Annotated in this window: 108 protein-coding genes and 2 pseudogenes (2 of these 110 only partly in view); 74 read left to right on the forward strand and 36 right to left on the reverse strand. The window is 37.5% G+C overall.

The annotated features are described in order from the left end of the window. A protein-coding gene (locus HL290_RS02665) for an acyl-CoA dehydrogenase family protein (RefSeq protein WP_080028301.1) crosses the window boundary here: on the forward strand, positions 1-922 show its 3' portion. The gene continues 215 nt to the left of window position 1, outside the view; 922 of the gene's 1,137 nt are visible here — the last part of the coding sequence; the start codon falls outside the window, past its left edge; the stop codon is at positions 920-922. Between the two features lie 130 nt (positions 923-1,052). On the opposite strand, the gene HL290_RS02670 is transcribed toward HL290_RS02665, so the two are convergent. Further along, positions 1,053-1,631, reverse strand: a complete 579-nt coding sequence (locus HL290_RS02670; RefSeq protein WP_198495508.1) for a flavin reductase family protein — start codon at positions 1,629-1,631, stop codon at positions 1,053-1,055. 171 nt (positions 1,632-1,802) lie between these two features. On the opposite strand from HL290_RS02670, the gene HL290_RS02675 reads away from it, so the two are divergent. From HL290_RS02675 to HL290_RS02715, 9 genes are all read left to right on the forward strand, one after another. Beyond that, a complete protein-coding gene (locus HL290_RS02675; protein ID WP_198495509.1) occupies positions 1,803-2,579 on the forward strand; it encodes a HesA/MoeB/ThiF family protein in 777 nt (258 codons plus the stop codon). Between the two features lie 58 nt (positions 2,580-2,637). Continuing rightward, complete coding sequence (locus tag HL290_RS02680) at positions 2,638-3,936, forward strand: ABC1 kinase family protein (protein ID WP_198495510.1); 1,299 nt, start codon at positions 2,638-2,640, stop codon at positions 3,934-3,936. A 15-nt stretch (positions 3,937-3,951) separates the two neighbouring features. Next, the gene (folB, locus tag HL290_RS02685) at positions 3,952-4,332 is read left to right on the forward strand and encodes a dihydroneopterin aldolase (protein ID WP_004643300.1); all 381 of its coding nucleotides are present in this window, start codon (positions 3,952-3,954) and stop codon (positions 4,330-4,332) included. After that, the gene (locus HL290_RS02690) at positions 4,289-4,726 is read left to right on the forward strand and encodes a 2-amino-4-hydroxy-6-hydroxymethyldihydropteridine diphosphokinase (RefSeq protein WP_198495511.1); all 438 of its coding nucleotides are present in this window, start codon (positions 4,289-4,291) and stop codon (positions 4,724-4,726) included. Before folB ends, HL290_RS02690 begins: the two co-directional genes overlap by 44 nt. A 258-nt stretch (positions 4,727-4,984) precedes the next feature. Further along, positions 4,985-6,694, forward strand: coding sequence for a potassium-transporting ATPase subunit KdpA (kdpA, locus tag HL290_RS02695; protein WP_198495512.1), 1,710 nt, complete (start codon positions 4,985-4,987; stop codon positions 6,692-6,694). Between the two features lie 8 nt (positions 6,695-6,702). Beyond that, the gene (gene kdpB / locus HL290_RS02700; protein WP_198495513.1) at positions 6,703-8,742 is read left to right on the forward strand and encodes a potassium-transporting ATPase subunit KdpB; all 2,040 of its coding nucleotides are present in this window, start codon (positions 6,703-6,705) and stop codon (positions 8,740-8,742) included. A gap of 13 nt (positions 8,743-8,755) precedes the next feature. Beyond that, a complete protein-coding gene (gene kdpC / locus HL290_RS02705; RefSeq protein ID WP_198495514.1) occupies positions 8,756-9,361 on the forward strand; it encodes a potassium-transporting ATPase subunit KdpC in 606 nt (201 codons plus the stop codon). Between the two features lie 38 nt (positions 9,362-9,399). Further along, the gene (locus HL290_RS02710) at positions 9,400-12,054 is read left to right on the forward strand and encodes an ATP-binding protein (protein ID WP_198495515.1); all 2,655 of its coding nucleotides are present in this window, start codon (positions 9,400-9,402) and stop codon (positions 12,052-12,054) included. Between the two features lie 11 nt (positions 12,055-12,065). Continuing rightward, positions 12,066-12,782, forward strand: a complete 717-nt coding sequence (locus tag HL290_RS02715) for a response regulator (RefSeq protein WP_056480964.1) — start codon at positions 12,066-12,068, stop codon at positions 12,780-12,782. Between the two features lie 77 nt (positions 12,783-12,859). Here the strand turns inward: HL290_RS02715 and HL290_RS02720 are convergent, their stop codons facing one another. Continuing rightward, on the reverse strand, positions 12,860-14,284 hold the full coding sequence (locus tag HL290_RS02720; protein WP_198495516.1) for a glutamine synthetase family protein: 1,425 nt from the start codon (positions 14,282-14,284) through the stop codon (positions 12,860-12,862). A gap of 404 nt (positions 14,285-14,688) precedes the next feature. On the opposite strand from HL290_RS02720, the gene HL290_RS02725 reads away from it, so the two are divergent. Beyond that, a complete protein-coding gene (locus HL290_RS02725; protein ID WP_080027388.1) occupies positions 14,689-15,237 on the forward strand; it encodes a DUF2799 domain-containing protein in 549 nt (182 codons plus the stop codon). A 44-nt stretch (positions 15,238-15,281) separates the two neighbouring features. Here the strand turns inward: HL290_RS02725 and coq7 are convergent, their stop codons facing one another. Together coq7 and HL290_RS02735 are read right to left on the reverse strand one after the other, a co-directional pair. Continuing rightward, positions 15,282-15,917 (reverse strand): 2-polyprenyl-3-methyl-6-methoxy-1,4-benzoquinone monooxygenase, encoded by a 636-nt coding sequence (gene coq7, locus HL290_RS02730; protein WP_004643288.1) that lies wholly within the window; start codon positions 15,915-15,917, stop codon positions 15,282-15,284. A 3-nt stretch (positions 15,918-15,920) separates the two neighbouring features. Continuing rightward, positions 15,921-17,243, reverse strand: coding sequence for an MFS transporter (locus HL290_RS02735; protein WP_080758369.1), 1,323 nt, complete (start codon positions 17,241-17,243; stop codon positions 15,921-15,923). 391 nt (positions 17,244-17,634) lie between these two features. Between HL290_RS02735 and HL290_RS02740 the strand changes: the two are divergent. The 6 genes and pseudogenes from HL290_RS02740 to HL290_RS02765 form a co-directional block, all read left to right on the forward strand. Then, positions 17,635-20,142: pseudogene (locus HL290_RS02740) on the forward strand (autotransporter assembly complex protein TamA); the annotation flags it as partial. A gap of 26 nt (positions 20,143-20,168) precedes the next feature. Further along, positions 20,169-24,674, forward strand: a complete 4,506-nt coding sequence (locus HL290_RS02745; RefSeq protein WP_198495518.1) for a translocation/assembly module TamB domain-containing protein — start codon at positions 20,169-20,171, stop codon at positions 24,672-24,674. A gap of 324 nt (positions 24,675-24,998) precedes the next feature. Continuing rightward, positions 24,999-26,234 (forward strand): lactonase family protein, encoded by a 1,236-nt coding sequence (locus HL290_RS02750; protein ID WP_198495519.1) that lies wholly within the window; start codon positions 24,999-25,001, stop codon positions 26,232-26,234. A gap of 133 nt (positions 26,235-26,367) precedes the next feature. After that, positions 26,368-26,730, forward strand: coding sequence for a hypothetical protein (locus tag HL290_RS02755; protein WP_005046379.1), 363 nt, complete (start codon positions 26,368-26,370; stop codon positions 26,728-26,730). A 251-nt stretch (positions 26,731-26,981) separates the two neighbouring features. Beyond that, positions 26,982-29,621: a bifunctional aconitate hydratase 2/2-methylisocitrate dehydratase gene (locus HL290_RS02760; RefSeq protein ID WP_004643279.1), complete on the forward strand. Its 2,640-nt coding sequence runs from the start codon at positions 26,982-26,984 to the stop codon at positions 29,619-29,621. 295 nt (positions 29,622-29,916) lie between these two features. After that, a complete protein-coding gene (locus HL290_RS02765) occupies positions 29,917-30,138 on the forward strand; it encodes a hypothetical protein (protein ID WP_004643278.1) in 222 nt (73 codons plus the stop codon). 84 nt (positions 30,139-30,222) lie between these two features. Here HL290_RS02765 and HL290_RS02770 read toward each other — a convergent pair whose 3' ends face one another. After that, a complete protein-coding gene (locus tag HL290_RS02770; RefSeq protein ID WP_198495520.1) occupies positions 30,223-31,680 on the reverse strand; it encodes a DASS family sodium-coupled anion symporter in 1,458 nt (485 codons plus the stop codon). Between the two features lie 680 nt (positions 31,681-32,360). On the opposite strand from HL290_RS02770, the gene HL290_RS02775 reads away from it, so the two are divergent. Both HL290_RS02775 and HL290_RS02780 read left to right on the forward strand, forming a co-directional pair. Continuing rightward, positions 32,361-32,795, forward strand: a complete 435-nt coding sequence (locus tag HL290_RS02775) for a hypothetical protein (protein ID WP_198495521.1) — start codon at positions 32,361-32,363, stop codon at positions 32,793-32,795. 122 nt (positions 32,796-32,917) lie between these two features. Further along, the gene (locus HL290_RS02780; RefSeq protein WP_198495522.1) at positions 32,918-33,901 is read left to right on the forward strand and encodes an ion transporter; all 984 of its coding nucleotides are present in this window, start codon (positions 32,918-32,920) and stop codon (positions 33,899-33,901) included. 26 nt (positions 33,902-33,927) lie between these two features. Here HL290_RS02780 and HL290_RS02785 read toward each other — a convergent pair whose 3' ends face one another. After that, positions 33,928-35,127 carry an MFS transporter gene (locus HL290_RS02785; RefSeq protein WP_198495523.1) on the reverse strand — a complete coding sequence of 400 codons (1,200 nt, stop codon included), beginning with the start codon at positions 35,125-35,127 and terminating at the stop codon, positions 33,928-33,930. A 288-nt stretch (positions 35,128-35,415) separates the two neighbouring features. Between HL290_RS02785 and HL290_RS02790 the strand changes: the two genes are divergently transcribed. Then, complete coding sequence (locus HL290_RS02790) at positions 35,416-36,213, forward strand: DUF4198 domain-containing protein (protein ID WP_198495524.1); 798 nt, start codon at positions 35,416-35,418, stop codon at positions 36,211-36,213. Positions 36,214-36,515: 302 nt separating this feature from the next. Continuing rightward, on the forward strand, positions 36,516-37,436 hold the full coding sequence (locus HL290_RS02795; RefSeq protein WP_003652415.1) for a LysR family transcriptional regulator: 921 nt from the start codon (positions 36,516-36,518) through the stop codon (positions 37,434-37,436). Between the two features lie 64 nt (positions 37,437-37,500). Here HL290_RS02795 and HL290_RS02800 read toward each other — a convergent pair whose 3' ends face one another. Continuing rightward, positions 37,501-37,953: a DUF441 domain-containing protein gene (locus tag HL290_RS02800; protein WP_198495525.1), complete on the reverse strand. Its 453-nt coding sequence runs from the start codon at positions 37,951-37,953 to the stop codon at positions 37,501-37,503. A gap of 254 nt (positions 37,954-38,207) precedes the next feature. Between HL290_RS02800 and HL290_RS02805 the strand changes: the two genes are divergently transcribed. Further along, positions 38,208-38,426, forward strand: a complete 219-nt coding sequence (locus HL290_RS02805; protein WP_198495526.1) for a hypothetical protein — start codon at positions 38,208-38,210, stop codon at positions 38,424-38,426. An 89-nt stretch (positions 38,427-38,515) separates the two neighbouring features. Then, a complete protein-coding gene (locus HL290_RS02810) occupies positions 38,516-39,220 on the forward strand; it encodes a pseudouridine synthase (protein ID WP_198495527.1) in 705 nt (234 codons plus the stop codon). Here the strand turns inward: HL290_RS02810 and HL290_RS02815 are convergent. From HL290_RS02815 to HL290_RS02825, 3 genes are all read right to left on the reverse strand, one after another. Continuing rightward, complete coding sequence (locus HL290_RS02815) at positions 39,213-39,656, reverse strand: GNAT family N-acetyltransferase (RefSeq protein ID WP_004643268.1); 444 nt, start codon at positions 39,654-39,656, stop codon at positions 39,213-39,215. The genes HL290_RS02810 and HL290_RS02815 overlap by 8 nt on opposite strands. A gap of 98 nt (positions 39,657-39,754) precedes the next feature. Continuing rightward, the gene (locus HL290_RS02820) at positions 39,755-40,063 is read right to left on the reverse strand and encodes a type II toxin-antitoxin system RelB/DinJ family antitoxin (RefSeq protein ID WP_004643266.1); all 309 of its coding nucleotides are present in this window, start codon (positions 40,061-40,063) and stop codon (positions 39,755-39,757) included. Between the two features lie 111 nt (positions 40,064-40,174). Next, a complete protein-coding gene (locus HL290_RS02825) occupies positions 40,175-41,083 on the reverse strand; it encodes a pseudouridine synthase (RefSeq protein ID WP_198495528.1) in 909 nt (302 codons plus the stop codon). 120 nt (positions 41,084-41,203) lie between these two features. Here HL290_RS02825 and tsaE point away from each other — a divergent pair, with 120 nt between their 5' ends. The 5 genes from tsaE to HL290_RS02850 all read left to right on the forward strand — a co-directional run bounded on the left by tsaE (position 41,204) and on the right by HL290_RS02850 (position 46,191). Next, positions 41,204-41,677 carry a tRNA (adenosine(37)-N6)-threonylcarbamoyltransferase complex ATPase subunit type 1 TsaE gene (tsaE, locus tag HL290_RS02830; RefSeq protein ID WP_035357976.1) on the forward strand — a complete coding sequence of 158 codons (474 nt, stop codon included), beginning with the start codon at positions 41,204-41,206 and terminating at the stop codon, positions 41,675-41,677. Beyond that, positions 41,670-43,619 (forward strand): DNA mismatch repair endonuclease MutL, encoded by a 1,950-nt coding sequence (gene mutL / locus HL290_RS02835; RefSeq protein WP_198495529.1) that lies wholly within the window; start codon positions 41,670-41,672, stop codon positions 43,617-43,619. Before tsaE ends, mutL begins: the two co-directional genes overlap by 8 nt. A 6-nt stretch (positions 43,620-43,625) precedes the next feature. After that, positions 43,626-44,570 (forward strand): tRNA (adenosine(37)-N6)-dimethylallyltransferase MiaA, encoded by a 945-nt coding sequence (gene miaA, locus HL290_RS02840; RefSeq protein WP_004643262.1) that lies wholly within the window; start codon positions 43,626-43,628, stop codon positions 44,568-44,570. A gap of 94 nt (positions 44,571-44,664) precedes the next feature. Further along, positions 44,665-45,189, forward strand: a complete 525-nt coding sequence (hfq, locus tag HL290_RS02845) for an RNA chaperone Hfq (RefSeq protein ID WP_005046408.1) — start codon at positions 44,665-44,667, stop codon at positions 45,187-45,189. A gap of 141 nt (positions 45,190-45,330) precedes the next feature. Then, positions 45,331-46,191: a DMT family transporter gene (locus HL290_RS02850; protein WP_198495530.1), complete on the forward strand. Its 861-nt coding sequence runs from the start codon at positions 45,331-45,333 to the stop codon at positions 46,189-46,191. A gap of 35 nt (positions 46,192-46,226) precedes the next feature. Here HL290_RS02850 and nfsB read toward each other — a convergent pair whose 3' ends face one another. Beyond that, positions 46,227-46,880 carry an oxygen-insensitive NAD(P)H nitroreductase gene (gene nfsB / locus HL290_RS02855; protein WP_017392110.1) on the reverse strand — a complete coding sequence of 218 codons (654 nt, stop codon included), beginning with the start codon at positions 46,878-46,880 and terminating at the stop codon, positions 46,227-46,229. Positions 46,881-47,019: 139 nt separating this feature from the next. Here nfsB and HL290_RS02860 point away from each other — a divergent pair, with 139 nt between their 5' ends. Further along, positions 47,020-47,247 (forward strand): hypothetical protein, encoded by a 228-nt coding sequence (locus tag HL290_RS02860; protein ID WP_198495531.1) that lies wholly within the window; start codon positions 47,020-47,022, stop codon positions 47,245-47,247. Between the two features lie 11 nt (positions 47,248-47,258). On the opposite strand, the gene HL290_RS02865 is transcribed toward HL290_RS02860, so the two are convergent. Then, entirely contained in the window at positions 47,259-47,978 is a 720-nt protein-coding gene (locus HL290_RS02865; protein ID WP_198495532.1) for a UDP-2,3-diacylglucosamine diphosphatase, read from the reverse strand. Positions 47,979-47,993: 15 nt separating this feature from the next. Next, complete coding sequence (locus HL290_RS02870; RefSeq protein WP_016137752.1) at positions 47,994-48,503, reverse strand: peptidylprolyl isomerase; 510 nt, start codon at positions 48,501-48,503, stop codon at positions 47,994-47,996. Positions 48,504-48,671: 168 nt separating this feature from the next. On the opposite strand from HL290_RS02870, the gene HL290_RS02875 reads away from it, so the two are divergent. Next, entirely contained in the window at positions 48,672-50,399 is a 1,728-nt protein-coding gene (locus HL290_RS02875; RefSeq protein ID WP_198495533.1) for a glutamine--tRNA ligase/YqeY domain fusion protein, read from the forward strand. A 116-nt stretch (positions 50,400-50,515) separates the two neighbouring features. On the opposite strand, the gene HL290_RS18575 is transcribed toward HL290_RS02875, so the two are convergent. The 6 genes from HL290_RS18575 to HL290_RS02900 form a co-directional block, all read right to left on the reverse strand. Further along, entirely contained in the window at positions 50,516-50,629 is a 114-nt protein-coding gene (locus tag HL290_RS18575) for a hypothetical protein (RefSeq protein WP_080592263.1), read from the reverse strand. A 170-nt stretch (positions 50,630-50,799) separates the two neighbouring features. Next, positions 50,800-51,522 carry a glutamine amidotransferase gene (locus HL290_RS02880; RefSeq protein ID WP_198495534.1) on the reverse strand — a complete coding sequence of 241 codons (723 nt, stop codon included), beginning with the start codon at positions 51,520-51,522 and terminating at the stop codon, positions 50,800-50,802. Between the two features lie 166 nt (positions 51,523-51,688). Then, on the reverse strand, positions 51,689-52,504 hold the full coding sequence (eutC, locus tag HL290_RS02885) for an ethanolamine ammonia-lyase subunit EutC (RefSeq protein WP_198495535.1): 816 nt from the start codon (positions 52,502-52,504) through the stop codon (positions 51,689-51,691). A gap of 10 nt (positions 52,505-52,514) precedes the next feature. After that, positions 52,515-53,900: an ethanolamine ammonia-lyase subunit EutB gene (locus HL290_RS02890; protein ID WP_198495536.1), complete on the reverse strand. Its 1,386-nt coding sequence runs from the start codon at positions 53,898-53,900 to the stop codon at positions 52,515-52,517. A 16-nt stretch (positions 53,901-53,916) separates the two neighbouring features. Beyond that, positions 53,917-55,353, reverse strand: coding sequence for an ethanolamine permease (gene eat / locus HL290_RS02895; protein WP_198495537.1), 1,437 nt, complete (start codon positions 55,351-55,353; stop codon positions 53,917-53,919). 221 nt (positions 55,354-55,574) lie between these two features. After that, entirely contained in the window at positions 55,575-57,086 is a 1,512-nt protein-coding gene (locus HL290_RS02900; RefSeq protein ID WP_004643247.1) for an aldehyde dehydrogenase family protein, read from the reverse strand. 142 nt (positions 57,087-57,228) lie between these two features. On the opposite strand from HL290_RS02900, the gene HL290_RS02905 reads away from it, so the two are divergent. Then, positions 57,229-58,419 (forward strand): helix-turn-helix domain-containing protein, encoded by a 1,191-nt coding sequence (locus HL290_RS02905; RefSeq protein ID WP_003652386.1) that lies wholly within the window; start codon positions 57,229-57,231, stop codon positions 58,417-58,419. On the opposite strand, the gene HL290_RS02910 is transcribed toward HL290_RS02905, so the two are convergent. Both HL290_RS02910 and mdh read right to left on the reverse strand, forming a co-directional pair. Beyond that, complete coding sequence (locus HL290_RS02910) at positions 58,416-59,384, reverse strand: alpha/beta hydrolase (protein WP_198495538.1); 969 nt, start codon at positions 59,382-59,384, stop codon at positions 58,416-58,418. The genes HL290_RS02905 and HL290_RS02910 overlap by 4 nt on opposite strands. A gap of 194 nt (positions 59,385-59,578) precedes the next feature. Continuing rightward, positions 59,579-60,751 carry an iron-dependent methanol dehydrogenase gene (mdh, locus tag HL290_RS02915; protein ID WP_198495539.1) on the reverse strand — a complete coding sequence of 391 codons (1,173 nt, stop codon included), beginning with the start codon at positions 60,749-60,751 and terminating at the stop codon, positions 59,579-59,581. A 230-nt stretch (positions 60,752-60,981) separates the two neighbouring features. Here mdh and HL290_RS02920 point away from each other — a divergent pair, with 230 nt between their 5' ends. From HL290_RS02920 to HL290_RS02930, 3 genes are all read left to right on the forward strand, one after another. Continuing rightward, positions 60,982-62,694: an AAA family ATPase gene (locus HL290_RS02920; protein WP_003652381.1), complete on the forward strand. Its 1,713-nt coding sequence runs from the start codon at positions 60,982-60,984 to the stop codon at positions 62,692-62,694. Positions 62,695-62,737: 43 nt separating this feature from the next. Beyond that, on the forward strand, positions 62,738-63,097 hold the full coding sequence (locus HL290_RS02925; protein ID WP_198077661.1) for a 5-carboxymethyl-2-hydroxymuconate Delta-isomerase: 360 nt from the start codon (positions 62,738-62,740) through the stop codon (positions 63,095-63,097). An 81-nt stretch (positions 63,098-63,178) separates the two neighbouring features. After that, positions 63,179-64,030: an AraC family transcriptional regulator gene (locus tag HL290_RS02930; RefSeq protein ID WP_198496374.1), complete on the forward strand. Its 852-nt coding sequence runs from the start codon at positions 63,179-63,181 to the stop codon at positions 64,028-64,030. Positions 64,031-64,062: 32 nt separating this feature from the next. On the opposite strand, the gene thiM is transcribed toward HL290_RS02930, so the two are convergent. The 3 genes from thiM to HL290_RS02945 form a co-directional block, all read right to left on the reverse strand. After that, the gene (thiM, locus tag HL290_RS02935; RefSeq protein WP_198495540.1) at positions 64,063-64,890 is read right to left on the reverse strand and encodes a hydroxyethylthiazole kinase; all 828 of its coding nucleotides are present in this window, start codon (positions 64,888-64,890) and stop codon (positions 64,063-64,065) included. A 35-nt stretch (positions 64,891-64,925) separates the two neighbouring features. After that, complete coding sequence (locus HL290_RS02940; protein ID WP_005039760.1) at positions 64,926-66,083, reverse strand: hypothetical protein; 1,158 nt, start codon at positions 66,081-66,083, stop codon at positions 64,926-64,928. Between the two features lie 151 nt (positions 66,084-66,234). Then, positions 66,235-66,492 (reverse strand): hypothetical protein, encoded by a 258-nt coding sequence (locus tag HL290_RS02945; protein ID WP_004643236.1) that lies wholly within the window; start codon positions 66,490-66,492, stop codon positions 66,235-66,237. A 318-nt stretch (positions 66,493-66,810) separates the two neighbouring features. On the opposite strand from HL290_RS02945, the gene pepN reads away from it, so the two are divergent. From pepN to HL290_RS03000, 11 genes are all read left to right on the forward strand, one after another. Continuing rightward, positions 66,811-69,417 carry an aminopeptidase N gene (gene pepN / locus HL290_RS02950; protein ID WP_198495541.1) on the forward strand — a complete coding sequence of 869 codons (2,607 nt, stop codon included), beginning with the start codon at positions 66,811-66,813 and terminating at the stop codon, positions 69,415-69,417. Between the two features lie 589 nt (positions 69,418-70,006). Beyond that, positions 70,007-70,543 (forward strand): spore coat U domain-containing protein, encoded by a 537-nt coding sequence (locus HL290_RS02955; RefSeq protein WP_198495542.1) that lies wholly within the window; start codon positions 70,007-70,009, stop codon positions 70,541-70,543. 74 nt (positions 70,544-70,617) lie between these two features. After that, on the forward strand, positions 70,618-71,325 hold the full coding sequence (locus HL290_RS02960; RefSeq protein WP_198495543.1) for a molecular chaperone: 708 nt from the start codon (positions 70,618-70,620) through the stop codon (positions 71,323-71,325). 9 nt (positions 71,326-71,334) lie between these two features. After that, entirely contained in the window at positions 71,335-73,794 is a 2,460-nt protein-coding gene (locus tag HL290_RS02965) for a fimbria/pilus outer membrane usher protein (RefSeq protein ID WP_198495544.1), read from the forward strand. Next, positions 73,785-74,804: a spore coat U domain-containing protein gene (locus HL290_RS02970; RefSeq protein ID WP_198495545.1), complete on the forward strand. Its 1,020-nt coding sequence runs from the start codon at positions 73,785-73,787 to the stop codon at positions 74,802-74,804. Before HL290_RS02965 ends, HL290_RS02970 begins: the two co-directional genes overlap by 10 nt. 229 nt (positions 74,805-75,033) lie before the next feature. Beyond that, positions 75,034-75,720: a glutathione S-transferase family protein gene (locus HL290_RS02975; RefSeq protein WP_198495546.1), complete on the forward strand. Its 687-nt coding sequence runs from the start codon at positions 75,034-75,036 to the stop codon at positions 75,718-75,720. A gap of 7 nt (positions 75,721-75,727) precedes the next feature. Continuing rightward, positions 75,728-76,489 carry an SDR family NAD(P)-dependent oxidoreductase gene (locus tag HL290_RS02980; protein WP_198495547.1) on the forward strand — a complete coding sequence of 254 codons (762 nt, stop codon included), beginning with the start codon at positions 75,728-75,730 and terminating at the stop codon, positions 76,487-76,489. A gap of 9 nt (positions 76,490-76,498) precedes the next feature. Continuing rightward, positions 76,499-77,182 (forward strand): SDR family NAD(P)-dependent oxidoreductase, encoded by a 684-nt coding sequence (locus HL290_RS02985; protein ID WP_198495548.1) that lies wholly within the window; start codon positions 76,499-76,501, stop codon positions 77,180-77,182. Positions 77,183-77,259: 77 nt separating this feature from the next. Next, positions 77,260-77,817, forward strand: coding sequence for a chorismate mutase (locus HL290_RS02990; RefSeq protein WP_198495549.1), 558 nt, complete (start codon positions 77,260-77,262; stop codon positions 77,815-77,817). 49 nt (positions 77,818-77,866) lie between these two features. Next, entirely contained in the window at positions 77,867-78,880 is a 1,014-nt protein-coding gene (locus HL290_RS02995; protein WP_198495550.1) for a hypothetical protein, read from the forward strand. A gap of 610 nt (positions 78,881-79,490) precedes the next feature. Beyond that, positions 79,491-80,042: a TetR/AcrR family transcriptional regulator gene (locus tag HL290_RS03000; RefSeq protein ID WP_198495551.1), complete on the forward strand. Its 552-nt coding sequence runs from the start codon at positions 79,491-79,493 to the stop codon at positions 80,040-80,042. Positions 80,043-80,177: 135 nt separating this feature from the next. Here HL290_RS03000 and HL290_RS03005 read toward each other — a convergent pair whose 3' ends face one another. Next, the gene (locus HL290_RS03005; protein WP_198495552.1) at positions 80,178-81,593 is read right to left on the reverse strand and encodes a PLP-dependent aminotransferase family protein; all 1,416 of its coding nucleotides are present in this window, start codon (positions 81,591-81,593) and stop codon (positions 80,178-80,180) included. A gap of 141 nt (positions 81,594-81,734) precedes the next feature. Here HL290_RS03005 and HL290_RS03010 point away from each other — a divergent pair, with 141 nt between their 5' ends. After that, positions 81,735-82,109, forward strand: coding sequence for a cupin domain-containing protein (locus HL290_RS03010; RefSeq protein WP_198495553.1), 375 nt, complete (start codon positions 81,735-81,737; stop codon positions 82,107-82,109). A gap of 23 nt (positions 82,110-82,132) precedes the next feature. Then, positions 82,133-82,486, forward strand: a complete 354-nt coding sequence (locus HL290_RS03015) for a carboxymuconolactone decarboxylase family protein (protein ID WP_265091535.1) — start codon at positions 82,133-82,135, stop codon at positions 82,484-82,486. A gap of 130 nt (positions 82,487-82,616) precedes the next feature. On the opposite strand, the gene HL290_RS03020 is transcribed toward HL290_RS03015, so the two are convergent. Continuing rightward, positions 82,617-83,138 (reverse strand): hypothetical protein, encoded by a 522-nt coding sequence (locus HL290_RS03020; protein ID WP_198496375.1) that lies wholly within the window; start codon positions 83,136-83,138, stop codon positions 82,617-82,619. A gap of 312 nt (positions 83,139-83,450) precedes the next feature. Here HL290_RS03020 and HL290_RS03025 point away from each other — a divergent pair, with 312 nt between their 5' ends. The 6 genes from HL290_RS03025 to HL290_RS03050 all read left to right on the forward strand — a co-directional run bounded on the left by HL290_RS03025 (position 83,451) and on the right by HL290_RS03050 (position 86,395). Next, entirely contained in the window at positions 83,451-83,675 is a 225-nt protein-coding gene (locus HL290_RS03025; protein ID WP_198495554.1) for a hypothetical protein, read from the forward strand. 149 nt (positions 83,676-83,824) lie between these two features. Continuing rightward, on the forward strand, positions 83,825-84,199 hold the full coding sequence (locus HL290_RS03030) for a TonB C-terminal domain-containing protein (protein ID WP_198495555.1): 375 nt from the start codon (positions 83,825-83,827) through the stop codon (positions 84,197-84,199). Positions 84,200-84,496: 297 nt separating this feature from the next. Beyond that, entirely contained in the window at positions 84,497-84,766 is a 270-nt protein-coding gene (locus HL290_RS03035; protein ID WP_017388147.1) for a hypothetical protein, read from the forward strand. Between the two features lie 143 nt (positions 84,767-84,909). Next, positions 84,910-85,110 carry a hypothetical protein gene (locus HL290_RS03040; protein ID WP_003652344.1) on the forward strand — a complete coding sequence of 67 codons (201 nt, stop codon included), beginning with the start codon at positions 84,910-84,912 and terminating at the stop codon, positions 85,108-85,110. Positions 85,111-85,295: 185 nt separating this feature from the next. Continuing rightward, on the forward strand, positions 85,296-85,808 hold the full coding sequence (locus HL290_RS03045) for a hotdog fold domain-containing protein (protein ID WP_132069317.1): 513 nt from the start codon (positions 85,296-85,298) through the stop codon (positions 85,806-85,808). 11 nt (positions 85,809-85,819) lie between these two features. Then, the gene (locus HL290_RS03050) at positions 85,820-86,395 is read left to right on the forward strand and encodes a lysozyme (protein ID WP_198495556.1); all 576 of its coding nucleotides are present in this window, start codon (positions 85,820-85,822) and stop codon (positions 86,393-86,395) included. An 86-nt stretch (positions 86,396-86,481) separates the two neighbouring features. On the opposite strand, the gene HL290_RS03055 is transcribed toward HL290_RS03050, so the two are convergent. Further along, a complete protein-coding gene (locus tag HL290_RS03055) occupies positions 86,482-86,898 on the reverse strand; it encodes a carboxymuconolactone decarboxylase family protein (protein WP_198496376.1) in 417 nt (138 codons plus the stop codon). 110 nt (positions 86,899-87,008) lie between these two features. Between HL290_RS03055 and HL290_RS03060 the strand changes: the two genes are divergently transcribed. Together HL290_RS03060 and HL290_RS03065 are read left to right on the forward strand one after the other, a co-directional pair. Further along, positions 87,009-87,323, forward strand: a complete 315-nt coding sequence (locus tag HL290_RS03060; protein ID WP_003652340.1) for a winged helix-turn-helix transcriptional regulator — start codon at positions 87,009-87,011, stop codon at positions 87,321-87,323. Between the two features lie 596 nt (positions 87,324-87,919). Beyond that, positions 87,920-88,183, forward strand: coding sequence for a hypothetical protein (locus HL290_RS03065; protein ID WP_198495557.1), 264 nt, complete (start codon positions 87,920-87,922; stop codon positions 88,181-88,183). 56 nt (positions 88,184-88,239) lie between these two features. Here the strand turns inward: HL290_RS03065 and HL290_RS03070 are convergent, their stop codons facing one another. Next, positions 88,240-89,094: a DMT family transporter gene (locus HL290_RS03070; RefSeq protein WP_198495558.1), complete on the reverse strand. Its 855-nt coding sequence runs from the start codon at positions 89,092-89,094 to the stop codon at positions 88,240-88,242. A gap of 235 nt (positions 89,095-89,329) precedes the next feature. Between HL290_RS03070 and HL290_RS03075 the strand changes: the two genes are divergently transcribed. The 7 genes and pseudogenes from HL290_RS03075 (at position 89,330) to HL290_RS03100 (ending at position 93,783) form a co-directional block, all read left to right on the forward strand. Next, a complete protein-coding gene (locus HL290_RS03075; RefSeq protein WP_005039826.1) occupies positions 89,330-90,199 on the forward strand; it encodes a LysR family transcriptional regulator in 870 nt (289 codons plus the stop codon). A 152-nt stretch (positions 90,200-90,351) separates the two neighbouring features. Next, positions 90,352-90,483 carry a hypothetical protein gene (locus HL290_RS03080; RefSeq protein ID WP_004643213.1) on the forward strand — a complete coding sequence of 44 codons (132 nt, stop codon included), beginning with the start codon at positions 90,352-90,354 and terminating at the stop codon, positions 90,481-90,483. Between the two features lie 273 nt (positions 90,484-90,756). Then, entirely contained in the window at positions 90,757-91,044 is a 288-nt protein-coding gene (locus HL290_RS03085; RefSeq protein WP_042896947.1) for a hypothetical protein, read from the forward strand. 248 nt (positions 91,045-91,292) lie between these two features. Then, positions 91,293-91,655: a NirD/YgiW/YdeI family stress tolerance protein gene (locus tag HL290_RS03090; RefSeq protein ID WP_198495559.1), complete on the forward strand. Its 363-nt coding sequence runs from the start codon at positions 91,293-91,295 to the stop codon at positions 91,653-91,655. A gap of 410 nt (positions 91,656-92,065) precedes the next feature. Continuing rightward, positions 92,066-93,178, forward strand: a complete 1,113-nt coding sequence (locus HL290_RS03095; RefSeq protein ID WP_198495560.1) for an OmpW/AlkL family protein — start codon at positions 92,066-92,068, stop codon at positions 93,176-93,178. A gap of 55 nt (positions 93,179-93,233) precedes the next feature. Continuing rightward, a pseudogene (locus HL290_RS18865) lies at positions 93,234-93,320 on the forward strand (hypothetical protein); the annotation flags it as partial. Positions 93,321-93,354: 34 nt separating this feature from the next. Next, positions 93,355-93,783 carry a PPC domain-containing protein gene (locus tag HL290_RS03100; protein ID WP_198495561.1) on the forward strand — a complete coding sequence of 143 codons (429 nt, stop codon included), beginning with the start codon at positions 93,355-93,357 and terminating at the stop codon, positions 93,781-93,783. A 65-nt stretch (positions 93,784-93,848) separates the two neighbouring features. On the opposite strand, the gene HL290_RS03105 is transcribed toward HL290_RS03100, so the two are convergent. Beyond that, complete coding sequence (locus tag HL290_RS03105) at positions 93,849-95,435, reverse strand: ATP-binding cassette domain-containing protein (protein WP_198495562.1); 1,587 nt, start codon at positions 95,433-95,435, stop codon at positions 93,849-93,851. A 260-nt stretch (positions 95,436-95,695) separates the two neighbouring features. Continuing rightward, on the reverse strand, positions 95,696-96,139 hold the full coding sequence (locus tag HL290_RS03110; RefSeq protein ID WP_004643207.1) for a universal stress protein: 444 nt from the start codon (positions 96,137-96,139) through the stop codon (positions 95,696-95,698). Between the two features lie 289 nt (positions 96,140-96,428). Between HL290_RS03110 and HL290_RS03115 the strand changes: the two genes are divergently transcribed. The 3 genes from HL290_RS03115 (at position 96,429) to HL290_RS03125 (ending at position 97,718) form a co-directional block, all read left to right on the forward strand. After that, entirely contained in the window at positions 96,429-96,656 is a 228-nt protein-coding gene (locus tag HL290_RS03115; protein ID WP_003652322.1) for a hypothetical protein, read from the forward strand. 176 nt (positions 96,657-96,832) lie between these two features. Further along, positions 96,833-97,006: a hypothetical protein gene (locus HL290_RS03120; protein WP_198495563.1), complete on the forward strand. Its 174-nt coding sequence runs from the start codon at positions 96,833-96,835 to the stop codon at positions 97,004-97,006. 268 nt (positions 97,007-97,274) lie between these two features. Then, positions 97,275-97,718 (forward strand): RDD family protein, encoded by a 444-nt coding sequence (locus HL290_RS03125; RefSeq protein WP_092706924.1) that lies wholly within the window; start codon positions 97,275-97,277, stop codon positions 97,716-97,718. Between the two features lie 58 nt (positions 97,719-97,776). On the opposite strand, the gene HL290_RS03130 is transcribed toward HL290_RS03125, so the two are convergent. Further along, entirely contained in the window at positions 97,777-98,952 is a 1,176-nt protein-coding gene (locus tag HL290_RS03130) for a benzoate/H(+) symporter BenE family transporter (protein WP_198495564.1), read from the reverse strand. Between the two features lie 186 nt (positions 98,953-99,138). Between HL290_RS03130 and HL290_RS03135 the strand changes: the two genes are divergently transcribed. After that, complete coding sequence (locus tag HL290_RS03135; protein ID WP_004643202.1) at positions 99,139-99,612, forward strand: Lrp/AsnC family transcriptional regulator; 474 nt, start codon at positions 99,139-99,141, stop codon at positions 99,610-99,612. A 50-nt stretch (positions 99,613-99,662) separates the two neighbouring features. Here the strand turns inward: HL290_RS03135 and leuE are convergent, their stop codons facing one another. The 3 genes from leuE to HL290_RS03150 all read right to left on the reverse strand — a co-directional run bounded on the left by leuE (position 99,663) and on the right by HL290_RS03150 (position 102,399). Then, entirely contained in the window at positions 99,663-100,313 is a 651-nt protein-coding gene (gene leuE, locus HL290_RS03140) for a leucine efflux protein LeuE (RefSeq protein ID WP_198495565.1), read from the reverse strand. 72 nt (positions 100,314-100,385) lie between these two features. Further along, positions 100,386-101,375, reverse strand: coding sequence for a transaldolase (gene tal, locus HL290_RS03145; protein ID WP_092706928.1), 990 nt, complete (start codon positions 101,373-101,375; stop codon positions 100,386-100,388). Between the two features lie 130 nt (positions 101,376-101,505). Further along, entirely contained in the window at positions 101,506-102,399 is an 894-nt protein-coding gene (locus tag HL290_RS03150; RefSeq protein WP_005039849.1) for a LysR family transcriptional regulator, read from the reverse strand. 89 nt (positions 102,400-102,488) lie between these two features. Here HL290_RS03150 and aceI point away from each other — a divergent pair, with 89 nt between their 5' ends. After that, positions 102,489-102,923: a chlorhexidine efflux PACE transporter AceI gene (gene aceI, locus HL290_RS03155; protein WP_004643197.1), complete on the forward strand. Its 435-nt coding sequence runs from the start codon at positions 102,489-102,491 to the stop codon at positions 102,921-102,923. Positions 102,924-102,990: 67 nt separating this feature from the next. On the opposite strand, the gene HL290_RS03160 is transcribed toward aceI, so the two are convergent. After that, positions 102,991-104,559, reverse strand: coding sequence for an acetyl-CoA C-acetyltransferase (locus HL290_RS03160; RefSeq protein WP_045430848.1), 1,569 nt, complete (start codon positions 104,557-104,559; stop codon positions 102,991-102,993). A gap of 234 nt (positions 104,560-104,793) precedes the next feature. Between HL290_RS03160 and HL290_RS03165 the strand changes: the two genes are divergently transcribed. The 3 genes from HL290_RS03165 (at position 104,794) to HL290_RS03175 (ending at position 108,448) form a co-directional block, all read left to right on the forward strand. Further along, positions 104,794-106,185, forward strand: a complete 1,392-nt coding sequence (locus tag HL290_RS03165; RefSeq protein ID WP_198495566.1) for a 3-oxoacyl-ACP reductase — start codon at positions 104,794-104,796, stop codon at positions 106,183-106,185. A gap of 77 nt (positions 106,186-106,262) precedes the next feature. Beyond that, positions 106,263-107,117 carry a MaoC family dehydratase gene (locus HL290_RS03170; protein WP_005046507.1) on the forward strand — a complete coding sequence of 285 codons (855 nt, stop codon included), beginning with the start codon at positions 106,263-106,265 and terminating at the stop codon, positions 107,115-107,117. A 71-nt stretch (positions 107,118-107,188) separates the two neighbouring features. Further along, positions 107,189-108,448 carry a serine hydrolase domain-containing protein gene (locus HL290_RS03175; RefSeq protein ID WP_198495567.1) on the forward strand — a complete coding sequence of 420 codons (1,260 nt, stop codon included), beginning with the start codon at positions 107,189-107,191 and terminating at the stop codon, positions 108,446-108,448. Positions 108,449-108,498: 50 nt separating this feature from the next. On the opposite strand, the gene HL290_RS03180 is transcribed toward HL290_RS03175, so the two are convergent. Next, on the reverse strand, positions 108,499-109,077 hold the full coding sequence (locus HL290_RS03180) for a TetR family transcriptional regulator (protein WP_198495568.1): 579 nt from the start codon (positions 109,075-109,077) through the stop codon (positions 108,499-108,501). Between the two features lie 125 nt (positions 109,078-109,202). On the opposite strand from HL290_RS03180, the gene amvA reads away from it, so the two are divergent. From amvA to HL290_RS03200, 4 genes are all read left to right on the forward strand, one after another. After that, positions 109,203-110,681: a multidrug efflux MFS transporter AmvA gene (gene amvA, locus HL290_RS03185; protein ID WP_017392167.1), complete on the forward strand. Its 1,479-nt coding sequence runs from the start codon at positions 109,203-109,205 to the stop codon at positions 110,679-110,681. Between the two features lie 302 nt (positions 110,682-110,983). After that, the gene (gene cpaA, locus HL290_RS03190; RefSeq protein ID WP_198495569.1) at positions 110,984-112,765 is read left to right on the forward strand and encodes a metalloendopeptidase CpaA; all 1,782 of its coding nucleotides are present in this window, start codon (positions 110,984-110,986) and stop codon (positions 112,763-112,765) included. A gap of 22 nt (positions 112,766-112,787) precedes the next feature. Beyond that, a complete protein-coding gene (gene cpaB, locus HL290_RS03195) occupies positions 112,788-113,423 on the forward strand; it encodes a metalloprotease secretion chaperone CpaB (protein WP_198495570.1) in 636 nt (211 codons plus the stop codon). 122 nt (positions 113,424-113,545) lie between these two features. Beyond that, positions 113,546-115,343 carry the 5' portion of a DNA polymerase III subunit gamma/tau gene (locus HL290_RS03200; protein WP_198495571.1) on the forward strand. The gene runs 320 nt beyond the window's last position, so the window shows 1,798 of its 2,118 coding nt (coding positions 1-1,798); its start codon is at positions 113,546-113,548; its stop codon lies off the right edge, out of view.

The following is a 115,343-nucleotide window of genomic DNA, read 5'->3' on the forward strand; positions in this document are numbered from 1 at the left end:
GGAAATTGCAGCAGGTGATGGTGCTATTTCGACAATTGTAAGTGTTCAAAACTCATTGGTTTGCGGTATTACACTGGCATATGGTTCAGAACAGCAAAAACAGGCCTATTTACCAAAATTTGCATCAGGTGAATGGTTAGGGTGCTTTTGTTTAACTGAGCCACATGTTGGTTCTGATGCGAGTGCGATTTTATGTAAAGCCGAGCGAGATGGGGACCAGTGGGTACTTAATGGCGTAAAGCAATTTATTACCAGCGGTAAAAATGCTCAAGTAGCTCTGGTGTTTGCAGTAACTGATAAACAAGCGGGCAAAAAAGGGATCTCGTGTTTCCTTGTTCCGACCAATACAGAAGGTTACTTAGTTACTCGTATTGAAGACAAAATGGGACAGCACGCTTCAGACACAGCAACTATTACCCTTGAGGATTGCCGTATTCCTTTAGAAAACTTGGTGGGACAAGAAGGTGAGGGTTATAAAATTGCGTTATCTAATTTAGCTGCCGGTCGTATTGGGATTGCTGCTCAATCTGTTGGTATGGCACGAGCTGCTTTTGATGCTGCTGTGCAATACGCAAATGAGCGTAAAGCTTTTGGCGTAGAGTTAGTCCAGCATCAGGCGGTAAGTTTTCGTTTAGCCGATATGGCAACCCAGATTGAAGCGGCACATCAGTTGGTTTTACATGCTGCAACTTTGAAAGATGAAGGATTACCTTGTTTAAAAGAAGCCTCAATGGCAAAGCTGTTTGCTTCTACAATGGCTGAGCGAGTTTGTTCTGATGCAATCCAGATTCATGGTGGCTATGGCTATGTGAGCGATTTTCCTGTTGAGCGAATTTATCGTGATGTTCGGGTGAGCCAGATTTATGAAGGTGCTTCCGATATTCAACGTTTAGTGATTGCTCGTGAAGTTACCCAAGTTTAAGGATTAGCTTTTTAAATAATGAAATTCATTGCAAAAAACCGCAATTGTTATGCGGTTTTTTGCAATCGAAATTTTCTGTTTTTAATTCGATTCAATACATTTCAAAAAGTTAAAAACTATATTTTTATGTTTAAAGATCAGCTTTAACTTGCTCACCAATTAAATAAAATGTTCCGCCAGCAATATAGTGCAAGCTTCGAAGCTCTTTTGGTGCATCTTGAAAGTGCCAGTGCCCATCTCGGAAAACACGACTATCTGCCCAAGCACCTACAACAGAACCAATAAATAAATCATGAGCTGACTGATTATGCGGTTCAGGAATAAGTTTACAAACGAGCCATGCGATGCAACCAGATACTAATGGGCTGGTAAGACCTTCTTGATAAAAGAGCTCAACACCACAATGTTCTAGTTTTTGCGGATCATCTAATTTGCTAATTGTACCAAGTTGATGGGTCATATCGAGCTGCGCATAGCAGGGAACTTGTAGGGTGAAATAACCACTTTGTTCAACAAGCTGACGAGTTTTAGTACTTTTGTCGAGAACAACGGTTACTTTGGCTGGGGTGAGTTCTAATGCACATGCCCAAGCGGCTGCCATTACATTTCGGTCATCTCCATGCTGAGCAGAGACAAGTACAGTTGGGCCATGATTTAACAAACGATAAGCTTTTTCTAACTCTACAGGTGCAATATATGATTGGGACATATTTAGCCTAAGTAATAAAGAAAATAGATATTTCTATTGTTGCAGAAAGCTTGAGAGAAGTAATGCGGTGGATAAAAGTTTAAAGAATAAAATGCTGTTTTTATTTTATACCTTTCCTAATGCCTGACTTAGTCATAAAATCATTTCGCTTCTAAGTGAAAGGATTAACGCGTGACCGAGCTTCAAGATATCGATTTTGTAGAGTTAAGTGATGAAGAAATGCATCTCTATAGCCGTCAGATTTTACTTGATGGATGGGATATAGAAGCTCAGGAAAAACTCAAACTTGCCAATGTTCTTATTGTTGGGGCTGGTGGAATAGGTTGTAGTAGTGCAGAGCTACTAGCGCGAGCAGGGGTTGGGAAAATTACACTCATTGATGCCGATACCATTGAGATAAGTAACTTACAACGTCAAATTGCATTTGGTCATGAAGATATTGGTCGTTATAAAGCTGAAGTTCTTGCAAAGCGGTTACAGAAAATTAACCCTTATATCTGTGTTGAGTACTACAACGAACGTTTAGATGAACATAACATTGATAGACTTGTTGAACACCAAGATGTGGTGTTGGATGGATGTGATAATTTTACAACACGTTATTTAGTAAATGCTGCTTGTAAAAAGCATCAGGTCGCATTAATTAGTGCTTCAGCAATTGGTTTTCAGGCACAAATGTTTATGGTTGAAGGTGATTCAGCTTGTTATGAATGTTTATTTCCTAAAGAACAGCATAGCAATGAAGGCCTACGCTGTGCGGAATCTGGGGTACTTGCGACTACTCCTGTAATGATAGCGTCATTACAAGCACATCACACTTTGCTCTATTTAGGACTCAATCTGACCCCTTTAAAACAGAAACTGTTGCTTTGGGATGGCTCAAACATGACACAACGCATTGTTAATTTTGATAAAGATATAAATTGCCCAGTTTGTCAGGCAAGTTAATCAGTAAATGAAATAAAATTTGCTACACTCAACCTGAATGATTTGGTTTTGAAGAAATATGAAAAAAAATATTTTGTTTGATGGGCTACGTTCTGTCGCCCGTATTGGTGAAACAGCAGTGGTTGCCGCCAAAGCTGGGATTAAATACGCAACTGAAAAACCAAGTAATGCCAAACTCATGCGGGAAACCTTTGAATCTCTTGGCTCGACTTACATCAAACTTGGTCAGTTTATTGCGAGTACTCCATCGCTTTTCCCACGTGAATATGTAGAAGAATTTCAAGGTTGTTTAGACCAGACACCAACACTGCCATTTAGTTATATTCAAGGTGTACTTGACTCTGAATTTGAAGGGCGCGATTTAAGTCAGATTTTCAGCTATATCGATGAAAAACCATTAGCTTCTGCTTCAATTGCTCAGGTTCATGCAGCTAAATTAACCACAGGCGAAGATGTCGTTATTAAAGTACAAAAGCCGGGTGTTGAAACCATTTTATATACTGATTTAAGTGTGGTGCATTGGGCTGCTAAATTGCTTGAGCGTGCAGTACCTAAAATCAAATTCGCTGCACTTTCTGAAATTGTCGATGAAATCAAAAGTCGTATGGTGCGTGAAGTTGATTTTATTGAAGAAGCACAAAATCTAGATGACTTTATTGAATATTTGAATGTTTCTCAGAACCACGCTGCGACTGCACCTAAGGTTTATCATCAATTTTCTACACGCCGTGTTTTAACCATGCAACGTCTATATGGTGTGTCTTTGACAGATTTTAGTGTGGTGAAACAATACGCAAAAGATCCATCACAAGTGCTGATTACAGCAATGAATACGTGGTTCGGTAGTCTCATGCTATGTAAGAGTTTCCATGCAGACTTACATGCCGGGAACCTAATGCTGCTCGAAGATGGCCGAATTGGTTTTATTGATTTTGGTATTGTGGGTCAGTTAAAGCCAGAGGTTTGGACAGCGTGTATGGCCTTTATGGATGCATTGCAAAAAACTGATTATAAAGCGATGGCCGAAAACATGCTGAAAATGGGCATGACGCATAACAAAGTTGATGTGGAAATATTGGCACAAGATTTGGAGCGTTTATTTAATGGCGTATTAATGGCTGATCCACAGCAAATTCTGTCTACCAATCCTGCCGATTTAAACGACATTATGATGGATATGGTGGGGGTTGGTGAGCGCCACGGTATTAAATTCCCTCGAGATTTTGCTTTATTATTTAAGCAAATGCTTTATTTCGATCGTTTTATGCGCGTACTCGCACCATATACCGATATTTATGCAGACCAGCGTTTGAAAATGGTTCAAAATATGGAACCTGCTTCGTTGTTAAAGCACTAAGGTCAGTTTAAATTTATGGATGCCATTATTATTGAAGGCTTGAAAGTTGAAACGGTCATTGGCTGTTTCAACTGGGAAAGACAAATCATTCAACCTTTAATGTTGGATTTAACCATCCATAATGATTTGAGCCGAGCTGCACAGTCTGACAAACTTGAAGATACACTCAATTATGCACAGATTTGTGAGTTATCGGCTCAAACTATTCAACAAGCCAAGCCTGAATTAATCGAACATGCAGCACATCTCGTTTTGGAATGTTTGTTCGAAACTTTCCCAACGATTGAAAAAATTACCATTACCATCCGTAAGCCCGCCATCATTGCAGAAGCTAATGCTGTAGGAATTCGTCTTGAACGCACCAGAAATAATTTTTGCGCTCGCTCTAGCGAGTAATTTAGACGCAGAACAACACTTTACTTTTGCTTATACGCAATTGGCAACATTGGGGAAAGTGCAGTTTTCATCGGTTTATCAAATTCCATGCCGAGATGGCATTGGAGATGATTACTGGAATTCGGCATGTCTATTAAAAAGTTCTTTAAATCCCTCACAAATAGAAGCTTTCTTAAAAAAACTTGAATCAGACACAGGACGTATTCGTCCATCACATCATATTTCTTTAGATGTAGATTTGATTGCATGGGGAACGGATCTCGACCATATGCAATTTAATTCTAAAAAATTACCTTTGGCACTAGACGTAAAAATTCCTTTATATGAATTATGGAATTGTGAGACCCTAAAGTCTGACGCAGTACTTTATCCGGTAGTCAATTTTAAACTTTAACGTCTTTTACTCTATATTTTACGCAAATTTTACGCGGGCTTTGAGTTCCTCAATAGAGAATTTACGAGCATTTTACCGATACTGAAATTCACTAAATTAGTGTTATTTCAGGACAATAAAGATGCTTATAAATTCTCAAATGCGCATCTTGCATCAGTCTGGCATTGTCTTATGCGGACTTAAAAAAAATGATATTTCTTTATTTCTCCTTATTTCCAGTTTGGCAAGCCAAGCCATAGGATTTAGAGGAGAATAGCCATGCTAGAACTTATACTTGTTTTATTTATTGCTATTTTTCTAGCATGGTGCCTCAGTAAATATCTATCCAAAGTGATGGCAAATCAGCCGATGTGGGGTGATGGATTATTTCGTTGGATTGAAAATCCTGTTTATCGCTTGTTAGGTGTATCTCCACAACAACAAATGAACTGGAAACAATATTCTCTAGCATTTGTTGTTAGCTGTATTTTTCTTGCAGTGGCTATTCTTGCTATTTTTATGACGCAAGCATGGCTACCATTAAATCCTAACCATGCACCAAATATGAGTTGGGATTTAGCGTTACACACTGTTATTTCATTTTTAACAAACACCAACCAACAGCATTATTCTGGTCAGGCTCAGTTATCTTATTTGTCGCAAATGACAGGTATTGTGGGCCTGCAAGTCATTACTCCAATGATGGGATTGGCTTTGGTTGTCGCGACCTTAAGAGCGTTCTTTTATCAGCGTCCAAGCCATATCGCAGCTGATGTTGCCGAGCAACCAGATCAAATTTTAATTGGTAACTATTGGGCAGATGTAATTCGCCCTACAGTACGCTTTTTGCTTCCACTCTGTTTTGTCTGGTCATTATTGCTCAATAGCCAAGGTGTACCAGCGACTTTCCAAGGCGGGCCAGAAGTACAACTTATTGATAAAGCCAACACTGTAGAAACTCAAAAAATTCCTTTGGGACCAGTTGCACCGATGGTGGCTATTAAGCAATTGGGTAGTAACGGTGGTGGATGGTACGGTCCAAATAGTTCTGTGCCTTTAGAAAATCCAACACCACTGTCTAATTTATTAGAAATGATTGCGATTTTACTCATTCCAATCACAGTAATTTTTATGGTTGGGCATTTTACTCAGCGTAAAAAGTTTGCTTACTTTGTGTTTGGTAGCATGCTTTTTATGTCGATTATTTCAGGTGCAGCAGCCGTCTGGTCTGAAAGTATGTCATCTACAGCATCTCAACTTGCCGTAATGGAAGGTAAAGAGCAACGATTTGGGCCAGCAGCATCAGCGGTTTGGGCAGCTGTCACAACTCAAGTAAATAATGGTTCGGTCAATATGATGCATGATTCTTCTGCGCCGCTTACTGGTCTGGTCGAACTCATTAACATGTTGATTAATGCCATTTGGGGCGGCGTAGGCTGTGGTCTGCAACAGTTTATGATTTATCTATTACTTGCAGTATTTATTGCCGGTTTAATGACAGGTCGTACCCCTGAGTTGTTTGGGCGCAAGATTGAAGCCGCAGAAATTAAGTTACTCGCGATTATTATCTTGATTCAACCTCTCGTTATTCTTGCCTTTACTGCATTAACCCTCAGCATTCCGGGTCTATCAGGCATCAGCAATTCAGGACCGCATGGTATTAGCCAAGTGTTCTATGAATATGTTTCTGCCTTTGCCAACAACGGTTCAGGTTTTGAAGGCCTTGGAGATAACACCGTATGGTGGAACGTCACTTGTAGTATCGCTCTACTGTTAGGACGTTTTCCGACATTAATTTTGCCATTAATGATTGCGACACGTTTAGCAGCAAAAAGAAAAGCACCCGAAACAGCAGGCAGTCTTCAAGTTGAAACTCCAACTTTTGCCTTAACGCTGATCACGATTGTGGTGTTGCTTACCTTATTACAATTTATGCCAGTTCTTGTCCTTGGGCCAATTGCCGATCAACTTTTGTTGGTTAAAGGCTAAGGAGGCGAGTGAAAATGAATACACAAACTCATGTAAATAGCCATAAAAAAACCATGGCAGTACCAAATTTTGAAGTTTGGAAAAATGCATTTGTGAAGTTGCTACCACAACATGCAATTAAAAATCCTGTGATGGCAATTGTATGGCTTGGGACAGTGGTTACTGGAATCAGTACCATTTTGGGTTACACCACACTGTTATTTGGTTTGGCAGTAACAGCTATCCTGTTCATTACCATTTTATTTGCCAACTATGCTGAAGCTGTTGCAGAGGCTAGAGGTCGTGGTCAGGCATCTTCATTGCGTGCAGCAAGAGAAAACTTAACCGCTCGAAGACTCAATTCTTTGACCGACCGTCAAGCGACGCAAGTTGCAGCAACTGAGCTTCGTTTAAATGATTTTATTGAAGTTCATGTAGGTGAGCTTGTTCCAGCCGATGGTGAAATTGTAGAAGGTTTTGCCACTATTAATGAATCAGCTGTTACAGGTGAATCGGCACCCGTATTACGTGAAGCTGGAACTGACCGTTCAGGTGTTATTGGTGGGACCAAAGTACTTACAGATCGTATTATCGTTCAGGTTACTGCGGAATCTGGCCAAAGTTTCTTGGACCGTATGATTGCTTTGGTTGAAGGTTCAAATCGTCAAAAAACACCGAATGAGATTGCACTTGGCTTTTTGTTAATGGTGATGACACTCACGTTTTTAATTGTCGTGATTAGCTTGCCGTTTATTGCCAATTATTTGCATGTTGAACTTGATCCAGTGGTGCTTGTGGCGCTATTGGTCTGCTTAATTCCAACAACTATTGGGGGCTTATTACCTGCGATTGGGATTGCGGGTATGAACCGTGCACTCAAAGCCAATGTCTTGGCAAAATCGGGTAAAGCCGTAGAAGTTGCTGGTGACATTGATGTGCTTTTACTTGATAAAACCGGAACCATTACCTATGGCGACCGTCAAGCGACCTCTTTTTATCCTTTAACTTCGGTAACTGAGTCTGAGTTACGAGTGGCTGCTTGGGTAAGTTCGCTTGCAGACCCAACACCAGAAGGAAAATCGATTGTTAAATTAGCAAAAGAACAAGGGCTAAAACAGCAAGAACCTGAGCAGGTTGAATTTATCTCTTTTAGTGCATCAACCCGAATTTCTGGTGTGAATTTCCCTAATGGTGATCAAATTCGTAAAGGTGCGTTAGATGCCATTTTGAAATTTGTCGATGAAGATTATTCTCAAGATTTAGAGTTGAAAGCACGTGTTGAACAAGTCGCCAAAAAAGGTGCAACCCCATTGGTTGTGGCAAATCAACATCATGTATTGGGCGTGATTGAACTCTCAGATGTGATTAAACACGGCATTAAAGAACGTTTTGCTCGTTTAAGAGAAATGGGTATCAAAACCGTAATGGTGACGGGTGATAACCCGTTAACTGCTGCTGCGATTGCTGCTGAAGCTGGCGTAGATGACTATATTGCTGAAGCAAAACCTGAAGATAAATTGGCTTGTATTCGCACTGAACAACAGCAAGGTCGTTTAGTTGCGATGGTCGGTGATGGAACAAACGATGCACCTGCATTAGCTCAGGCAGATATTGGCTTAGCCATGAATTCGGGTACGCAAGCTGCGAAAGAAGCAGGCAATATGGTCGACTTAGACTCAGACCCGACCAAACTACTGGCTGTGGTTGAAATTGGTAAACAACAGTTGATTACTCGTGGTGCTTTAACAACGTTTTCTTTAGCAAATGATGTGTCGAAATACTTTGCAATTTTGCCTGCATTATTCGCTGCAGCGATTCCGCAAATGCAGGTTTTAAATGTGATGCATCTGGCGAGCCCAAGCAGTGCGATTTTATCGGCATTAATCTTTAACGCGATTATTATCCCGTTATTAATTCCAATTGCTCTTCGAGGCGTGAAATTTAAACCTTCAACTGCAACTCAGTTACTACGTCGAAATATGTTGATTTATGGTGTGGGTGGTGTGGTTCTACCATTTATTGCCATTAAAGCGATCGATGTGGTGATTGTTCAATTATTTGGTTTGTAATCTGGAGTTTGAAATGAAAACTTATGTACAAAATTCAGAAGTAAATTTGGGTCAGACCTTAAGAGCATCGTTAGGATTATTAATTTTTACTCTAATGGGGTGCGGTGCTGTTTACAGTGCTATCGCTACTGGTGCCGGACAGATTTTATTCAACAATCAAGCGAATGGTAGTTTGATCGAAATAGATCAGAAAGTTGTTGGGTCAACTTTAGTGGCTCAGCCATTTGTCGGGAATGAATATTTTCATCCACGTCCTTCGGCAGCAAATTATGACCCCATGGCAATGGCGGGTACAAATTTAGCTCGTACTAATCCTGAGTTACAAAAGCAAATCGACGCTCAGATACTTGCGGTGAAAAAACAAGATCATACAGGCAATACACCTATTCCAAGTGATTTGGTGACTAAATCTGGCAGTGGTATCGATCCACATATTAGTCCCCAAGCCGCTCAGTTACAGGTGGCTCGAGTGGCTCAAGCGCGCCATTTAGATCTTAAAGTTGTGGAAGAGCTTTTGCAAAAGCATATTGAACCGATGCAATTTGGTGTATTGGGGCAAGCTCGTGTTAATGTATTAGAGCTCAATATCGCTTTAGATCAATTACAATCTACACATTAACTTAAAAATAAAGTTGTTAGTTTACCGGATGATATCAAGTGCAAAGCAATCGCGAAAATCAGGCTGAGGCCTTATTAAATCATGTCAACAGATATCAAGCCGGTCGACTAACGGTCTTTTTAGGTGCGGCACCTGGTGTCGGAAAAACCTATGCCATGCTTGCTCGTGCCAAAGAGTTATTTCAACAGGGCACAGATGTTGTGGTGGGTATTGTTGAAACCCATGGGAGAATAGAAACTCTAAAAATTTTGGAAGGCTTACCTCAGATTGCTAGAAAGGAAATGCAGTATCAGGGGCATAGTTTAGAAGAAATGGACTTGGATGCTATTTTACTTAGGCATCCCGAAATCGTTTTAGTTGATGAGTTGGCTCATCGAAACATACCAAATAGTCGTCATGAACGTCGTTGGCAAGATGTCAATGAATTGCTAGATGCAGGTATTGACGTATTCACCACCATGAATATTCAGCATTTAGAAAGCTTAAATGATGTGGTGTACCAGATTACGGGCATTAGGGTAAGTGAAACTGTACCAGATAGAGTGTTTGATCGTATTCGAGACATTCGTTTAATTGATTTGCCAGTCAGTGAACTCATTGAAAGGCTCCATCAAGGAAAAGTGTATGTGCCCGATCAAGCAAATCTAGCATTACAAGGCTTTTTTAGCATTTCAAATTTAACTGCACTACGTGAACTAGCAATGCAATGCGTTGCTGAGCATGTCGATTCAGATTTAAAAGAGAGTTATGCCTCTAAAGGTTTGAAATCTATATCGTTGCAAAATGAATTAATGATTGCGATAGATGGGCAAGGTTCTTCAGAGTATTTAGTACGGGCAGGTTGTCGTTTAGCGGAACGTTATGGGGCTGCGTGGACTGTAGTGAATGTTGCTAAAAGTTTGGACTTTGGGCAGAGTTCAGAAAGTTCATATAAAAAAGAATATATCGAGATTGACCGTGCATTTGAACTGGCTCGACAACTCGGTGGTCGAACAGAAGTAATATATGGCCATCAGGTTGCATCTGTTTTAATGGATGCTGCTGTGGATAGGGGAATCTCAAATCTGGTCATTGGCAAAAGTATTTCGCCATTGTGGTTAAAGTTATTTAAGAAAAATTTAGCTCAACAATTATTGAATCAAGAAAACTCAATTGCTTTAACCATTTTGCATCCAGAACAGGGCACCAAAAAGACAACTCAGCTTGAAAAGCCATCATTTTTATCTCTAAAAGAAAGTATTTTTGTTTTAGTTGTTACGTGTGCCAGTATTTTTATAGCGCACTTTGCTGAAGTATTATTTGGTATTGAAGACTTTTCTGTCATTTTTATTATTTCAGTTTTAATTGTTGCAACTAAAACCAGAATGCTCGTTGCTGTCGTGGCAGCTCTCATCTGTTTCTTGGCTTACAATTTTTTCTTTATTGCACCACGTTTTACCTTGCAGATTTCAGCACATCAAGGTGTGGTTACCGTTGTTGCTTTTTTTGCAGCAGCTTTAATCGCTGGACGCTTGGCTTCTCAATTACGTCAGCAGGTTTTGTCTTTAAAAGCTGCGAATGCCTACACTACAGTAATGCAAGATTTGGCGCGTAAACTTTCTCGTGCAGTGAACCTTGAAGAAGTCATGCAAACAGGACGTATCACCTTAGAAACACAACTTCAAACTAAAGTATGGATTTCTATTCAAGATAGAGTGATTTCATCTGAAATAGAGCTAAACGATAAAGAAAAAGTGGCAGCAGATTGGTGTTTGAAGCATCAACAACCATGTGGGCGTTTTACCGATACGCTTAGTCAGTCAAACTGGTGGTTTTTACCACTTTTAGAACAAAAAAATAGCCTAGGTATTGTGGGAATTTATTTTAAAGATGAAGTTGTTTCTTTAAATTTTGAGCAAAAAAAACTGACTGAAAGTGTAATTGAATATATTGCGCAGGCAGCACTCCGGACCCAACTGGTCAATGAGCTTGAACAAGCAAAAGTAACCAGTGAAACAGAGCGATTACGTTCTGCTTTATTATCGTCGGTATCGCACGATTTACGTTCACCACTTGCTTCTATTATTGGAGCGGCAGACACGCTTGCTCATTTTAAAGCTGATATGTCAGAGCAAGACCAGCAAGATTTACTCGAAACCATTCATTTAGAAGGTGAGCGCTTAGATCGTTATATTCAGAATTTGCTTGATATGACACGTTTGGGGCATGAAGGTCTATCTTTAAAAAGAGACTGGATTGGTATCGATGAATTAATTGGTTCTGCAACCCGCCGTTTGAAGCGTTATAAACCAGATACTCAAGTGTTGGTCGAATTACCTGAACAAACCATTAGTTTATATGTTCATCCAGCACTGGTAGAGCAAGCTATTTTTAATGTTTTAGAAAATGCTGCAAACTTTTCACCTCCAGATGAACCAGTCATGATTCGGGCTTCTCTTTTGTTTGAAGATGAAGTGAAGATAGAAATTGAAGATAGAGGAGCGGGGATTCCTGAAGATGAAAGAAACCGTATTTTCGATATGTTTTATACTATGGAACGTGGAGACCGCGGAAAATTCGGTACAGGTTTAGGACTGACAATTGTGAAAGCGATTATTGGTGCTCATATGGGTACAATAGAAGCATTTTCAGGTCGCCAAAATAAAGGTACTTTAATTCAAATCAAACTACCCATTCATCCAGTAAAAGAATAAGTTGTAAAGTCATGATAAGTTCAGAAACATCACCTGTAGAAACACGTATTGTGATTATTGATGATGAGCCTCAAATTCGTAAATTTTTAGACATTGCTTTAAGAACACAAAAATACAAAACCACGCTCTGTGAGACTGGTTACAAAGGTTTGGAGGCTTTGGCCACACAAGGTGCTGATTTAGTTATTTTAGATTTGGGTTTGCCAGATTTAGACGGTAAAGAAGTGCTTCAAGAGTTACGTAGTTGGTCGAATGTTCCTGTCATTGTATTATCTGTACGCTCAGATGAATATGAGAAAGTTGCATTACTAGATGCTGGTGCAAATGATTACATGACCAAGCCTTTTAGCGTACAAGAGTTATTAGCGCGCATACGAGTCATTTTAAGAAACCAACCCATTCAACAAGAAGCTCATGTTTATGATGATGGCTACCTTAAAGTAGATGTTATGCAACGTTTAGTGTGGATCGAGCAACAGCCAATTACTTTAACTCGAAAAGAGTTTCAACTGTTGACGCTATTAATGCGCTATCAAGGGCAGCTTTTAACACAACCTCAACTGTTAAAAGAACTATGGGGGCCAACCCATCAGGAAGATACTCATTATTTACGTATTTTAGTGGGCAAGTTGCGCGGTAAACTTGGAGATAATGCAATTCAGCCACGCTATATTGCAACTGAACCTGGTGTTGGATTGCGTTTTTTATCTAAACAGAAAAATCATTAATTACATATAAAAAAAAACCTTAGGGAATTTCTCCCTAAGGGTTTGCAAAGCGGTTTATATCTTTTAGCATTTTTTATTTATATATCCCAATGTTGTTCTGCTTCAGTCATTTGACTGTAAATATTTTGATATTCAGCCAGTTTAACTGTGTACCAATGTTCTATAAAGTCTGCCCCTAAATATCCTTTTAAAATAAGATTCCCTTTAAATATTTTTAAGGCTTCTGGCTGATTGTTGGCTAATAGAATGTGCTCATCAGGAAATTTTAAAAGATGTGCAGGTTTTGGTAGTGGTAATTTATGAGATAAGCCGTAAGACACACCGGCTAAAATCGTAGCTGTAACCAAATAGGGGTTACAGTCGGCTCCAGCAACCCGATATTCTAAGCGTTGATTTTTTAAATCTGAGCATGGAATTCGAATTGCAACATTACGATTATTGGTACCCCAATTTGCTTCTAATGGCACATGGTGCCCAATTTTAAAACGTCTATAAGAATTAATATTGGGCGCTAAAATAGCCATAGATGCAGGCATTAATTCAATTAGGCCACTAATCGCGCTGAGTAATTTAGCCGAAGGTTCATCTTTTTCTACTTCCGAACTAAATATATTTTCATGGTACTGATTGAGCAAGCTCATATGAAAATGCATACCACTACCAGCCTTTGCCAAGTTCGGTTTCGCCATGAAACAGGCAGTTAAGTCATGCTTTCTTGCGACTTGTTTTACAATTCTTTTTAAAGCATTAATTTGATCGCATAGCTTTAAAATATCATGAGTGTGTTGAAGGTTTAGTTCGTATTGTCCAGGTGATGACTCTGCAACAATAGCGGTAATTTCAATAGATTGTAGTAGGGCGGCTTTTTCAACTTCTTCTAAGACTTGTTGATAGTTATTTGGTGCATCTATGTCAAAACATTGGTTTTCCAAACATGTTTCAGTGTGATGGTTTGAGGAGAAAAGATAAAACTCCAGTTCAGCAGCCATGACAGGAAAATAATTGTTAGCATGTAACTGATTTAATAATTTTTTTAATATATTGCGTGGTTCATATCGACAATCTGAGCCATCTTCTTCTTGCATTGTGAGGAAAAGCTGAGCATTCAATTCAGGGGATAAGGCACTTGGTTGTAAGCTGCCTAAAATGGGCAGACAAAGTCTGTCTGGTTCACCAATATATTTTCCTAGGCCTGTCTCTTCAATGACTTTTCCATCAAGACTCATTGCATAAACAGAAAGTGGAAAATAACATCCGTTGGAGAGATTTCTCAAACTTTTAACATCAATTCGTTTGCCACGAATATGTCCGTTTAAATCATGTAGGCAAATATCAATATGTTGAGTATGAGGATATGAGTTTAAATATTCATCGACTTCTTTCAAAAATAAATCAGGTTGGAAAGTATAAGTTTGTGTCAGTGGAGTAAAATCGTCTGATATTTTAAAAGCCTTAAAGTGAGAGTCTTGTAAGTTTAAGTTTGGATAAATATGCGTACTCATTATAAAAACCTTGGTGGTTATTTAGCTAAAATCCTACCGCAAGCTGTGAGGTTAATAGCATAAAAAAAGAGTAAAATGATTAAAGAATGATTTTTGGAATATTTGGATTTTTTATATGAATAATCAATTGCTTGAGTCTAATTTTTATAATTAAAAATTTAAGTAAAATTAGCGTATAAGGGCAGTCTAAGAGTTAGCAAATTTCTTAAAATTTTATTTTTAAATTAAACAATATTAGTAATTATGGTCTTTCAATTTGGTGAGATGGTCAAACTGATTTAAACTTAAAGGCTTATCCAGTGAGTCACTTTTTTTTGAAGTTTTGAATAGAGCAAGACTTTTTAGGGTATTTACTGGAATTTTATTTTTGCGTTTTTTAAATTTATTTTTTGAGTTCTCTTAATATGAAAAATATCGGTTTAGCCATTCTAGCCATCAGCCTTTCAGGTTGTGCTGCAATGAGCGTAGAAGAATGTAAGACTGCGAATTGGTCATTAGTGGGTGAGAAAGATGGTTCAAAAGGTTCGTCGCCACGTTTAGATCAATATTACAAAGCATGTGGAAAAGCCAATATTGTTCCAGATCAAAAGTCATATGAACGTGGGTATAAAGAAGGTCTAGGGTATTATTGCCAGCCAACAAATATTTTTTATAATGCTTTAGAGGGTAGTGGCAATATCAATGTGTGCCCAGTTGAGCAGCGTAATCGTTTAAGACCTTATTATCAGGCAGCTTCCGATTACTACAATGCAAAAAATGAATATGACCGTTATGACGAAAAGTTTAAGCAATATTCTGATAATGCTTACAACGAAAAATTAAAGCCAGAAGAGCGTGAACGTTATCGTAAGCTTTTAAAAGAATTACAAATTGATCGTGACCGTATTAATCGAAACTATTGGAACTCAATTCGAGATATTGAACGTTTCAAATATGATCATGGCTTAAAATAATATTTGAAAAGGATTGATCTGGTTGAGATCAATCCTTTGTTTTTTTAAAGGTAATAACTGGTTTTTGTCATGAGCTTTGAAATAGCAGTCATCGTAATTTTTACTGCATACGGTAATTCAACGCCGCCTGCTTCAAGTGCAGTATGACGGTGATGTAACTCATCTTCATTCATTTGCTCTAAAATTTTACGAGAGCGATCATCTTGAGCTGGTAGCTGTTTTAAATGGTCTTGTAAATGAAGGCTGACTTGACGTTCAGTTTCGGCCACAAAACCTAAACTATATTTATCACCTGCAATACCCGCAAGAGCACCCATGCCATACGAAAGCCCATACCATATTGGGTTTAATAAACTGGTATGACTATTTAACTCTTTTAAGCGAACTTCACACCAAGCTAAATGATCTTGTTCTTCAATTGCTGCTTGTTGCATTTCTTTACGTACATTGGGTAATTTTGCAGTTAATGCTTGTCCATGATAAAGGGCTTGTGCGCAAACTTCACCACTATGGTTGACTCGCATTAAACCTGCGACATGGCGAGCATCTTCTACACCTAGTTTTGCTTCAACTGTTTCAGCTGGATTTTGGCGCTGTGCTGCTGTTGCACCCGGAACAAGACTACGTAATGCTTGATCAAAAGAGTTAATGAGCTGATCAATTCCAGTATAGTGGCGCATAAATTAGTCCTCCAAAGAAAGATGTGCTGTGGCAAGCATTGGTTTTAGACGTGCTAGAAGCCATATACTAAAGATTGCACTAAGTACAGCTGTAATAATAAAAAGTATTTTAATATCAATTTTTAAAACACTTAAGATTAAAATTGAAAAAATTGCAGAAGAAACCATAAAAACGGCATTTAAAATGTTATTAGCCGCAACGACACGGGCACGATGTGAGCGCGGAGAATAAGCCTGCATCATGGCATAAAGGGGAACAATATAAAAACCGCCACTAATCCCCAATAAAGTCACTGCTAACATCACATGATAGTAAACCCAGCCTTGAGTAAAAATATCTTTTAATGTAAGTAATGCCCCAGTTCTTTCGGGAACAAAAGCTAAACTGGCAGCAAGGTAGAGCGCAAAAACAGTAAGGCCAATAGCACCAATTGGCACCATTTTAATATTAATTTCTGAACCACCAATTTTACGGCAAAGAAGAGACCCGACACCAATACCGACTGAAAAGAAAGTAAGCAAAAGGCTGACGACATTTTCTGAAGCATGGAGATTTTGTTGGGTGAGCTGTGGAATTTGAGTTAAATAAGTAGCGCCATAAAACCAGTACCATGAGTTACCTAACAAAATAGTGAACACTAAAGGTAAGCTTTTGGCATATTTAATGGTTTGAAAGCTTGTACGAATGAAATTCCAGTCAATCTTTAAATCGGGAGCAGCAACTTTTTGAGGTAAAATGAACCGACTACATAAATAGCCAATGCAAGCAATAATCACAACAGTAAGACTAATCCACAATAAGTTCCCATGTGATGATGCAATTACAGCACCACCTAAAATCATCCCGAATAAAATTGCCATTGAAGTGCCTGACTGAAACAGGGCATTACCAGACATTAACTCGTGCGGTTTTAAAATTTCAGGCAAAATTGCGTACTTGATGGGGCCAAAGAATGTTGAATGTGTACCCATTAAGAATAAAGCAAGAAGAAGCAACCATAAGTGCCCCAATAAAAAACCAGCAGAACCAATGAGCATAATAATAATTTCTAAAATTTTTATGCCACGGACGAGTTGTGAACGCTCATATTTATCTGCAATTTGTCCAGCAGTGGCCGAAAAAAAGAAATAGGGCAAAATAAACAAGAGAGCCGCTAAGTTATTAAGAGTACTTACTGGGGCAGATTGTTGCTGAATCAAACCATAGGTAATCACTAATAATAAAGCTTGCTTAAAAACGTTATCATTTAATGCGCCAAAAAACTGGGTAAAAAACATCGGTACGAACCGACGTGATGTCATCAGGTGCTCATCTTGTTTCATCATGTGCAAACTTCATTGTGTTTTATAAAAAAATGTGACCGATTGTTAATTTGCATCGAAAACCATGTATGATATTTTTAACGCTTGATTAAATGAAAAATCAATGGTTTTGAGTGAGTTTTACACTCACCTTGGTGCGTTTTATTAAAAAATAAGTCTAGAGTTTTCTATGCCTTCTAAAATTAAGTTTAAACAGTCAACTCTCACTCATTCTATGCATTTAATTTTAAAAATGCAGGGGATTCCTAAACTTATTTGTAGCAGCTTGTTGTTAAGTGTTTGTGTAACGCCAAGTTTTGCTCAAACTTCTGTTGCAGCTAGTTCATCAACTGCAAGCCCAACTGTGTCTGATACTTCAGCAGAACAATTAACGTCAATGGATCAGCAAAATACTGCTCCAATTACAGATATTGCTACACTTGTGACTCAAGCTCAGCAACAACAAGATAGCTTGGCTATATTGCAACAACAAGAACAATTTCCAAATCAAATTAACGAATTTAAGCCAATTACACTGGATAATCTCGAAGATTTACCAGATATGCCTGTTGACCAAAACATGGCAAATGAAATTTATAGGGTAGCGGAAGAGGCTAAAAATGAAGCGCAGAGTTTTCAAAATGGGACTCAGAAGCTACCTGAAGTAACGGTAAGTGATGCAACGCAGTCTGAAGTACAGGAAATTAAACAAGCACCTGTAAATATTGACCAGCTTATGCAAGAGATTCAATCTGATAGCAAGATTGTAGTCGAAGCCAATGAAACAGGAAAAACCTTACCAGAGTTAACGCCAGAGACCGATGAACCACCTGAACAAGCTGGTTTCTTTAAGCGTATTTTAAATAAAGTGCGTCCGCCACGTGCAATTCCAATGGAACAAGTACCGCGTATTAGTGCAGAAGTAAGTGGTGCTTCAGATTTGCTGGCTAAAAACATTAAAGGTAAGTTATCGACATTTACTCAAGAGTCATTTGAAGATTTCAATGCTGCTTTACCTCAACTTAGAACATTAAGTAATCAAGCTGCACAGGCGGTTGGTTATTATAATGCTGAGTTCCGCTTTGAAAAATTAAGTTCGAGTCGGGTTCGTGTAAATGTTACGCCTAATGAACCAGTACGAATTAATGAGCAAAATATTGAATTTACTGGTGCGGGTGAAAAGCAACCACAGTTTCAGGTTATTCGTTTAGTTCCTGATCAGGATGTAGGTGACATTTTTAACCATGGTTTATATGAAACCACTAAAAGTCGTATTGTTGATGCCGCATCTAATAATGGTTATTTTGATGCTTACTGGCGTTTGCATGATGTGAAAGTGAGTCAGCCAGAAAATAAAGCTGATATTAACTTACGCTATGAAACAGGTGAGCGTTACAAATTAGATAAGGTTGAGTTTCGTATGAGTGATCCATCGAAACCTTTGCCATTAAATTTGAATATTTTAGAAAGTATGGCGCCGTGGAAAGAGGGCGATGACTATGCATTTTGGCGGGTAAATACTTTAGCAAATAACCTAACCAACTCGCGTTATTTTAATTACACTTTAGTTGACTCTGTTAAACCAGATCCAATTGAAAAACGACTTGAGCTACCACCCGATTTACAAGCTTTGGTCGATGAACAAAACATTGATGTTGATGAGTCTAATTTACTTTCACCTGAACAACGACAATTGGCTAAAGCACGTCAATTAGCCACATCTAATAAAGAAGTTACACAAAACGTAGTAGATGAAAAACAGTTTGCTGGAACACAAAAAACAAAAGAGGCCGAACCTCAAACAGCCATGTTGCAAAGTGCGCCCGTTCAGCAGGATGAACAAGAAACTGAACAGGACCGCCTGCAAGCACAAGCACGTGAAACTAAAAGAATTCCAGTCATTGTGACTTTAAATGCAGATAAGCTAAATAGTTTGGAAACAGGTGTTGGTTACGGCACCGATACAGGTGCACGTTTACGTAGTCAGTATCGCCGTTCTATTGTCAATAAATATGGTCATTCTTTTGATGCCAACTTGGAAGTCTCACAAATTCGTCAATCTATTGATGGCCGATATAGTATTCCCTATAAACACCCATTAAATGATTACTTTAACATTGTGGGTGGATATGAGCGTGAAACACGTGATGATATTGGTCCAGATGTAAGTTTACTTACTGAATCCGCTGTTGTTGGTGGAGAGCGTATCATTAAACGTCCGTTAGGGAACTGGCAACATACTTTTGGTGTCCGCTATCGTTTAGACCGTTTAACCCAACAGGGTAATGTTGATATTTCTGAATTACCAGATGCTTTTAAAACTGCTGCATCAGAGCAAGAAGCATTATTATTTAGTTATGAAACTTCTAAAACTTCTAGTAATACACGTTTGAACCCAACTAAGGCTTTTAAACAAACCTATAAAGTAGAATTAGGTAGCGAGAGTTTACTGTCCGATGCCAATATGGCAATTGCAAGTGCGGGTTGGAGATTTATTTACTCTCTTGGCGAAAATGATGATCATCAATTCGTTGGAAGATCTGACCTTAGCTACATTTTTACCGATGACTTTGACAAAGTTCCATACAATCTTAGATTCTTTACTGGTGGTGACCAAACCATTCGTGGCTTTGACTATAAGAGTCTTTCCCCAGAAGTAGATGGATATAAAATTGGGGGACAAGCTTTGGCTGTTGGTTCTTTAGAATATAACTATCAGTTTAAGGACGGTTGGCGAGCCGCTGTTTTCTCTGACTTTGGTAATGCCTATGATAAAGACTTTAGTAATCCAGCAGCTTATAGCATTGGGGTTGGAATTCGTTGGAAGTCTCCAATTGGGCCAATCCGTTTAGATGTCGCTTCGGGTATTTCAGATGAAAACCATCCGATTCGTTTACATTTCTTTATAGGCCCACAACTTTAAAAATAAAATTTTATTAGGTTTATTTTATGGCGGAAGTAGAACAGCAGCCCACTTCGGCACCTGGCTCACCTAAGAAGCGACGCATTTTGCGTAGCTTCTTGCTGACGATATTGATCATATTTTTATTATTAGCGTCTTCGTTAGTGATCATGATGTCAACAGATCGCGGAAGTCGTTTTTTATTAGATCGGGTTTTAGACGCTCAGAAAATAATTAAATATGAATACGAAGGCGGGAACTTATTGCGCGGAATTATTCTTAAGAATGTTTTGGTGCAATTAAAGGACGTTGATGTTTCATTAGATAGAGCTGACGTAGGCTTAGGCTGGCGCTCTTTATTATTAGAAAAAGAAGTGCATTTGAGCCATGCGGATGTGCGTAACTTACGTATTATTAATAAAACTCCGCCTTCTGGTAAGGCGTTTGAATTTAAGCCTATTAAGTTGCCATTTGTTCTACGTGTTGATGAAGCCGATGTTGATCATTTAGAAATTAAGCTAGCAACCTCAGATGTAAGTTTTCATGATGTTCATTTACAAGATGCGCTTTGGTCAGAGACAAAACTCGAATTTAAAAAATCTAGTATGGATATGGGCTATCTCTCAGTCCACAACGCCACAGGAAAAATGGATTTCAGTGGTAAATATCCATTAGATGCAACAGCAGATTTAAGAATCCCATCTTTAAAAAGTTTAAATATTCAAGATATTAAAGTCGCAGCTCGCGGAAGTTTAGATACTTTAAAAGCTGGGGTTGCAACAACAACTCCCGATTTGTTAACGGGTTGGGTGGTGTTGCATCCTGTTCGTGATGAAGTTCCAATGCAAGGTGAGTTATTACTCAAAAATTATCACTTACCTTTATTGGTTGAACAAAAATTATTTGCAAAAAATGGTGTGATCAAGTTTCAAGGCGATATTAAACAACTTAATTTGGCAGTTGATACAGATTTAAAGGGTGAGAATTTACCTGAAGGTCAATACAACGCTTTAATGAATACTGACTTGGTTCATCAGTTGAATATCACTGATTTTAATGGCCAAGTCATGAAAGGTGCTGTTAACCTTAAAGGTTTGGTGAATTGGAAAGATCATGTTACTTGGGATATCAAAGGCCGTTTAGATCATATTAATCCTAAAGACAAAGCAATTCCTCAGGTTGTTCAAGACTTTTTACCACCAAGTTTAGATGCTGCTGTTGCTTCAACTGGTTCTTTGGAAAAAGGGACCGAAGTATTTGCTAATGTTGATTTTGACCGTTACGAGTCTTGGAAACTTAAGTTTAATCAGGCCCCAGAAAAAAATAATAAACCTCAACCGATGCTCATGAATGTAGCTTGGACGAAAATAGACCGTGCGATGCCTTATATTGGATGGCTAAGCAGTGACAGTGGTCAGGTTGATTTAACATTACGTGATGGTCAACAAGATATTAAAGTGGCTACAAAAGTATATCAGCATGAAAAAACTTTATTGCCAGCAGGACAATATCTAGCCAATCTTAATATTAAAGATAATGTTTTAAATGTTCCCAATTTTAGTTTTACTGCTGAAAAAGGTAGCTTAACCGGTCAGGCTAAAGTGTTGCTTCCTACTGAAAAACGTCAGTTGGTTTGGAACGCATTGTTAAATGCAAAAGATTTTAACCCACAAAGTATTCATGCAGCAGCACCTGTTAATCTTTTAAATGGTTCGATTAAAGCAAATGGTTTTGCTAAACCAAACCAGCAAATCATTCAATTTGAGAAAATTGATTTAACTGGTCGACTGGCTCAAGCAGGTCAAGAGACTGTAACTTTAGGAGGTAAAAGTACAGCAGCATTATTATTCAATGATGTGAAAGCTGGTGGTGGCTTTAAAGGTTTTGCAGTTAATTATGATGGATCTTTAAAAGCCTTAAAACAGGCAAATGGTTTATTGAAGTTTTCTATAGCCGGTACACCAGATTTTATTCGAATTAATCAGTTACAGCACGATGGCGTCGCTGGAAAAATCTATGCAACAGGTTCTGTAAATTTAAAAGATGGCATTGCATGGGATATTAATAGTTCATTGGTACGTTTTAAACCCCAATATTTTACCTCAACTGTAAAAGGTGAAATTTCAGGGAATCTGAAAACCCAAGGGGTTTGGTCAGACCATTTGAAACGAATTAATATTCAGCAATTGAATCTTGCAGGCTTTATAAATAATAAACCTGTTCGAGGTAAGGGTAATTTATCTTTATTGATGGACTCTAATCAAAAGGGCTTTTTTCCTCAGCAGTTTGAAGCCAATAATTTATTTTTAGTGTATGGGCAGAATCAGCTACAAGCGACAGGTAATGCACAAAATCTAAAAATCAAGCTTAATGCACCTGCACTCTACGAGTTATATCCGGGGTTGCGTGGTCGAGCTTATGGCGATCTAAATGTACAATCGCAGCCACGTTTAAAAGCAACAGCAAATATCGCGGTAGATAACTTTGCATTTAATAATTTAGTAAGTGTGAAGAGGTTGAGTATTCAGGGAGAGCTTCCAACATCGGAAACAACACCGACTCAATTAACCGCAAAATTAGATAATTTGCGTAGTGGAAATAGACAAATTCAGTCTGCCGAATTGAATTTAACTGGAACAAGAAAAGCGCATCTATTGAAAGTACTCGGTAATAATAGTATTTCCAAATTCTACGTTCAGTTAGCAGGTGGCTTTAACCAAAATAATGATTGGTTAGGTCAAATTCAAAAAGGAAGTTTTGATTCAAGACGAATCCGTCTGGCACAAAATCAAAATGCTCCAGTGATTTTTTCTTCGGCACGGTCTGAGCTATATGTAGGTCAACACTGTTGGCAAAGTGCGAATAGCCAGCTCTGTTTTGACCAGCCGGTACGGGTAAGTAAAGCACGCGGTAATATTTCGTTTGTAACTCAGAACATGGATTTAAGTGACTTCGCGGCATTTATGCCAGAAGGCTTAGCGATGACTGGACAATTAAATGGTTATGCTAAGGCAGCGTGGGTAAATGGAGGCAATCCAAAACTTGATGCCCGTTTAATTACGCGCAAAGGTGAAATTGGTTTAGCTGCGGAAGATCCTCAAGATCCTGCAACAACGTTAGCTTATGATGAGCTAAGTGTTATTGCAAAAAGTGTATCAGAAGGTCTATTGTTCCGTGTTGATGTTAAAACACCTGATATTGGTACAGGATATGCGAATGTTATTATCAATCCATTCCAGCCATCAATGCCAATGCATGGTGAGGTCGCTTTTAATGATGTTCAATTAAAAGTCTTGAAACCATTTATCCAAGATGTGCGCACACTAAGTGGAACTTTAGCCTTGGCTGGTAAAGTCAACGGTACATTAACTCAGCCACAGTTTACTGGTGAAATGCGTCTGAAAAATGGTGCAATCAGTATGATTTCGCTGCCAGTTAATTTAACTAATGTTCAGGTTTACTCATCAATTCGTCAGAACATCGCAACCATTGATGGCGCGTTTAACAGCGGTCAAGGTGTAGGGCTTTTAAAAGGTAGTTTTGAATGGAAAGATGCACCGCGTCTTCAATTAAACCTCAAAGGTGATAATTTGCTTGTACGTCAGGCGCCATTAATTACTGCAATTGCCAATCCAAACCTTACACTTGATATGTATCCTTTCGATAAGCGTTTAAGCTTAAAAGGATCGGTGGATGTTCCTCGTGCGCGTATTTCAATGCCAGAAACAACAGCACCAGTCATTAATACTTCATCAGATGTCCGCATAGTTCGACAAGGCCAAGACCCGCTTGCAATTTTACGTGCTGCTAAACCTTGGGATATCCGAGCTGATATTACTGTTAATATTGGAAAGCAAGTAATATTCCAAGGCTTTAACAGTAATATTCCTTTAGTTGGTCGTCTAAACTTAAGTCAACGTGGCTACGAGACTGCGATGAGAGCTAACGGAGCAATCGGTGTCAGTCAAAAAGTAAAAATTGAAGCCTATGGACAAAGTCTAGATTTGAACCGAGCGATTGCACGTTTCAACGGCCCATTGGCAAACCCGACTTTAGATATTGATGCAAACAAAAATGTTCAGGGTAGTATGGTTGGAGTACGTGTTACAGGTACTGCGACATCGCCAAACATTCAAGTTTATAATGATGCAGGACTATCTGAGCAAGAAGCATTAAATGCGCTTGTTACAGGGCGTATTAATGAAGGTTCGAGTGGTTTAAGTAATGCAGAAGGCTTTAAATCTGATGTAAATAACACCATTGCTGCTGCGGGTATTAGTATGGGCTTGGGTGGTACACGTGCTTTAACTAACCAGATTGGACGTACTTTCGGTCTAAGTGGATTAGCTTTAGATGCTCAAGGTACAGGTGATGATACGCAAGTAAGTTTAACTGGCTATATCACACCGGATCTATTTATTCGTTATGGTGTCGGTGTGTTTACTCCAGTCAACAAGCTTACGTTGCGTTATCAAATGAACCGCCGTTTATACCTAGAAGCAAGTCAATCTTTAGAAAGAGCGATCGATTTATTCTACAATTGGCGTTTCTAGTAGATGGAAATTAAGCATCAGAAAAGTACGTTAGTACTGTGAATACCTTGATTGGTTTCAATCACTAATAAATAAATTAAAAGCTCACTTCAAGTGGGCTTTTAATTTGATAACACCTTCATAACATTTAAAAAAGTTGAATATTTACTATATAAACCATCGATTCTCTTAAAAGTAAGCCCACCTTGAGTAGATTTCTGATTAAAGAAAATTCACTTGAAAATTGTTGTTTTATAAATTAGTTTTCAGAAACATTAAATGAAATTAGATTGATAATACCTTGTTGATAAGTGCAAATAAGGTGAATTTTTCAAGGAAATAAACGTGAAAATAGATACTTATGCTGAAATAAAATATGGCAAGGACAACGATACAAATATTAAATATCGTGGGCTAATTCACAAATTAACAGCAACATTGTCGTTGACGCTTTTGTCATTTGGATTGTGCTCCACCGTAAATGCCGCACAGCAACAAATCGCTTTAGTGGGGACATGGACATCTATCCCTGATGCACCACTTGTGCAAAAACCAAAACAAGCCAGTGAAGGTTTGTACCAGCTTCAAGTGAATAGCAATGGGACTTTAACTCCTGTTAAAGTGTTGAAAATGAAAAGTCCTTCTTGGATTGTAAAATCGAAAGATGGTCGTTTTGCATATACGACTAATGAAGAAAATGAAGGAGCGGTGACTGCTTTATCGGTTCAAAACGGAAAGGTGGAGGTGTTGAACACAGTGGATAGCCATGGTGGACATCCAACACACGCATCAATCAGTTTAGATGGTAAATTCCTGTTTGTGTCGAACTATTCAGCATTCGATAAAGGTCGTGGTGGGGTGGCTGTTTTGCCAATTTTGCCAAACGGCCATTTGGGTGAAATGGTTCAAAATATTGTTTTCGCGGATGGTTCTGGTCATGTCAAAGGCCGTCAGGAGAGTGGTCATGCACATTCGACAACTTTCAGCCCAGATGGTAAGTATTTATATGCTAGCGATCTTGGAAATGACAAAGTCTATACCTTTCGTTATAACCCGAATAAGCCTCAACCACTCGAAGCGGATAGCATTCGAGATGTGACCTTTAAGCACGGTTCTGGCCCGCGTCATATGGTCTTTTCACCAAATGGCAAACATGCGTACATTACCGCAGAAATGCGAAGTGAAATTGTGACATTTAACGTGCAAGATGGTCATTTGAAAAAAGTAGCTGAGCTAAAACTAATTCACGAGGACAAAACACCTGAATTTAAGAGTGCGAGTGGAATTATCCTTAGTCCAGATGGCAAATATGTGATTGCTGCCAATCGTGGTGCAGACAATAAACTTTTGGTATTTAAAATTCAGCAGAATGGATTGCTAGCTAAACCAGCAGTTTATAAAGCGAATGGTATTGAACCACGGGCTTTTTCCTTCGATGCGTCTGGTAAATACCTATATGTGACAAACGTTTTTAGTAATAACATTAGTTTATTTCGCTTTGATGCAAAAAATGGCACCTTAAAACCTGCTGGTGATGCAGCAAAAATATCAACACCGACTGATATCAAATTTTTTAATTAACCAGACTCATGAAACTGGCATTTCTAATGCTTGTATAAAAAGACCGAGGTTTTTATCTCGGTTTTTTTATGGCAATTTTTGCAAAAATGATGATTTTCCGTATGATATCAACAGCAATAATTAGTGTAGTGAAATGATGAAAAAGATTTTATTGATTGCAATGAGTTTGTTCTTTGTCGGTTGTTCAGAAAAGAAGCCTTTAACACCCGAAGAGCAGTGGCATGGCTTTTGTACTAGCGTAGGAAATGCAGCGAGAAGTATTGTTTTTGATCGTCAGCAAGCAATTGAAAAAACTCAAGCAGTTGAACATGCAAATAAGATTGAAGATGACATTACGAAAAAATTTATTCTTAATGTTATTGAAAAAGTTTATGCAATTCCAAAAGAAGAACTGACAAAAGATTCTCAAGCACTCCAAGAAAAAGTTAGAAAGCAAGCGATGGATGAGTGTTTGGCAACACCTCATGACAAAATGCCAAAATATAAATCGTTCTAATTGTGTAAGGTTATTGAATTTCCTCTCATGTAAGGCATTTTTGCTTAAAAATAGCCCAGATTTGGCTAATATGCTTATTATTTATACATGGGTATTTAGATACAAAATAATGGGCATCACGGAGAAACACCCCGTTTTCATTAACTTTTACCTTGAACTCTAGTAAACTTTTGTAGTCCATATTACTTGTGAAGCTTTTTAAGAAAGCTGGAATTTGCAAGTAATTTTTCAAAAAAAGAGGAATGAACACCGTGCTAGAAGCTTACCGCCAACACGTTGAAGAACGTGCCGCACTCGGAGTCCCACCGAAGCCACTTGATGATGCTCAAACAGCTCAGCTTGTTGAACTATTAAAAAATCCACCAGCAGGCGAAGAAGCGTTCTTGGTTGATTTGCTTGAAAACCGTGTTCCTGCAGGTGTTGACCAAGCAGCTTACGTAAAGGCAGCGTTCTTGGCAGCAATTGCAAAAGGCGAAGCAACTTCACCACTCGTTTCTAAAGAGCGTGCAGTTTACTTACTTGGCACCATGCTTGGTGGTTATAACGTAGCACCACTTGTTGAGCTTCTTGACAATGCTGAACTTGCAAGCCTAGCTGCTGAAGCGTTGAAGAAAACACTTCTTGTATTTGATGCATTCCATGACGTAGCAGATAAAGCAAAAGCGGGTAATGCCAATGCTAAAGCTGTTTTACAATCTTGGGCAGACGCAGAATGGTTCACAAGCCGTCCTGACGTTCCAGAAGAAATCAAAATCACTGTGTTCAAAGTAACTGGTGAAACAAATACTGATGACTTGTCTCCAGCACAAGATGCTTGGAGCCGTCCAGATATCCCATTACACGCAAATGCAATGTTGAAAAACGAGCGTGATGGTATCAATCCTGAAAAACCAGGTGAAGTTGGTCCATTAAACCAAATCAAAGAACTCATCGCGAAAGGCAACCAAGTTGCTTATGTTGGTGACGTTGTTGGTACGGGTTCTTCACGTAAATCTGCAACTAACTCTGTTCTTTGGTTCTTCGGTGACGAACTTCCACACATTCCAAACAAAAAAGATGGTGGTGTGTGCTTAGGTTCTAAAATCGCTCCAATTTTCTTTAATACAATGGAAGACGCAGGTGCATTACCTGTAGAAATCGACGTTGCTAACATGAACATGGGCGACGAAGTAGTATTGAAAATTGATCATGCTGCTGCAAAAGTTACTGCTTTTAAAGATGGCGTACAAATTTCAGAAGCAGAACTTAAAACTCCAGTACTTTTAGACGAAGTACGTGCTGGTGGTCGTATTAACTTGATCATTGGTCGTGGTTTGACAACTAAAGCACGTGAAGAATTAGGTCTTGCACCTTCTACATTGTTCCGTACACCTGTACAACCTGCTGACACTGGCAAAGGCTTCACGCAAGCTCAGAAAATGGTTGGTCGTGCATGTGGTTTAGCTGAAGGTCAAGGTATCCGTCCGGGTACTTACTGTGAACCTAAGATGACTACAGTTGGTTCTCAAGATACAACTGGTCCAATGACTCGTGACGAGTTAAAAGACTTAGCTTGCTTGGGCTTCTCTGCAGACTTGGTAATGCAGTCTTTCTGTCACACTGCTGCATATCCAAAACCAGTTGACGTAACAACTCACCATACATTACCTGACTTCATCATGAACCGTGGTGGTGTATCTTTACGTCCAGGTGACGGTATTATCCACTCTTGGTTAAACCGTATGTTACTTCCAGATACAGTTGGTACTGGTGGTGACTCACATACTCGTTTCCCAATTGGTATTTCATTCCCTGCGGGTTCTGGTCTTGTTGCGTTCGCAGCTGCAACTGGCGTTATGCCACTTGATATGCCAGAGTCTGTACTTGTTAAGTTCAAAGGTAAAATGCAACCTGGTATCACTTTACGTGACCTTGTACATGCAATTCCTTACTACGCGATTCAAGCGGGTGACTTAACTGTAGAGAAGAAAGGTAAGAAAAACATCTTCTCTGGTCGTATCCTTGAGATCGATTTATCAGAAATGGAAAATGACTTGACTGTTGAGCAAGCATTTGAACTTTCTGATGCATCTGCTGAACGTTCTGCTGCTGGCTGTTCAATCACACTTTCTGAAGAGAAAGTTGCTGAATACTTACGTTCTAACATCACCATGTTGAAGTGGATGATAGCAGAAGGTTATGGCGATGCTCGTACAATGGCGCGCCGTGCTGAAAACATGCAGAAGTGGTTAGACAACCCAAGCTTATTAAAAGCTGATGCTGATGCAGAATACTTAAAAGTTTACGAAATCGATCTTGCTGACATCAAAGAACCAATTCTTTGCTGCCCGAACGATCCAGATGACGCGAAACTTCTTTCTGACGTTCAAGGCGACAAAATTGATGAAGTATTCATCGGTTCTTGTATGACTAACATCGGTCACTTCCGTGCAGCTGGTCAGTTACTTGACAAAGTACCTAGTGGTTCATTGTCTACTCGTTTATGGTTGGCTCCACCAACACGTATGGACGAGCACCAATTAATGGAAGAAGGCTTGTATAACATCTATGGTCGTGCTGGTGCGCGTACAGAGATGCCAGGCTGTTCACTTTGTATGGGTAACCAAGCACGTGTAGCACCGAACACAACATGTGTATCGACTTCTACTCGTAACTTCCCGAACCGTTTAGGTCAAGGTGCAAATGTTTACTTAGCGTCTGCTGAGCTTGCATCTGTAGCTGCGGTTCTTGGTAAATTACCAAGCCCAGAAGAATATCAACAGTACGCGTCGCAAATCGACAGCGCTTCTGCTGAGATCTACAAATACTTAAACTTCGACAAGATGAGCGAATATACTAAAGAGGCTGATCAAGTTGATACTAAGAAAATCTCTGCTGCTCAATTGACTTAAGGAGCTAGGATCAAGAAAAGCCGATAGGCTTTTCCCTAGCGCAAGAGCAAAGCTATGCTTTGCTTGAGCAAAAAGATAAAATAAGGGCTGATTAATCAGCCCTTATTTTTTTTGAAAAAATCCCTAATTAATCTAAATTTTAATATCAAGGTTTAAATCAAAAAATTGTAGTAACTTCTGCGCTATACATATCCCACCATTTTAATTGACATGGTCCAGTATTTTGTCTTTACAATTTAATCAATCCATCATTTAATTATTGAAAATGAGTGATTTAAAAAGTTGATTCAACTAAATGGCGAAACAGTCCCGCTTCTTATGTATTGGTGGATTTCTTAACGGTTCTGCTGTTAAAGATCAAGGTGATAGTTTTATCTGTGTCGAAAATAATAAACAAGTAACCTATCATAAAAAGGAAATCTTCCATCAAGACTCATGGGATCAAGATTACTACGTATGTGAAACGACAACAGACCAGCAAGCACGAAATTGGGTTTATGATATCAAGCCTGATTAATTAAGCAGATATCATTTAGTAATTTTTAAAATAAGTATATGAAAAAGCCCCATCACAAGGGGCTTTTTTAAAACTAAAACAATGCTACCAATAACCCAACACTTTCCACCAAAGTCCGCCAATCACTACAAAGATTATGATATTAACCACGCTCATGACAAAGCCAGCCTTCCACCATTCACCCAGAGTGGTGTAACCCGAACCGAACACTACTGGGGAAGTGCCAGTCGCATAATGGGTTAAGGTCATCATAATACTTGAAGCCGCTGCCATCATTAAGGCAAACAACATTGGCGGTGCACCGAGTGCAAGTCCTGCCGTATAAAAGGCTGCGAACATCGCGGTAATATGTGCCGTAGTGCTAGCAAACATATAATGTGCATACAGATAGGCAAGCATTAATAATAAACAAGCTGGCATCCAGCTTAGACCTAAATGGCCAATACTGGTTTCTAAGACACTAGAGAACCATGTAATCAAGCCAAGCTTATTTAAATAAGTTGCCATCATGACTAATGCAGCGAACCAAGTAATGGTATCCCACGCGCTTTTTTGAGTCAGGATATCATCCCAAGTTAAAACACCTGTAAGTAGCAATAATCCTAAACCAATAAAGGCAGTTGTAGTTGGGTCAACAGCCCAAGTAGAGCCAAAAATCATGGCAGGAATACCCGCCCATAGCATCAATAAAATACCGAATACACCAAGCATAATGATTTCATTTTTACTGACAGGTCCCATTTCTTTTAATTTAGTTTTAGCAAACTGAGCTGCATTAGGTGTTTCTTTGACTTCGGGTGGATACATCAAATACATAATCAAAGGCATGATGATTAAAGCAATTAATCCAGGTAGTAACATCGCCAGTGCCCATGTACTCCAACTTAAAGAAATTTCACTGTGGGTAGCCTTTGCCACTAAATCAACTACTAATGGATTAGGGGCAGTTGCCGTAATGAACATTGCAGAGGTAATCGGGTTGGCTTGGTAGTTAACCAATGATAAGTATTTTCCCATCTGACCTTCAGTGCCTTTAGCAGGATCGGAGTCATAACTAGTAGAAATTGCCAGTACAATCGGGTGAATAATTCCACCACCACGTGCCGTATTGCTGGGTGTTACAGGGGCGAGAATGAGTTCGGAAAGCACCATGCTATAGCCGATACCAATGGTTTTTTTGCCCCAAACTGCGATAAATAAATAGCCTAACCGTGCACCTAATCCAGTTTTTTGCAAACCTTTAGAGATCATGATGGAAATACCAATCAACCAGATTAAGGGATTTGCAAAGCTACTAAGGGCATCTTGAATGGCTCCACTTGGGCTGTCATTGGTAACACCTGTCACAGCGACTAAGGTGATAGCAATAATGGCAATGGCACCAATTGGCATAGCTTTACCGATGATTGCGGCAATCACACCTACAAACATCGCTAATAAATGCCATGCATCAGGATCAACACCTGCGGGTACAGGAATCACAAACCAGATTAACAATGTAATAAATAAAGAAATAAGTGTAGGGAGGGCTTTAAATCCCATGTAATTTCCCCTTGTTTTCATATGTTTAAAAAAATTTAAAGTTCTTTATGAGTGAATCGCTAAAGAAATAAATATTAAAGTTCTATTATCGATTAAATGATACAAAAATTCAAAAAACTTAAAAATCACGAGCGGGAAGTACTAATTTTCATCTTAATAAAAGGGTGAAATGGATGAGATTTTTTTGTTAAGAATTTCTTTTGTTTATTTGGTATTATTAAGTTTTTCTGAAATTTTAGCTCTGAAATTGATTCCAAAATTATAAATTCTCTGTATGGATATCAGCCTAATAAATAGTACCTAGTGTTGTTAGTTTTAGAAAAAGCTATAAAGATATCTAATTAAATTAATATATTTTAATACTAATTTTTAGAAAATATTAAAGATCAGAAAATAAATTATATATCTACATTAAGATATAAATGGCATAAAAAATTATTAAATAAAATAACTTATATATGATTTTGATTAAAAAATAGTCTTCCTGAGTTATTGTTTTTATTAAAAGTGTGAAATGAGTCATGAGTTTATTTGAAAACACTAAATAAATCATTTTTTAATTTGATATATATAAAATTAAATATAGTAGTAGAAATTAAGTGGTTTTTTGTTTTAAAATAATTAAACGAACTTAAAAATAATTAAAAAAAATATGAGTATTTTATATAGGGAATTTGAGAATGCTAAAGACGATAGTTGAATTTAAATTTGATGATTATCAACACTATGATCAAAAAACACACTCTGGTGAAGAAGGTGTTTTAGTTCAAAAAACTGAAGATATTGCACAATATATTTTTAGTATTTTGAAAAATAGATATCATTTAAATATAGAGCTATATAGTGAAAACTGGGGATGGCAAATTGAAATTCCTTTGCCTGAGATAACCATGTATCTTGGAATCAGTGTCTATGAAGAATATAGCAATGGATTCGCAATTTTTATTTCTCCAAATACACCTATTTTAAGAAAGTTTTTATTTAGAAAGCTTGATATTACTCATCACATTATGTTGCTGCAAAACTATATTAATCTTATTTTGAAATCACATGCAGCTATCTATGATGTGCAGTGGTGGAAAGAAAATGAATTCCGATGTGTAGCGGTGAATTGATCTAAGAAAAAAGTAGAAAATTTTAAATGTCCAAGTGAGTGAAGGAAAATTTATTAAAGACTATATTGGTGAATAGAGGGCGAGAGCTTACTATGTCTTGAATATCAAGTGGTCAGATCAATATGCAAAATTCAGCTTGGAAGGGATTGCGTAAGTTTTTCTATAATAATCTTCATAATCATGACTATGAAACTACGGTAAGTAGGTGTATTAATTATTTTTTAGTTGTCTTAATTGTTGGTAACGTCGCTGCCATTTTATTAGAAACAGTAAATGATTTGTACACAAGTTATCATGTTTGGTTCGACTATTTTGAAAATATCTCAATTGCAATTTTTAGTGTTGAATATCTATTAAGGCTATGGAGTATCGCAGATCGAGATACGACACAATCTGCATGGAAAATCCGCTTGAGCTGGATGAAAAGCGGGGAAGCAATTATTGATTTGATGGCAATCTTACCTGCTTATCTCAATTTCTTCGTACGAATCGATCTTCGTATACTCAGAATATTACGTTTACTTCGTTTATTAAAATTGACACGGTATTTTATCTCACTACAGATATTGTTATGTGTGATTAAGCGTGAGAAGGGCTCTTTTCAGGCAGTTATCTTTATTTTAATTATTATGATTATTATGACTGCTTCTGGCATTTATGTGGTTGAAAATAAGGCTCAGCCAGAAGCTTTTAGTTCAATACCTAAATCTATGTGGTGGGCGGTGGTTACTTTAACCACAGTAGGTTATGGCGATGTCACCCCAGTGACCAGCTTAGGAAAGTTACTAGGCGCACTCATTACCATTTTAGGTGTTGGTATTGCAGCGTTACCAGCTGGTATTTTAGCATCTGGGCTTGCAAATGAACTCAATCAACGGAATCAAAGACTAGAGCAAGAGTTTCGTGAGTTACTCCAGGTACGAGGGATTGATATTCTACATGATGAAGCTGAAATAGAACGAATCCGCCAAAAAGTAGGCCTGCCAAAAGAACAAGCGCATAACCTGATTATTCAAATTATGCGTGAAAAAGTATTAGAGGAAGAAGAGTCAGTTAGAGAGAAAAAATGTTATTGTCCACACTGTGGTGGAAAGCTAACTGATTAGAAATAATAAGTTAGCATCTTCTTTGATTAAATTTTCTTACTGGCTTTTTCTACTGCAAAGGCAATAAGTAAAATGATAAGACCACCGAGGCTCAAGACAAAACCAACCCAAATTGGCGCGATCCAGCCCATTTGGTGACTGAGTACCCAGCCACCTAAAAATGCACCTAATGCGTTGGCCATATTAAAGGCAGAGTGGTTGAGTGACGCTGCTAATGTTTGAGCATCGCCAGCGACATCCATTAGACGAGTCTGTAATGCTCCACCTAATCCCATTACGGTAAGACCAATTAAGAATAAAGATGCTATAGCAGTATAAATATTACTCATTAAGAAACTAGCCACCACAAAAGCGATAGCTGAGCTAATGAGTACGCCTACAATCGTTTTATTCAGATTTTTATCTGCAAGCCATCCTGCGGCTAAGCCACCAATAACCATACCAATACCCCAAATAGCCAAAGCGATAGGGACGATTTGGATATTCACTTGTGTATATTCAGTCAAAATAGGTGAGACATAGCTGTAAACAGAAAACATGCCTCCAAAACCGATTGCACCTACCGCTAGTGTTAACCACATGTTGATATTTTTAAGGCCAGCTAATTCTGTTTTTATGCTTGCTTTTGCTTGGACTGGAATATTGGGTACAAAGAAGCCAACAGCAATTAAGGTGAAGAAAGCGATAGTCGCTGAAAATTCAAAGCCAGCTCTCCAACCAAAATTTTGACCTAACCAAGTTGCCAAAGGTACACCAATTACAGTTGCAACTGTAAGACCCATCATCATTTGGGCAACAGCCGATGCTCTTCGTGAAGGACCTGCTAGTTCAGCTGCCACTAATGCCCCGACTCCAAAATATGCCCCGTGCGGTAAACCTGCAATAAAACGTGAGATTAGAACAGTTTCAGGTGTATGGGCTAAAGCGGTACAGGCATTTGCGATACCATAAAAAAGCATTAAGCCAAGTAATAATGTTTTTCTAGGAACTTTAGCTCCAAGAATAGCGATGATGGGAGCACCAATAACCACACCTAATGCATAAGCACTAATAAAGTGTCCAGCTTCTGGTACTGTAATTTTTAAGTTATTGGCAATTTCCTGAATCAGTCCCATTGCGACGAATTCGCTGGTTCCAATACAAAAACCACCTACAGCGAGTGAGAAAATTGCTAAAAATAGTGAATAGTGTTGATGTGTAGATAGAGGAGATTGCGGGGACGCCATAATAGGTTAAGAAGAGACTCAAAAAAGAGCAGTATAAGGGAAAAGAGTACAGAATAATAAAAAACTAAAATTAAGACTGCCGAGGCTAAATGCAAAATCAACCAGATTGGAACGATTCAATCCATTTGGTGACTAAGAACTCAACCAGTTTCTTTTTGAATAAAAGATTAGGGAATTTTAAGTTTGAACATTAAATGATAATAATAATGATTTTTATTTATGTATACTGTAGCAGCGTATCTTTTGTCTGAAATTTTTTAACTTTGTGTACAACAGGATTTTGTAAGAATGAATAAATTTTTAATTGTGCCTCTTGCATTTATATGTACCACAGGCTTTGCTCATGAGCCCTATGTAGCGCCTTTAGCTTATAAAACAGAACAAACTCAAGTACCCGTAATTGCAGGTTATGCCGAAGAAGCATTAAATAGTGAGCATGCTTTAAAGGATGCCAAGCTTACTGTAATTACTCCTAAAAATGAGCTTAAGACGATTACTGCGGAGGCTTTGCATAAATCGGCCACGGTTTTTGATGTCGATTTGCCAGAAGAGGGAACTTATATCATTCAGACACAAGCAAGTTATCCTTTAAAATATGTATATGACCAAAAAACATGGCATTTATTTTTTGATATGCCAGCTGATAAAGCCCCACCGAAAGCAGAACGTGAATATTTAATTCCAGCTGACATTAAAGCGAAAAATATTAAAACAGAAGAAGTAACACGAGAGTGGGTATTACAAAGTTATCTTTCTAAAGGAAAAGTTTCGGATATTCAATTTCCAAACACACCGATTAAAGTTAACTTTTCTGTACATCCCAACACAATTAAAGTTGCTCAACCTGTTAAATTAACCATAAGTGAGAAAGGAACGAGTCTCGCGAATGCTGAAATTAATTTAAGAGAAAAAGGCGCGACTGATAAACAAGTGCAGCAGTTTAAAGCAGATAGCAACGGTCAGGTTGAGCTTAAATTTCCAAAGGCTGGAGAGTATTTAGTAGAAGTAACAGCTCCACTAAATTTAAAGGTAAAACCTAAAAATCAAAGTTATACGATTGTTAGCTTAAATGTGTGGGCGCAGTAATTATTACTTTTTATAAGAAATAGACCTAGATTGGGTCTATTTTTTGTTTTTATAAAATTCTTTTCGATTTCAATTAAGCAGTAATTGTAAGCTACACAGTTGTACCTTCACCTTTAAATTAAAAAAATTCATCTGATAGGAAAATTATGAAAAATAATTCATGTTGAGACAAATTAATTAATTCCATGGTAAAATGAATAATATTCATTAGTGAAGATTTATCTACAGTTATCCTATTTGTTGAAAGGCAAAGATGAGATTAAGACATTCATAGATAAATCTCTTTTTTTAGGCTTGGGCCCATGTTAGAAATACGCCACCTTAAAACTTTAGTTGCCTTACGTGAACATGGTTCATTAGTTTCTGCTGCGAATGATCTTTGTTTAACGCCCTCGGCTATCTCTCACCAATTAAAAGAATTAGATCATTGGTATGGGGTAGAGGTGGTGAATCGACGTAGCCGGCCTGTTAGCTTTTCTAATGTTGGGCAACGCTTACTTAAGTTAGCCGATGATGTTTTACCGCAAATCCAGATTACACATAGTGATATTACCCGTATTGTGCATGGACAGACAGGCAGGATTATCTTTTCATCTGAATGCCATAGCTGCTTTGACTGGTTAATGCCGTTATTGAATCAATATCGACATCAATACCCAGATGTTGATTTAGACTTTGCTTCTGGATTTGAAGCTAATCCACATGAGCTTTTACAAAATGCTGAATTTGATTTGCTGATTACAGCCGATCCAATTGCATTAAAAGGAATTGAGTATTTTCCTATTTTTGAATATGAATCGCGTTTGGTTCTATCCAACACGCATCCATTGGTTCGTGCTGAAAATATTACGGTTCAAGAGTTAGCAGAAGAAGTTTTAATTACTTATCCAGTTGATAAGCACCGTTTAGATATTATGTCTAAACTTTTCATTCCTGCGAATATTCAGCCTAAGCAAATACGAACAACAGATTTAACCCAAATGCTTATTCAACTTGTTGCAAGTGGACGAGGTATTGCTGCTTTACCTGATTGGGTAGTAAATGAATATGAACAAAAGGGATGGGTTACGAGTCGCCGTTTAGATTGCGTTTCACCTACAGGCTTACGACGGACGTTATATGCGGGCTATCGAACTGAAGAAAAAGAAAAAAGTTATTTTGAAGGGTTCTTAAAGCAGTTAGAAAAATTCTCTTTAAAACGAACTTCGTATTATTCTGGCTAGGGTAATTCATTTAACTTAAGCATAAAAAAGGTGCCCAATGGCGCCTTTTTTAATATCGAAAAATTTATTTACCGATAAATAACGAGAGCAAGCCTGCTGCAATAAGAGGGCCGACAGGTACACCACGGAGCAAGGCGACGCCTGCAACTGTGCCAATTAATAGACCTGCAACAACATCAGGCTGACTCGACATAAGTTTTACACCGCGACCACCTAACCATGCTACTAACAGACCGATTGCAATGGCAACCAGTGATTTAATACTAACAAAGGACTTTAAAATACTCTCTCCACTCAGTTTTCCGTTGGCAATGGGTGTGAGTACGCCAATGGTTAAAATAAGAATTCCTAAATTAAGACCATGTGCTTGAATAAAAGGGAAAAACTGATTTAAAGGCGTAATTTTAACGACAATTAACACACCTGCTGCAATGGTTACAGCTGCATTTTGACTTAGTAAACCACAGATAAGTAGAACTAGAAGGACAACTAAATTAACATCAAATTGGGCAAGCATGGGAGCGGGGTGGGCAAGTAAATAAAATGGAATTGTATAATATTTAAGAGTAGGAATGTGAAAGCTTTAAAAGATTTAGCAGATCTTGGATTTTATCTTTAATAAAATTTTATTGTATATCGCTCATTGATAAAGAGTTTTAATTTTCGGTTACGCTTGGACACAATGTTATATAAATTAACAAGTTAAATCTTATAGTTTTTTGAAGTTGTGTTATAAAAATAGTCATTACTCATGAATATAGGATAATGACTATGCAAATTGTAGATATCAAAATTAAAGATCAGTTTGATCAGATTCATGATGCCAAGGCTCAACTAAAGCAAAATTTAGTTGAACACGAAAATGAAACTTTAAAGCTAAGCCAACGTATTGAACATATTATTGTTGATAATGAAATTATTTTACCTACAACTGAATTGTTATTTGAAAGTGAACAGAACGAAAATATTTATCGAGTAGTTGAAGAATAGAATGCAGTTTAATGAACTAAATGCAAAGAGTAGTGAGTAGGGAGTTGAAACTGCGTTAAAATGAGTGTTTTGTTCTAAAGAGAAACTCCATGCTGCTGGAAAAAATTTTACAATCACAAGGGTTTGGTTCACGTAAATATTGTCAGCAGTTAATAAAAAATGGTTCTGTAAGTGTTGATGGAGAAATTGCCGATGATCTTAAAAAGCAATTTTCTCCTGAAAATCTAGAATTTTCGCTTTTTGGACAAACTTACCAATATCGAGAACAAGTTTATATTGCATTAAAAAAACCAAAAGGTTTTGAATGTTCACATCAGCCTCAGCATCATCAAAGCGTTTTTAGTCTATTACCTGAAATTATGATTCATCGAGGCGTCCAAGCAATTGGACGTTTAGATCAAGACACAACAGGCTTACTTTTATTGACTGATGATGGTAAATATCTTCAAGCTTTAACCCATCCTCGTAAACATGTTCCAAAGGTTTATCATGTTACGACCATTGATGCAGTCACCCCTGAGCAAATTGAAATGTTAGGTCAAGGAGTAAGCTTACATCAGGAAAAAGGCATTTTTGCTGCAACCGATGTAGCAATGTTGGAAACTCACAAATTAACGATGACCATTCATCAAGGTGTTTATCACCAAGTCAAAAGAATGATTGCTGCTGTAGGAAATAAAGTAGAAGCATTGCATCGCCATCAAGTAGGTCAATTAGTTTTACCTGAAATAGCAGATGGGGAATGGATTTATTTATCAGAACAGCAAAAGCAGCTAGCACAAAATATTATTTAAGAAAGCAATGGAATGTCTGGAACTCACTATCCCGAATGAAGCCCATTTGTTCATATAGACGATGAGACTCATGGTTATTACTTTGAGTTTCTAGGCTAATGCGTAGGGCATTTTGTTGTTTTGCAAATAAAATGGCAGTATCGATTAACTGTTTGGCGGAGCCTTGGCGACGAAAAATTGGCGTAACATATACATCATCTAAAATATAATATGTTGAACAAGCAACTGAAGAAAAACCTAAATAGAGTAGAACGAATCCGGTGATTTTTTCATCTTTAATATGAATGAAAAAAACACTTTCTCTATTCTCAAAACGTTGTTTAAGAAAGTAAAGTGATTCATTAAAATTAGAAGAAGCCCCATAAAACTGGCGGTATTCATCAAACAAAACGGCGAGTTGGTCTAAATCTTCAAAAGTCGCTCGTCTAACGATCATTTGGTACTCCTTGTAACTTATCATTATATTTTTACAAAGAGAGCATAACGAAAAAAAGAGCTTTTTGACGTTAAAACTTGTTTATAAATGCAACAGTGTTAAGTTTTGTCGCTCTCACCAAGAAGTGCGTTTAGTTCTTCAAACAAATCTTCATGGTCATCATCTTCGCTTAAAGTCGATGGGTTTTGATTTAATGAAGATGCTTTTGCTTTTCGGAGTTTTAATAATTGTTCCATATTAATACTCTGATTTTCGATCGCAAACGGAATAGATTTAGTTAATACGACCTGTTTAAAAAAAAGTCGTACCGCTTGGGCAGGGGTAATTCCCAATTGTTTAAAAACAGCAAAAGCCTGCTTTTTCTCTTGGGAGTCCAGTCGAACCTGATAAACTTCTGTTTTTCGCATGAATAACAAAACCAAATGATTTTTAATTTTTAGGAATTTATTTTAAACCATCGCAATGTAATTTCAATGTTTTTCGGCATAAAAAACAATCTTTTTGTCATTACGCTTACATTACAACGTCAATTCAAACTGAGAATTGAAAAACATTTCCCCTTTCGTGAGTGGATCGACAAATGAAATGTGCTTAGCTAAAAGTTGTAATGGCTCTGAAAAATCATCATCTGCCTTATGTTGAACAGTCGGGTAAAATGGATCATTCTTAATCGGAATATCTAGATAATTAAGATGTACACGAAGCTGGTGCTGTTTACCTGTTGTCGGTGTTAAACGATATTTAGCCCAAATCTGGTTGTGTTCAATAAGCTCAATATAGGTCTGAGTGTTTGCTTTAGCATTTGCCACAATTTGCATGGTGTAAAAAGGAGTCCCTTTATCTAGGTGTAAATGTAATGTTTGAGGAAGTTTTAATTCTTTTTTATAAGGAGCGATAGCGTGGTAAGTTTTATTGACTTGACGCTCCGCAAATAATTGTTGGTAAATACCTCGCGATTCAATCCGTTTGCAAAATAGAACAACTCCAGCAGTTTCACGGTCTAATCGATGTATCGGTGTTAAAAATTCATTGCCTGTCTGTTTTTTAAGTCGAACTAATAATGTTTCTTGTACATATTGTCCAGTTGGGCTAATTGTTAAAAAATGAGGTTTATCGACCACCAGTAAGTCATCATTTTCAAATAAAATTCGATGCTCGAAAGGAACATGTGGCTCATAGGCAAGAAATCGATAATAAAAGATATGCGTATTGCTTTGATAGGGACTATCTAATGTTAATTTTTGTCCATTTGCCCCATAAATAAGCCCATCTTGAAAGCGTTGCTGCCACTCTTGTACTTTAATGTGTTGAAAATGTTGGCATAGATACTCATAAATAGTTTGAGTATTTGTTTGTGCAGGAAGATAAACTTGGCTTGCGCTTACACCATTAACCATAGGTGGCAAAAAATCGTTCGGACTAGACATAAAAAAGTATAAATATGTAAGAGAATTGATATAAAAAAAGCCAACTTCTAGGGCTTGAGTAGGCTTTTAAGGCAGGGCAATGTTATCATATCGATTATTTTGAATCATGTTATGTGTGCTATGTCGTATTCATTGAAATTGGTCTTAAATCATGAAGAAGATACTGGGCGTCTAGCTCAAGCGTTGGCGCAACATGTTCAGTCAGGTGTGATTTATTTAATTGGAGACTTAGGTGCGGGTAAAACCACACTTACGCGCTATTTCTTACAGGCTTTGGGTCATAAAGGCTCTGTTAAAAGTCCAACCTATACACTAGTTGAGCCGTATAAAATCAATGAGAAAGAAATTTTTCATTTTGACTTATATCGTTTGAATGATCCTTATGAACTTGAATTAATGGGAATCCGTGATTATCTAGATGTCACAGATGCATTATTTTTATTTGAATGGCCATCAAAAGGTGGAGATGAAATTCCTCAGGCAGATATCATCATCGATATTCAAAAGTCAGAGGATGAGCTGAGTCGTTTTGTAACTTTAACTCTACCCACAGAACATTTGTATCAGACTTTGCAGGAACAGCTTCATGACTGATGAAAAGCTAACACAACGTCGTATTCATACTTTAGACGCAGCGTTAGCCAACCAGATTGCTGCTGGTGAGGTGATTGAGCGTCCTTCATCTGTTGTTAAAGAATTATTAGAAAATTCCATCGATGCGGGTGCAACTGAACTCATTGTGCGGATCGCTCAAGGTGGTTCGACCCTCATAGAAATTATTGATAATGGGCATGGTATTCATTCTGAAGATTTGGCATTAGCTGTCATGCGCCATGCGACAAGTAAAATTAAAACTGCAGAAGATTTACACGCTATTGTAAGTTTGGGATTTCGCGGGGAGGCACTTGCTTCGATTGCCGCAGTTTCACGATTGACTTTAACCAGTAGCCAAGATGAAAGTGGTATTGGCCATCAGGTTGAAGTCAATGGCACAGCCTTTGATCATCAAGAAGTACAAGCTGTTGCTGCTCAAAAGGGAACTCACATACGTGTTCAGGACTTATTTTTTAATGTACCGGCGCGCCGTAAATTTTTAAAGAAACCAACGACTGAATTTGGTCATATTGAAGAGATTGTTCGTCGTCTGGCTTTAACGCATTTTGATATACGTTTTGTGCTTGAGCATAATGATAATATTAGAATTAATTTACCTATAGCTGATAGCGGAGAGCTCCGTTTTCAGCGAGTGCAACAACTGCTCGGTTCGCAATTCGTACAAAATGCATATTGGATGGATGCCGAAAGTATTAGTATGCGTTTATCGGGGTGGCTTGGCCATCCTTCAGATGCTCGTGCGCAGGGTGATATGCAATATGTCTACGTAAATGGTCGTATTGTTAAAGATAAAACGATTTCTCATGCATTACGTATGGCATATGACGGTATTTTACATGGCCATCAACATTCATCATATTTACTTTTCTTAGAAGTTGACCCTGAAAATATCGATGTGAATGTTCATCCTACAAAACATGAAATTCGCTTTTTAAATCAGAGGGAAGTGCATGAATTTGTAAGACATTATGCGAAAGAAACTCTGTCGCAATTTCAGACAGCGAGCGCTGATTTAGCTCAAGCGATGAAAGTGGATGAAACCTCAGACTACTCTGTGCAGCCTCAACCTAAATATCAGGAACAATTTACGCTGCATCGGGCAAATGAAGCTTTAAATCCAGACAATAAAGCGCGAACTCAGAATGCACCGACAGAGTTGTTAACCGATTTTAACGCTAGTCGTCCGCAAGCTGTTCACTATGCAGATCAAACACCAAAATATAACGGTTCTCCTCAGTTAAATAATGCGTTAAAGACATACTTAGCGCCACTGCGTGATCAACCTGCTAATTTTTCAGTGAATGAAGATATTGAGCCAGTAACTAAAGTCGATGAGTTTCCGTTAGGCATTGCAATTGCTCAACTTCATGGAATTTATGTTTTAGCGCAAAACACTGAAGGGCTAATTATTGTTGATATGCATGCAGCGCATGAGCGAATTTTATTACAGCAAATGAAAAATGCTTGGGATAAGCCAGAATTTTGGACGTCTCAGCAGTTGCTTATCCCTAAAGTCATTTCTATTAGTCGAATGCAGGCAGTGAGGGTAGAAGAATTAAAACCTCAACTGGAGCGTTTAGGACTGGAAATTGATTTGTATGGGGATGAACAAATTATTGTTCGGGGAGTGCCAGCAATATTACAAAAAGCTGACTTTGAAAATCTTATTCCTGAACTTTTAAATGATTTAGATCCAAATGATGAAGCACAAGGATTACTTCAAAAAAGAGATGAGCTATTAGCTGGAATGGCGTGTCATGGGGCAGTGCGTGCACATCGACAACTCAGTCTTTCTGAAATGAATGCTTTACTTCGTCAAATGGAACAAACTGAATTTGCGAGCCAATGTAACCATGGGCGGCCAACTTGGCGTGCATTCCCATTATCTCAATTAGATAAATTATTTGCTCGAGGAGAGTAGTTTTACATGTCAAATCAATTGCCCGTCATCAATTTAATGGGACCAACTGCAAGCGGTAAAACCGCTTTGGCATGTGAATTATACGAACGTGGAAATTTTGAGCTGATTTCTGTTGATTCTGCTCTCGTTTATAAAGATATGGATATCGGTACTGCTAAGCCAACTCGTGAAGAACAAGCGCTATATCCTCATCATTTAATTGATCTGATTACTCCTCTTGAAGTTTATTCAGCTGCTCAATTTGTTGAAGATGCATCTAAGTTGATTGATGACATGCATTCACGTGGGAAAACTCCTATTTTAGTAGGAGGCACAATGTTGTACTTTAAGGCATTATTAGAGGGTCTATCGAGTAATTTGCCGAGCGCAGATGCCCAAGTTCGGGCAGCAATTGAAGAAAAAGGTTTAAATGAAGGGTGGCAGGCTGTTTATGACGAATTAGTTTCTGTAGATCCTGCCGCGGCTATAAAATTTAATGTGACTGATAAGCAAAGGATTATTCGAGCACTAGAAGTTTATAAGCTTACGGGTGAGCCAATTACTAAATTGCAGGCAGAACAACCAAAAAACGTACCATATCGATACATATTTCATAATTATGCTTTACTTCCAGATCGGGTAGAATTACATCAACGCATTGAGCAAAGATTAAGCAAAATGTGGGATATCGGTTTTTTGAGTGAAGTTGAAGCTCTAATTGAAAAATACGATTTAGATGAAAATTTACCCTCAATGCGTTCAGTGGGTTATCGACAAGCACTAGAATTTCTATTAAAAAGTGATATAAGTCTCAAAAGTAAACGTGAAATGGAGGATAAAGCTTTATTTGCAACACGACAACTTGCCAAACGTCAATATACGTGGTTACGTTCTTTGCAAGAAATACACGATTTTAAAACTTACTTGACGATAAAGCAGGCGAAAGAAGACTTGCGAAACTCTTATGGATAAAGCAAAATTTGCACACTGTCTTTTTATAATTTTTAGTTGAAAAATAAAGATAGTTTTTTTGCGCTGATTTAAAAATTTTTTTTTGGAGTTAAAAATGTCTAAAGGTCAAACTTTACAAGATCCGTTCTTAAATTCTCTCCGTAAAGAACGTATCCCTGTTTCTATTTTCCTTGTGAACGGTATTAAATTACAGGGTCATATTGAATCATTTGACCAATATGTTGTTTTATTAAAAAATACAGTAAGTCAAATGGTTTACAAACACGCGATTTCAACTGTTGTTCCAGCTCGTAACCCACGCCCAGCAGGCGCGCAAGGTACAGGCTTCCCAGCACAAGGTGGCACACAAGGTGGTTTTGGTGGTCAACCTACTGGTGGCTTCGGTGGCGCTCAAGGCGGTGGCTTTGGTGGTGCTCAAGGTGGCTTCGGTGGCGCTCAAGGCGGCTTCGGTGGTCAAGGCGGCTTCGGCGGTGGTCAAGGTGGCGGCTTCGGCGGTCAAGGTGGCTTCGGTGGTCAAGGCGGTGGTTTCGGTGGTCAAGGCGGCTTCGGTGGTCATCAAGGTGGTTTTGACAACGATACTAAATTTGAAGATGGTCAAGAAGACGAAAATAATCGTTAATTGATATCTAAAAAAGAAACCAGTCAGATAATGACTGGTTTTTTTATGTTTATTTAAAAGTTAATTCAAAATATTAAACTCATCAAAGGTCATAATTTGACTATGGTGAATCATATATTTAAATAAATAGAGTTTTAATCGATGATATTAATATTGGCTGCTGCTTTAAGTAGTGTCTTGGTGTCTATCCTATTAAAAAACTTAAAGAAAAAAGGGTATCAGCCGTTACAAATGATTGCATGGAATTATGCGAGCGCGAGTCTTCTTTGCTTTTGGTGGTTTCAGCCTGATATTCAACACATTTCAATATCAAAGACCCCTTGGTGGTTAATTATTGCATTGGGACTGATTTTGCCCAGTATTTTTCTGTGTTTAGCTAAGTCACTAGAATATGCAGGAATTGTTAAGACCGAAGTTGCACAGCGTCTTTCTGTCGTACTTTCTTTACTCGCAGCTTATTTCTTTTTTCATGAACAATTTAATGCATTAAAACTATGGGGAATAGGTTTAGGAATTTTTGCTGTTTTACTTGTCCTTTTTGGACAAATGAGTACTTCTTCGAATCATCAATCTCGAAAAGCAATTTTTGCTCTATTAAGTGTTTGGTGTGGATATGCCGCAGTAGATATTCTCTTAAAATATACGAGTAGTTTAGGTCTTCAATTTACACTCACTTTGAATCTTATTTTTATTACAGCTTTTATATTATCAATTTCATATTTATTGGTGCAGAAAACCCAAAAATGGCAGTTTAAAAGTGCTATAGCTGGGTTGATATTAGGTGTACTTAATTTTTCGAATATTGCTTTATATGTGAAAGCTCATATTCTTTTAAAGGATTCACCTGCAATTGTTTTTGCAAGTATGAATATTCTTGTGGTGCTATTAGGCATTGCAAGTGGCGTTATTTTATATAAAGAAAAATTAAAATGGCCTACCACTTTAGGTATTTTATTTGGGATCAGTGGCGTGATTTGTTTAGCTAGGGCAATGGCTTTGTAGTTCAAGAGAGTTGAATCTCTTGAACTACAATAATTTTATAAATAGGTAAAAATAACTTCATCTGGTAGGCGTGATTTAGGTAGTTTGGCATTAAAATCGTTTTCACTGCGATAACCTAGAGAAACAATGACTGAACTACGTAGGCCTTTTTCAGTTAAACCTAACTCAGTATTTAAAATGTCTTCATCAAAGCCGCCCATTGGGGTTGCATCAATTCCTTCTAAACCCGCAGCAAAAAGTAGTTGCCCCAGAGCAATGAATGTTTGATTTTCCATCCATCCAAATAAATTTTTCTGCTCATTTCGATAGAACTCAACATAGCCATGGCGAGTATCTTTTTGGCCTAATTTAGCTTTTTCATCTTTAAAACGGCCACTTAAATCATCTTGTTCAAGTAATTGATTTAAGTATTCAGATGAAATATCTGTTTTTGTGCAAAATACAAGTGTGTGTGATGACTCAAGCACTTTGGGACCATTGTAAGCATATTTACCTGTTAAGGCTTTCGCTATTCTTTCTTTAGCTGCAAGGTTATCTGCAACGAAAAAGTGCCAAGGCTGTATATTCACTGAAGAAGGTGAAAAACGTAAAATTTCTAATAATTTATTAATTTTTTCTTGAGGGATTTTCTTTTCAGAATCGTACGCTTTTGTTGTATAGCGGCTTTTAACAGAATTCAATAGGTCCATAGGTGTGCTCCATATCAATCTTATGGCAATTGAGAGAATTTAATCTTTGTCATCATACGCTATTTTATTCAAAAACATTTCCTATGTAATTTGATAAAGAAATATAATGTTTATATAAAATTTTAGTAATCTATTGAAAATGATTGATTTAATGCCAACAGGTGCAAAGAGTAAGCTGCGAGAAATTAGAATTGTTAAAGCCTTTATCATTCTTATATTTGTATTGAGTCTTCTTATTTTATACATTGAGTATCACGATCATGCACATATAAGCTGGAAATTTATATTTATTGCCAGCATGTGTGTGATTTACGATTCTGATTTAAATAAAAAAATTAAAGAATTGAAAGTTCAAATAAAAAAGTGACTAATTTCTAGCTAATAATTCCAGACAACCAATTCGAGCTGTTGCATATTTGAAGACGGATCAATTTCTAAAATATAAGCCTGATCCTCACGCCAATCGCCAAGAACAATTCGTTGTTTATCTTGCACTTGATGAATCGAAGGGCGGTGAGTATGGCCATGAATCAGTGTGTCTACATTTGCTAAAGCAGACAGAACTGCTTGCTCATTTACATCCATGATTTCATAGCTTTTTTGCTGTTTATCCGCGGAGCTTCTCTTGCGGAAGCCATTAACCAGCTTAGTGCGAAAACTGAGTGGAGTTCGACGTAAAAGAGCGACTAAGAGCGGATTTCGAATAATCTTTTTAAATCTTTGATAAGAAACGTCATCTGTACATAATGCATCGCCGTGTTCTAGACGATATTGATGTCCTGCAATATTGAGGGAATAAATGTCAGGGAGTAAAACGCCATTAAATTTATTGAGGAAAACTTGATTAAGAGCAAAATCACGGTTGCCTACTTGAAAGTAAACTCGATTACCCTTTTGAGTAAAAGCCTTTAAGGCATCGACAATTTCATCGAGCCATGGTGCTGAATAGTCATCTCCAATCCAGGCATTAAACCAATCGCCTAAAATGTAGAGCTGAGTATTTTTATCTTGGTAATACACCAATAAGTCTAAAAACCCTCGAACGAGTCGAGGGTGTTCAGGTGACAAATGTAAATCTGAGATAAACAGATAAGTCACAGCTTTATCCTAAAATTATTCAGAAATAATTTTAGCAGATTCGATTACAACGTTTTCTAATGGAACGTCAGCGTGATAACCGCGGTTGCCAGTGCGAACACCTTTGATCGCTTCAACAATGTCTAAACCTTCAACAACTTTACCAAATACAGCATAACCCCAACCTTGAGCAGTTTTAGAGGTATGGTTCAAGAAAGAGTTATTTTTCACGTTGATAAAGAATTGAGCTGATGCTGAATGAGGAGCTTGAGTACGTGCCATTGCAACCGTACCCTCGTCGTTGCTTAAACCGTTATCAGCTTCATTTTCAATTGAATCACGTGTCGCTTTTTCTTTGAAGTTTTCATCCATACCGCCACCTTGGATCATGAAACCATCAATGACGCGGTGGAAAATAACGCCGTCATAAAAACCGTCACGTACATATTCTAAAAAGTTTGCTACTGTTTTAGGTGCTTTTTCAGCATTCAGTTCAAGAACAATACGACCTTTATTGGTGTTTAATTCGACTTGAGGAAAACTCATTACATTAATCTCCTAAACATGGGCTTATGACCATGGGTTTTTGGTTGAGAGAAGCATAAGCAAACTGTAAACTACAAGGCAAGTAAAAAACGTTAAAATCTTTGTTAAAAATGAAGATAGCGTTTAAATTTTTCGAAATTTTATCTACAAAGAAGTGATTGATACACTATGAAGCCTAATGATGTTGTCTCGAGCCTGCCAAATAACCCGACACCGAATACTCATGCCTCTGTCGATTCTGCGCAGCAAGAACAACAGGCTGGCTTAGATTTTGTTCGCCAAGTCATTACTGAAGACTTGGCTGCTGGACGTGCAAATCAGATCGTAACGCGTTTTCCACCAGAACCAAATGGTTATTTACATATTGGTCATGTAAAAGCGATTTGCCTAAACTTTGGTGTGGCTGAAGAGTTTGATGGGTTATGTAATTTACGTTTTGACGATACAAACCCTGATGCTGAAGAACAAGAGTACGTTGACGGTATTGCGAATGATGTGAAATGGCTTGGTTTTAACTGGAATGGTGAGCCACGCTATGCATCAAGTTATTTTGATCAATTATATGCATGGGCTGTTCAATTAATTGAGCAAGGCGATGCTTATGTTGATTTACAGTCTCCAGAAGAAATTAAGTTAAACCGCGGTAGTTTTGTTGAACCGGGTAAAAATTCACCATACCGTGATGCATCTGTTGAAGAGAACCTTGCTCGCTTTGAAAAAATGCGCAGTGGTGAATTTAAAGAAGGTGAAGCTGTTTTACGTGCCAAAATTGATATGGCAAGCCCAAACGTACACATGCGTGACCCAATTTTATATCGCGTATTGCATTCAGAGCATCACCAAACAGGTGATAAATGGAAAATCTATCCAATGTATGACTATGCTCATCCATTGTCTGATGCTATTGAGGGGATTACTCATTCGCTTTGTACATTAGAGTTCCAAGATCACCGTCCGTTTTATGACTGGATTGTAGAAAAGGTAAAATCTAAAGCAGTTCCACATCAGTATGAATCTTCGCGTTTAAACGTGGACTACACCATTACATCAAAACGTAAATTACGTAAGTTGGTGGAAGGTGGTCATGTAAATGGTTGGGATGACCCGCGTATGCCAACAGTAGTAGGTATGCGCCGTCGTGGTTTTACTCCGGAAGGTTTACGTGATTTCTGTAAACGTGTAGGTGTGTCAAAAACTGATGGTATTGTAGATGTTGCAATGCTTGAGTTCTGTATTCGCCAATCTTTGGAAAATGCAGCTGCGCGTGGTATGGCTGTTTTAAGCCCACTTAAAGTGACTTTGACCAATTTGCCAGAAGATATGGATCTTACTCATGCTCGTCATCCTAACGTTGATATGGGTGACCGTGTGATTCCTTTAACTAAGGAAATCTATATTGACCGTAAAGACTTTGAGGAAGTACCACCGAAAGGCTTTAAACGTTTAATTCCTGACGGCGAAGTACGTTTACGTCATGCTTACGTGATTAAATGTGATGAAGTCATTAAGGATGAAAATGGTGAAGTGGTTGAGCTGAAATGTTCAATTGACCCTGAAACTTTAGGTAAAAATCCTGAAGGTCGTAAAGTGAAAGGCGTGATTCACTGGGTATCTGCAACCAAAGGTATTCCTGCTGAAGTACGTATTTACGATCGTTTGTTCACAGAAGCAGACCCTGAAACAGGTGATGATTTCTTGGCAAACCTAAATCCAGATTCGATGAAAGTATTAGAAGCTGTAATTGAACCCGCTTTGGCACAAGCGAGTCCTGAAGATCGTTTCCAGTTTGAACGTGAGGGTTATTTCGTTGCAGATCAGCACGATCATTCACCTGAAAAACCAGTGTTTAACCGTATTCTTGATTTGAAAGATAGCTTTAAGCCTGAGAAAAAGTAACACGACGAGTAACAGGTTTTGAGTAAATAGCAGATATAAAAAAGCCCAACTCAGTTGGGCTTTTTTATATCTATTTTCTTACATATATTATTCTTTATTACGTTTTGGCAAATAAGCTAAGCTGGATTAACCACATAAAAATAAAGAACAATGATTATAAGAAGAATAAATGCTAGCGATAAATAAGTATTCACCGTGTTAAAGCTTTTAATAAATTTCAGGATTTCCATAGTAAATCAGCGTTTATTTTATGTTACAAAATGAATAAATTAATAATACACGGAAATTAATTATAAAGGTTCCCAAAGATAGATTAATAATCCATCTTTGAGTGAAAAGTAAGCATTTGGCTTTATGGATATAATTTAATTAATTAATTGTTAAATTGTATTTTTATAATTTAACCACTATATCCAATACGTTTGAGAAATTTTTGAATAATTTCAAATGCAGCATGTTCGAGCGCTTGAGCGTATTGCAAATTATCTTCGCGAAGCTTTGGAATTGAAATATTTGCATGGCGAAGTTCACATGTATGACCAATTAACCATTTTTCAAAATGCTCTTCAGTGGTTTCAATGTGGAACTGCAAGGCAAGAATATTATTCCCTACTTCAAATGCCTGATTGGTATAAATATCAGAGCTTGCTAAAAGCACTGCATTTTCAGGAAGGTCGAAAGTGTCACCATGCCAATGTAGAACATGCACATTATTAAGCAAACCAGATAAAACTTGATTAGCGCGTAGGCTTAAACTCAGTGGACCCCAGCCAATTTCTTTTTGATGTCCTGCATATACTTTTGCGCCAAGTGCATGAGCAATAAGCTGTGCGCCTAGGCAAATGCCCAGAGTAGGTTTATCCGCTGCTAAACGTTGTTTGAGTAAAGCAATTTCATCTTTTAAGAATGGATAATCGTCAGTTTCATAAACTCCGATTGGACCACCTAAAATAATGGTTAAACCTTCATGTGAAAAAGCAGGGGTTAAATCATCAACTCCCGCCTCAAAATAACGGACACGAAATCCGAGTTGATAAAAGACATTTTCTAATGAACCTAAGTCTTCGAAAGCAAGATGCTGAATGGCATAAATAGTTTTAGGGAAGGCGTTTGTTGTGCTCATACAAATGATTCATAGAAGATCAATACGTGGAGTATAGCGATAAATATAAAGAAGAGAATATCTGTATAAATCGCCAATACCCGAAAATTGATATTTTTCGTTAAAATGATGTTGTTATGCAAAGGATTATCTATTTATGAATAAATCCCTAAACATATTCTACTGTTTAAAATAATAGCTTTTGAGTTTCCTCAAGGCCTATGTTTGAAAGTTGATGTTCATCTTTTAAATTAACGCCTGAAAAGCCGAGTTGTTTTGATTTTTTCATTAATGCGATTAAACGTTGTACCGCAACTGGAATACTTAAGCCTGCTGGGCGAACATTGGAAATACAATTGCGTTTCGCATCGAGGCAGCCTGAATATGCATTCCATGTATAGTAAATGCCCATACTATCGGGAGAGCTTAATCCCGGACGTTCTCCAATAAGCATAACAAGCATAGATGCTTTGAAAATTTCTGCAACTTCATCGCCAAGAGCAACTCGGCTACCTGTCGCAAGTGCAATTGGTGCAAGACTCCAGTTTTCTTGCTGAATTTGTTCACTCAGCGCTGCAATAAATGCCACAGCATTCGCTTCAATTGCTCTTGCAGAGAGTCCATCACCTACCACAATACAAACATCGTACTGTTGTGGATTTTCTGCATATTCCTTAATTAAGACATCTTTTGATTGGCTTGAAAGCTGACGTCCTAAATCTGGGCGTTTGAGATAAATTTCTTTATTGGATGCATTACTTTGTACATGAATGCTTGGAAGCTGCTGTTGCTGTAATTGTTCAGATAAATGGAGAACGTCCAGATCTTTATAAACAGCATCTTTTGCTTGTGCATGAGATAGCTGAAACTCGAGTAAGGCTCGTGTTGGGATACTGCAACCCGCACGACCCAGAGCAATGCGGGCATCGGTAAACTGTTTGAGTTTTTCCCACTGATCTTGATGGGTAGAGGAGGGATATTGAATATCACGACTGAGTTTCATAGTGTTCTCCCTAATTCATGAGCAGGCGAGAGAATTGGTCGGGCATGTGATCTGCCCAACAGATTTGAGAGTTTTGCTGTTTAAAAATGCCCTGTTGTTCAAGCCAAGCTGAAAACTCAGGAGCGGGTTTTAAACCTAAGAGTTGTCTTAGGTAAAGGGCATCATGGAACGAAGTCGTTTGATAATTGAGCATGACATCGTCTGAGCCTGGAATACCCATAATAAAGTTGATGCCCGCCGCGCCAAATAGGGTAAGGAGAACATCCATGTCGTTTTGGTCGGCATCGGCATGGTTGGTATAGCAAATGTCGCAGCCCATTGGCACACCAAGTAATTTGCCACAAAAGTGGTCTTCTAGACCTGCGCGTATAATTTGTTTGCCGTTAAAAAGGTACTCTGGGCCAATAAAACCGACGACTGTATTTACTAAAAGTGGGTTATATTTTCGGGCTACGGCATAGGCACGGGTTTCTAATGTTTGCTGATCAACGCCGTGATGTGCATTGCTTGATAATGCACTACCTTGACCAGTTTCAAAGTACATAACATTTTGCCCAATGGTCCCGCGTTTAAGTGCGAGCGTGGCTTCATAACCTTCTTGGAGTAAATCAAGTGAAATTCCAAAACCTTCATTAGCCAGTTGAGTGCCAGCGATTGATTGAAACATTAAATCAATCGGCACATTTTTTTCAGCGAGTTGAATACCTGAGCTAATGTGCGTGAGGACACAGGACTGCGTTGGAATTTGATACTCCTGAATTACATGATCAAGCAATTTCAGTAACTCTGACAAATTATGTAAATTATCTGTCGCAGGGTTAATGCCGATCACGGCATCACCATTGCCATACATCAAGCCATCTAAAATACTGGCAGAAATACCAAGAACATCGTCGGTAGGATGATTGGGTTGCAAACGGGTAGAAAGATGGCCTTTTAGACCAATGGTGTTGCGAAATTGGGTCACTACTTCACATTTGCTGGCGGCATAAATCAAATCTTGATTGCGCATAATTTTGCTGACAGCAGCTACCATTTCTGGAGTTAAACCTGATGCTAATGCTTTTAAGCTTTGTGCAGTTGCTTCTTCTCCAAGTAACCAATTCCGAAAATCGCCTACTGTGAAGTGTGAAATAGGGGCAAAGGCTGCCAGATTATGTTCATCAATAATCAGGCGTGTAATTTCATCTGTTTCGTAATCGACCACAACTTCATTTAAAAAGGTTTTAAGTGGTACATCGGCCAAAGTCATTTGTGCCGCAACATGTTCGGTTGCATCTCTGGCAGCTACACCAGCTAACTCATCACCTGAACGTAATGGCGTTGCTTTTGCCATTAAAGTTTTTAGGTCAGCAAAGTGATATTGCTGATTGGCGACAATATTGCGATAACTCATGGTTGCATCCTTTTATTTATAGTTCTTGTTCAGCAGCTTTAATATTTGCAAATTCTTCTTCTGGTGTTCCCTTGACTAAATGATAGCGACTGTAGAACAAAAAGTAAGCAATAAATGCAACATAAATAGCGGCAGCAATAAACCAAACTTTCGGGTTTACCACAAAACCTGCAATCACAGCAGCCACTGCTAAAACTAATGCAATGCTTGAGGTCACAATGCCACCCGGTGTTTTATAAGGACGAGGCATGTCGGGTTTAGATAGGCGTAATTTGATGTGGGATAAGAGAATTAAAACATAAGAAATAGTTGCACCAAAAACGGCAATTAAAATCAGTGAATCGCCTTCTTTGGTGAGTGAAAGCAAGAACCCAATAATGCCCGGAATAATAATCGCAAGATAAGGGGCTTTATTTTTATTGGTTAAAGAGAGTGAAGTTGGTAAGTAACCAGCACGTGACAGTGCAAAAATTTGACGCGAATAGGCATAGATAATTGAAAAGAAACTCGCGATTAAACCAGCTAAACCAACAAAATTTACAAAAGTCGCAAGCCAAGTGTTGGTGCCATAAACTTTAACCAGAGCATCGACGAGAGGAGCGCCTGAGTTTTGTAAAGTACTTGCACCTGCTGCGCCTGCACCCAAGAATAAAATGAGCATGGCAAACGCCGTTAATATGAGCATTGCACCGATTAAACCACGTGGTAATGATTTTGCAGGATCTTTCGCTTCTTCGGCTGCTAAAGGAACACCTTCAACTGCAAGGAAAAACCAGATTGCAAAAGGAACTGCTGCCCAGATGCCTAAATAGCCATGAGGTAGAAAACGACTTGCACCAGCTGCTGTGCCAACAGGAATATCCAACAAATTTTGTGCATTAAAATGCGGGATCATTGCTGCAATAAACACAACCAGAGCAACAGCTGCGACAAGCGTAATTGCAAACATGATTTTTAAGGCTTCACCAGCACCTTTGAGATGTATGCCCATAAAAATGGCGTAGCAGGCGAGGTAAATCATCCAGCCATTAATACCAAATAGAGATTCGCAATAACCACCAATAAACACGGCAATAGCAGCAGGGGCAATCGCGTATTCAATTAAAATGGCTGTACCTGTTAAATAGCCCCCAAAAGGACCAAAGGCAGCACGTGCAAAGCTATAACCACCACCCGCCGTAGGCATCATAGTGGACATTTCTGACATAGAAAGACACAGGCACAGGTACATAAGCGCAGCAAGCGCAGTGGCAATAAACATACCACCCCAACCACCTTGGGCAATGCCGAAGTTCCAACCGGCAAAATCACCAGATATGACATAAGCTACACCTAAACCAATCAGGAGTAACCAACCAACCGTACCTTGTTTAAGTTGACGCTGAGCAAAATATTCTGCTGATGAAACTTCTGAGCTTGAAGTAATAACGGAAGCTGTTTCTGGTTGATTCATACAATACTCCTGCGAGTGGGTTTGTATGAATCAATGCAAAAGCAATGCCTAAATGAAGCGCTTTAGATAATAGATGACGCTTTTTTATTCCAAATGATAAAAACTTGAGAACTAACAGTACTAAATAAAGAAGCCAGCAATCTAAATTACCGGCTTCTTACATAATTAATGATCTTACTTCTTTCTAGTGTTGATAGTCTGGTATCAACTTGGTGCGAAACTTAGAAGAAGCCCATTGGTTTAGTTGAATAACTCACCAACAAGTTTTTAGTTTGTTGATAATGATCTAACATCATCTTGTGGTTTTCACGGCCAATACCTGACTTCTTGTAACCACCAAATGCAGCATGAGCAGGGTAGATGTTATAGCAGTTTGTCCAGACACGACCCGCTTCAATAGCGCGGCCAGCACGATAAGAAATATGTGCTGAACGTGACCAAACACCTGCACCTAAACCATACATGGTGTCATTGGCAATTTTAATTGCATCGTCAAAGTCTTTGAACGTTGTCACAGCAAGTACAGGTCCAAAAATTTCTTCTTGGAAAACTTGCATGCCATTGTGACCTTTAAAAATAGTCGGATCAACATAGTAACCATCGCCTACTTCTTTACGACCACTACCGCCTAGTAAGAGTTCTGCACCCTCTTCACGACCAGTATTAATACAACGTAAAATTTTCTCTTGCTGTTGTAGAGATGCTTGAGCACCAATCATGGTTTCAGTATCAAGTGGATGACCAGTTTTAATACGTTTTACACGCTCTACAGCCAACTCCAAGAACTGATCAGCAATACTTTCTTGTACTAAAGCACGAGAAGGACACGTACATACTTCACCTTGGTTCAAGGCAAACATTGCAAAACCTTCAAGTGTTTTTTCTAAGAAATCATCTTCTTTATCCATGATGTCTTCAAAGAAAAGGTTTGGTGACTTACCACCAAGTTCTAATGTCACTGGAATAATATTTTCGGTCGCATATTGCATCACCATTTGTCCAGTTTGAGTTGAACCTGTGAAAGCAATTTTGGCAATACGTGGGTTTGTCGCTAACGGACGCCCGACTTCTGAACCGAAACCATTAACAATATTAAGTACACCCGGCGGTAAGATATCTTGGATGAGTTCAGCAACCAGTAAAATACCTACTGGTGTTTGCTCTGCTGGTTTAATCACAACGCAGTTACCAGCTGCTAAAGCAGGTGCAAGTTTCCATGCAGCCATCAAAATCGGGAAGTTCCATGGAATGATTTGACCAACTACACCTAGCGGCTCATGGAAGTGGTAAGCAATGGTATCTTCATCAATTTCAGAGATGCCGCCTTCTTGAGCACGAATACAACCTGCGAAATAACGGAAATGATCAATCGCAAGCGGAAGATCAGCTGCTAAAGTTTCACGAACCGCTTTACCGTTATCCCAAGTTTCTGCAACAGCAAGCATTTCAAGATTTGCTTCTAAACGATCAGCAATTTTTAAAAGTATATTTGAGCGTACCGTTGGCGAGGCTTTATTCCATGTTGCTTTCGCTTTATGTGCTGCATCTAGAGCAAGTTCGATATCTTCGGCACTAGAGCGTGGAATACGTGTGAAAGCTTTTCCATCAACAGGAGATACATTATCAAAATATGCACCCTTTACAGGTGCAACCCATTCACCGCCAATAAAATTTTCATATTGTGATTTAAATTGAACTTTTGAGCCTGGTTGATTTGGATCGATATAGCGCATATAAATATTCCTTTGCTTTTTAGGACTAAAGACTAACAAGAACCCTGTCAGTAGGTACTTTCGTACTTTGTATAATTAGGATATAAAGAAGAAGGTTGGAGAAAGGTTGGAATAGAAATGTGGATATATAAGGAATTTACAAATGTTCACAAAAAAGGATTTATTGCAGCAACGGACGTTGATTGATCAACTGCGTACGCAAAATAGTCTCTCTCCTCAAAATGCTGCCAAACTGGGTCAAAGTATTGCAAGTTCATGGGAACGGTCAGCCTCTGCTGCGATTCCTAAAGAGCGTTTTGCTGCTCCATTAGTCGAGAAAAAATCTGCTTCACAAAATGCTTTAGATATGGCTTTAAGTCAGTGTGCCGACGACTTACGTCATATCGCTGAACAATCCTCAATGGTGATTGCTGTTGGTGATATCGGCAGTACCATTATTTGGACGGCAACAAGTGCTCAAATGCAAAGTGCAGCTGAGCGTGTTCACTTTGTGCAGGGTGGGCAATGGCGTGAAGAATTTGTTGGCACCAATGCATTGGCTTTGTCTTTAAAAACTCAGCAATCAAGTTGTGTTTTTTCAAATGAACATTATATGGAATCGATTCATGATTGGGTATGCTATGCCGCGCCAATTATCGATCCATACTCGAAACAAACCCTTGGTGTCGTTGATTTATCGACAACTTGGAAGAATCATAATAGTTTAGGAATATTGGCCGCTGAACGATGTGCATCCATTATTCAATCCGCTTTGCTAGAGCAGCAGCGTCAACAGTTACATATTCGTGCATTTTCGACACCGCAAGTTAAATTTAACGGTAAAAGCTTGTTATTAACGCCGCGTCAAATTGAAATTTTGACAATATTGGCGTTATGTCCGCATGGCTTAACTTTAGAGCATCTTTATCAGGCGCTTTATGGCGAACGTAAAGTCAGTATGGGGACGCTTAAAGCTGAAATGTCTCAACTTCGAGATATTTTGGGTGGTTTACTTGGATCTCGGCCATATCGTTTGCTTGTACATGTTGAAGCGGATTTTTTACAAGCTGAACAGGCACTGGATGCGGGATATGCGGCTTCTGCTTTGCAACTTTACACAGGCGTTTTTCTGGCCAAAACGGAAAGTCCGTTTTTATGTGCATGGCGTGATTGCCTAGAATCACGTTTAAGCGATGCGATTTTTAAAACACAAGAAACAGATTTATTACTAAAGCATTTAGCTCATTTCCCTGAAGCAATTGATGCGGTAGAACGTCTTATGGAGTTAGTACCTAGCGAACATCCCGCGCATCAATTGCTGATGAAATACCTTGACTCACCCAAGCTCAGTTAAGTGATTTTTTGATCCAGCCACTGGAATAACTGTTGATAGACTTGTTCTCGCACTGGCTGGGCCGAAAGGACTAGATCATGCAAGCCATTGTGAATAGAGACAACATAGACATCACCTTTAATTTTTTTACCGTGTTTTTCAATGTCTTTAACATCTAAAATCACATCACTTTGAGTCGCATCTACTCCCCATTTTTTTGGGTTTTTAGTTTGATGGGAGTGCATAATCAGTGCAGGGATATCGAGTTTAACCCCGCGATGAATCTCTTTTTGTGCCGTATGAATCGCATGTACAAAGCTGAGTTGAACAGTAGGGGCAGAAGTTGGTTTCCAGTCCAGATTAAAGTCCCATTCGCCCTTGAGCTGTTTGTGAAGGCTCGCGGTGTACCATTTGTTCAGTTGGCTTGGGAATTTAACTTTAGGTAGATATTTTCCTACTCGGCTGAGCATTGGAATACCAAACTTTTTTTCGACCAAGCTTAAATTAAAGTCATAAAATGGACTATTCGCCCATAGCGCTTTAACAAGAGGATGGTTTGGGTGATGGGCAGCATAAAGCGTTGCTGTCAGACCACCTGTTGAATGACCTGCAAGCAATACTTGTGTGTGCTGTTCTTTAGCAATGATATCTAATGCTTGAGTAATTTCGGCATCGTATTCACTTAAATCAAGCACATTATAGAAGATTTGATGGGGTAGTTTGGAACGACCGTATTTTCTTAAATCCAAGGCATAGAAGTCATAACCATGCGCGTTGAATTGTTCAGCCATTTCAGTTTGAAAGAAATAATCTAAAAAACCATGAATATAAAGCACAGCTTTTTGAGTAGATTGAGCGGCCTTTTTACGAACCAATGTGGCAACAACTTTACCTTCATAATCATCAGGAAAGTTGAGTGTGAGCTGTTCGTAGCCAGTACCTAAAATATCTGGAACATAATTTTGAGTAGCTGAGGATGTATTCATTTTTATCGAGCTATTGTAATTAAGACATGCTGAGTATCCTTCAATGAAATGGGCGAATTGTCAATCAGGTTTAGAGGTTGGATTGGAATAGAGGTTTAAAAAAAGGGAATACCGCTGGAGCTAAGTATTCCCCAAAAAGTAAGTCAACGGTCGGAGGGTTTGACTTACTAGAGGGATGTGCCATTACATCAAGATTAAAGTGCTGCTTTGAAAATCTCCACAACTTGTGCATGATTTGCTTTACGTGGATTGGTCAGCATACACGCATCTTTTTGAGCATTATCGGCCATAACTGCAAGGTCTTCAGTTTTTACGCCTAGCTCTGTTAATCCAGATGGAATACCAATCGATGCCGACAGTTTACGAATGGCATCAATTGCAGCATACGCAGCTTCCATCACGGTCAGTCCATGAGTTTTTACACCCATTAAATCTGCGATTTTTGCGTAACGATCTGGACAGGCAATTAAGTTAAATTCGCACACGTGTGGTAACAAGATTGCATTACATACGCCGTGAGGTAAGTTATAGAAACCGCCCAATTGATGCGCCATCGCATGTACATAACCTAAAGATGCATTGTTAAACGCCATACCAGCCAAATATTGTGCATAGCTCATTGCATCACGTGCTTCGATGTTTTCGCCATTTGCTACAGCAGGCTGTAACCATTGACTAATCATGGTGATGGCTTTTTCTGCACAAGCATCGGTAATTGGGTTGGCCGCCGTAGAAACATAGGCTTCAACAGCATGGGTTAAAGCATCCATACCTGTTGCTGCTGTTAAACCAGCAGGTTTGGCAATCATGAGTTTCGGATCATCAATGGCAATGAGTGGGGTACAACGCCAGTCAACAATTGCCATTTTTACGTGAGTGTCTGTATTGGTAATAATACAGAAACGAGTCATTTCAGATGCAGTACCAGCGGTTGTGTTGACTGCAATCAATGGCGTCATTGGTACCTTACTTTTATCGATACCTTCGTAATCACGAATATGACCACCACCCGCAGTGACTAGGCCAATCCCTTTTGCACAGTCATGAGATGAACCACCACCTAGCGAGACAATAAAGTCACAGCCATTGTCGTTATAGGCATTTACTCCATTATGGACATTGATATCGGTTGGGTTAGGTTCTGCACCCGGAAAAATATGGCTAGCAACGCCTGCTTCGGTTAAATAGTTTGCGATAAGATCTGCGACACCAAATTTAAATAAGCCTTCATCGGTCACAATTAATGCTTTTTTTGCGCCGAGGTTTTGTGCCTTTGTACCTATTTCTTTGGCACATCCTGGTCCAAAGAGTGATACGCATGGAATATAAAAACCGTTTGTTTGATCTGCAATATTTTTAAAAGCCATGGAGTGATTCCTTCTTCCATAAATCCATTGTTTGTTATTACAGGTGAGCCTCACCATGGCCTTAGTATTGTGATATGCAGATTATTTTCCTACCTACCAAAAACCTACCAAATATTATTTTAATGTTAATTATTGATTTATATTGATTTTACAGAAATTCTAGCTCATTCATTTAATTTTTTCGGGAAAGTCGTTAAGCTATGGGCTGTTGAAGATGTACTTATGAGATTATGAAACAGGAAACTGCGCTTAAACTGCTTAAAGCAGGTGAAAATGTCTTTTTAACCGGTTCGGCTGGTGCAGGGAAAACCTATACACTCAATCAGTACATCCAATACTTAAAAGCACGTAAAGTGCCTGTGGCGATTACGGCATCTACAGGTATTGCTGCAACGCATATGAACGGCATGACGATTCATACATGGGCAGGCATCGGGATTAAAGATCAGTTAACTGACGATGACCTAAAACGTATGAAAGAGCGTAAATATCTCAAGGAACACCTTGAAAATGCGCAAGTTCTCGTCATCGATGAAATTTCGATGTTACATGCAAAACAGCTTAATCTGGTGAATCAGGTTTTAAAATATTTTAAAGAAAGCGATGAGGCATTTGGCGGTATCCAAGTCATTGTTGCCGGAGATTTCTTTCAGTTGCCACCAGTTGGACGTAATAGTGAAGCCAACCGTGACAAGTTCTGTTTTATGTCTGATGCATGGGTTGAAGCTAAATTTCGCGTATGTTATTTAACAGAACAACATCGCCAAGATGATGAAATTCTAAATCAGATTTTAAATGCTATTCGTGCGCAAAATATTCAATCAGATCATTTACACGCATTACGTCAATCACGCTCCCATGATATTGGTGAGACCTTTACTCGCCTCTATACGCACAATATGGATGTCGACAATATCAATTATCAGCACTTAAATGAAATTGATAATGAAGGGCATCAATTCAATGCGGTTTTAGATGGTAATGAAAAACTGGTAGAAACTTTAAAATCTTCGGTACGTGCACCAGAAGAACTCACCTTAAAGAAACATGCAAAAGTCATGTTTGTAAAAAACAACTTTGATATGGGATATATCAACGGGAGTTTAGGTGAAGTCATTGGTTTTGAAGAAGATGATGAAAATGGTTTGCTACCAAAGGTGAAATTGACCGATGGCACGACATTGCTGGTTGCGCCTGAAACTTGGTCAGTTGAAAATGATGCAGGTAAAGTGATTGCCAGTTTCCAGCAAATTCCACTTCGTTTGGCATGGGCGATTACCATTCATAAAAGCCAAGGGATGACCTTAGAAGCTGCTGAAATTAACCTCATGAACACCTTTGAAAAAGGTCAGGGTTATGTCGCGCTCTCGCGTCTGAAATCTTTAACTGGGTTAAAGTTATTAGGGATTAACGAGCAAGCTTTAGAGTTAGATAGCTTGGCTGTGAAAGCCGATCGTCGTTTCCAAGAGCTTTCTAAAGAAGCTGAAGTTAATTTTGCTGATGTAGATTTAACTGCTCAGCACAAAGCATTTATTCGTCATTGTGGCGGAACTTTAAATGAAACCGAGATTTCTCGTAATGAGAAAAAACTCACAAAAGGTGCGAAACAAAATTATGCCTCGGCAACTCTAGACGAAACACGTGCGTTGTTTGAAGAAGGCTATGAGATTGAAGATATTGCCCATGAACGTGGCCTTACCCCAGCGACAATCATTAACCATTTGGCCCGACTGCATAAAGAACAAAAACTGGATATTTCGGTTGCCCATCCTGGGGAAGAAGTGGTGGAAGAAATCCGAAAAATTTATAAGAAACTGAAAAAGCGCCAAAATCCAGATCATTTTTCTGATGATGGTTCGATCAAACTACGACCGATCGTTGAAGCAACCAGCCCTCGAATGGGATATGATCAGGTTCGATTAGCTTTATTATTTATTGAGTAAAGTTTAATTAGCTTAATTACTTATTACATAAATTGAGGTGGCTATGCCGCACATTGTAGTTGATTATTCAGATAACTTAACTGGATTAAATGCAAAACAATTACTTGAAGAAATTAATACAACGCTCATTAAAACAGAGTTGTTTAGCCCAGAAGACATTAAAAGCCGTGCGCGTAAAGATGATGTTTTCCTAATTGGTTTGGGACTAGAACAGGCTTATATTCATGTAAAAGTTTATATTTTGTCGGGAAGAAATGCAGAGCAAAAACAACTGATGGGTGATCAGTTGTTAGCGGCACTCAGCAATAAAAATTATCTACAACAAGAGTTTAATAAAGAAATTCAATTGTGTGTTGAACTTGTTGATATGCCAAAAGAAGATTATTTTAAGCAAGTTGTATAATTTTAAAAAGCGCAATTTCGATCAAGAATAGAGATCAGCACTATGTAAAAGTAGTGCTATCGAATGAACAGACATAAATGTATGGCTGTATATACACAAAAGCTGCAACTGGTTTGCGATTATATTCAAAGACATTTAGATGAAGATTTAGATGTTGATCGATTGAGCCAGATTGCAGCCTTATCCAAATTTCATTTTCATCGTATTTTTGCCGTTCATATTGGTTTAAATGTGATGAAGTTTATTCAACTTTCTCGTTTAAAGCGGGCCTCTTTTCAATTGGCTTTTGAACCCGATCTCAAAATTATTGAGATTGCATTACAAGCAGGGTTTGACAGTCCAGAGGCATTTACTCGTGCATTTAAGCGTTCATTTGATCAAACTCCTCGGGCTTTTAGAGATAAACCGGACTGGGAATCTTGGCACCAGAAGTTTGTTTTTACACTTCCGAAAAGTGAGCTAAAAGTGAATGTAAATATTGTTGAGCGTCCTGCCCAAAAGATTGCGTATCTGTCGCATCTGGGAAGTCCAGATAAAGTTTTTGAAACTGCTGCACGTTTTATTGCTTGGCGTAAAGAAACGGGTTTATCACCTGTGACTAAATCAAGAACGTATGGCATTCCTTTTTCTGACCCAGAACAGACGCCATCAGACGCGTTTAGGTTTGACATTGCAGGGTCAATTGAAACGGCTGTACCTGAAAATATTTATGGCGTACAAACAGGGGAAATTCCTGCTGGACGTTACGCGACCGTAAGACATTTGGGTAGCCATGACCAGATTAAAGAGAGCGTGTATTACATTTTTAAAAACTGGTTACCTGAGCAGCCTGAAGAAGCTGGAGATTATCCAGTTTTCTTTCATTATCATAACTTTGTGCATGATGTGAAAGAATGTGATCTTATTACAGATATCTATTTACTTTTAAAATAGTCTGTTACCCACAAAGGCATAACTTCTTGTGGTTATGCCTTTAAGCCAAACAGCTTGATATTTGCATATTGCTCAATCAGGTTGGCATCTAACATATGAATATAGTCCATAAAAATGGTACTAAAACTTCCCATGGTTTGTGCCTGATTGGATGCAAGTTTACCCGCAATTGCAAAATGTATATGAGCTGAAAGCGCTGCAATGGTTGGAGACGTTACCGCACTATATGCAGCGATTAACGCACCCAAAGCACATCCTGTTGCTGTAATTTTAGGTTGTAAGGGGCTGCCGCCGTTAATTTGGATAACGACATCTAGTTCTTTAGACAGAATGTAATCTGACTCGCCTGAAATTGCGATACAGTTTGTATGTACTAATAGCGCGTAAGCCTGTCGATAGACATCATCACTACTAAGGGTACTATCTACACCTTTAGATTGAACCTGATTACCTGCAAGCGTACTGATTTCTGAAGCATTACCACGAATAACGCTTGGCTTAAATTGCAAAAGCTCGTCTGTCATTTGACTACGCCAAGCTAAAATTGGTCCATAACCTACCGGATCAAGTACCCATGGAATATCATTTAGCTGAGCTGTTTTAGCTGAGATCTGCATGGCTTGCATTTGCTCAGTGGTGGGTGTACCTAAATTAATGCTTAAGGCCGATGATATTTTGGTAAAGCTTTCTGCTTCGTAAGGATTATCAATCATCGCAGGCGAGGCACCAGACGCGAGTAATACATTGGCCGTATAGTTTGCAGCAACGCTATTGGTAATACATTGTACAAGAGGCGTTTTGGCTTGCATGTTCTGCCAAGCTTCAATGACCTGTTCAATCAAACTAGATGTCGATGTCATATTATTATCCCTAGTAAGCCAAAGTGATTATAAATTTAGTGGGTAAAATAGTGGTCTTGATGCTTACATTTTTGGCAAATCAAAGAAACATAATCTGCTGCATCATAGTCAACGGTTAAATCATTTGAGCCACAATACATACAACGTTTGACAGAATAAAAGTTTAAGCGTGGTTCAATTTTTCGCCATGCTTTCCATACAGGTTGCACAAATATCTGTTCGTCGTAACCCAAGAAACGATTAAGCAAAATATAACTCATTTTACTGTAAGGAATATTGTGAGGACGGGGGAGCATAGAGGTTTCCCACTTTTCGGTCACGGCTCTTTCGCGATACTGTTCTAAAGTCTTCTTTAATAGATTGGTATTAATAAACTTATCATTGCGAGGCTGTAAAACTTTTTGTTTATACAGATATTCGAGTGCAGTTTGTACCAGATAATAAATCTGCCCAATTGCGAGTGAATCCATTAAACGATAGCAAAAGCTTTGAAAATTTGAATTCCCGGCAATTTGGATACCCCAAGTTCGGCAGTAGAACTGCATGAACTGGATAATTTCTTGATAGAGCACCTGAAAAAGTACGTCTTTAACTTCATCTGCACTACGAAAAGGAATGCCGAAACTTAAATTTTCATAAAACCAATTACGTAATTGTTGAGCCACACTAAATAAACTTGGATCGCTGTAGCCATCTAAACGAATATTTAAGTGAAAACATTGTGGGTCATCAGTTTGGTCATTTGCATTCAAAATGCCATCTTTATGCAACTGTTTAATTAAATAGCTCTGAAACATCCAGTTAGGTGTGATGTGATGGTATTTAATTTTGTCCCAATGAATATATTCATCATGAGCGATTTCTTCACGGGCATAGTCGTCTAGGAGACTTAGCAAGAAAAGTTTATGTAAGAAGCTGAGCTGTTCGAGACTGCGTTGTGGCTGCTCTTTTGACTTAAATTGGCGTTGTTCTTGTAGACGTGTTTGTTGTAAAAGCTTTTTCCGTTGTTTTGTGCATGTATCACAGTGGCAAGTCATTCTTTGATCTTTAAATAGACGGTGCTGACAATGACTGCATTCATGGAATTGAATGTCTTGTTCAAATTGCTCGGCATCTACCCAGTACATTGAAGCTTGGCAGAGAGGACAATGGCTACTTTCATCTAGCTGTTTCTGTAGAATTTGTAAGGCCATTTTGCTCCGAACATAAAATAAAAATGATGGGGCTATTATACACAGCCACGCTGTAGATGGCGGAGATTGCCAATTTCGTTTGTTGCTAAAATAGAAAAACCTAAAATCTATGTTTCGATTTTAGGTTTTCATAGTGGGCTAAAAAGTTGAATTAAACAGGGCACGGCAAGCTCTCATCATTTTGGCCAAGCTTTTTGGCCTTAATAAGAGCCTGTACTTTTTTACTTGGTAATTTCAATTTCCCTAACGCATCGTAAGTATTAACAATAGAAGTAACCTCCTGAGTTGTAATAGAAATACCTTCCGCAGATAAGAACACCGCAATCACATGGTGATCGAGTCCTGCTGCTGATAGATCATGAATAGCTTTAATGTTCTCTAGTCGATGAAAATGTGCTTTAAATTCCATGCTGACACCTCTTGTTCTAATTTAGATACCCATATTGGTATATTTAATTAGGCAAGAACCATGCCCAAAATGTAAGCTGACTCTAAAAAATGTTAAAAGCTAAAGGTGTTTTATTTTTATTGTATAGATTGCTTATATAAACAACGATTATCGTAAATTTGGTCTAATCTGTGCTAATAAAACAGGATTCTAATTTGAAATGTATAAATGAAGTCCCATTAATTTTATAAAGGTAAGCAAATACAGTATGTATGACTTGGCGTATGATATTTCATGACGACTCATACTACCGTTTAGACGAGTATATAAGGAATAAAGATGAATATTGCGGCGCAGCCTCCAGTTCAGGCAGATCAGACAGTTTATTTAAAAGATTATCAAAAACCTGCGTTCTTGGTTGAATCAATTAATCTTGATATCCAAGTATATGATGATAAAACAATTATTGATTCGACATTAGTGATGAAGCGTCAAACTGCTGGAGATCTGGTGTTATTAGGCCGTGACCTAGAATTACAGTCTGTTCAGTTAAATGGACAAATTCTCACTCCTGCACAATATTCACTCGATAGTGAACAACTGGTGATCACTAATGCACCAGATGAAGTCATTTTACAAACGCAAGTCATTATTCATCCTGAAACGAATACTCAATTAGAAGGCTTATATAAAGCAGATGACTTGTTTGTAACGCAGAACGAACCTGAAGGTTTCCGTAAAATCACATTCTATCCAGACCGTCCAGATGTACTTTCTGTCTTTACGACACGTGTAGAAGCAGACAAAAAATACCCAGTATTACTTGCCAATGGTAATTTGCTTGAAACAGGTGAGGTTGGTGAAAACCGCCACTTTGCAATCTGGCAAGACCCGACTAAAAAACCGAGCTATTTATTTGCTTGTGTCATTGGGGATTTAGCTGTTCTTAAAGATCGTTATACGACTTCGGAAGGGCGTGATGTTGCTTTAGAAATCTATGCAATTGAGAAAGATATTCCAAAATGTCATATCGCGATGGAAGCATTAAAGCATTCTATGCGTTGGGATGAAGAACACTACGGCCGTGCTTATGACCTAGACAACTATATGATTGTTGCTGTTAGCCAGTTCAACATGGGTGCCATGGAAAATAAAGGTTTAAACATCTTTAATACTTCGTGTGTGCTTGCTGATGAAGAGTATACGACTGATGCTGCGATTATGCGTGTACAGTCTGTGATTGCTCATGAATATTTCCATAACTGGACAGGTAACCGTATTACTTGTCGTGATTGGTTCCAGCTCTGCTTAAAAGAAGGCTTAACGGTATTCCGCGATCAGTCATTCTCTGAAGATTTACAATCTGCTGCGGTTCAACGTATTGATGATGTAGCTGTGCTGAAATCACATCAATTCCCTGAAGATGCAGGTCCATTATCGCACCCGCCGCGTCCAGATCACTTTGTGGAAATTAATAACTTCTATACGGCGACTGTCTATGAAAAAGGTGCGGAAATTAACCGCATGATGTCGACCTTGTTAGGTAAAGAAAAATACCGTCAAGGGACCGATGAATACTTCCGCCGTCATGATGGACAAGCCGTGACTGTAGAAGACTGGGTTGCTGCATTAACTGCGGGTTCAGGTGTCGATTTATCTGCATTCTTAACTTGGTATAACCAACCAGGTACGCCAAAGCTTGAAGCAAAAGGAGAATATGATGCAGCAGCGCAAACTTACCGTTTAAGCTTTAAACAAAGCCTAAAAGCACATCCTAAGTATCCAAATTTAAAAGCTGTTCCGATTCCTGTGGCATTAGCACTATTTAATGCTAAAACAGGTGAGCAATATACATTGCATAGTGAAAGCTTGTTTGTAAACGATGTTAAAGATGGCGTGTATTTGTTTGACCAAGATGAGGCAACCATTGAGTTTACAGGCGTGACTGAACAACCAGTTGTGTCACTACTCCGTAATTTCTCTGCACCAGTCAATCTTGTATTTAATTATACTGATGAAGAATTAGCATTCTTAATTCAGCACGAAACGAATGGCTTTAACCAATGGCAAGCAACGCAAACTTTGCTTGAACGTATTTTGCTAGAAGACCATTCTGCGGATGCATACATTCAGGCAATTCAAAGTACTTTGCCTGAGTTAGTCGGTCGCGACCCGCTATTGGCATCGCGTTTGTTTGATGTACCAAGCGAAGGTTATTTGGGTAGTCGTATAGATCAGGACTATGCACCAGCCGATATTCATGTAAAACGTGAAGCATTGCTCAATCGTTTGGCACAAGAGTTGGGTTCATTCTGGAAAGATACTTACCTTACACTTGATCCTGATCTGCAAAAAGAATTTTCTTTGGCAATGGGTGTGCGTGCGTTAAAGAACATTATGCTCATGATGATGGCTCGTCAGGGTGATCAAACCGCATTTGAACTTGCGCATGTGCAATACCAAAACACAGGTAATATGTCTGAACGCTTAGGGGCGCTACGTGTACTGGTTTGGCAAAATGCACCTCAAGCTCAAGATGTACTTGCTGATTTCTATGACCGTTTTAAAGATGAAGCTTTATCTTTAGATCAGTGGTTTATGATTCAGGCTGCAAACCCAAATACGACAACTGAAACAATTGAATACCTTACTCAACATCCAGATTATGATTTAACAACTCCAAACCGTATTCGTGCGGTGAGTGGAGGATTATCAAATAATCCTGAAAACACGTGGGGCTTTGGTGTAGCTCACTTTATTAACCTTGCACAATATCTTGACGAGAAGAACCCAATTTTAGGTTCACGACTCTTACAGGTATTGTCACGTTGGTACACTTTGGCAGAACCTCAGCGGACTCAAGTGCAACAGGCTTTGCAAGCATTGCAGCCTAAAGTGAAATCGAAAAATGTCTCTGAAACTTTAAATAGTATGTTGAGTGTTTAATTAAACTTAAATATAAGAAATAAAGGTCTCGTAAGAGGCCTTTATTTTTATATGTCTCTATAGCGATTTAACGCTTAAAAGAAATAAAACTTTCCTTATAGTGATTCATCTTTAGCTCTACTGTTCATCATTTTACTTTTATTTAAATTATAATCTTTGATAGTTTATTTGAAATTTATCTTTAAGTAATCATATACAATCAAAATTTAAGAGAGCAATAATATAAAAATAAAGTAAGTAACTCTATATTTAGCATTTAGTTTCATAAAATTAGCTAAATTTTTGACATATTTATTTAAATTTTACTTAATAAATTTTGTGAAGTTTTTATTTAAATTATTTAAATCAATGGGTTAGTTTTTTGGTGTGTTAATTTTTGTATCTATGGAGTTGGTTTGAGTAATTATATTTTGTTAATTAGAAATTAAAATAATAATAAGATCATGCATTTTAATTGTTTTTATGTATGATGTTAAAAAATAGGGTAAAAAAATAAACTTTAAAAGGAGCAGTCAAATAAAAAATGATTGTAAGAATAAGTGCTAAATTTTTTATATCTATTAGTTTTAACAATTTAATTTAAAAGGTTTTGACTATGAAAAAGACTTTTTTTCATTTATCAGTAATTGCTATAGCATTATTTTCTCTCAATTCAGCAAATGCAGCTACAGCAACGGGTACATTAACTGTTAAGGCAACAGTAACGAATAGTTGTGTATTGAATACTTCCGCTACAGGTACAACAGCGAATGCAGTTTTAGACTTTGGGACGTTAAGTTCTCTTGCTAGCAACGTTGATGCAGACACCACAACGACAGGTGGTACCTCAATCAAAGTCCTTTGTAACAACACTGTGCCGTGGACCTTGGCTTTCGATGCTGGGCAAAATGCTCAGACGACTCAACGTCGTATGATTGGTGGTGCAACAAGCAACGAATATATTCCTTATAATCTCTACTCAGATTCGGGGCATGCCACAGCAATCGGTATTGCAACGACTGCCTATAGTGGAACTGGTAGTGGTGCAGTACAAACAGTGAATGTATATGGCCGTATTCCTGCTGGTTCAACGCTGCCGAGTGCGGGTAGCTATCTTGATACAGTCACAATAACAGTAACTTATTAATTTTTATAAATTATAAATATTGTTAGCCCTTTTGAAAGGGCTAACACATTAAAAAAGTTATATTTGAGTAAATCATGAAAAAAAATATCTTTATTATTACGGGATTATTCTTATCTTTATCATCTAACAATATTAACGCCGCTACAATTCGTCTTTCGCCTGTGAATGTAGAAATATTAAGTAATCAGAGTGCTGCTTCAATTAGTTTATTTAATCAATCGAATGAAAGTAGTGATTTGCAGATTCGTGTATTTGAATGGACTCAGAAAAATGGACAGGATCAGTTAACACCTACAGATGAAATCGCAATTAGCCCGCCATTTTTAAAATTACAGTCTAATGATTCTTATAACTTGCGTGTAGTTAGAGTTAATCCAGCACCAGTTTCTGGTGAAAAAACGTATCGCATTATTATTGATGAACTACCAAAACCGATTGATAGCCGTAAAGCAGCTCAAGGGGTTAACGTACTTTTACGCTCGTCATTGCCTGTATTTGTAGTAAATAAAGACGCGATTACTCAATTGAATTGGAAAATTGATGTTAATCAGGAGGTACCTTCCTTAAATATTAGCAATATTGGAAACAGGCATGCACTTTTAAATGACTTAGCGCTTGTGGATACCACAGCGAATAAAAGCTATCCCATTAAAGTAAATACGGTAAATGGTTATATTCTTGCAGAACAGGCACGAAGCTACTCTATTAATAATTTTACATATCAGCCAAATCATAAATACAGCGTTTCTCTGACAGTTAATGGTAAGAAAACCACACTTTAAGAGGCTTCTATGAAATACATTATAGGTGTCTTATGTGTTGCATATCTTCCTGTGTATTCTTTTGCTGAGCAACTCCAAGATAATACGAACACTCCAATTCCCAGTGTTCCTAAATCTATAGATAGCAATAATAAATATGTACAGGTGAATACCAATGGAGAGGAACAATATCTTAATTTTACTCAGCTTTTTTTAATTATTTCTATTAATTCAAATGCCGCTGAAGACTTGGTTGCCGTGAAGCAATCTAAGGATGGAAAGCTATATATTCGCTCTGGTGCCTTAAAAACTTTAAGAGTGAAAATGGATGAGCATGTTGCTGATAGCCAATGGGTGTGTATTAACGAGTTAAAAGGAATCCAGTTTAAATATCTAGAGAATGAACAATCTCTAAACTTACAAGTTCCGTCCAGCATGTTGACAGGCTATGCAGTTGACTTAAATGGTCAACAGCTCACAAGCCCTCATTTACTAAAAATGAAACCCTTAAACGCTGCCATTTTGAACTATAGCCTCTATCACACCATGACCAATGACGAGAATGTTTTCTCCGGTTCGGCAGAAGGGATTTTTAACAGTGCAATAGGTAACTTTTCATCAGGCGTTTTATATAACGGCAGTAATGAAACTAGTTATAACCATGAAAAGTGGGTGCGCTTAGAGAGTAAATGGCAGTATGTAGACCCTGAAAAGATCAGGATATATACCTTAGGGGACTTTATTGCCAATAGTTCTGATTGGGGAAGTAGCGTACGTCTGGCTGGTTTCCAGTGGTCGAGTGCCTATACTCAACGAGGAGATATTGTCACTTCGGCATTACCACAATTTTCCGGCTCGGCTGCACTGCCTTCGACATTAGATTTATATGTTAACCAGCAAAAGATTTATTCAGGACTTGTGCCTTCAGGTCCGTTTGATATTAAGCAGCTCCCGTTTATTTCGGGTAATGAAGTCACGCTTGTGACCACTGATGCGACGGGTCAGCAGAGCATTACCAAACAGGCTTATTATTTTTCATCTAAAATTTTAGCAAAAGGCATTAATGAATTCTCAGTAGATGTTGGGGTTCCTCGTTATAACTATGGGCTATATTCAAATGATTATGATGATGCCACCTTTGCTTCGGGTGCGATTCGATACGGCTACAGTAACTCGCTGACCTTAAGTGGTGGTGCAGAAGCTTCTACAGATGGGCTATCAAATCTGGGCACTGGTTTTGCCAAGAACCTGTTTGGTTTTGGGGTAATTAATGCCGACATTGCAGCGAGCCAATATAAAGATGAAAACGGTTATTCTGCCTTGGTTGGTTTAGAAGGACTGATTAGTAAGAATATTTCGTTTAATACCAGTTACCGCAAAGTATTTGATAACTACTTTGACCTTGCCCGCGTGTCTCAAATTCGATATTTAAAAGATAACCAGACCAATGCTGAACCCAAAAACTATCTGAGCTACAGCGCACTGGCAGATGAGATTTTTAGGGCAGGGATGAGCTATAACTTTTACGAAGGATATAGCGCCTATCTGGGTTATAACCAGATCAAATTTAACGATAACTCTTACAAGTTAGTATCTGCCAATTTAAGTGGAAGCCTGAACAAGAACTGGGGATTTTATAGCTCAGCGTATAAAGATTATGAAAATCACAAAGACTATGGCATTTACTTTGCGCTGCGTTATACACCATCTACTAGAATCAATGCGATTACAAGTGTATCTAGTGATAGCGGCAGGTTGAGTTACCGTCAAGAAATATTTGGTTTATCAGAACCCCAAATCGGCTCATTTGGATGGGGCGGCTATGTTGAGCGCGATCAGGATGCCAATCAAAACAATGCATCTATCTATGCTTCTTACCGTGCTCGGGCAGCCTACCTGACAGGTCGATATAACCGCATTGGGGATAATGACCAAGTTGCAGTTTCAGCGACAGGATCGTTGGTTGCGGCAGCAGGACGGATTTTTGCAGCCAATGAAATTGGTGACGGCTACGCGGTCGTGACCAATGCTGGACCGCAAAGTCAGATTATAAATGGCGGGGTAAATTTAGGCGTAACCGATAATTCTGGAAGATTTCTGATTCCTAGTCTAATGCCATATAAAGAGAATCATATTTATTTAGATCCGTCGTATCTTCCTTTAAATTGGAGCGTTAAATCTACAGATCAGAAAACAGTGGTAGGTTATCGCCAAGGTGGTCTTATTGATTTTGGCGCTCATCAGGTCATTTCAGGGTTAGTAAAACTTGTTGACCAGAATAATTCACCTTTATTACCGGGTTATACGGTTCGAATTAATGGGCAACAAGATGGGGTAGTTGGCTACGACGGTGAAGTATTTATTCAAAACCTATTAAAACAAAACAAGCTTGAAGTCGATCTTCTGGATCATGGCTCATGCCAAGTTGACTTCACATATAACAGTAATCAGTACTCAACTAAAAAATTGGGACCTTATGTATGTCATTAAATATTATGAATAAGGCTCAAATAGAGAGCTGTAAGAAATTTTCATTGGCTTTAAAATACTTTATAGGCATTTGCTTATTTTATCTCGTTTATGCTTTTTTTAGCCCAGCACATGCTGCTTGTACAGTAAGCGGAACTACCAATAGTACTTTTACCTACACGGCAGCAAATATTAATAGTGATGCAACTGTAAACCTTTCAGGCACAATTACTTGCACGAATTTAGGACTTCCCCAAATTTCTAATTTCATGTGTATGAAAACCGTATTTACAGGAGCAACCACTGCGAATAATAGTGTGACTTTACCATATACGGTCACTGCAACTGTAGGTGGAGCTGGGTCTTCTACCACCAACCAAACCTCCAATGTGTGGTATGGTCCAGTAGCAACAGTGGCATCAAATAATATTGTGAGTTACTCGGTAAATGTGAAAGTACCAGCTCGAACGGGGTCACTCATTGCATATCCTAAAGGAACATATACGGCTTCGGTTCGGTTGTATTGGGATATGGATCTTTTGGGTTTATCATGCGGTGATTTAATTGGTGGCTGGGATTCAGGTGATACATTACTAACAGCGAACTTTGTGGTACCAAGTATGTGCCAATTAAACTCAACCTCAACTGTAGATTTCGGCAATATTAATGATATTAGTACGACTAAGCAGGATTACACAGCGCAAGGAGCTGTAAATTCGACCTGTAATTTTGGAACGCCATATAGCATTTATTTAGGGGATGGCAATAACCGTATAAGCGGTGGATTTAGGCGTATGACCAATGGCAATAATGAATTTATTCCCTATCAGTTATATAAAGATTCTAACTATAGTACGGTGTGGGATGCTACAGGAGGCGTAACCAATGTTGGAGGGGCAGGAGGAGTCTCAAAAACTGGTACAGGTAGCGCTCAAACTACTCCAGTGTATGGAAAAATTCCGCAAAGTACTTCCATTGCAAGTACACCAGGTAATTATTCTGATAGTGTTGTTGTTACAGTGACTTATTAATTTATCAAATATACGCGGTTCTATTTTAGTAAAAATGGTTCCGCATAATTTTAATTATATTCATTAAAACTGGCTGAGCATAAAACGATATAAATCAAATTATTTTAGTTTTTTGAAACTTGTCCGTCATCAAAAACGGTTTGACTTAAAAATACATACTGTATATTTATTGATTAGTTCTAAAAAAGAACTAGAAAGCAAAACAGGCAATTAAAATAAAGGTAAATCAATGTCGGATATTATTTTGCATCAATGGGAGATTTCCCCATTTTGTCAGAAAGTTTCAAGAATTTTGAAATTTAAAGGAATTTCATTTGAAACAGTTAACTATAACGGCATTTTGGGGGCTAAAGTTCCTTTACTGAGTAAAGTGGGCAAGGTGCCTGTAATTGACCATAATGGTCAGCGTATTCAAGATAGTACTCGAATTGCTCGTTATCTGGATGAAACTTACCCAGATACGCCTCGGCTCTATCCAGAAGATCCAAATCAAAAGGCTCTTGCAGAGTTATGGGAAGACTGGGCAGATGAGTCTCTCTATTTTTATGAAGTCTATTTACGAGTCAATGATTCAGAAGCCCTAGCTGAAGCAATTCGTATTAGCAGTATTGGTCGCCCAGCGTATGAAAAGCCAATGGTAAAAGGATTTATTTTAGCTGAATTGAAAACACAGCTTTTCTTTCAGGGTTTAGGCCGAATGAAAGCTGAGCATGTTGAAGAAGAGTTCAGAAGACACTTAGGCCGCATTGAACAAGTCTTATCACAAAGTGAGTGGTTGGTTGGAGACTCTCAGACAATTGCTGACATTGCTGTTGTCGCTCAACTAGGTGAAGTGATTCGCACAAGCAAAAAGTTTCGTAAAGAAATTTTGGATCGTCCGTCTATTGCATTATGGTATAAAAAACAAACAGGGTGAAACGATTATGGCATTAGCAACACCAGATAAAATATTAGATTGTGTAGTTGTTATTGGCGTTGGGGCATCACAAGGTATTGGTGCAGCTGTGTGCCATCGTTTTGCAAAAGAAGGCTTAAAAGTCTATGTCGCTGGGCGTACTTTCCAAAAAATTGAAGCAGTGGCTGCCGAAATCCATTCGAAAAGTGGTGACGCTGTCGCATTTCGTTTAGATGCAGAAGATGTAAAGCAAGTACAAGCTTTGTTTGACACAATCACCAGTCAAAATGAGCGCATTACTGCTGTAATTCATAATGTGGGAGGGAATATTCCTTCAATATTTTTACGCAGTCCATTATCGTTTTTTACTCAAATGTGGCAATCCACTTTTTTATCGGCGTATTTAGTTTCTCAAAGCTGTCTAAAAATCTTTAAAGATCAAAACCACGGTACGCTTATTTTTACTGGGGCGAGTGCTTCTTTGCGCGGAAAGCCTTTTTTTGCAGCTTTTACGATGGGTAAATCTGCCTTGCGAGCTTATGCACTAAATTTAGCTCAAATCTATAAATCACAAGGCATACATATTGCTCATGTGATTATTGATGGAATGGTCGATGGCGATAGAGTGAATAAAGCATTATTTGGCCTAGGGCGTTTAGCCCGTCTTACGCGTGGAACGGGTGGGCTCAATATTGATGCAATTGCAGAAAACTATTGGATGCTTTACCAACAAATGCCTGAGCTTTGGACACATGAGTTGGATTTACGCCCTTATCAAGAAAAATTTTGAGAGACTAAAATGCTAAAAAAAATATGTCAGAGATTTCAAAAAAAGCAGGGCTGTGTTGTCGTTGCTGGTCATGACTTACACTTGATCGAGCGTGACTTTGTAATCCTAGATAAAAATGCACATTCTCCATTACATCTTTATCAAGTTGTGCATGATTCAGCCGTACAGAATATGCAAGCCCATTCTATAAATGATGGCGTAACAGCAGTTCATTTGAACTTGGTAAATGCTGATCATTTAAAAAGCTTGTTGAGTTATATTTCCAGTCACAGACATACAATTGAACTGTGTGTGTTTCAGCCGAACTTTTCATCTTCGCCAAATATTGAGGCTTTATCTTTAGAAGAGATTGAACACCATTGGCAGACCACAGGTTTAAGTGCAGTGAGTGTAGCGCAAGCTGTGATTAAGCCTATGCTAAAACAACAGCGGGGCACAGTTATTTTTCTTGGAGCGCCATTTAGCAACCCGACTCATTATGATGTATTAAGCCAAAGCATGTTTGCGGGCATTCGCGCTTTATCTCAGTCATTGGCAAGAGAGTTTCAACCTAAAGGCATTCATATCACCTATTGTATGGTTGAGAAATGGAATGGACAAAACCAGCACTTTATTTCATCTGTAAAGCAAGTGTGCCAACACATCTATCAGCAGCCTGATTCGGCATGGAGCCAAGAACTTAGCCTATCTTGAAATTTTACTTTCGTATGTTGTTAAAATACAGTACTGATCTGGAATGATGACAAAACAATAATTTCGATAGGTATTACATGGTAAAAATTAAGCGTGTTCAGCAAGCTGTTAAAGCGATTTGTACGTTGGCAGTTTTCATGGGCTTTTCTTCATTAGCGCAAGCATATCAATATGATCAGACTGCCCGTTTAATTAACGAGCGCTTATCTTATATGAAGGATGTAGCGGGTTATAAAGCAGAGCAGCATTTGCCGATTGAAGATTTAAATCAAGAAAAGAAAGTTCTCGATCAATCTGTTTCCGAAGCTGAATCTTTTGGTTTAAATAGCGAAACAGTGAAGCCATTTATTGTGACTCAAATGAATGTTGCTAAGGCAATTCAGTACCGATATCGAGCAGACTGGTTATCGAGTCCGGAAACCAATTGGAAGCCCCAAGATTTAGCAGAAGTACGTTTAAAAATTAGTACGCTAAATACTGAGCTTTTAAAAAATATTGCCTATGAACTTAAGAAAAATAATAACAAAGCACCTCATAGCTGTGGCTACATGTGGTCTGTTCAGCATCCTCAACTTAAAGAAGCAGATAAGAAAGCTCTATGTACAACATTAAATAAAATTAAATTAAAAGAATGAATTTATTTAAGATAATTAAAGAATTGAATTTGTTATCAGGAGAGGTTTTATGAAAAAAGCTTCCTCAATATCTTTTCTTCTTAAGAAGAGGTATTTACTGATACTTTTGTTAGTTGCAATCTTTGGTTATGGCAAATATCACAATTACAAAGAAAAGATTTTATTTAAAGAATATTATTTACATCCACCATTGTATAGAGAGATTTGGCCATCTGAATTTGACCCTAATGGAGTCATATTAGATATTCCAGCAAATTATCTTATGGATGCAACTGCTATTTCTGAATCTTCACGAAAGAAAGATCTGGAATTCAGAGAAAAGCAAAGATATGAGAGCGGCAAGGCCTTATGTGATAGATTTCAATGTACTGAACTTTTTCAAGTTCTTTTACCTGAGTACAAAGGAAAAACATTAGAAAATTTACATATTTTTAATCCTGAATCAGTAAGAGCTGATTATGAAATACCTAAGGACTGGCAAGAGTTTCATAAGTATGTAATTTGGTTTTCCTTAAATAGCTGGATATATAAGAACATAAATGCTAGTGCCGCAGAAATTAAAATGGGTATAAATTTAAGTTCAGTGTTTCATCCGAAGAAGTATTTTGAAACGCCAAAATTAATTAAATATATACAAACTAAACCAGCTCTAGAATTAGGCTTAACAGAAGTGGTATCACTAGATCCTAATTTACCAGGCGGGTTCTATAAAGTTCTTGTTTATAAGGATTGGCGAAAGAAATATCCTGATGATGTAACAGAGGATTATAATCATTATAAGATTTATTTTAAAAAAGACGCTGATGGAAATATAGTCTCTTATATTAGTTGTAGTACTTTTGCTCGAACTTATTTATTAAGTAAACCAGATCCTGAACAGGCTATTCTAGAGGACTATGCTAAACCAAATCAGCAATACTATTGTAGTCATACTTTTAATGTGAAGGGACTGCCGATGAGTATTACCGCACATTACAGTGATATGCATTTAGCTGATTGGCAGAATATAGAAAATAATTTAACTCGGCTTATACAGTCATTTCATGTTAAAGAGACTAAGTAAGTTTCAATATTTAAAGTTCTTGTTATTTAAAGAGCTTTTTTATATCTAATGTTTTGATTCTTTCTTTTTGAACATTGACACTCAAAACCTCTACGATTATTCTTTGCCTGCTGGCCACATTGCCAGTCGGTTTTAGCAGACCGTTTTCATCTAGGACATCAGAAAAGCAATTTTTTGGTGTCGAACTCGTTCGTCTCCCTTCGTAGCGGTAGGACGGAGGAGGGACGCCTTCGGGCGTGCCGGTTCCTAGATGACTGGTCTGCTAACCCTTCTTCGTTCTGCCACCATAATCATTTAGCAGTGATCTGGTAGAACTTCTATTTCATCTAGGAGTCCGCTATGCGTACTAATTCTTCTTATTTCTTGGCCTTTGCCAAATTCTCTCTATTCATACCATTTAAACAGTTTTTAAAACGGTTTAATCGACTCTAGGTTTTCTACACCTTTAGATCATTACGACTAAAAAATCATAGCAACAATAAAACCTGAGATAGGCGAACACACCACTTTTGTGTCGTTTTCGCATGCCTGTTTTTAGCGCTCATTTTAAGAGTGACGGTATTTCTATCTCTTTTATATACAACAAAAAATTATTTTAAACGGTATGTCTATGCCAAATTTAGAAGCTTCATTTAGAGCACTACAAGTGCTCCACGCGGCAAAAGATTTATTTAATCAACATGGGTTTTACATTGGTATCGACCGAATTATTAGTGAAGCCAAAATTCCAAAAGCCACTTTTTATAATTACTTTCACTCTAAAGAAAAACTGGTTGAGATGTCTCTGACTTTTCAAAAAGACGCATTAAAACATGAGGTGTTGTCTATTATTCATTCGTACCAAGAACTTATGGTTTTCGATAAGTTAAAGAAAATCTACTTTTTACATGCAAACTTAAACGGCTTTTATCGGTTGCCATTTAAAGCGATTTTTGAAATTGAAAAGCTTTATCCAGCGGCCTATAAACTCGTCATTGACTACCGAAATTGGTTCATTAACGAAATTTATAAGCTACTTTTAACCGTAAAAGTTACAGCCAAAGTTGAAGATGCTTACATGTTTTTATTTGTGATTGATGGGGCAATGGTTCAACTTTTAAGTGCAAATAAGATCGATGAAAGAGATAAGTTATTAGAATATTTTATGTCGATGCTTGTTTAGGTTGATTAATACTCTAGTGTTTAATGCCTTTAGAAAAGCCCTCAGAAGAGGGCTTTTTGTTCAATTTGATTTAGCTTTAAAAGTCAAAAGATGTTTGTAGATAGAAAGTATGAGAAGACGGGACCATTAATAGCTCTATGACTGAACTTTATTTTGTTCGATGATTTGCACTAACTGTTCACATGACTGATTTACTTTTGATAAAGGTGAGGTTGCAACACCTAACATTAAACCTGAAACAGCATTTTTAGGGTCTTGGTACCAAAGTGATAATGGAGAGGGAGCCAGATTGAAAGCTAATGCTTCTTTCACAATTTTTTGATCAGATAAAGAGGGCGGTAAATTAATGAGTACGGATAAGCCAGCAGTATAGGTTTGCAGATTAAATCGTTTTAAACACTTAATTAATTCATCGCGCTGAGTACTATAAGTTCTTTTTGTTCGTCTTAAATGTCTTAAAAAATGACCTTCATGCATAAACTCTTGAATTGAAAGTTGTAAAGATGGAGATGGAGCCGGTACTAAAGTTGCTGTCGTTTCTGCAAAGTGATTAATCATGTGAAAAGGTACAACCGCAAATCCAATCCGTAATTTGGGGCTAATTGTTTTACTAAAGCTTCCTAAGTGAATAACTCTTCCAGCAGTATCTAATGAAAATAAAGCGGGTGCTGCTCGCCCATCTAATTGTAATTCTCCTAAATAATCATCTTCAATAATCCAGCTTCCATTCTGGTTAGCCCAATCAAGTAACTTTAATCGTCTGGTCAAAGAAAGTGACATTCCTAAAGGTGCTTGCTGTCCCGGTGTGACTAATGCAAGGGAGGCATCTGGTACATTTTTCATTGCGAACTCTACATCTATCCCATCTTTATCAACGGGAATTGGACATATTTCCAGTCTTCCAACTTTAAGTGCATGTTTAGAGAAAGGGAAACCGGGATCTTCAACCCATGCCTTTTTTCCTCCTAATCCTAAAACATGTAATGTAAGGCCCAGCCCACCAGAGAAACCAGAAGTGATAAATACTTGGTCAGGAATACATTGAATGCCCCTTGATAGAGCTAAATAAGCAGCAATTTCTCGACGAAGACCATGTTCACCCCGAGCGTCTGGATAGCTAGGCCACCCACTAGATTCATTGCGAACAGATTTTGATCTGATTTTTGAAAATAACTTTGCTGGAAAGATTTCTTTTGAGGGGACGCCTAATTGAAAAATGCCCTGCACAGTTGTCATATCTAAATACATCTGTGTAAACGAACTATTTTTATAGTCATCTTGAATAGAGGGTGGCTTAACTGCTTGGTAGGCAACACGTGTACCTTGTGATCTGGACGCAATGATAAATTGACCATCGGAAAGTCTTTCGTATGCAACTTTTACGGTACCTCTAGAAACACCAAGTTGACTGGCTAAATCGATCCATGAGGGTAGACGATCACCTAGTTGTAGCGTTCCAGAAATAATGGCTTGTTCAATCCCAAGGCGTATTTGTTCGGCTAACGGAATCTTTAATTTGCGATCTAAATTAATTTTGAGCCGCTGGGACATTCGTGGTACAGCCTTTTAAAGCATTTTTGGTTCATGAATTTATACTACGGATCTATAAAATAAAAACAACTTCCTATCTGTATGTAGGTTTAATTTGAAATGAAAATAATCAAAAGCAGATTCTTTTTAGGTATAGGTCTAATGCTTGCGAGTATTGCACCATCTATGGCACATGAGCCAGTGGAAAAAGTTACGCCTAATTTTGAACATGCAATTTCTAATATACCGGGCAAGTCTCTTATCGCTTTAGAGGTGGATTATCCGCCTGGTGGCGCTTCTATTCCTCATACTCATGCGAAATCATCTTTTATATATGCCTATGTGGTTGAGGGTAGCATTGAGTCTAAAGTGAATAATGAGAAGCCAAAAATTTATCAGGCAGGTCAGAGTTGGTTTGAAGAGCCAGGAGCAGTTCATTCTATTAGTCGCAATGTAAGTAAGACTAAACCAGCAAAGCTATTGGCAGTATTTGTTGTAGATACTGACGATAAAGAATTAGTTACCCCAGTAAAATAATTGAAAGTAAACAGGTGTCTATTATGGTTCAACGTATTGATTATAATCAGGTCGCTCCAGCAGGTGTTAAAGCTCTAGGTGGTGTCTATAGCTACGTAATGCAAAGCGGTTTGGCAGCAGAGCTAGTTGAATTGGTTTATCTACGCATATCGCAAATTAATAACTGTGCATATTGTTTAGACATGCATACGAGAGATTTAATCAAGAAAGGCGTAGCAATTGAAAAACTAGCTTTAGTTCAGGCTTGGCAAGAAGGTGGTCATCTATTTAATGAAAGGGAGAGAGCTGCTTTAGCTTGGGCTGAATCAGTAACTAAAGTCTCTACAACCGGAGTACCTGATGATGTTTATCAACTTACCCATTCTGTATTTGATTAAAAAGAACTGGTTGATTTAACGATAGCTATTAGTTTGATGAATGCATATAACCGTATGGCGATTAGTTTTAGAAATACTCCACAAGCAGCAAAATAATATTCAAAAAAGCCCTCTAGCGAGGGCTTTTAACTTATTTAAAAGAAGGTTGGCTTAAGATTTTGTAGACCTTTTCTTTATATACATCGTTGGAAATGACGCCTTTATCTCGCTGTTGTTTTAGCGATTTAAACTGCTGACCATGAATTTCTCTTTGAATATTCACATTATCATGATTTCTAATGTAGTAAAGACTACGCTCATGATCACTCATATTGACTGTTTCATCAGTAGAGTAGGACGGCTTAGCTTCCTTTTCTTGATATTGTTTTGCAATTTCAAAAAAATCTACATTTTGATGATTTGCGCCAGAATTAGAAAACTCTTTTGGTTGCCCATTAAATTTATGGTCTTGAGAACTCACGTTTACTGCAAGCATGCTTTTATGCTGATTAAAGTTAGGGTGATTATATTCTTGTTTCATTTGAAACGTGTTTGTTTCAGAAAAAGCTACGGGAGAAAAAAGACTAATATTTAAAAATAAAAAAGTTAATAACAATCTATTCATTTCTTTTGAAGTCCAATTGAAATTGATTAAATCACTGTATTGTAACATTAAATTTGGTTTTTTGAAGATTGAATTTTGAGTGGATTTGATCATTTGGTCAATAATAGGGTGAATCGACAGGTTTGTGTGAAGTTCTATTGAAAGCTTCACACAAAGAATTTTATATAAAATAAAATCTAAAATTCTTAACTTTAGAGTGTTTGTCCATTATCTAATTTTAATATTTGTCCCGTAACAGATTCTAATTTTTTAAAATACTTCTTTATAAATTTGTTGTTAAGTTAAGCTAAACAGTGTTGGTGTGACAATGGCGATTCAATTTGTTAAATTGCGTGGTTTTTATAATAGTTGGCGAAATTTATGAAGACGTTTTTAGTTATATCTTTATTGGGTTTTGAGCTGATTGGCTGTGCTTCATCTACATATAATTCTCAAGAAAATTACTTAAATAAACCTCTAATTGTTCCAGAAAATAAAGCCTTTAATAGTTTTAAAACACCTGAACACGGAATTTTTACCGATCAAGATATCTATAATATTCCAGAAAATTCAAACATGAATATCCGTTATGAAGTCCCTTTTTAAAGAAAAATAAAACATTAATTTAAGCAAAGGTGAAATAAGGGGAGCTTACCACCTTTGCTGACGAGGAATAATTAATGATTAATATCGCCTTCGGGTGGTTTTTTAAATTTTAAACTGTTAAATTTTAGTTATTGAAAAAGGTATTTAAAATGAAAAACTTCACTATTATTGCTTCCTTATTTTTATTGGTTGGGTGTACTACTGGTCATAAACAAGCCACTCCTGTTCAAGTGACTGATAATAAAATCACTTCTGAGGCTGATAAATATAAAAAACAATATCAAAAGAAAATTTATAAAATATGGGATGTTCCAGAGTCTTCTACAGGGATGAGTGCAAGCGTTAAAGTATTTTTAAGCGATAGTGGGGAAATTGAGCAAATCATCTTTTTAGATAAAGAAGAACAAAAATTTAAAACAAGTATTGAAAAAGCGATCTGGCGTGCAAGTCCATTTGCTTTGCCTTCCAACCCAGAAGTAAGAAAACAAGCAAGAAGATTCAATATGAAATTTCAGGCGAAATAAATGAGTTCTTCTTAATCATTAGGAGCGAATTTAAAATTATTAAGGTATATTAAATTTGCTCTCTAGTTTCATGAAAAATCTAAAATAGTTAGTTTAATTACTATGAAGGTTTTCTTTAAAATAAAAAGCATTATTTCATTCTTGTCTTACAGAGCAAATAAAACATTTTATTTATTGGTAAACAAAATATATAAATTAGTTACATTGCTATCAAAACATAACATAAACAAAACTTTAAACAGGTATTAAACTAATATAAAAAATATGTGAATCCATAAATATGTTCAAAGACAAAGTATGAATGAAGCAAAGAAATCTGTTAAAGAAAGTAAGGCAACTTCAGTTGTAGCGTGGAGCGTAATTTTATTTGGAATTGTTGCAGGAATTGCCTTTATTTTGTCATATGGGCAAGTTGAAACAAGAAATGATAATCTAGATATTATTCAAATCTGGTCTAAAGAAATGATTACAGTAGGTCTCTTCATTATATTTAATGGACTACTGTTCGGTTACTTACTTTTAAAAATTAGTAGTATTTTGAACCATCTTGAAAATAATAAAAGCTAATTCGTAAGAGCTTATTAACCGCTTTTTAGCGGAATAAATGTATCTTAAAGTGTCAGTTACACAAATGATGATTGTTTGGTGTTGAATGTATCCGTTAATTATTTAAGCATGGAGTGACACAAGTTAAGTAAAGGATGAATCTCATGATAGATGAAGAAAAACCCTTAAATTTTGACGATGATGAAGAGCCTCTCGATTTTGCCGATGAAGAATTTATCGATGATAAAAAAGAGGATGAGTTGTATAACAGCATTACAAAAGATGGATCAAGCGTAGATCCTGCAGATGATGGTGAGCGACACATTCGCCCTGAAGATGGCGATCCCATCGAAATCGAACAATAACTCAAAGCCCAATTCAATATTGGGCATTTTTAATAGGTTTGATTTTTTATCTGAACAATACGATATGCTAGAGGTTATTCAATCATTATCATTAATGACTCAAAAAATTAATACCTAAGCAATGAGTGTAGGGATGTGTACATATATATTTATTGAATGATTTATTCTCGAATTGAAGTAAAACTATGAGTAATTATATTTCTACATTTACCAACAAAATCAAAAATAAAGCAGTTCCACCTGTCAATGATGTTCTGATCGCTTTTAGGACTTTGAAGACCGTACCGGGTGGATTAACGCTATTGTCAAAAGTCGTTAGTCGAGTTGCTCCATATTTTCAGACTGTAAATCCAATTATCCAAAAATTAGATGTAGATGTGTGTGAAGCCTCGATCAAAAAAAATAAATCAATCGAAAATCATATCGGGACGGTACACGTGATTGCGATATGTAATGGGCTGGAATTTGTCATGGGTGTGTTAGCTGAAGCATCTGTGCCTCAACATTTAAGATGGTTACCTAAAGGCATGAGCGTAAATTATGTCGCCAAGGCAGATTCTGATATTAAATTAGTGGCAACAATTGATGAGGAATGGAAGGTGGGAGATATGCAAATAAAAGTTAATGCTTATAGAGCGGATGGGCAGCCTGTAGTTCAAGGATATATTACGCTTTGGGTTACAGAGAAAAGTAAATAACAGGGCATTAAATGCAAAAAATATTGGATTTTCTCCGCAAAATTTTTACTGCCAAGCCTCAGCAAGATGCTACAGCAGATCACCTCATTGCTACGGCAACTGATCATGGCGATGAATTGATAGGTATCGCGGTTGATGAGATGTCTCTTAGTGTGGAAGGTGTAAACCAAATCTGTAATTTTGAAGGGTTAAAACTCAGTGCTTATGATGACGGTACTGGCGTCTGGACTATTGGATATGGCACGACGCGATACCCTAATGGTAAGCGTGTAAGTGAAGGAGACCGATGCACTCTTGAGCAGGCTAAAGCTTATATGCAGCATGATTTAAAGATATTTGAGCGTGCAGTAAATAGTTCTGTAAAAGTGCCTTTAAAACAGAATCAATTCGATGCACTAGTCTCTCTAGCTTATAACATTGGGGTAGGTGCCTTTAAACATTCGACCTTACTCAAAAAGTTAAATTCAGGCGATTACACAGAAGCAGCAAACCAGTTTGATGTATGGGTAAATGCAGGTGGTAAGCGTTTGCAGGGGCTGGTTAATCGCCGTGCAATGGAAAAGAAATTGTTTTTATCATCAAAGTAGTTGTCTCAATTTTTTATTAAATCTGGTTAAAAAAACATGAAAAAGCCTCGAATGGTCAGGGCTTTTTCATATGGAAATTGAATGGATTAACTTTTATCCCCTAAGGTGATTCTGAGCCTGTTTAATGCTCCCATGAGTGAAATGCTGGTGGTCAACTCTACAATCTCTCGTTCATTAAAATACTCGGCTAAATGAGCTTTTACAGTTTCAATTTTTTCAGATAGAAAAGTGACTGCCTCTGTAAGTTCAAGAGCAAGAAACTGCTTCTTTGAAAAGACATTCGAGTGTTTATAGCCCGGAATTTTATCAATGACTTCTTGGCTTACTCCCATATCTCTTAATTCTTGAGCATGAAAAGCGCAGCAGTAAGCACAGCCGTTGATTTGTGACACATACAACTCAGCTAAAGCAACTATTTGAGGATCAATGCCAGAGGTTCGTATAGATGCATGTGCTGAGTACAAATGATTAATCGTTTTTTTAGCAACTTCTTTATATTCCATCATATAAGCCAGTCATTTGGTGATAAAAAACTATTATTCATCACTAGGTATAGATTGTAAATTAGGCACTATTTTGTTATATAGGTATATTTTTTATACCTAATTAGACAATGAAAGATAATATTTCTGGCTGTTCTGTAGAAGAGGCAATGACAGTATTGGGTGGTCGCTGGAGAATGTTAATTATTTCATTTCTCATCGAAAGACCTATGCGTTTTAATGAGTTAAGACGAGCAATTCCTAATATTTCTCAAAGAATGTTAACTTTAGAGTTACGTTTTTTAGAGGAAGAAGGTTTTATTAACAGAGAAGTTTTTGCGGAAGTTCCTGTTAAAGTTGAGTACTCATTGACTGAAGATGGTAAGAAATTAAACGGTCTAGTTGAGATGCTAAAAGAAGTTGGCTCTTGGCTAAAAGTAAGATAGTGCAGTTTATTTTATAGTTTTATTTACTTTGTTTCAGGTCACGCCGAGATCGTATGTCATCATTTTGACTGGATCATTTATACAAGTTTTAGGCGTAAAAAAGCCTGATGCTACGAATCAGGCTTCAGTATTCATCGACAATAGGAGTTGATGAACAAGACCAATCTAACAGACCTGCTCTATAAAGGCAAACCAATGGTCGACCGAACAGTTCATATAGGCATAATTTTCTCAAATTATAGGTATTAAAAAAGCCCTTGCTCGAAAGCGAAGGGCTTAGTCGTTCATTGATCTAGCAATGAACTATATAAGGCTCATCTCATACTAAGTGCAGTATATCTGAAATTGAAGCAAGAAAGAAGAAAACTTATGACAGATATTTAATAACTTCTTAATTATTCATATAGTCTTTCAATAGACTTAACTAAAGTGTTTGAAAGGTGCTTAATATTTGATTAGCTTTTTTATCTTTAAAAAATATTCTAGTTTTAACTAAATATACACACTTAAACAATTAGTTGAAAAAAGTTTCCATAATCGAATCAAATAGCATGTTAAGTTTTTCTCAATCATAAAAATTTAAAAAGGATGGAAGCATGAAATTTTCATATCAGGATCTTGATGGAAAGAACGTTGAAGTAGTGTGTGAAAGTTATATTCATATACCGTCAGGAACAGCAATAAAATCTACAGAAGCTGGCAATTATCATTTTACTGAAAACTTCAGTTTCTTTAAGAAAACTGAAGCTGATTCTATACCTATCTACCGATTTGCGATTGACCAAAATTTTAATGTTTTTAATAGTGATGAATTACCCGCTTTAGCTCAAATCGGCACTGGCTGGAAAAAATTGGTCTAAGTTCGTATTTAAAAATAAGACCCTCAATCGAGGGTTTACCCTAAAATCTTTAAGAATTATTTCTTTTTAAATACGAGCATTAAGCCTAGCAAAATTGCAATCATCCCAATTAAACCTGCTAGTGGTAACTTATTTTTTAAAATTAGAAAATCTAAAAGTGCAGTCACGATAGGAACCAGATAGAACAGGCTTGTCACATTTACAATATTGCCCTGACTTAGAAGTCGGTAAAGTAAAAGCTGAGCAACTACAGAAATTAAAATTCCAAGAAATAAGACTGAAATAATCAGTTGTGAATTCCACGTTATTTCAAAATGTTCAAAGGGAACTATAAATAAGCAGACGATAAGACTGATGACATATTGTAGCGGTAAGACATCAGTCGGGGCTTGTTGAATGTTCTTTTGCATTATGGCCCCAAAAGTTATACAGATGAGAGCAGCTAAGGCAAACAGCATACCAATTGGAGCAATAAAAGACAGTGTCAGGCTTTTCCATACTAAAAGTATGAGCCCTGCTAAAGAGATGCATAATCCTAGCAGTCTTTCTTTTTGCCAATTCTTTTCCATAAGGCAAAGCGTGAGTATAGGCTGTATTCCCATAATTGTTGCCATTAAGCCAGGAGTGACTCCATGGGCCATAGCTTTAAAATAGCAAATTGAATAACCTGCAATAATAAGCAACCCAGTCAGCAGAACTTGTTTTCGAGTTCCATGTTTGGGTAAAAGTCGTTTTCTAAAAAGAGCAAATACGAACAGAACAATCAAAGCAGTAGAAAACCGCAGAATTAATAATGCTATAGGCGAAGCATTATCTAACCCCCATCGAGTAAAAATTGCGGCACTACCCCAGAGTAAAACAAAAGCGGATGTTGCACTTTGTGATGCAAGCATCTGTTTATTTAGGCGCATAAAACCTCCTCCTAGTGTGTAATACCTAAGAAATACGAAGTGATAAAATTGTTAGTAAGTACAGCTATTAATGTGTTATTCAGTCATTAATCATGTACTGATCTTGGTTAAAATTGTGAATAGGACAAATAAATCGCTTTGAACTTATTATGATTTCAGTATGGGAGAGAGAATAGGTAAAGAAAAGCGCATAATTCTTTTATATACTATTTGAAAATCGAATAGATAAATTGTAATGACTTTAAAAAACCTACAGATTGATTGGCTGAAGTGTTTTGTCACAGTAGTAGATACAGGCTCATTGTCAAATGCAGCGCCTGAGCTATATCGTTCGCAATCTGCTGTTAGTATGCAATTGAAAAAATTAGAAGAAGCTCTACATTGCCAACTTTTAATACGAACGCACCGACAAATTGAATTAACGTCGCAAGGACAGCTACTTTTAGGTTACGCACGCCGTATTCTCGATTTACATGCAGAAGCACAAATGGCATTTCATGGAGATGAATTGAAGGGACGTATACGCCTTGGAGTACCTGATGACTATGCTGCTAAATATTTAACACCCGTACTCAAGCGTTTTGCACCACGTTATGGAGGTGTTGAAATCGAGTTGATCTGTGAGCAATCTACGTCTTTAATTCCGCGGGTAGAAAGTGGTGATATAGATTTGGCATTAATTTCGAGAGATAACGCTCGTCAAGGAACACTTTTATTCCATGAACCGATGGTGTGGGTAGGGTCTCCACAGTTTGAACTTTGGCGAGAAGACCCACTTCCAATTGCAGTTTACGAAAGTACGAGCCAAGCCAAAAAGAGCGCTATTCATTCTTTAGCATTACAAGGGCGCCGTTATCGTGTGGTCTACAACAGTTCAAGTTTAGCGGGCCAAATTGCAGCAGTTGAAAGCGGTTTAGCAATCGCCGTGTTCACACAGTGTAGCGCTCCTGAGCATTTAACCATATTAGGTGCAGATCATGGCCTCGGACCTTTAGAGCCGATGGAGGCTGCGGTTTATCGGAGTAGGTCATCGTTAGAGTCGAAGGCTGTAGATCATTTATACGAATTACTCATTAAAACGCTCAGACACTCAGTTAACGTTTAATGGTCAAATCTTAAGTTGATATTTAAATGTAAAACTAAAGAGCTTTACATTTTTGCGCTAAATCTACAAAAAAGCCTAGAAACCTATGCTGATCGTAAAACTAATAAAAAGTATTTATTAACTCACTATCTGAACAATTCATGAGGCGAAGTATGACAAAAATTATGGCTACCTTAGGTTTAGCTGCGATTATTTCTTTAAGTGTGAGCGCTTGCCAAGGTGAAAACGATACAAAACAGCAAGATAAAACGACAACCCCTCATTCAATGGACAAAGATTCATAATCTAGATGAATGCTTAGGCCCGTCGTAAGATGGGCTTTTTTATATCTTTTTATTTCCACTTTAAAGTGTGATTTGTAACTCACAATATTTATTTTTAATGGTGCTGTTCAAAATATGTTGACTAATATGCTAGGTTTTAAATATATTTAAATCCAACACCAATCATTTTAAATATAACTCTATATTTAAAGTAAATTGGTTCAAATGCCATCAGATCAGAAATTTAACCTTTAAATTTGATTATAAAAATATTAATTAATCAAGGAGGTGGGTATGGACGCTAAATTTCATTCTGAAAATGAATATGGTTTTATTCTAGATATTTTGAATACTTATGTTGTGATAAAGAAGACATTAAAAAATGATCATTATCCTTATGATTCATTTGGTTATCTTCTAGCTCTTTATCAACCACTAAAAGTTTATATCCCTCAACTTCCACATCCGAAAATTTATATTGAGATTGGTGGAATTTCATATGACCGAATGATTGTTGGGCAAACAGAGGATGAAACGGAAGCCATAAATATTTTATCGAATTTAGGACAACTTGTTGCTTAACAATTAAGTGATATTTTAATGCTGAGTTTAATTTACTTAAGGAAAGCGTTTTCTTAAGTAAATTAACGATAAAGCTATAGGCTAGAAAATGGTTGTTGGAAGAGAAAACTTAAAGAAAATATTTGGTGTTTCTATTCATCCTCATTAAACAAAGACTCTAATAAGATACAAAAAACCACAAAAGCTAAATCTATAACTTTAAAAGAATTTGTTTATATAACTAAGAACATTAAAAGTAGGTCATCGTAATGAAAAAAATATTCTTAGCCACACTCACTGGGTTGGCTTTATTGGGTAGCAATGCGGTATTGGCTAAACCAGATGCCGCCTTATTGAAAGAAGCGACAAAAAATGTAGTCACGGTGTCTAAAGCAAAAACCTTGGCTGATGAGTCTGGTGTTACGTTAACAGGTACCATCGTAAAGCATATTGCTGGTGATCATTTTGAGTTTAAAGATGCAACTGGATCAATTGTAATTGATATAGATGATGACTTATGGAAACCTTTACAACTAAAAGCCGGAGATAAAGTCCGTGTTGTGGGAGAGGTGGACACACATAGACTTAAGCCTACCGATATTGAGGTTTTTAAGATTGAGCGTGTTAAATAAAACTAGATCATTTGTATAAAAACTGCTCAAAGTAAACAAAAAAGAAAACTCCTATTTTTAGGAGTTTTCTTTTGAAAGACGATAACTTTTTATTATTGTGGGGTGAGGCGTGGAGTTAAATTTCGACCTCATTTCTATCTAATTGGTTCAATCAGAAAAGCGGACGAGTATTAAAATCTGACTATTTTTACTTTTGAATTATTTTACCAATCGTTAAATTATAAATTTGCATAGTGTTACCATTTGTCAGAAAAATTAGATAACTATTTCATGTAATTAATGAGATAAATTGATGGGTTTGTCTAAATTAATTCTGTTTAAAAAATATACCGATTGATAAAAACGGCAACTTGTCTATATTCCATACATATATTGCAAAATCAGCAATATATTTCTAGGATGGAATAAAAATGAAAAAAATAGTAATAAAAATAGCAATATTGAGTTCATTATCTGTAATCACAAGCATGAGTTATGCGCAGGAATTTAAAAGATTCTCTGTCTCTGCTGGTTGGCTACATGTAATGCCACAGGGTAAAGCTAATCCATTTAATATTAATACCGCTGTTAAAAATGGAACCGTAGCTAAAGTCGGTACTATTTCAACAACCAGTTTTTTAAATTCGGTTGATCCGAATGCCACTATGACTGATATGGGTGGAGAGGTTTGGAATTTAAAAGAAACCCTTACTGAGTTTCTAGCCCAACCCGAAATCCAAGATCAACTTACAGACGGTAACGGGAATATTCTAGCTGAAGTTGCTGGTACAGCGCGAATTGAGGGATTGGAAAGCTGGCAACAGCAAGATGCGGGACTAGAAGTTGATGATGTAGATACATTAGGTTTAACATTTAACTATTATCTTAATGATCATGTGTCTTTACAATTTATTGGCGGAATTCCACCTAAAGTTGATGTTAAAGGCAAAGGTGAAATCTTAGCACCATTAAGCGGAGTCGCAATGTCTCCCAATGACCTAGTGAAATATCTTTTCCCAGACGGCTTTACCTTAGGTCAAGCGATTCCAATTACCAACCTAGGGAATAAATCTAAAGCTGCATCTATTCGAGCATGGACGCCAACCATAGAAGCACAATATCAGTTTGGTAAAAGTGGCGTAAATAAGTTTAGACCCTATATTGGAGCTGGTTTAATGTATGCCCATTTTAATGATATTAAACTCAATGATGGGATTCGTTCTGATTTAGTCTCCGCAGGCCATATGATTCAGAATGTGTTAGATGGTAAAGCAGGAGCAGCTTTAGACCGTAAAGAATCGAGTGGAAAAATGGTTGTTAATGTTGATGCCGATGATGCGATAGCTCCTATTTTTACTGCTGGGTTTACTTATGATTTTAATGATTCATGGTATACGGTTGCTTCCGTATCTTATGCAAAGTTGAGTAACAAAGCACAAATTGATGTAGTCAATCAAAATACGGGAACTCGCTTAATACACGCAACAACAAAAGTTGATATTGATCCACTGATTACCTATTTAGGGGTAGGCTATCGGTTCTAAAATTTTAATTATTTAAATGGAGTATCTCAAAGTGAAAGTAAAACTGGAACTTTGAGATATCCTATTTGTTACTAATTATAAAAAGTAACTACTACTCATCAAAATCATACATAAAGTAAAATTTTATAAAAATTATTTTTAATATAATAATTTAAAAATATTTTGAGGATTAAAAATTGAAAAAAATCATTAAAACTTTATTATTATCTATACTGATTTCAACTACATCCTTCTCTGTTTTAGCTAAAAATATTGAGCAAAAAGTTAATTTTTTACAAGGTTCAACACATACCACATTAACTGGAAAATTTCATGGCTATGATGATGTAAGGTACAAGATTTATGTAAAGAATGGACAAGTATTAAAATTTAATATTAATAGTCTTGGTAATTTAGCCTATGTCAATATTTTTGCACCAGGTAAAAAACCAGGTAAAGATAATGCATTATTAATTGGCTCAACTGTAGGATCGAAAGGAGAACTTACTTTGCCAGTTGATGGCGATTATATTATTCAAGTTTATCAAATGCGTAATAGTGCTCGTAAAAATAAAACTGTGAAATATAGTCTAGATGTCGAATTATTAAATAAAATAAAAAAATAATATTTTATAAAATTTACTAGCTTTCATATGAGAGCTAGTAAATTTGAAAATGATAGAGATAGTCACTACTCGATTAAAGAAAATGACTCGTAAATGCCACAACTTTCAACAAACATTTGATCATGTGAAACTAGTAATACAGCACCTTCATAACTCTGAATAGCACTAGCTAATAATTCTCTAGATTCAATATCTAAATGATTTTCGGGTTCATCTAATAACAGAAGTTCGGGGATAGGATGTATCTGGCTAAGCGCTAATAAAGCTACTTTGAGTTTTTCACCACCACTTAGTTGCGACAAGAGATAAGTACTTTTATCACCGCGAATTCGAAGTTGGCCTAATAAATTTCTCCATTCCAATTCTGAAAGCGCATTATTCATGTGAGTTAAATTCTCAATAACAGACATTTCATCACATAAAAAGCTAAAGTTTTGATCGAGATAAAAGCACTCTACAAATAATTGAATGCTGTCACAGGACTGATTCTTCTGTGCATTGATTGCTTTAAGCAGCGTTGACTTTCCAATACCATTTTGACCCGTTATGTGAATTTTTTGAGCGGCATATACAGCTAAATCTATTGGTTGTTGAGTTCCATAGTTCAGTTTGAGTTTCTTAATCCGAAGAATTTCTCCAGATTTTTTATGAAAAGTGGGGAAGACAAACTGTTGTGGTTTGACGGTTTCAAGACGCATTTTTTTGTCTTTTAAGTGATTTTGACTATTTGTAATTTGTCGTTGGTGCTGAGACTGTATAGCCGCAATACTTTGGCCCGCTTGTTCCTTTTTAAAGTCGAGCAAAATTTTGGCTTGAGAATTTGATTCTCTTAATTTATTGCCAGCACGTTCACGTTTTTGAGCTTTCATTAATACATCATGTTGCTTTTGCTTCATATGTTTAAGATCACGTTGGTTTTGTTGAACAGCTTGCTCTAAAGCTACAACATGAGTTTGATATTGCTCATCAAATTTCTCATAGTTTCCGGTTGTGTGATGTAAACCATGTTCATTTAAGTGATAAATATGATCTACCTCATTTAACAAAGTGCGGTCATGACTAATGATAAGTGCACCTGGTGGGTGTGTTCTTAAATGGTCAATTAACCATTTTCTAGATTCTTGATCTAAATGATTGCTAGGTTCATCAAGAAGTAAGTAGTGATCTGATTTTAAAAATAAACAGCTTAAGACCAACTTGGTTTTTTGACCTTCACTTAAGTTGTTAACTGGAAAGTCTAAATCAGTGGGCAAATGAGCGGATTCTAAGAGGGTATTCCATAAGGTGGGGAGGTCCCATTTACCGTCTAACAAATCATAATCATCAAAGTTGGCAACACCTTGCTCAACTCTTTTAAAAGCTTGATAAATGTCTAAGATATCTAATGCTTCAGCTATGGTCAGTCCCGTTAACCGATGTAGTTGAGGTAAATAAGCATGTTTTACATGCCAAGATATTTGTCCAGAAGTAAGAATTGAATCTGCTTTAAGCGTCTGATTTAACATTTGCATAAGCAAAGATTTACCTTGACCATTACGGCCAATTAAGGCAGACACCTGATTCGATTCAAGGCTAAAATTTAGTTGTTTAAACATGACTTTAGATGAAAGCTCTAAAGTCAGCTGTGATATTACACATGCCTGCTGAGTCATAAAAACCTCATAAATACAGGATGTACAAAATAGGAAAAAGCAGTTTTAAGCAGAGACGTTAAATCACAAAAAAAATAGTCTATTTTGCACATCAAAAAAAGAAAAAATGATGAGAAAAAAGACTTACTTCATTGGCGTGACTCACGAAATTGAAAGAATAAGAAACTATTCTATCTGGGTTTTTGGCTAGTGTAAAATTTATACAATCTATTTTATTAAAAACCCAATCAAAGGATTGGGTTTTTTGCATCTAAAAAATTTTATTCTTTTACAACCAATACCTGAATTTTGGTACTGTTTAAAACATCTTGAGCAAAACTACCCAAAATAAGTTTTTGGAAGCCTTTGCGACCATGAGAACCAATGACAATCAAATCGGAACCTAAGCCTTCTACAGCTTTTAAGATACCATCTGAAGAAATTTCACCTTGGATAATCTGAGTTTCGGCATCAATACCTTCTTCAGCGCATAAAGCTTTTACTTTTGCGAGAGTTTTTTCTGCATTGGCACGTGCTTCAACAAAATAATCTTTTACAACAGGTGAGATGTAATAAAAATCTACGCCGCTAAAAGGATCTACCGCAACTAAGCTAATAGCGGTCAATTTACTCCCAAATGCCTTTGCAATATGAGCTGCTTGTCTTGCTGCTGCTAAAGAAATTTCAGAACCATCGACAGGTACAATAATATGTTGGTAATTCATAATGTTATTCCTCTTATTTACAGTTGTTATATGTATGAAGCATTTATTAATTAAAGATTAACATATTTCATTCTCGGTAAACATCTATTCAACTAAAGGAAAGGAAAATTAAATAAAATTATTTTAAATCATTAACTTATGTTTATTCTCATATTGATTGTGATGGAATTTAAGAGCTATTGCTGAATAATTGATAATATTTACATGAAAATTACAAAAAATTACCGTTCATATTTCTGTCATATAGAAAACGTATAACAAAATAGTAAACTAAGGGGGAGTGATGAAGATGGCTGATTTAACAGCAAAGAAAATCAATAAACTCATTGAAGAGTTTCGTCAAACAGGTAAAGAACCAGAAAAATTAGTCGTTGGTTATAAAACGTATGCCAGACTGATGACCGAAGATAAATTTGCAGAAAAAGTTGTCCCTTCACTAGAAAATTCAAAAGAGCGGTTATATAAAAATTTAAAAATTAAACTTGTGACTGAAAAGCATTACTTTGAAATCAAATAAAATTTATGTGAAATACATCACTGCTTATTAAAGTAAAGTAACACTAAATAAGTTTAATAACATGATTATTCTATGATGAAACAAATTAATAGTGTAACCAACATTTGAAAACAGCAATCGTTTATAAACTCGATAGAATAAATTGCTTTTATTTTTAAGTAGTGGAATAAATCGAGATGCCAACACTCAGTGTAATTATATTTTATGTTTTAACTATATTAGGTAGTGTAGTTATTGTTTATGGATTAGTCAGTTTAATTGTTTTTTTAATTTTTATTGGATTAGCTCTATTATTTTCAGCATTATTATTAAAAACAGAATTTAAATTAGATATTTTGTTCTGGAGATAAATATAATATGTATTTATATTTTTAATTATCTATAAAACTGTTTCAATAGAGCTGAAAAGAAAAATTTCAGTTCTAAAAAGATTAAATTAGTTTTTATGGTGAATATTAGTGTAATAACGTTTTTTTGATCGAAATTATTACAATAAAATATAAAAGTAGAAAATTTTAAATTTATTTAAGTATTTAAAAATAAAAAAGTTTCATTTAGGATAAAAGTAAAATTGTAAAAGCGTTTGTAGCTATTAAACAATAACAAAGCGAGGTGAGCATGACTTATAAGTATGAGTATGCAGGGTTCTGGTTAAGATTTGGTGCAATGATTATTGATACTCTTATTCTTTTTTTGGCAATTATTCCTGCGGCATGGATTTTTTATCAGGGGGATTATGACTTAGTCTTTGCCACAGGCTTAAGTGCGAAACCACAAAATTATGGGTTTGATTTAATCGTGAACTATGTATTTCCTTTATTGTATTCAATTTTATGTTGGCTGTATTTTGCAGGTACTCCAGGTAAACGATTGATGCGATTAAAAGTTTTAGATGAAAAAACAGGCAATAAGCTAACAGTCATGCAGAGTATTATTCGATACATTGGCTACATTCCATCAATTTTGGTATTTGGTATTGGTCTTTTTTGGGTCGCATTTGATGCTAAAAAACAAGGCTGGCATGACAAAATGGCGAAGTCAGTTGTAGTGAGAGAGCTATAAGAAATAAGACGAAAAAGCGTTCATAGCATTGAAAATAGGGACTATGAACGCTTTTTTATTAACTTTTTTTGACTTTAAGTTTTAAAATAAAATATACAACAACACCTACAATAAGTCCCCAAAAGGCCGATCCGATACCGAAAAATTGAATGCCCGAAGCACTACATAAAAAGGTAAATAATGCCGCTTCACGATCTTCAACCTGAGCAAATGCGATTGCAATGTTGTGGCTGATCGTACCAAATAATGCAATGCCAGCTAAAGCTACAATAAAGATATGTGGAAAAGACATGAGTAAGCTTGTCAGTGTTGCAGCAAACAGGCCCATTAAAATGTAGAAAAAACCACAGCTCATGCCTGCAATATATCGTTTACTTGGGTCTGGGTGGACTTGATCGTCTAAGCTTACAGCCGCACTAATCGCAGCAATATTTACGCTATAACAACCAAAAGGTGCAAGTACAACTTGGGTTAAACCTGTCCAGCCAATCAGTTGATTAACATGCGGTTTATAGCCATAACTTTTAATCATGGCAATTCCGGGTAAATATTGCGAAGCCATGCTAATCACAAAAAGTGGTAGAGCTAAGCCCAAAAGTGCTGACCAGCTAAATTCCGGACTAATCCAAACAGGTTTAGCCAAAGACCACTGAAGTGTAGGCATATGAAATTCTAAAAAGACAGGGCACAGGGCAATACCCGCAAGTGCTGTGAAAACAATGCTATAACGCGGCCATAATCTTTTTGTAATTATATAAATGACCAGTAAAGATAAAACGAACTCCCAATCATTTTGCAAACTGGCGAACAGGGAAATACCAAATTTGAGTAAAACACCTGCAAGCATGGCACTGGTTAAGCTTTGAGGAATATATGAAAGTGCCTTTTGAAATATACCTGAAAAGCCTAAAATAGCAGTCAGTAAACCACCCACTAAAAAAGCACCAATCGCTTCATTTAAGCTATAGCCACTGCCTGTTGCCATAATTAAAGCGAGGCCTGCGGTTGACCATGCCGTTGCTACAGGATATTTAAATTTCCAAGAAAGTATGAATCCTGATAAACCAATACCTAAGCCTAAAGCCCAAAACCATGAGGTGATTTGCTCGGGTGAAGCTCCTAAAGCTTGAGCCGCTTGAATCACTAAAATGGCCGAAACACTTATACCTATTAAAAAAGTGATAAAGCCAGCAAATACGGCCGGAATTGAAAAATCTTGAAGAATCTTTTGCATAGCTAAATGTTCTAAATCCCTGAAAAATTAATATGTTTCTGTCTCTGCTTTCAGCTAGGTAAATCTAACAATTTTTTTTAAGAAGGTGCTTTCTATTTTTGACTTAAAATGGAAATAATATTTTCAAAATATTGAATAATGCTATTATTCCTTTCATAAATACTACTAAATTTGGGATATTGTTTTATGGAAGAACAGACTGAAAATTTGACAGTGCTTGAACTTAAAATTATGCGCGCTTTACAAGAGAATGGACGTTTAAGTAATGCTGAACTGGCCAAACTTGTAGGCATAAGTACTTCATCTTGTTGGAATCATACACAGCGTCTTTTTAAAATTGGGGCAATTTTAGATGTGCGTGCTCGGATCAATCCGAGTATGGTGCAGCGTGATACGGTGGTGCTGGTTGGTGTAGTTTTAGATCGTTCAACCCCTGATAGCTTTCAGGCATTTGAACAGGCAGCAGGTGATTTGGAGAATGTTCTGGAGTGCTATCTGGTTGCTGGAGAAGTCGATTATTTTCTAAAAATTCGTGTTAAAGATTTAGCTGCTTTTAACCGATTTCATAGTGAAAAAATTATTGCTTTACCGGGGGTAAGACAAGTCAGAACATTTTTTGTGCTCAATGAAGTTAAAACAGATGGCATGCTGGCATTTTAGCAGTTCATTATGTTTTAACTTGATAAATGCAAAAACTAGGATAAAGATTATTAGATTGTTGAGGTTGCCAGTTTTAAACCGAATCCGAAAAATAGAATCCCTACTAAAAAAATACTACTTGCTGCAATTTTATGGTTCTGTTTAAAAAATGCTGAAAGCTTAATTCCCGAGAAGATTAATGCAGTTAAATAACTAAAACTAATAATTTGTAAAATAATCGCTAAAATTAAGAAACTTAGTGCTGGGTAGGCATAATCGGGTTTGACAAATTGAACAAAGAAAGATAAGAAAAATAAAATCGCTTTAGGGTTGAGTAAACTAATGCTTAATGCTGTTTTATAAGGATGAATTTTATCTAAAGCTGGTAAATCAGCCATTTCAGGTTGTGGTTGATTGCGTTGTTTCCAGCGTTGAATACTACCTTGTAAGAGCTTAAAGCCTAAATAAGATAGGTAAAGTGCACCTGTTAATTTAAGAATAACAAATACCCATGGGAATGCTTTTAATAAAGAGGCTGCACCCAGTACGGTACAAAGCATTAAAATGAGATCACCGGTAAAAATACCTAATGCACCCATATATCCAGTTTTAATGCCATAACGTGAAGCAATTGACATCACATAGAGAGAATTGGGCCCCGGCAATAACACAATTAGGAATGTACCAATAATATATGTTGTTAAATCTGTTATGCCGAACACGAGAAACCCAATAAAAAACCGATTTTTGCCATGATAACAAAAATCGGTGATTTTGTATGAAAAGTGCAGTTTTTAAGGTTTAATTTCCGCATCAATTCCAAAAGATTGACGTAATAAAAAACTTAATTGGTCACGAGCTTTAATAAAGCCATCAACACCACCTTGTAAAAGTTGGAATGCCATTAAGTCGTGGTTAAGTTCGTCTTTAAAACTTTGCTCATCTTGAGCTGGTCTAACAATAGCATCTGCTTGCTTTGATTTAGTTGCATCAAGAGCTGCATCAACTGTACGTGTATCTTGCTCAAGCTGGGTAAGTAAGCCCGGAGAGATCGTTAGTAAATCGCAACCAGCAAGTCCAAGAACTTGATCGATACTACGGAAGCTCGCACCCATCACTTGAGTCGGGATATTTTGCTGTTTGTAATAGGTATAGATCTTTTTAACTGAAACTACGCCTGGGTCTTTTTCGATTGGGTAAGAATCGACACCTTCAGCTTTTTTGTACCAGTCCAAGATACGACCTACAAATGGCGAGATTAAAGTTACTTTTGCATCTGCGCATGCTTGAGCTTGATGTAATCCGAAAAGCAGAGTGAGGTTACAAGCAATCCCTTCAGCTTCGAGTACTTTCGCGGCTTGAATACCTTCCCAAGTCGACGCAATTTTAATAAGAATACGTGACTGGTCAATACCGTAACCTTTGTAAAGTTCACATAATTCATGCGCTTTTTGAATGGTCGCTTCGGTGTTATATGAAAGGGCAGCATCAACTTCAGTCGAAACCCGACCTTCAATCAGTTTTAAAATTTCTACACCGAATTTTACGGTTAAAATATCAATAGTTCTTTCGATTAACTCATCGTTGCTATAGCCTTCCTCTTTGGCTTGATAATAAGCATCTTCAATGAGTTCTTTACTTTCTGGTTGTTCTGCTGCTGCCGTAATCAATGAAGGATTGGTCGTCGCGTCTAATGGACGAAATTTACGAATTGCATCAAGGTCGCTACTGTCGGCAACAACGGTCGTTAGTGTTTTTAATTGGTCAAGTGCTGTATGAGTCATTGATATTCAACATCTTCAGTAATAAATCTTATATTTTCTTTATAGCACAAAGTCTATTCATACTGTCGATATATCAATTGTTATATTTCAAAGAAAAACGTTTAGGTTCTGCATCTAAATTGAAATAATTTTAAGGGACCTGTTGTGTTCGTTGCTTACGGATATGTTCAATAAGGAATCTGGCAGCGGCACCAAGCTCACTTTCACGACTCCATACCAAATCTACGTAATATTCAAATCTTGGAGTGAAATCTAATAAATTCAATATTTTAAGCTTATTTTTAAGTTCAGGGTTTTCTTTAAACATTTCTTGCGGAAGAACACCCCAGCCCAGATCACGTAAAATCATTAAGCAAGCAGAGTGATGGTTATCTGTACGCCAGTAATGTTTCGAAAAAAGTAATTCGGGTTTTAATGTCTCATCTCGACTTGCCACAACAATTTGTCGTGTTGTGAGGATCTGTTCATAAGAAACCTGATTTTGGCTTGCGAGTGGATGACTATTTGAAATAACTGGAATTAAAGCCTCAGGTTTGAGCTCTACAAACTGTTCTCTGTTATCTAGATGCTCACGTTCAAACATGAGTGCAAGTTGGGCAGAACCATCTAACAACATTTGAAGAGCATCTTCTTGAGGGGCAGAAACAATATTAATTTGTAGGTCAGGGAAACGACCCTCTAAAAGGCAAATATAATCGGTCCAGTTGGTGTGCAAGAGTTCAGATACAATCACAATGGTTAAGTTAGCTTCTAAACCTGTGCTTAACGCATGGGCATGTTGTTTCCATTGATTCATTTCAATCAAAAGCTGAGAAGTCTTTTCATATAACACCCGTGCTTCGTCAGTAGGGACGGGCTCACGACCTTTACGATCAAATAAGGTTAAGTCCAGATCAATTTCTAAGTTGGCAATAGACATGCTTACAGCCGAAGGAACTTTTCCAAGTTTACGTGCTGCTGCTGAAAAGGAACCAGTTTCTATAACGGCCTGAAACATGAGTAATTGTTCTTGATTAATATTCATCTGTCAAAAAAACTGAAAGAACCTGATTGGATTAATCAATATTATAAAAATAAAATGCACATTATCCAAGTATTATTGAGTATTTAAAAATGTTGATTTCCAAGAGAAGGATCATTCATGCAATCAGTTATGAAGGAATTTTATTGGTCATCATTGCGATTGCATTAAGTTTTATTTTTGATATGCCTATGGATGTAACCGGAACACTCGGTGTGTTTATGGCAGTGGTTTCAGTTTTCTGGAATATGATTTTTAACCACTACTTTGAAAAAGTAGAGCATAAATATAATTGGGAAAGAACAATCCCTGTAAGGATTTTGCATGCGGTTGGTTTTGAAGGCGGTTTGCTGATTGCAACAGTGCCGATGATTGCTTATATGCTACAAATGAATGTCATTGATGCGCTTATTTTAGATATTGGTTTAACACTTTGTATTTTGGTCTATACCTTTATTTTCCAATGGTGTTATGACCATATCGAGGATAAGTTTTTCCCTGAAGCAAAAGCTGCATCACTGCACTAAATTTATAAATCCTAAAATCAAATAAGCACCCAAATGGGTGCTTATTTTTTGTAGTTAGATGTAGAAATTATTTCTCTACAATTGCAACTACACCTTCACCGCCAGCAGTACAGATAGAGATTAATGCGCGGCCTGAACCTTTTTGATTAATCAATTTAGCAGCAGTTGCCAAGATACGGCCACCAGTTGCAGCAAATGGATGGCCTGCACCTAAAGATGAGCCATTTACGTTAAGTTTAGAGCGGTCAATTGAACCTAAAGGTGCATCTAAGCCAAGACGTTCTTTACAGAATTTTTCGTCTTCCCATGCTTTAAGTGTAGACAATACTTGAGATGCAAATGCTTCATGGATTTCGTAGAAATCAAAATCTTGAAGTTTAAGGTTTGCACGCTTAAGCATACGAGGTACTGCATAAGCAGGAGCCATCAATAAGCCTTCTTTAGGACCATTTTTACCAATGAAGTCAACAGCAGCGGTTTCTGAGAAAGAAAGGTAAGCTAAAACTTCATGACCGTTTTCTTTTGCCCATTCTTCAGAAGCAAGCAATACAACAGATGCACCATCAGTCAACGGAGTTGAGTTACCCGCTGTCATTGTTGCAGTTTCGCCTTTACCGAAAACAGGCTTTAATTTAGCAAGTTTTTCAACTGTACTGTCTGCACGTAAGTTGTTGTCACGGTTAAGGCCTAAGAATGGAGTGATCAAGTCATCAAAGAAACCGCGCTCATAAGCAGCAGCAAGTTTTTGATGGCTGCTTGCAGCGAGTTCGTCTTGAGCTTCGCGAGTAATACCCCATTCTAATGCAGTAATTGCTTGGTGCTCGCCCATTGAAAGGCCAGTACGTGGCTCACCATTGCTTGGCGCATCAAGAAGCTTTTTAAAATCAATTTTTGTTAATGCTTTAAGACGGTCTTTACCAGTTTTAGCAACATTGAGCTCAAGCAAAACTTTACGTAAGCCATCGCCAACAGCGATTGGGGCATCAGAAGTGGTGTCTACACCGCCTGCAATACCTACATCAATTTGACCAAGTGCAATTTTGTTAGCAACCACAAAAGCAGCTTGTAAGCCTGTACCACAAGCAATCTGAATGTCGTAAGCAGGAGTTTCAGGGGCAAGATCAGTACTCAATACAACTTCACGAGTCATATTAAAGTCACGGCTGTGTTTTAAAACAGCACCAGCAACGACTTCACCAATACGCTTACCTTGTAAGTTAAAGCGCTCAACCAAACCATTCAATGCTGCTGTCAGCATGTCAGAATTCGATGCTTTAAAATAAGCAGTATTTGAACGTGCAAATGGAATGCGGTTGCCACCAATAATTGCAACGCGGCGAACAGTGTTTTGGCTCATGGTTTTATCCTGTTGAACAGAAGTTTTGGTTTTTGTTGCTTTTGGTGCTGCAGCTACATTAGAAGATGTAGAAGGGGGTGCAGAAGCAGCGCTCTTATTACGAGGGCTTCGTGCAGGTGCAGTCGTTGAACGAGTACGTGTCGTTTTTGGTGTATTAGTTGCTGCTTTAGGAGTAGTGCTGTTACGCTTAGCCGTGTTAGAAGCCGACTTTGATGTATTTGACACTTTTTCCTGAGCAGAATTCTCGACTGCTGGATTTTCTTGAGTTGTTTTGCTCATAAGGCTTTTCCAAGCATATTAACGATATTCTTATACGCTACCTTAACACAATTCAAATAGACCTGTATTGACTAGAATGACATTGTAGATAGCATTCAGGTCAAGACATCAAAAGATCAACTCAAGTATGATTTGGGATGACTCTAATGAACGACTGCTTTCATATTGTTTCTTCACATTTCCTAACATAATGAAGCCTGTCGTAGAAAATCATTTTTTTGAGAGATAATAATCATGACTGATCAATACCAAGCATTTACACAATCTCCAATTGGTAAATTCGTTGTTAAAAATTTGGGTTTACCATCGCCTGTAGCATTAGAGCGTTTTGAAAATGCCCAGCCGGTAGTGAATGGGGCAGTATTGGTTGGCGCGGCGCCGTCAAGTGTATTGTCTGGTGCGATTGCACAAGTACTTAGCAATATTCATGCAGATAGTTATGTAGGCAATAATGTTGCACTACAACAAGACGCTGCAAAAGTTGGTTTAAATTTACGTCCATTTAATGCAGGCGATAAAGAATCAAAATTTAAAGCAGTTGTATTTGATGCTTCTGGTATTCAAAACTCAGAACAGTTAAACGAACTTTATAAATTCTTTAACCCGATCGCACGTCAAGTTGCGACTTCTGGTCGAGTTATTGTGATTGGTACAACTCCTGAAACTGCAAAAACTGTAAAACAGGCGATTGCCCAGCGTGCACTTGAAGGTTTTATCAAATCTGTAGGTAAAGAATTTAAAAAGGGCATTACGGCTCAAGTTGTCTATGTAGATGAAGGTGCTGCTGCAAACCTTGAATCAACTTTACGTTTCTTGCTTTCTCCGCGTTCAGCTTATGTGTCTGGTCAAGTCATTCGTGTTTCTAAAGCAGATGTCGTTGATGTTGATTGGGCAAAACCACTTGCTGGTAAAACTGCGTTAGTAACCGGTGCAAGCCGTGGTATTGGTGAGGCAATTGCACATGTATTGGCGCGTGATGGCGCTCATGTCATTTGTCTAGATGTACCTCAGCAGCAAGCTGACCTTGACCGTGTAGCTGCTGATATTGGTGGTTCTATATTGGCAATTGATATTACAGCTGCTGATGCGGGCGAAAAAATTAAAACTGCTGCTGCAAAACAAGGCGGTTTAGATATCATCGTTCATAACGCAGGTATTACTCGTGACAAGACTTTGGCAAACATGAAGCCTGAGCTTTGGGACTTGGTAATTAACATTAACTTGTCTGCTGCTGAACGTGTAAATGACTACTTGTTAGAAAACGATGGTCTAAATGCAAATGGCCGTATTGTTTGCGTATCATCAATTAGTGGTATTGCAGGTAACCTTGGTCAAACTAACTATGCTGCATCTAAAGCAGGTGTGATTGGTTTAGTTAAATTTACTGCACCTATTCTAAAAAATGGGATTACCATTAATGCAGTAGCACCTGGTTTTATTGAGACACAAATGACTGCTGCGATTCCATTTGCAATTCGTGAAGCTGGTCGTCGTATGAACTCTATGCAACAAGGCGGTTTACCTGTTGATGTAGCAGAAACGATTGCATGGTTTGCATCAACTGCATCTACAGGCGTAAATGGCAACGTGGTACGTGTGTGTGGTCAAAGCTTGTTAGGCGCTTAAGCACTCTTAGCTAAAGATAAGGGGTGCTTGGGCATCCCTTTTTTATTCAAGAATCTATAAATTATAAAAGGTTAGGTATGAATACTCGTCATTTTAGCCAGCTACCAAAAGCGGCATTGGCTTATCCAAAAGTTGTGCAAGGTTTAATCTTTAAAAAGCCTAAAGGGCCAAAAATCTTGCCGCAAGTTGAATATGTGGTTGATAGTCTTGAGATTGATCAAAGTCATCTCAAAGCTTACAACGAAGTATGTGGCTTTAAAAATAATGGCTTTGTACCAGCAATTTATTTGGCTGTGCTTTCTCAAAGTTTGCAAATGCACATGATGACGGCAGAAGCTTTTCCATTTCCGATTTTAGGTTTAGTCCATATTCGTAACCAGATTAAACAAACCAGACCGATTGGTGTAACTGAAAAATTAACCCTGTCATGTAAATTTGGGGAATTAAAACCGCATGATAAAGGTGTTCAGTTTGACTTTATTACCACCGCAAAAGTTGGCAACGAAGTCGTAATGGAAGGCCTAACGACTTATTTATCTCGCCAAAAAGTGGAGAAAAGAGTCGGCGAAAAAGCCAAAGAAGAACAAGTACCAGCTTATGTGCCAAAGGCAGAGTGGGATATTTTAGAAAACACAGGTCGCCGTTATGCGAAAGTGTCAGGTGATTTCAACTTAATTCATATTCATGCTATTACTGCAAAAGCATTTGGCTTTAAGCAAGCAATTGCACATGGCATGTGGAGCAAAGCTAAAGCACTAGCGAATCTTGAATTACCAAATGCTTATGAAGCAGATGTGTGGTTTAAACTGCCAATGTACCTACCTTCAAAAGTTGAGTTTTTAACTGCCAATGCAGACAAAAAGACTGATTTCTTGATTCGTAATACGAAATCACAAAAACCGCATGTTGCAGGAACTGTAAAAGCATTATAAAAATATCAGCAGCCTGAACAGGTGTTTGGGCTGCTTTTGAGCAAAATAACAAAAAATGCAAGGAACTTCATGTGATTAAAGACATTTTGTTGGCCGATACCCATAACTATCACGGTATTTTAGATGAACGTTTTATTGATTTAGCTCACCAGTTTAGCCGTCTTCAAGATGCCAGAACGGGACAAGGTGGAGCTGCATTAGCGGTTTACTTTAGAGGTCAGAAAGTTGTCGATATCTACACCGGTCTAAAATCACAAACTGAAGCTTGGCAACCAGATACCTTGGCAGTTTGCTACTCTACAGGTAAAGGTATACTTGCGACTTTAGCTCACATTTTAGTAAGTGAGGGTTTTTTAGAATACGACAAACCGATTGCGACTTATTGGCCTGAGTTTGCTCAAAATGGTAAAGAGCAAATGACATTGCGTCATGTGCTAAGCCATCAAAGCGGCATGTTTGATATTCGAAATACCATCGAAAGTGCGAGAGAAATGCTCGACTGGTCACACATGTTAGATGTGGTTGCGGCGACTAAGCCAAGATTCCTTGCTGGAGAGGGTAATGCTTATCAGGCATTAACATTTGGGTGGCTGGTGGGTGGGGTACTTGAAAAAGCGACGGGTCAATCTTTAGATCAGCTCATGCAAAAATATCTGGTCGAACCGTTACAGTTAGATGGCGCTTATTTTGGAACGCCTGCCAGTGAGTTAGATCGTGTAGCACGTTTAATTATTCAACCGAAACCAGAAAAACCAGCATCTACTCAAGTTGAAAAAGTAAAAAAGTCGCAGCCGCGCAAAAGTTCACTCTCTGAAAAAATGATTACGTGGACTGGACAAGACCCGCAAGATTTTCAGGATGCTATGATTCCAAAAGGAATGAAGCATTTTAGTTTCTTTAGTGATGAAGGGTTGCAAGCTGTTATTCCGGCAGCAAATGGGACATTTACTGCAAGTAGCCTTGCTAAAATTTATGCGATGCTAGCAAATCACGGTGAATGGGATGGACAGCAACTGATTCGTCCACAAATATTTAAAGAATTGAGTACCATCCAAAGTTATGCACGTGATCGTGTTATGCCAATTCCAATGAATTGGCGTTTAGGTTATCACCGTATTATTACCATGGGTAAGCGTGCTAAAAATGGTTTTGGGCATATTGGCTATAATGGTTCAGGTGCATGGTGTGATCCTGAACGTGATCTTAGCTTTGCTTATACTCATAACTTTCAGATTGGTTCAATAACGGGTGACTATCGTTTGTGGGGGCTTACTCAAGAAGCTTTACGTTGTACCGACCAAATTTTAAAAGGCCGAAAAGGCTGGTTCTAAATTCTGTACTTTCAAAAATGCTGGTATTTGAATAAATGCCAGCTCTACGCTTATAACAATTCTAAGCGAATAATCGCTTCTGTATGACGTTTAAAATCTTCTTCAGCCAGTCCTTGTAATCCAAGTTTATAAATTCCTTCTAAACCGCATACAAAAGCAATCAAACGCCAAGCAATGTCTGTTGAGTTAGATAGAGTTTTAAACTCACCGTCTTTTTTGCCGCTTTCAATGGCTTGAACAATCGTTTGATGCCAACTTTGCATGGCCAAGTTATAAGCTTTTTGTATTTCTATATCTTGTTCAATCAAGAGTTCAGCTTCATTCCATAATCGTAAGTAGGGTTGAAGTCTGTCTATGTTTTCCGCACCTAACAAGATAAAGAGCCTTTGAAATTGGCTAGTGGTTTGTAGAGCTTGTTCAATTTCATCCAGCTGTTCCATAAGCTTTAAAAAAGCTTCAGCTTTTAAGTGAGATGCCGACGAAAAGTGATGATGAACTTGTCCAGTAGAGGTTTGGCCTTCACTTGCGATTCTACGTACCGTCATGGCTGTAAAACCTTCAGCCAAAGCAACTTGCATGGCAGCTTGCAGAATCATTTCTCTGCGTTGATCACGATTAAGATAGGCCATGTTTCTTACACCTGACTGAATTCGACACAAACTACATTAAAATTTAAAGTTGGACAAGTGTCCAGTTGTGTATATAATAACCTCAATTTGAACACATGTCCAAGTTTTGGATATCGAAGAGCGTTATGCAAAAGAAATGGTTAATTCTGACAATCATCGTCCTTATTTATTTGCCGGTTACAATTGATGCAACGGTGATGCATGTTGCAACACCATCTTTAAGTGCAGCATTGAATTTAACTGCCAATCAGCTTTTATGGATCATTGATATTTATTCACTGATTATGGCGGGTTTGATTTTGCCGATGGGTGCACTCGGTGATCGTATTGGCTTTAAAAAATTATTATTTATTGGAACTGCAATTTTTGGAGTCGGTTCACTGGCAGCTGCTTTTTCACCAACAGCCTATGCTTTAATTGCTTCCCGTGCTCTTTTAGGGCTAGGGGCAGCTATGCTTATTCCTGCAACTTTATCGGGAATTCGAAATGCTTTTACCGAAGAAAAGCAAAGGAATTTTGCACTTGGCCTTTGGTCTACAGTAGGGGGCGGTGGTGCCGCTTTTGGTCCATTAGTGGGTGGTTTTTTACTAGAGCATTTCCATTGGGGAGCAGTATTCCTCATCAACATCCCAATTATTTTGGTTGTTCTGGTCATGATTGTCATGATCATTCCTAAGCAGGAAGAGAAAACCGACCAGCCAATTAATTTAGGCCAGGCTTTAGTGTTGGTTGTGGCAATTTTAAGTCTGATCTATTCAATCAAATCGGCCATGTACAACTTCTCGGTACTCACAGTCGTGATGTTTGTGGTTGGGGTAAGTGCTTTAATTCACTTCATTCGAAGCCAAAAAAGAAGTACCACTCCAATGATTGATTTGGAGTTATTTAAACATCCAGTCATTTCTACCAGCATTGTCATGGCCGTTGTTTCAATGATTGCTTTGGTTGGCTTTGAATTACTCTTGTCTCAAGAATTGCAGTTTGTACATGGATTTTCTCCATTACAAGCAGCCATGTTTATTATTCCATTTATGATTGCAATTAGTTTAGGTGGTCCATTAGCAGGAATCTGTTTAAATAAATGGGGACTTAGACTTGTATCTACTGTTGGGATTTTAATAAGTGGTTTTAGTCTATGGGGACTTGCCCAACTTAACTTTTCGACCGATCATTTTTTAGCATGGACGTGTATGGTCTTTTTAGGCTTTAGCATTGAGATTGCTTTACTGGCTTCAACAGCAGCCATTATGTCTTCTGTACCACCAAACAAAGCAAGTGCAGCAGGTGCGATTGAAGGTATGGCCTATGAGTTGGGTGCTGGTTTAGGTGTCGCTATTTTTGGCCTAATGTTGTCTTGGTTTTATAGTCGCTCAATTATTTTGCCAGAAGAGCTTCCGACGAACTTAATTGAAAAAGCGAGTATTTCGATTGGTGAAACCATGCAGTTGGCTTCTAACCTTGAAAGTTCTTTGGGAGGACAATTAATTGCAGTTGCTCAGCAAGCTTTTAGCTATGCACATAGTTGGGTACTTACAATCTCAGCTATTTGTTTCTTCCTTTTAACTGTATTTGTCTGGTTTAGCTTTCCAAAGAAAGTGAGTTAATGATCTAAATAAGCTTAACAGTCGTGGAAAAAGAGAGAAAAATTTCTCTCTTTTTCGTGTTATAAATATAATTTTTAAATACACATAAATTGATAAAGCTTTCCTCATCTCAGAATATTTTTAGTTATTTAGTTCTCATAAAAAAATTATTATTTAATAAGCTTCATATTTTTATTTCAAAATGATTCAGTGATCATGTAATTGAAATTTAATAAAAAATTAATTGATCAAAAATTGACTGTAAAAAAATGGTTTGTTAATCTGCTACTCGAAAAATCTAAAAACAAATAAAAGAGGCTGCTGTGAATTTTAAATTAAAAACATCATTCATTATCGGAGCAATTGTTGCATCTTCACTTGTATATGCCGCAACTGTACTTTCACCCAATCAGAATAATAATAGTGGATCAATTCCATCTGGTTATTCAGATTTAGAATTTTCTTTAGCAAATGGGAATTGGGTCAAAAATCTCTCTTTACCAGCAAGTGCTAATAATTTAGACAAAATTACAATTCGCTCTAGTGCGGCTTATAGTAGTTATTTAGATACTTCTAATACGAATATTCCGTTAGAAGTGTTGAAGATAAATAGCGGGGATGTTTACCAATTCATCTTTAATACCGCTCAAAATAAATGGATTGCTCAGTTGGCGACAGTGAGTCCTACGAATGGTGCTAACTATGAGGTTGTACCGTTAACAACTGCATCCATACAAAAAGTACTTATTGAAAATGATAAATGGGCACAAACCATTGCATTACCAAGTGACGTACGCGATGGAACGACTGTACAAATTGTTTCCACAGCAAGTGCTGATTCCAATATAGATAAAGCAAATTTGCTATTTCCAAGCAGTTTTTTATTAAAAAATGGGTTTGAATATTGGTTTAAATATTATTCGGCTTTAGGGAAATGGGTGCCAGAATATATTAAACCGCAGAAGTTAAATGTTCAGCAAATTGGAACATCTTTAGCCGCGGTAAGTAGTCCACTAACGGAAGTTTCATTTGGAGATGGAAATTGGGTTTCCAATTTCACTTTGCCGACTACTGCAAGTGATCGAGATAGAATTATTATCAAGTCTACAGCGACTTGGTCTGCAAAAATTAATAATACCAATATTAATAGCCAAGCGACTTTAACGCTAAAAACAGGCGATCAATATGAGTTTATGTATGTCAGTGATAAAGGATATTGGCAGCTGATCTCTTCACCAACGAAGGTGATTGATTCATCGGCAACAATTCCTGCAATTTTACCGAATATGACTCAACCCGCTTTAAAGGTAAAACTTTCTACCTCAAATTGGCAGCCAACCTTGCAACTACCAGTTAAAGCTCAAGTCGGGGATAAGGTGGTTATTGCGTCAAATGCATCGGCTGATACCTATATTAATGCTGCCAATGGTTTGTCTACAGCAATTAAAAATGGTGAAAATCGCCGTTTTATTTACACTGTTCAAGGCTGGTCAGTAGATAGCTATACAATTGATATGTTGTTGGTTTCTAGTCCAGAAGTAAATTCAATTTTAGGAGAGAGCGCTGCAAAACTTAGAATGATTGAAGGCGTAAATTTAACGAATTTAACTGCTGAAAATTCAAATGCTCGTTTTTACTTAAGAGATGTGGGCTATTTAACTTATAAAATACCTGCTGCAACTTTAAAAGAAGCGATTTCTTTTGGACGCGATGACACGACCGTACAAAATGAGCGTAAACGCGTATTGGCTGATGGCGTCTATTATCAAGGCAATGAACCAGGCGATGGCGGTTGTGGCTGGGCATGGATTAATGCATCTTCATATAACATGATTGGTGCAAATGATATTGCAGGTTGTTCTTTTGCTGCGATGCGTCATGAGGTAGGACATAATCTTGGTCTATACCATAATGGTTCAACCAATATTGGTTCAGGCTTTGCCCATCCTTTAGGAAGTACTGCGATGGGAGGTAATAATATTAATTTTTACTCTAGCCCATACTTATATAACCCTAAATATGGTGTCCGTTTGGGCGTAGAAGGAAAAATTGATGCGGTGAGTGTTATTAACCTAAATGCACAGAAAATTTCTCTATATAACTAATCTCTATTCTTAGCCATAAATAATGAAAAAAAATAAATTGTTAATAGGAACTGCTATCGCTTGTTTAGCGCTAGCAGTTCTCATCTGGCTTGCATTTTCACAGCAAAGTTCTTCTGCTTTAACATCATCTACAGATAGCCTGAAAAGTGAAGTTAGCTTAAAGCGAGTTGAAAGTCAGAATGGTTTTTCTCGTCAAAATACAATGAATCTGAGTCCGTCAGAGAAAGAAAGATTATCTAAGCAACAAATTGTTTTTAATGAGATAGAAAAGGATCAGCTACCTTCTAATGTTAATTTTCCATTGATTAAAAATGGACAAGGCATGGTGATTAAGTATGATCCAAACGTGATTGAACTCAAAAAAGTAGGTGATACTGTTAAGTTTCAAATGTTGGAATATGGAATTAACCGCACAGGAAAAATTGTAGAGATTGAACCTGTTGACCAAGATATTGTTCGGTGGACAGGGAAATTTGATCAGGGAGATCCAAATCAGAATTTCTTTACCATCACTCAAAGTCAAAAAGACCACTATACGATCATGCAAATTTTTACCGAAAAAGGAAATTATTCGGCTGAAATTAAAGATGGGGTTGGGCTGGTACAAACGATGGATGATGGAGTCACTGATCACGAGTTACATCATGATCACCCTTAGTCAAATAAATGGTTCAGATGAGAAAAGAGTATAGTTCGCAGTTTATCTGTACGGATATGAGCTTTATGCGTTCACTCTCTTTTAAAAACAAAGTATGCTTATGCCTGTAACAAGGAGCATACATGTATCAAGTACTTGCTAGAAAATACCGTCCACGTAATTTCAATGAGTTAGTGGGGCAAAACCATGTTTCTCGTGCATTAAGCAGTGCATTGGAACGCGGTCGTCTACACCATGCTTATTTATTTACAGGAACGCGTGGTGTGGGGAAGACCACAATTGCACGTATTTTAGCCAAGTGTTTAAACTGTGAAACAGGTGTGACCTCTACACCATGTGAAGTCTGTGCAACTTGTAAAGCGGTAAACGAAGGCCGTTTTATTGATTTGATTGAAATTGATGCTGCTTCAAGAACAAAAGTAGAAGATACACGTGAACTTTTAGACAACGTTCCATATGCGCCAACGCAAGGTCGTTTTAAAGTTTACCTGATTGACGAAGTACATATGTTATCTACGCATTCCTTTAATGCGTTATTAAAAACATTAGAAGAACCACCAGAACACGTTAAATTTTTATTTGCAACGACTGATCCGCAAAAGCTACCAATTACGGTCATTTCTCGTTGTTTGCAATTTACATTACGCCCTTTAGCTGTTGATGAAATTACAAAGCATCTTGGCACTATTCTTGAAAAAGAACAGATTGTTTCTGATCAAGATGCGATTTGGCAAATTGCCGAGTCTGCTCAAGGTTCATTACGTGATGCATTATCTTTAACCGATCAGGCAATTGCCTATGGTCAGGGTGCTGTACAGCATCAAGATGTTAAAGAAATGCTCGGTTTAATTGACCGCACGATCATTTATGATTTGATTTTAGCGATTCATCAGAACCAACGTGAAAAAGTTAGTCAGCTTTTATTACAATTTAGACATCAAGCGCTTGATGTTTCACTTGTACTTGATCAGTTGATTTCGACATTGCATGAATTGGCAATTTTGCAATATCTGCCTGATTTGAGTTTGAAATATAGCGATGAAATCAATCGCAAAATTATGCAACTGTCCAAGCTGATTTCTGCTCAAGATTTACAGCTTTATTACCAAATTGCATGTAAAGGACGATCTGACCTACAACTTGCCGTGACACAAGAACAAGGTTTTGAAATGTGCGTTTTACGCTTATTGGCATTCCGTCCTCTAACGCCAAATGAAATTCTGGTGTCAGAGCTTGTTCAACAAAATCAGCAAGTTGTGATGAATCCCCAAGTTCAGCAAACAGCTCAAGATATTGCTCCTGTAAGTGCTGTGCAGCCAGTTGAAGTTATTAGCCAACCCGCTATGATTGAACCTGAACCTGAACCTGAACCTGAACCTGAACCTGAACCTGAACCTGAACCTGAACCTGAACCTGAACCTGAACCTGAACCTGAACCTGAACCTGAACCTCAGTCTAATCAGGATTTAATGGTATTTGACCCAAATCATCATGAGCTGATTGGGCTTGAGTCAGTACCTGTTCAAGAAACAAGTAATGTTTTGGAGGAAGATTTTATTCCTGTACCAGAACAAAAGTCAGTACAAGTTCAGGCTGAAACCCAAGCCAAAAATATTGAACCTGAACCAGCTTTTACTGCTGAGCCTATAGGTTTATTTGAAGCGCCTAGCACTGATTTTTCACTTGCCCAAGATACGCCTGTTACTAATGATTTAGCTTTAGAACCTGTTGTCGAGCAACCATTACTGGGGGAAACTTCAGAGGCGATTGAAAAGGTTGAAGTTGTAAAAGAAGTCAGTGCAACTGATAACGGGCAGCTTATGCCTCAAGACATTTTGAAGCTAACCACGCAGACCTTAGAAGGCGAGTGGACACTAGCAAAATGGGAATATTGGTTTAGAACTAGTCAACTTTCTCCAG

The organism is Acinetobacter sp. AC1-2 (assembly GCF_016124155.1).
GTDB lineage: Bacteria > Pseudomonadota > Gammaproteobacteria > Pseudomonadales > Moraxellaceae > Acinetobacter > Acinetobacter calcoaceticus.

What these genes read in the sequence shown, in the direction of transcription:
- HL290_RS02670 (WP_198495508.1), bottom strand. Translation starts at nt 1,631, where the DNA reads ATGTCCCAATCATATATTGCACCTGTAGAGTTAGAAAAAGCTTATCGT.
- HL290_RS02680 (WP_198495510.1), top strand. Translation starts at nt 2,638, where the DNA reads ATGAAAAAAAATATTTTGTTTGATGGGCTACGTTCTGTCGCCCGTATT.
- folB (WP_004643300.1), top strand. Translation starts at nt 3,952, where the DNA reads ATGGATGCCATTATTATTGAAGGCTTGAAAGTTGAAACGGTCATTGGC.
- kdpA (WP_198495512.1), top strand. Translation starts at nt 4,985, where the DNA reads ATGCTAGAACTTATACTTGTTTTATTTATTGCTATTTTTCTAGCATGG.
- kdpC (WP_198495514.1), top strand. Translation starts at nt 8,756, where the DNA reads ATGAAAACTTATGTACAAAATTCAGAAGTAAATTTGGGTCAGACCTTA.
- HL290_RS02715 (WP_056480964.1), top strand. Translation starts at nt 12,066, where the DNA reads ATGATAAGTTCAGAAACATCACCTGTAGAAACACGTATTGTGATTATT.
- HL290_RS02720 (WP_198495516.1), bottom strand. Translation starts at nt 14,284, where the DNA reads ATGAGTACGCATATTTATCCAAACTTAAACTTACAAGACTCTCACTTT.
- HL290_RS02725 (WP_080027388.1), top strand. Translation starts at nt 14,689, where the DNA reads ATGAAAAATATCGGTTTAGCCATTCTAGCCATCAGCCTTTCAGGTTGT.
- coq7 (WP_004643288.1), bottom strand. Translation starts at nt 15,917, where the DNA reads ATGCGCCACTATACTGGAATTGATCAGCTCATTAACTCTTTTGATCAA.
- HL290_RS02735 (WP_080758369.1), bottom strand. Translation starts at nt 17,243, where the DNA reads ATGATGAAACAAGATGAGCACCTGATGACATCACGTCGGTTCGTACCG.
- HL290_RS02745 (WP_198495518.1), top strand. Translation starts at nt 20,169, where the DNA reads ATGGCGGAAGTAGAACAGCAGCCCACTTCGGCACCTGGCTCACCTAAG.
- HL290_RS02755 (WP_005046379.1), top strand. Translation starts at nt 26,368, where the DNA reads ATGATGAAAAAGATTTTATTGATTGCAATGAGTTTGTTCTTTGTCGGT.
- HL290_RS02765 (WP_004643278.1), top strand. Translation starts at nt 29,917, where the DNA reads ATGGCGAAACAGTCCCGCTTCTTATGTATTGGTGGATTTCTTAACGGT.
- HL290_RS02770 (WP_198495520.1), bottom strand. Translation starts at nt 31,680, where the DNA reads ATGGGATTTAAAGCCCTCCCTACACTTATTTCTTTATTTATTACATTG.
- HL290_RS02775 (WP_198495521.1), top strand. Translation starts at nt 32,361, where the DNA reads ATGCTAAAGACGATAGTTGAATTTAAATTTGATGATTATCAACACTAT.
- HL290_RS02780 (WP_198495522.1), top strand. Translation starts at nt 32,918, where the DNA reads ATGCAAAATTCAGCTTGGAAGGGATTGCGTAAGTTTTTCTATAATAAT.
- HL290_RS02785 (WP_198495523.1), bottom strand. Translation starts at nt 35,127, where the DNA reads ATGGCGTCCCCGCAATCTCCTCTATCTACACATCAACACTATTCACTA.
- HL290_RS02790 (WP_198495524.1), top strand. Translation starts at nt 35,416, where the DNA reads ATGAATAAATTTTTAATTGTGCCTCTTGCATTTATATGTACCACAGGC.
- HL290_RS02795 (WP_003652415.1), top strand. Translation starts at nt 36,516, where the DNA reads ATGTTAGAAATACGCCACCTTAAAACTTTAGTTGCCTTACGTGAACAT.
- HL290_RS02800 (WP_198495525.1), bottom strand. Translation starts at nt 37,953, where the DNA reads ATGCTTGCCCAATTTGATGTTAATTTAGTTGTCCTTCTAGTTCTACTT.
- HL290_RS02805 (WP_198495526.1), top strand. Translation starts at nt 38,208, where the DNA reads ATGCAAATTGTAGATATCAAAATTAAAGATCAGTTTGATCAGATTCAT.
- HL290_RS02810 (WP_198495527.1), top strand. Translation starts at nt 38,516, where the DNA reads ATGCTGCTGGAAAAAATTTTACAATCACAAGGGTTTGGTTCACGTAAA.
- HL290_RS02815 (WP_004643268.1), bottom strand. Translation starts at nt 39,656, where the DNA reads ATGATCGTTAGACGAGCGACTTTTGAAGATTTAGACCAACTCGCCGTT.
- HL290_RS02820 (WP_004643266.1), bottom strand. Translation starts at nt 40,063, where the DNA reads ATGCGAAAAACAGAAGTTTATCAGGTTCGACTGGACTCCCAAGAGAAA.
- HL290_RS02825 (WP_198495528.1), bottom strand. Translation starts at nt 41,083, where the DNA reads ATGTCTAGTCCGAACGATTTTTTGCCACCTATGGTTAATGGTGTAAGC.
- tsaE (WP_035357976.1), top strand. Translation starts at nt 41,204, where the DNA reads ATGTCGTATTCATTGAAATTGGTCTTAAATCATGAAGAAGATACTGGG.
- mutL (WP_198495529.1), top strand. Translation starts at nt 41,670, where the DNA reads ATGACTGATGAAAAGCTAACACAACGTCGTATTCATACTTTAGACGCA.
- miaA (WP_004643262.1), top strand. Translation starts at nt 43,626, where the DNA reads ATGTCAAATCAATTGCCCGTCATCAATTTAATGGGACCAACTGCAAGC.
- hfq (WP_005046408.1), top strand. Translation starts at nt 44,665, where the DNA reads ATGTCTAAAGGTCAAACTTTACAAGATCCGTTCTTAAATTCTCTCCGT.
- HL290_RS02850 (WP_198495530.1), top strand. Translation starts at nt 45,331, where the DNA reads ATGATATTAATATTGGCTGCTGCTTTAAGTAGTGTCTTGGTGTCTATC.
- nfsB (WP_017392110.1), bottom strand. Translation starts at nt 46,880, where the DNA reads ATGGACCTATTGAATTCTGTTAAAAGCCGCTATACAACAAAAGCGTAC.
- HL290_RS02860 (WP_198495531.1), top strand. Translation starts at nt 47,020, where the DNA reads ATGATTGATTTAATGCCAACAGGTGCAAAGAGTAAGCTGCGAGAAATT.
- HL290_RS02870 (WP_016137752.1), bottom strand. Translation starts at nt 48,503, where the DNA reads ATGAGTTTTCCTCAAGTCGAATTAAACACCAATAAAGGTCGTATTGTT.
- HL290_RS02875 (WP_198495533.1), top strand. Translation starts at nt 48,672, where the DNA reads ATGAAGCCTAATGATGTTGTCTCGAGCCTGCCAAATAACCCGACACCG.
- HL290_RS18575 (WP_080592263.1), bottom strand. Translation starts at nt 50,629, where the DNA reads ATGGAAATCCTGAAATTTATTAAAAGCTTTAACACGGTGAATACTTAT.
- HL290_RS02880 (WP_198495534.1), bottom strand. Translation starts at nt 51,522, where the DNA reads ATGAGCACAACAAACGCCTTCCCTAAAACTATTTATGCCATTCAGCAT.
- eutC (WP_198495535.1), bottom strand. Translation starts at nt 52,504, where the DNA reads ATGAAACTCAGTCGTGATATTCAATATCCCTCCTCTACCCATCAAGAT.
- HL290_RS02890 (WP_198495536.1), bottom strand. Translation starts at nt 53,900, where the DNA reads ATGAGTTATCGCAATATTGTCGCCAATCAGCAATATCACTTTGCTGAC.
- eat (WP_198495537.1), bottom strand. Translation starts at nt 55,353, where the DNA reads ATGAATCAACCAGAAACAGCTTCCGTTATTACTTCAAGCTCAGAAGTT.
- HL290_RS02900 (WP_004643247.1), bottom strand. Translation starts at nt 57,086, where the DNA reads ATGCGCTATATCGATCCAAATCAACCAGGCTCAAAAGTTCAATTTAAA.
- HL290_RS02905 (WP_003652386.1), top strand. Translation starts at nt 57,229, where the DNA reads ATGTTCACAAAAAAGGATTTATTGCAGCAACGGACGTTGATTGATCAA.
- HL290_RS02910 (WP_198495538.1), bottom strand. Translation starts at nt 59,384, where the DNA reads ATGAATACATCCTCAGCTACTCAAAATTATGTTCCAGATATTTTAGGT.
- mdh (WP_198495539.1), bottom strand. Translation starts at nt 60,751, where the DNA reads ATGGCTTTTAAAAATATTGCAGATCAAACAAACGGTTTTTATATTCCA.
- HL290_RS02920 (WP_003652381.1), top strand. Translation starts at nt 60,982, where the DNA reads ATGAAACAGGAAACTGCGCTTAAACTGCTTAAAGCAGGTGAAAATGTC.
- HL290_RS02925 (WP_198077661.1), top strand. Translation starts at nt 62,738, where the DNA reads ATGCCGCACATTGTAGTTGATTATTCAGATAACTTAACTGGATTAAAT.
- HL290_RS02930 (WP_198496374.1), top strand. Translation starts at nt 63,179, where the DNA reads ATGGCTGTATATACACAAAAGCTGCAACTGGTTTGCGATTATATTCAA.
- thiM (WP_198495540.1), bottom strand. Translation starts at nt 64,890, where the DNA reads ATGACATCGACATCTAGTTTGATTGAACAGGTCATTGAAGCTTGGCAG.
- HL290_RS02940 (WP_005039760.1), bottom strand. Translation starts at nt 66,083, where the DNA reads ATGGCCTTACAAATTCTACAGAAACAGCTAGATGAAAGTAGCCATTGT.
- HL290_RS02945 (WP_004643236.1), bottom strand. Translation starts at nt 66,492, where the DNA reads ATGGAATTTAAAGCACATTTTCATCGACTAGAGAACATTAAAGCTATT.
- pepN (WP_198495541.1), top strand. Translation starts at nt 66,811, where the DNA reads ATGAATATTGCGGCGCAGCCTCCAGTTCAGGCAGATCAGACAGTTTAT.
- HL290_RS02960 (WP_198495543.1), top strand. Translation starts at nt 70,618, where the DNA reads ATGAAAAAAAATATCTTTATTATTACGGGATTATTCTTATCTTTATCA.
- HL290_RS02965 (WP_198495544.1), top strand. Translation starts at nt 71,335, where the DNA reads ATGAAATACATTATAGGTGTCTTATGTGTTGCATATCTTCCTGTGTAT.
- HL290_RS02970 (WP_198495545.1), top strand. Translation starts at nt 73,785, where the DNA reads ATGTCATTAAATATTATGAATAAGGCTCAAATAGAGAGCTGTAAGAAA.
- HL290_RS02975 (WP_198495546.1), top strand. Translation starts at nt 75,034, where the DNA reads ATGTCGGATATTATTTTGCATCAATGGGAGATTTCCCCATTTTGTCAG.
- HL290_RS02980 (WP_198495547.1), top strand. Translation starts at nt 75,728, where the DNA reads ATGGCATTAGCAACACCAGATAAAATATTAGATTGTGTAGTTGTTATT.
- HL290_RS02985 (WP_198495548.1), top strand. Translation starts at nt 76,499, where the DNA reads ATGCTAAAAAAAATATGTCAGAGATTTCAAAAAAAGCAGGGCTGTGTT.
- HL290_RS02990 (WP_198495549.1), top strand. Translation starts at nt 77,260, where the DNA reads ATGGTAAAAATTAAGCGTGTTCAGCAAGCTGTTAAAGCGATTTGTACG.
- HL290_RS02995 (WP_198495550.1), top strand. Translation starts at nt 77,867, where the DNA reads ATGAAAAAAGCTTCCTCAATATCTTTTCTTCTTAAGAAGAGGTATTTA.
- HL290_RS03000 (WP_198495551.1), top strand. Translation starts at nt 79,491, where the DNA reads ATGCCAAATTTAGAAGCTTCATTTAGAGCACTACAAGTGCTCCACGCG.
- HL290_RS03005 (WP_198495552.1), bottom strand. Translation starts at nt 81,593, where the DNA reads ATGTCCCAGCGGCTCAAAATTAATTTAGATCGCAAATTAAAGATTCCG.
- HL290_RS03010 (WP_198495553.1), top strand. Translation starts at nt 81,735, where the DNA reads ATGCTTGCGAGTATTGCACCATCTATGGCACATGAGCCAGTGGAAAAA.
- HL290_RS03015 (WP_265091535.1), top strand. Translation starts at nt 82,133, where the DNA reads ATGGTTCAACGTATTGATTATAATCAGGTCGCTCCAGCAGGTGTTAAA.
- HL290_RS03020 (WP_198496375.1), bottom strand. Translation starts at nt 83,138, where the DNA reads ATGTTACAATACAGTGATTTAATCAATTTCAATTGGACTTCAAAAGAA.
- HL290_RS03025 (WP_198495554.1), top strand. Translation starts at nt 83,451, where the DNA reads ATGAAGACGTTTTTAGTTATATCTTTATTGGGTTTTGAGCTGATTGGC.
- HL290_RS03030 (WP_198495555.1), top strand. Translation starts at nt 83,825, where the DNA reads ATGAAAAACTTCACTATTATTGCTTCCTTATTTTTATTGGTTGGGTGT.
- HL290_RS03035 (WP_017388147.1), top strand. Translation starts at nt 84,497, where the DNA reads ATGAATGAAGCAAAGAAATCTGTTAAAGAAAGTAAGGCAACTTCAGTT.
- HL290_RS03040 (WP_003652344.1), top strand. Translation starts at nt 84,910, where the DNA reads ATGATAGATGAAGAAAAACCCTTAAATTTTGACGATGATGAAGAGCCT.
- HL290_RS03045 (WP_132069317.1), top strand. Translation starts at nt 85,296, where the DNA reads ATGAGTAATTATATTTCTACATTTACCAACAAAATCAAAAATAAAGCA.
- HL290_RS03050 (WP_198495556.1), top strand. Translation starts at nt 85,820, where the DNA reads ATGCAAAAAATATTGGATTTTCTCCGCAAAATTTTTACTGCCAAGCCT.
- HL290_RS03055 (WP_198496376.1), bottom strand. Translation starts at nt 86,898, where the DNA reads ATGGAATATAAAGAAGTTGCTAAAAAAACGATTAATCATTTGTACTCA.
- HL290_RS03060 (WP_003652340.1), top strand. Translation starts at nt 87,009, where the DNA reads ATGAAAGATAATATTTCTGGCTGTTCTGTAGAAGAGGCAATGACAGTA.
- HL290_RS03065 (WP_198495557.1), top strand. Translation starts at nt 87,920, where the DNA reads ATGAAATTTTCATATCAGGATCTTGATGGAAAGAACGTTGAAGTAGTG.
- HL290_RS03070 (WP_198495558.1), bottom strand. Translation starts at nt 89,094, where the DNA reads ATGCGCCTAAATAAACAGATGCTTGCATCACAAAGTGCAACATCCGCT.
- HL290_RS03075 (WP_005039826.1), top strand. Translation starts at nt 89,330, where the DNA reads ATGACTTTAAAAAACCTACAGATTGATTGGCTGAAGTGTTTTGTCACA.
- HL290_RS03080 (WP_004643213.1), top strand. Translation starts at nt 90,352, where the DNA reads ATGACAAAAATTATGGCTACCTTAGGTTTAGCTGCGATTATTTCTTTA.
- HL290_RS03085 (WP_042896947.1), top strand. Translation starts at nt 90,757, where the DNA reads ATGGACGCTAAATTTCATTCTGAAAATGAATATGGTTTTATTCTAGAT.
- HL290_RS03090 (WP_198495559.1), top strand. Translation starts at nt 91,293, where the DNA reads ATGAAAAAAATATTCTTAGCCACACTCACTGGGTTGGCTTTATTGGGT.
- HL290_RS03095 (WP_198495560.1), top strand. Translation starts at nt 92,066, where the DNA reads ATGAAAAAAATAGTAATAAAAATAGCAATATTGAGTTCATTATCTGTA.
- HL290_RS03105 (WP_198495562.1), bottom strand. Translation starts at nt 95,435, where the DNA reads ATGACTCAGCAGGCATGTGTAATATCACAGCTGACTTTAGAGCTTTCA.
- HL290_RS03110 (WP_004643207.1), bottom strand. Translation starts at nt 96,139, where the DNA reads ATGAATTACCAACATATTATTGTACCTGTCGATGGTTCTGAAATTTCT.
- HL290_RS03115 (WP_003652322.1), top strand. Translation starts at nt 96,429, where the DNA reads ATGGCTGATTTAACAGCAAAGAAAATCAATAAACTCATTGAAGAGTTT.
- HL290_RS03120 (WP_198495563.1), top strand. Translation starts at nt 96,833, where the DNA reads ATGCCAACACTCAGTGTAATTATATTTTATGTTTTAACTATATTAGGT.
- HL290_RS03125 (WP_092706924.1), top strand. Translation starts at nt 97,275, where the DNA reads ATGACTTATAAGTATGAGTATGCAGGGTTCTGGTTAAGATTTGGTGCA.
- HL290_RS03130 (WP_198495564.1), bottom strand. Translation starts at nt 98,952, where the DNA reads ATGCAAAAGATTCTTCAAGATTTTTCAATTCCGGCCGTATTTGCTGGC.
- HL290_RS03135 (WP_004643202.1), top strand. Translation starts at nt 99,139, where the DNA reads ATGGAAGAACAGACTGAAAATTTGACAGTGCTTGAACTTAAAATTATG.
- tal (WP_092706928.1), bottom strand. Translation starts at nt 101,375, where the DNA reads ATGACTCATACAGCACTTGACCAATTAAAAACACTAACGACCGTTGTT.
- HL290_RS03150 (WP_005039849.1), bottom strand. Translation starts at nt 102,399, where the DNA reads ATGAATATTAATCAAGAACAATTACTCATGTTTCAGGCCGTTATAGAA.
- aceI (WP_004643197.1), top strand. Translation starts at nt 102,489, where the DNA reads ATGTTGATTTCCAAGAGAAGGATCATTCATGCAATCAGTTATGAAGGA.
- HL290_RS03160 (WP_045430848.1), bottom strand. Translation starts at nt 104,559, where the DNA reads ATGAGCAAAACAACTCAAGAAAATCCAGCAGTCGAGAATTCTGCTCAG.
- HL290_RS03165 (WP_198495566.1), top strand. Translation starts at nt 104,794, where the DNA reads ATGACTGATCAATACCAAGCATTTACACAATCTCCAATTGGTAAATTC.
- HL290_RS03170 (WP_005046507.1), top strand. Translation starts at nt 106,263, where the DNA reads ATGAATACTCGTCATTTTAGCCAGCTACCAAAAGCGGCATTGGCTTAT.
- HL290_RS03180 (WP_198495568.1), bottom strand. Translation starts at nt 109,077, where the DNA reads ATGGCCTATCTTAATCGTGATCAACGCAGAGAAATGATTCTGCAAGCT.
- amvA (WP_017392167.1), top strand. Translation starts at nt 109,203, where the DNA reads ATGCAAAAGAAATGGTTAATTCTGACAATCATCGTCCTTATTTATTTG.
- cpaB (WP_198495570.1), top strand. Translation starts at nt 112,788, where the DNA reads ATGAAAAAAAATAAATTGTTAATAGGAACTGCTATCGCTTGTTTAGCG.